At 63.1% G+C, this 98,207-nt stretch carries 90 protein-coding genes, 1 tRNA gene and 2 pseudogenes; 55 read left to right on the top strand and 38 right to left on the bottom strand.

The window, feature by feature from the left end; all coding sequences use genetic code 11:
• The first annotated feature begins 159 nt into the window (after nt 1–159).
• Genes ssuD through NKH54_RS28430 form a run of 3 tightly spaced genes read left to right on the top strand, consistent with a single transcriptional unit; the run spans nt 160 to nt 2,913 of the window.
• On the top strand, nt 160–1,329 hold the full coding sequence (ssuD, locus tag NKH54_RS28440) for an FMNH2-dependent alkanesulfonate monooxygenase (RefSeq protein ID WP_023672092.1): 1,170 nt from the start codon (nt 160–162) through the stop codon (nt 1,327–1,329).
• Nucleotides 1,326–2,102 carry an ABC transporter permease subunit gene (locus tag NKH54_RS28435; RefSeq protein WP_023672093.1) on the top strand — a complete coding sequence of 259 codons (777 nt, stop codon included), beginning with the start codon at nt 1,326–1,328 and terminating at the stop codon, nt 2,100–2,102. The genes ssuD and NKH54_RS28435 overlap by 4 nt, the downstream gene beginning before the upstream one ends.
• Nucleotides 2,103–2,109: 7 nt before the next feature.
• Nucleotides 2,110–2,913, top strand: a complete 804-nt coding sequence (locus tag NKH54_RS28430; RefSeq protein ID WP_023672094.1) for an ATP-binding cassette domain-containing protein — start codon at nt 2,110–2,112, stop codon at nt 2,911–2,913.
• Nucleotides 2,914–3,232: 319 nt separating this feature from the next.
• Here NKH54_RS28430 and NKH54_RS28425 read toward each other — a convergent pair whose 3' ends face one another.
• On the bottom strand, nt 3,233–3,418 hold the full coding sequence (locus tag NKH54_RS28425; RefSeq protein ID WP_023750996.1) for a hypothetical protein: 186 nt from the start codon (nt 3,416–3,418) through the stop codon (nt 3,233–3,235).
• A 310-nt stretch (nt 3,419–3,728) separates the two neighbouring features.
• Between NKH54_RS28425 and NKH54_RS28420 the strand changes: the two genes are divergently transcribed.
• The 4 genes from NKH54_RS28420 (at nt 3,729) to NKH54_RS28405 (ending at nt 6,971) form a co-directional block, all read left to right on the top strand.
• Nucleotides 3,729–4,088 carry a septal ring lytic transglycosylase RlpA family protein gene (locus tag NKH54_RS28420; RefSeq protein WP_023672096.1) on the top strand — a complete coding sequence of 120 codons (360 nt, stop codon included), beginning with the start codon at nt 3,729–3,731 and terminating at the stop codon, nt 4,086–4,088.
• Nucleotides 4,089–4,340: 252 nt separating this feature from the next.
• A complete protein-coding gene (locus tag NKH54_RS28415; protein WP_023686051.1) occupies nt 4,341–5,618 on the top strand; it encodes a polyhydroxyalkanoate depolymerase in 1,278 nt (425 codons plus the stop codon).
• 192 nt (nt 5,619–5,810) lie between these two features.
• Nucleotides 5,811–6,428 carry a transglutaminase-like cysteine peptidase gene (locus NKH54_RS28410; protein WP_353029442.1) on the top strand — a complete coding sequence of 206 codons (618 nt, stop codon included), beginning with the start codon at nt 5,811–5,813 and terminating at the stop codon, nt 6,426–6,428.
• 336 nt (nt 6,429–6,764) lie between these two features.
• Nucleotides 6,765–6,971, top strand: a complete 207-nt coding sequence (locus NKH54_RS28405; protein WP_023672099.1) for a hypothetical protein — start codon at nt 6,765–6,767, stop codon at nt 6,969–6,971.
• Between the two features lie 95 nt (nt 6,972–7,066).
• On the opposite strand, the gene NKH54_RS28400 is transcribed toward NKH54_RS28405, so the two are convergent.
• The 4 genes from NKH54_RS28400 to NKH54_RS28385 form a co-directional block, all read right to left on the bottom strand.
• Nucleotides 7,067–7,435, bottom strand: coding sequence for a helix-turn-helix domain-containing protein (locus NKH54_RS28400; RefSeq protein ID WP_023672100.1), 369 nt, complete (start codon nt 7,433–7,435; stop codon nt 7,067–7,069).
• Nucleotides 7,435–7,953 carry a Smr/MutS family protein gene (locus NKH54_RS28395; protein WP_023692923.1) on the bottom strand — a complete coding sequence of 173 codons (519 nt, stop codon included), beginning with the start codon at nt 7,951–7,953 and terminating at the stop codon, nt 7,435–7,437. Before NKH54_RS28395 ends, NKH54_RS28400 begins: the two co-directional genes overlap by 1 nt.
• Nucleotides 7,950–9,050 carry a murein transglycosylase A gene (gene mltA, locus NKH54_RS28390; RefSeq protein WP_352539090.1) on the bottom strand — a complete coding sequence of 367 codons (1,101 nt, stop codon included), beginning with the start codon at nt 9,048–9,050 and terminating at the stop codon, nt 7,950–7,952. The genes NKH54_RS28395 and mltA overlap by 4 nt, the downstream gene beginning before the upstream one ends.
• 79 nt (nt 9,051–9,129) lie before the next feature.
• Complete coding sequence (locus tag NKH54_RS28385) at nt 9,130–9,828, bottom strand: Tim44/TimA family putative adaptor protein (protein ID WP_353029441.1); 699 nt, start codon at nt 9,826–9,828, stop codon at nt 9,130–9,132.
• A gap of 196 nt (nt 9,829–10,024) precedes the next feature.
• Here NKH54_RS28385 and NKH54_RS28380 point away from each other — a divergent pair, with 196 nt between their 5' ends.
• Nucleotides 10,025–10,525: an FxsA family protein gene (locus tag NKH54_RS28380; protein WP_023698096.1), complete on the top strand. Its 501-nt coding sequence runs from the start codon at nt 10,025–10,027 to the stop codon at nt 10,523–10,525.
• A 139-nt stretch (nt 10,526–10,664) separates the two neighbouring features.
• Entirely contained in the window at nt 10,665–11,165 is a 501-nt protein-coding gene (gene secB / locus NKH54_RS28375) for a protein-export chaperone SecB (RefSeq protein WP_023672105.1), read from the top strand.
• A gap of 262 nt (nt 11,166–11,427) precedes the next feature.
• Here the strand turns inward: secB and dnaQ are convergent, their stop codons facing one another.
• The 5 genes from dnaQ to NKH54_RS28350 all read right to left on the bottom strand — a co-directional run bounded on the left by dnaQ (nt 11,428) and on the right by NKH54_RS28350 (nt 15,285).
• The gene (gene dnaQ, locus NKH54_RS28370) at nt 11,428–12,132 is read right to left on the bottom strand and encodes a DNA polymerase III subunit epsilon (protein ID WP_023698097.1); all 705 of its coding nucleotides are present in this window, start codon (nt 12,130–12,132) and stop codon (nt 11,428–11,430) included.
• 125 nt (nt 12,133–12,257) lie between these two features.
• On the bottom strand, nt 12,258–12,842 hold the full coding sequence (coaE, locus tag NKH54_RS28365; protein WP_023698098.1) for a dephospho-CoA kinase: 585 nt from the start codon (nt 12,840–12,842) through the stop codon (nt 12,258–12,260).
• Between the two features lie 26 nt (nt 12,843–12,868).
• Nucleotides 12,869–13,696, bottom strand: coding sequence for a shikimate dehydrogenase (locus NKH54_RS28360; RefSeq protein ID WP_023698099.1), 828 nt, complete (start codon nt 13,694–13,696; stop codon nt 12,869–12,871).
• Entirely contained in the window at nt 13,689–14,288 is a 600-nt protein-coding gene (locus NKH54_RS28355) for a Maf-like protein (RefSeq protein ID WP_023698100.1), read from the bottom strand. Before NKH54_RS28355 ends, NKH54_RS28360 begins: the two co-directional genes overlap by 8 nt.
• A 58-nt stretch (nt 14,289–14,346) precedes the next feature.
• A complete protein-coding gene (locus tag NKH54_RS28350) occupies nt 14,347–15,285 on the bottom strand; it encodes a pyruvate, water dikinase regulatory protein (protein WP_444848996.1) in 939 nt (312 codons plus the stop codon).
• A gap of 283 nt (nt 15,286–15,568) precedes the next feature.
• Between NKH54_RS28350 and hemE the strand changes: the two genes are divergently transcribed.
• From hemE to yddG, 4 genes are all read left to right on the top strand, one after another.
• On the top strand, nt 15,569–16,600 hold the full coding sequence (hemE, locus tag NKH54_RS28345) for a uroporphyrinogen decarboxylase (RefSeq protein WP_023687594.1): 1,032 nt from the start codon (nt 15,569–15,571) through the stop codon (nt 16,598–16,600).
• The gene (hemJ, locus tag NKH54_RS28340; RefSeq protein ID WP_023692917.1) at nt 16,600–17,142 is read left to right on the top strand and encodes a protoporphyrinogen oxidase HemJ; all 543 of its coding nucleotides are present in this window, start codon (nt 16,600–16,602) and stop codon (nt 17,140–17,142) included. Before hemE ends, hemJ begins: the two co-directional genes overlap by 1 nt.
• A 163-nt stretch (nt 17,143–17,305) precedes the next feature.
• A complete protein-coding gene (rho, locus tag NKH54_RS28335; RefSeq protein ID WP_023672113.1) occupies nt 17,306–18,571 on the top strand; it encodes a transcription termination factor Rho in 1,266 nt (421 codons plus the stop codon).
• A gap of 169 nt (nt 18,572–18,740) precedes the next feature.
• Nucleotides 18,741–19,718 (top strand): aromatic amino acid exporter YddG, encoded by a 978-nt coding sequence (gene yddG / locus NKH54_RS28330; RefSeq protein WP_353029440.1) that lies wholly within the window; start codon nt 18,741–18,743, stop codon nt 19,716–19,718.
• A gap of 287 nt (nt 19,719–20,005) precedes the next feature.
• Here yddG and NKH54_RS28325 read toward each other — a convergent pair whose 3' ends face one another.
• Nucleotides 20,006–20,074, bottom strand: a complete 69-nt coding sequence (locus NKH54_RS28325; RefSeq protein ID WP_353029445.1) for a hypothetical protein — start codon at nt 20,072–20,074, stop codon at nt 20,006–20,008.
• Nucleotides 20,075–20,136: 62 nt separating this feature from the next.
• On the opposite strand from NKH54_RS28325, the gene mnmE reads away from it, so the two are divergent.
• The 5 genes from mnmE (at nt 20,137) to NKH54_RS28300 (ending at nt 26,110) form a co-directional block, all read left to right on the top strand.
• Nucleotides 20,137–21,459 carry a tRNA uridine-5-carboxymethylaminomethyl(34) synthesis GTPase MnmE gene (gene mnmE, locus NKH54_RS28320; protein ID WP_353029439.1) on the top strand — a complete coding sequence of 441 codons (1,323 nt, stop codon included), beginning with the start codon at nt 20,137–20,139 and terminating at the stop codon, nt 21,457–21,459.
• 331 nt (nt 21,460–21,790) lie between these two features.
• Nucleotides 21,791–23,665: a tRNA uridine-5-carboxymethylaminomethyl(34) synthesis enzyme MnmG gene (gene mnmG, locus NKH54_RS28315; RefSeq protein ID WP_353029438.1), complete on the top strand. Its 1,875-nt coding sequence runs from the start codon at nt 21,791–21,793 to the stop codon at nt 23,663–23,665.
• Entirely contained in the window at nt 23,662–24,294 is a 633-nt protein-coding gene (rsmG, locus tag NKH54_RS28310) for a 16S rRNA (guanine(527)-N(7))-methyltransferase RsmG (protein WP_353029437.1), read from the top strand. The genes mnmG and rsmG overlap by 4 nt, the downstream gene beginning before the upstream one ends.
• A gap of 65 nt (nt 24,295–24,359) precedes the next feature.
• Entirely contained in the window at nt 24,360–25,157 is a 798-nt protein-coding gene (locus NKH54_RS28305) for a ParA family protein (RefSeq protein ID WP_353029436.1), read from the top strand.
• 62 nt (nt 25,158–25,219) lie between these two features.
• On the top strand, nt 25,220–26,110 hold the full coding sequence (locus tag NKH54_RS28300; protein ID WP_353029435.1) for a ParB/RepB/Spo0J family partition protein: 891 nt from the start codon (nt 25,220–25,222) through the stop codon (nt 26,108–26,110).
• Between the two features lie 272 nt (nt 26,111–26,382).
• Here the strand turns inward: NKH54_RS28300 and holA are convergent, their stop codons facing one another.
• Nucleotides 26,383–27,426 carry a DNA polymerase III subunit delta gene (holA, locus tag NKH54_RS28295; RefSeq protein ID WP_023750940.1) on the bottom strand — a complete coding sequence of 348 codons (1,044 nt, stop codon included), beginning with the start codon at nt 27,424–27,426 and terminating at the stop codon, nt 26,383–26,385.
• 511 nt (nt 27,427–27,937) lie between these two features.
• Here holA and NKH54_RS28290 point away from each other — a divergent pair.
• The 5 genes from NKH54_RS28290 to NKH54_RS28270 all read left to right on the top strand — a co-directional run bounded on the left by NKH54_RS28290 (nt 27,938) and on the right by NKH54_RS28270 (nt 34,289).
• Nucleotides 27,938–29,170 carry a thiamine pyrophosphate-dependent enzyme gene (locus tag NKH54_RS28290; RefSeq protein WP_353029434.1) on the top strand — a complete coding sequence of 411 codons (1,233 nt, stop codon included), beginning with the start codon at nt 27,938–27,940 and terminating at the stop codon, nt 29,168–29,170.
• Nucleotides 29,171–29,172: 2 nt separating this feature from the next.
• Entirely contained in the window at nt 29,173–30,186 is a 1,014-nt protein-coding gene (locus tag NKH54_RS28285) for an alpha-ketoacid dehydrogenase subunit beta (protein ID WP_023687603.1), read from the top strand.
• A 2-nt stretch (nt 30,187–30,188) separates the two neighbouring features.
• Entirely contained in the window at nt 30,189–31,592 is a 1,404-nt protein-coding gene (locus NKH54_RS28280; protein ID WP_353029433.1) for a dihydrolipoamide acetyltransferase family protein, read from the top strand.
• Between the two features lie 235 nt (nt 31,593–31,827).
• Complete coding sequence (gene lpdA / locus NKH54_RS28275; RefSeq protein ID WP_023715717.1) at nt 31,828–33,216, top strand: dihydrolipoyl dehydrogenase; 1,389 nt, start codon at nt 31,828–31,830, stop codon at nt 33,214–33,216.
• Nucleotides 33,217–33,422: 206 nt separating this feature from the next.
• Nucleotides 33,423–34,289, top strand: coding sequence for a glycosyltransferase (locus NKH54_RS28270; protein WP_023707473.1), 867 nt, complete (start codon nt 33,423–33,425; stop codon nt 34,287–34,289).
• A gap of 160 nt (nt 34,290–34,449) precedes the next feature.
• Here the strand turns inward: NKH54_RS28270 and NKH54_RS28265 are convergent, their stop codons facing one another.
• Nucleotides 34,450–35,553, bottom strand: coding sequence for a saccharopine dehydrogenase family protein (locus NKH54_RS28265; RefSeq protein ID WP_023736719.1), 1,104 nt, complete (start codon nt 35,551–35,553; stop codon nt 34,450–34,452).
• A 150-nt stretch (nt 35,554–35,703) separates the two neighbouring features.
• Between NKH54_RS28265 and NKH54_RS28260 the strand changes: the two genes are divergently transcribed.
• Complete coding sequence (locus tag NKH54_RS28260) at nt 35,704–36,132, top strand: Lrp/AsnC family transcriptional regulator (RefSeq protein ID WP_353029444.1); 429 nt, start codon at nt 35,704–35,706, stop codon at nt 36,130–36,132.
• 178 nt (nt 36,133–36,310) lie between these two features.
• On the opposite strand, the gene NKH54_RS28255 is transcribed toward NKH54_RS28260, so the two are convergent.
• From NKH54_RS28255 to NKH54_RS28235, 5 genes are all read right to left on the bottom strand, one after another.
• Nucleotides 36,311–38,344, bottom strand: a complete 2,034-nt coding sequence (locus NKH54_RS28255) for an aldo/keto reductase (RefSeq protein ID WP_353029432.1) — start codon at nt 38,342–38,344, stop codon at nt 36,311–36,313.
• 27 nt (nt 38,345–38,371) lie between these two features.
• Nucleotides 38,372–39,451, bottom strand: a complete 1,080-nt coding sequence (locus NKH54_RS28250; RefSeq protein WP_027050448.1) for an ABC transporter ATP-binding protein — start codon at nt 39,449–39,451, stop codon at nt 38,372–38,374.
• 13 nt (nt 39,452–39,464) lie between these two features.
• Nucleotides 39,465–40,301 (bottom strand): carbohydrate ABC transporter permease, encoded by an 837-nt coding sequence (locus NKH54_RS28245; protein WP_023742035.1) that lies wholly within the window; start codon nt 40,299–40,301, stop codon nt 39,465–39,467.
• On the bottom strand, nt 40,298–41,158 hold the full coding sequence (locus NKH54_RS28240) for a carbohydrate ABC transporter permease (protein ID WP_023672163.1): 861 nt from the start codon (nt 41,156–41,158) through the stop codon (nt 40,298–40,300). The genes NKH54_RS28245 and NKH54_RS28240 overlap by 4 nt, the downstream gene beginning before the upstream one ends.
• 203 nt (nt 41,159–41,361) lie before the next feature.
• Entirely contained in the window at nt 41,362–42,630 is a 1,269-nt protein-coding gene (locus NKH54_RS28235; RefSeq protein ID WP_353029431.1) for an ABC transporter substrate-binding protein, read from the bottom strand.
• 106 nt (nt 42,631–42,736) lie between these two features.
• Here NKH54_RS28235 and NKH54_RS28230 point away from each other — a divergent pair, with 106 nt between their 5' ends.
• Complete coding sequence (locus NKH54_RS28230) at nt 42,737–43,606, top strand: helix-turn-helix domain-containing protein (protein ID WP_353029430.1); 870 nt, start codon at nt 42,737–42,739, stop codon at nt 43,604–43,606.
• A gap of 239 nt (nt 43,607–43,845) precedes the next feature.
• Here the strand turns inward: NKH54_RS28230 and NKH54_RS28225 are convergent, their stop codons facing one another.
• From NKH54_RS28225 to NKH54_RS28210, 4 genes and pseudogenes are all read right to left on the bottom strand, one after another.
• Nucleotides 43,846–45,234, bottom strand: a complete 1,389-nt coding sequence (locus NKH54_RS28225) for a HAMP domain-containing sensor histidine kinase (RefSeq protein ID WP_353029429.1) — start codon at nt 45,232–45,234, stop codon at nt 43,846–43,848.
• Entirely contained in the window at nt 45,227–45,898 is a 672-nt protein-coding gene (locus tag NKH54_RS28220) for a winged helix-turn-helix domain-containing protein (RefSeq protein ID WP_353029428.1), read from the bottom strand. The genes NKH54_RS28225 and NKH54_RS28220 overlap by 8 nt, the downstream gene beginning before the upstream one ends.
• A 120-nt stretch (nt 45,899–46,018) precedes the next feature.
• Nucleotides 46,019–46,573, bottom strand: coding sequence for a cytochrome b (locus tag NKH54_RS28215; RefSeq protein WP_502907576.1), 555 nt, complete (start codon nt 46,571–46,573; stop codon nt 46,019–46,021).
• 64 nt (nt 46,574–46,637) lie between these two features.
• Nucleotides 46,638–47,330: pseudogene (locus NKH54_RS28210) on the bottom strand (COG4705 family protein); the annotation flags it as partial.
• Between the two features lie 56 nt (nt 47,331–47,386).
• Here NKH54_RS28210 and NKH54_RS28205 point away from each other — a divergent pair.
• Nucleotides 47,387–47,752, top strand: coding sequence for a methyltransferase family protein (locus tag NKH54_RS28205; RefSeq protein ID WP_353029427.1), 366 nt, complete (start codon nt 47,387–47,389; stop codon nt 47,750–47,752).
• 259 nt (nt 47,753–48,011) lie between these two features.
• Here NKH54_RS28205 and NKH54_RS28200 read toward each other — a convergent pair whose 3' ends face one another.
• Together NKH54_RS28200 and NKH54_RS28195 are read right to left on the bottom strand one after the other, a co-directional pair.
• The gene (locus NKH54_RS28200; RefSeq protein ID WP_023672157.1) at nt 48,012–48,227 is read right to left on the bottom strand and encodes a hypothetical protein; all 216 of its coding nucleotides are present in this window, start codon (nt 48,225–48,227) and stop codon (nt 48,012–48,014) included.
• A complete protein-coding gene (locus tag NKH54_RS28195) occupies nt 48,224–48,979 on the bottom strand; it encodes a COG4280 domain-containing protein (RefSeq protein WP_353029426.1) in 756 nt (251 codons plus the stop codon). The genes NKH54_RS28200 and NKH54_RS28195 overlap by 4 nt, the downstream gene beginning before the upstream one ends.
• A gap of 59 nt (nt 48,980–49,038) precedes the next feature.
• Here NKH54_RS28195 and NKH54_RS28190 point away from each other — a divergent pair.
• Nucleotides 49,039–49,225 (top strand): annotated as a pseudogene (locus NKH54_RS28190) (ABC transporter permease); the annotation flags it as partial.
• 90 nt (nt 49,226–49,315) lie between these two features.
• Nucleotides 49,316–50,317, top strand: coding sequence for a LacI family DNA-binding transcriptional regulator (locus NKH54_RS28185; RefSeq protein WP_023692902.1), 1,002 nt, complete (start codon nt 49,316–49,318; stop codon nt 50,315–50,317).
• A 6-nt stretch (nt 50,318–50,323) separates the two neighbouring features.
• Here NKH54_RS28185 and ocd read toward each other — a convergent pair whose 3' ends face one another.
• Both ocd and rocF read right to left on the bottom strand, forming a co-directional pair.
• A complete protein-coding gene (gene ocd / locus NKH54_RS28180) occupies nt 50,324–51,385 on the bottom strand; it encodes an ornithine cyclodeaminase (protein ID WP_023692901.1) in 1,062 nt (353 codons plus the stop codon).
• A complete protein-coding gene (rocF, locus tag NKH54_RS28175) occupies nt 51,382–52,317 on the bottom strand; it encodes an arginase (RefSeq protein ID WP_353029425.1) in 936 nt (311 codons plus the stop codon). Before rocF ends, ocd begins: the two co-directional genes overlap by 4 nt.
• A gap of 145 nt (nt 52,318–52,462) precedes the next feature.
• Between rocF and NKH54_RS28170 the strand changes: the two genes are divergently transcribed.
• The 5 genes from NKH54_RS28170 to NKH54_RS28150 all read left to right on the top strand — a co-directional run bounded on the left by NKH54_RS28170 (nt 52,463) and on the right by NKH54_RS28150 (nt 57,099).
• The gene (locus NKH54_RS28170) at nt 52,463–52,903 is read left to right on the top strand and encodes an Lrp/AsnC family transcriptional regulator (RefSeq protein WP_023685065.1); all 441 of its coding nucleotides are present in this window, start codon (nt 52,463–52,465) and stop codon (nt 52,901–52,903) included.
• A 99-nt stretch (nt 52,904–53,002) separates the two neighbouring features.
• Nucleotides 53,003–53,263 (top strand): hypothetical protein, encoded by a 261-nt coding sequence (locus NKH54_RS28165; protein WP_023732834.1) that lies wholly within the window; start codon nt 53,003–53,005, stop codon nt 53,261–53,263.
• 230 nt (nt 53,264–53,493) lie between these two features.
• Nucleotides 53,494–54,708 carry a glycosyltransferase family protein gene (locus NKH54_RS28160; protein WP_023672150.1) on the top strand — a complete coding sequence of 405 codons (1,215 nt, stop codon included), beginning with the start codon at nt 53,494–53,496 and terminating at the stop codon, nt 54,706–54,708.
• A 1-nt stretch (nt 54,709) separates the two neighbouring features.
• On the top strand, nt 54,710–55,954 hold the full coding sequence (locus NKH54_RS28155) for a glycosyltransferase (protein WP_023730304.1): 1,245 nt from the start codon (nt 54,710–54,712) through the stop codon (nt 55,952–55,954).
• Nucleotides 55,951–57,099, top strand: coding sequence for a glycosyltransferase family protein (locus NKH54_RS28150; protein ID WP_023685069.1), 1,149 nt, complete (start codon nt 55,951–55,953; stop codon nt 57,097–57,099). Before NKH54_RS28155 ends, NKH54_RS28150 begins: the two co-directional genes overlap by 4 nt.
• Here NKH54_RS28150 and NKH54_RS28145 read toward each other — a convergent pair.
• Nucleotides 57,077–57,748 (bottom strand): class I SAM-dependent methyltransferase, encoded by a 672-nt coding sequence (locus tag NKH54_RS28145; RefSeq protein WP_084561037.1) that lies wholly within the window; start codon nt 57,746–57,748, stop codon nt 57,077–57,079. The genes NKH54_RS28150 and NKH54_RS28145 overlap by 23 nt on opposite strands.
• Nucleotides 57,749–58,014: 266 nt before the next feature.
• Between NKH54_RS28145 and NKH54_RS28140 the strand changes: the two genes are divergently transcribed.
• The 3 genes from NKH54_RS28140 (at nt 58,015) to NKH54_RS28130 (ending at nt 62,197) form a co-directional block, all read left to right on the top strand.
• Nucleotides 58,015–60,729 carry an ABC transporter transmembrane domain-containing protein gene (locus NKH54_RS28140; RefSeq protein ID WP_352790603.1) on the top strand — a complete coding sequence of 905 codons (2,715 nt, stop codon included), beginning with the start codon at nt 58,015–58,017 and terminating at the stop codon, nt 60,727–60,729.
• Nucleotides 60,730–60,763: 34 nt separating this feature from the next.
• A complete protein-coding gene (locus tag NKH54_RS28135; RefSeq protein WP_023672144.1) occupies nt 60,764–61,231 on the top strand; it encodes a cyclic nucleotide-binding domain-containing protein in 468 nt (155 codons plus the stop codon).
• Between the two features lie 111 nt (nt 61,232–61,342).
• Nucleotides 61,343–62,197: an MBL fold metallo-hydrolase gene (locus tag NKH54_RS28130; RefSeq protein WP_023692895.1), complete on the top strand. Its 855-nt coding sequence runs from the start codon at nt 61,343–61,345 to the stop codon at nt 62,195–62,197.
• A 1-nt stretch (nt 62,198) separates the two neighbouring features.
• Here NKH54_RS28130 and NKH54_RS28125 read toward each other — a convergent pair whose 3' ends face one another.
• Together NKH54_RS28125 and NKH54_RS28120 are read right to left on the bottom strand one after the other, a co-directional pair.
• A complete protein-coding gene (locus tag NKH54_RS28125) occupies nt 62,199–62,957 on the bottom strand; it encodes a polysaccharide deacetylase family protein (RefSeq protein ID WP_023685073.1) in 759 nt (252 codons plus the stop codon).
• Nucleotides 62,954–64,042: a glycosyltransferase family 4 protein gene (locus NKH54_RS28120; RefSeq protein WP_023685074.1), complete on the bottom strand. Its 1,089-nt coding sequence runs from the start codon at nt 64,040–64,042 to the stop codon at nt 62,954–62,956. The genes NKH54_RS28125 and NKH54_RS28120 overlap by 4 nt, the downstream gene beginning before the upstream one ends.
• Nucleotides 64,043–64,116: 74 nt before the next feature.
• Here NKH54_RS28120 and NKH54_RS28115 point away from each other — a divergent pair, with 74 nt between their 5' ends.
• The 7 genes from NKH54_RS28115 (at nt 64,117) to NKH54_RS28085 (ending at nt 73,687) form a co-directional block, all read left to right on the top strand.
• A complete protein-coding gene (locus tag NKH54_RS28115; RefSeq protein ID WP_031196755.1) occupies nt 64,117–65,295 on the top strand; it encodes a DUF3095 domain-containing protein in 1,179 nt (392 codons plus the stop codon).
• A gap of 303 nt (nt 65,296–65,598) precedes the next feature.
• Nucleotides 65,599–66,939, top strand: a complete 1,341-nt coding sequence (locus NKH54_RS28110; protein WP_023726703.1) for an adenylate/guanylate cyclase domain-containing protein — start codon at nt 65,599–65,601, stop codon at nt 66,937–66,939.
• Between the two features lie 151 nt (nt 66,940–67,090).
• Entirely contained in the window at nt 67,091–68,986 is a 1,896-nt protein-coding gene (locus tag NKH54_RS28105) for an ABC transporter ATP-binding protein (protein WP_023672138.1), read from the top strand.
• A complete protein-coding gene (locus NKH54_RS28100; RefSeq protein WP_353029424.1) occupies nt 68,983–70,881 on the top strand; it encodes an ABC transporter substrate-binding protein in 1,899 nt (632 codons plus the stop codon). The genes NKH54_RS28105 and NKH54_RS28100 overlap by 4 nt, the downstream gene beginning before the upstream one ends.
• 2 nt (nt 70,882–70,883) lie before the next feature.
• Nucleotides 70,884–71,882 carry an ABC transporter permease gene (locus NKH54_RS28095; RefSeq protein WP_023672136.1) on the top strand — a complete coding sequence of 333 codons (999 nt, stop codon included), beginning with the start codon at nt 70,884–70,886 and terminating at the stop codon, nt 71,880–71,882.
• Nucleotides 71,879–73,060, top strand: a complete 1,182-nt coding sequence (locus tag NKH54_RS28090) for an ABC transporter permease (RefSeq protein WP_023702557.1) — start codon at nt 71,879–71,881, stop codon at nt 73,058–73,060. The genes NKH54_RS28095 and NKH54_RS28090 overlap by 4 nt, the downstream gene beginning before the upstream one ends.
• A 147-nt stretch (nt 73,061–73,207) precedes the next feature.
• Nucleotides 73,208–73,687 carry a class I SAM-dependent methyltransferase gene (locus NKH54_RS28085; RefSeq protein ID WP_023672134.1) on the top strand — a complete coding sequence of 160 codons (480 nt, stop codon included), beginning with the start codon at nt 73,208–73,210 and terminating at the stop codon, nt 73,685–73,687.
• Nucleotides 73,688–73,702: 15 nt separating this feature from the next.
• Here the strand turns inward: NKH54_RS28085 and NKH54_RS28080 are convergent, their stop codons facing one another.
• Nucleotides 73,703–75,118, bottom strand: a complete 1,416-nt coding sequence (locus tag NKH54_RS28080) for an adenylate/guanylate cyclase domain-containing protein (protein WP_023685078.1) — start codon at nt 75,116–75,118, stop codon at nt 73,703–73,705.
• Between the two features lie 298 nt (nt 75,119–75,416).
• Here NKH54_RS28080 and NKH54_RS28075 point away from each other — a divergent pair, with 298 nt between their 5' ends.
• The 3 genes from NKH54_RS28075 to NKH54_RS28065 all read left to right on the top strand — a co-directional run bounded on the left by NKH54_RS28075 (nt 75,417) and on the right by NKH54_RS28065 (nt 78,266).
• A complete protein-coding gene (locus NKH54_RS28075; RefSeq protein WP_023706798.1) occupies nt 75,417–76,238 on the top strand; it encodes a hypothetical protein in 822 nt (273 codons plus the stop codon).
• Nucleotides 76,239–76,374: 136 nt separating this feature from the next.
• Nucleotides 76,375–76,893, top strand: coding sequence for a GNAT family N-acetyltransferase (locus NKH54_RS28070; protein ID WP_023698122.1), 519 nt, complete (start codon nt 76,375–76,377; stop codon nt 76,891–76,893).
• Nucleotides 76,893–78,266: a hypothetical protein gene (locus tag NKH54_RS28065; RefSeq protein ID WP_353029423.1), complete on the top strand. Its 1,374-nt coding sequence runs from the start codon at nt 76,893–76,895 to the stop codon at nt 78,264–78,266. Before NKH54_RS28070 ends, NKH54_RS28065 begins: the two co-directional genes overlap by 1 nt.
• A 20-nt stretch (nt 78,267–78,286) precedes the next feature.
• Here NKH54_RS28065 and NKH54_RS28060 read toward each other — a convergent pair whose 3' ends face one another.
• Nucleotides 78,287–80,050 (bottom strand): adenylate/guanylate cyclase domain-containing protein, encoded by a 1,764-nt coding sequence (locus NKH54_RS28060; RefSeq protein ID WP_353029422.1) that lies wholly within the window; start codon nt 80,048–80,050, stop codon nt 78,287–78,289.
• 290 nt (nt 80,051–80,340) lie between these two features.
• Here NKH54_RS28060 and NKH54_RS28055 point away from each other — a divergent pair, with 290 nt between their 5' ends.
• Nucleotides 80,341–83,625 (top strand): adenylate/guanylate cyclase domain-containing protein, encoded by a 3,285-nt coding sequence (locus tag NKH54_RS28055; RefSeq protein WP_353029421.1) that lies wholly within the window; start codon nt 80,341–80,343, stop codon nt 83,623–83,625.
• 19 nt (nt 83,626–83,644) lie between these two features.
• Nucleotides 83,645–84,325 carry a redoxin domain-containing protein gene (locus tag NKH54_RS28050; RefSeq protein ID WP_023672127.1) on the top strand — a complete coding sequence of 227 codons (681 nt, stop codon included), beginning with the start codon at nt 83,645–83,647 and terminating at the stop codon, nt 84,323–84,325.
• Between the two features lie 20 nt (nt 84,326–84,345).
• Here NKH54_RS28050 and NKH54_RS28045 read toward each other — a convergent pair whose 3' ends face one another.
• Both NKH54_RS28045 and NKH54_RS28040 read right to left on the bottom strand, forming a co-directional pair.
• A complete protein-coding gene (locus NKH54_RS28045) occupies nt 84,346–86,568 on the bottom strand; it encodes an SAM-dependent methyltransferase (protein ID WP_353029420.1) in 2,223 nt (740 codons plus the stop codon).
• Nucleotides 86,569–86,696: 128 nt separating this feature from the next.
• A tRNA-Gly gene (locus NKH54_RS28040) sits at nt 86,697–86,771 on the bottom strand.
• A 216-nt stretch (nt 86,772–86,987) separates the two neighbouring features.
• Between NKH54_RS28040 and NKH54_RS28035 the strand changes: the two genes are divergently transcribed.
• The 4 genes from NKH54_RS28035 to NKH54_RS28020 all read left to right on the top strand — a co-directional run bounded on the left by NKH54_RS28035 (nt 86,988) and on the right by NKH54_RS28020 (nt 89,631).
• Nucleotides 86,988–87,485, top strand: coding sequence for a prolyl-tRNA synthetase associated domain-containing protein (locus NKH54_RS28035; RefSeq protein WP_023672125.1), 498 nt, complete (start codon nt 86,988–86,990; stop codon nt 87,483–87,485).
• 82 nt (nt 87,486–87,567) lie between these two features.
• A complete protein-coding gene (gene trxA, locus NKH54_RS28030; RefSeq protein ID WP_023736734.1) occupies nt 87,568–88,575 on the top strand; it encodes a thioredoxin in 1,008 nt (335 codons plus the stop codon).
• Between the two features lie 111 nt (nt 88,576–88,686).
• On the top strand, nt 88,687–89,358 hold the full coding sequence (locus tag NKH54_RS28025; RefSeq protein ID WP_023672123.1) for an LON peptidase substrate-binding domain-containing protein: 672 nt from the start codon (nt 88,687–88,689) through the stop codon (nt 89,356–89,358).
• Between the two features lie 30 nt (nt 89,359–89,388).
• Nucleotides 89,389–89,631 carry a Trm112 family protein gene (locus NKH54_RS28020; RefSeq protein WP_023672122.1) on the top strand — a complete coding sequence of 81 codons (243 nt, stop codon included), beginning with the start codon at nt 89,389–89,391 and terminating at the stop codon, nt 89,629–89,631.
• 120 nt (nt 89,632–89,751) lie between these two features.
• Here the strand turns inward: NKH54_RS28020 and NKH54_RS28015 are convergent, their stop codons facing one another.
• Genes NKH54_RS28015 through NKH54_RS28005 form a run of 3 tightly spaced genes read right to left on the bottom strand, consistent with a single transcriptional unit; the run spans nt 89,752 to nt 95,493 of the window.
• Nucleotides 89,752–93,024, bottom strand: coding sequence for an error-prone DNA polymerase (locus tag NKH54_RS28015; RefSeq protein ID WP_023672121.1), 3,273 nt, complete (start codon nt 93,022–93,024; stop codon nt 89,752–89,754).
• Entirely contained in the window at nt 93,021–94,499 is a 1,479-nt protein-coding gene (locus tag NKH54_RS28010; RefSeq protein ID WP_353029419.1) for a DUF6504 family protein, read from the bottom strand. The genes NKH54_RS28015 and NKH54_RS28010 overlap by 4 nt, the downstream gene beginning before the upstream one ends.
• The gene (locus NKH54_RS28005) at nt 94,441–95,493 is read right to left on the bottom strand and encodes an ImuA family protein (RefSeq protein ID WP_023747409.1); all 1,053 of its coding nucleotides are present in this window, start codon (nt 95,491–95,493) and stop codon (nt 94,441–94,443) included. The genes NKH54_RS28010 and NKH54_RS28005 overlap by 59 nt, the downstream gene beginning before the upstream one ends.
• Before the next feature lie 229 nt (nt 95,494–95,722).
• On the opposite strand from NKH54_RS28005, the gene NKH54_RS28000 reads away from it, so the two are divergent.
• The 3 genes from NKH54_RS28000 (at nt 95,723) to NKH54_RS27990 (ending at nt 96,822) form a co-directional block, all read left to right on the top strand.
• The gene (locus NKH54_RS28000; protein WP_023673918.1) at nt 95,723–96,145 is read left to right on the top strand and encodes a metallopeptidase family protein; all 423 of its coding nucleotides are present in this window, start codon (nt 95,723–95,725) and stop codon (nt 96,143–96,145) included.
• 65 nt (nt 96,146–96,210) lie between these two features.
• Nucleotides 96,211–96,531 carry a type II toxin-antitoxin system RelE/ParE family toxin gene (locus NKH54_RS27995; protein WP_023673919.1) on the top strand — a complete coding sequence of 107 codons (321 nt, stop codon included), beginning with the start codon at nt 96,211–96,213 and terminating at the stop codon, nt 96,529–96,531.
• 9 nt (nt 96,532–96,540) lie between these two features.
• Complete coding sequence (locus tag NKH54_RS27990; RefSeq protein WP_023673920.1) at nt 96,541–96,822, top strand: helix-turn-helix domain-containing protein; 282 nt, start codon at nt 96,541–96,543, stop codon at nt 96,820–96,822.
• 30 nt (nt 96,823–96,852) lie between these two features.
• On the opposite strand, the gene NKH54_RS27985 is transcribed toward NKH54_RS27990, so the two are convergent.
• Complete coding sequence (locus tag NKH54_RS27985) at nt 96,853–97,059, bottom strand: DUF1737 domain-containing protein (protein WP_023673921.1); 207 nt, start codon at nt 97,057–97,059, stop codon at nt 96,853–96,855.
• A 39-nt stretch (nt 97,060–97,098) separates the two neighbouring features.
• Nucleotides 97,099–97,980: an HpcH/HpaI aldolase/citrate lyase family protein gene (locus tag NKH54_RS27980; RefSeq protein WP_023673922.1), complete on the bottom strand. Its 882-nt coding sequence runs from the start codon at nt 97,978–97,980 to the stop codon at nt 97,099–97,101.
• Between the last annotated feature and the right edge of the window lie 227 nt (nt 97,981–98,207).

Here is a 98,207-nt window from a genome sequence, read left to right as displayed (position 1 = left end):
AACCCACAACCCGGAATACGCCCCCAGCCGGGGTCTGGTGGGCGGGTATTTGTTTATAAGATACAGGTGTGGACCGCACCGGGAATTTTAACTTTCTTGTGGGGCGCCGGGCGTAAAACGCCGGGCGCCTTTGCCGTTTCAAGCCTCAGGGATTTCGCCATGACCGCTTCATCAAGCCCGCAAGCCGGCCCGCTCGATTTCTTCTGGTTCATCCCGACGCATGGCGACGGCTCCTATCTCGGCTCCGAACAGCAGCAGCGGCCGCCGGAGTTCGCTTACTTCAAGGAGATCGCACAGGCCGTCGACCGGCTCGGCTTTCCCGGCGTGCTTTTGCCGACCGGGCAGAATTGCGAGGATTCGTGGATCACCGCCTCCGGCCTTGCAGCGCTGACGGAAAAGCTCAAATTCCTGGTGGCGCTACGGCCCGGCGTGACGTTGCCCACCTTCGCGGCGCGCCAGACGGCGGCGCTCGACCGGCTGAGCAATGGCCGCCTGCTGCTCAATGTCGTGGTCGGCGGCAACCCGACCGAGCTTGCCGGCGATGGCGTGTTCCTGCCGCATGACGAGCGCTATGCGCAGGCGCAAGAGTTTCTGACCATCTGGCGCGCGCTGGTGTCGGGCGAGAGCGTCAACTTCAACGGCAAATATTACCGCGTCGACAATGGCCGTCTTGATCTTCTGCCGCAACAGGAGCGGCCGCCGCTCTATTTCGGCGGCTCGTCCGATGCCGGCCAGGAGCTCGCCGCCGATCTCGTCGACATGTACCTGACCTGGGGCGAGCCGCCGGCGCAGGTGGCGGAAAAACTCAGCGCGGCGCGCAACAAGGCTGAACGGCGCGGCCGCAAACTGCGTTTCGGCATCAGGCTGCATTTCATCGTGCGCGAGACCGAGGAAGAGGCCTGGCGCGCCGCCGACCGGCTGATCAGCCACGTCACCGATGCCCAGATCGAAAATGCCCAGGCCCGCTTCACCAAGGAGATGGACTCTGTGGGACAGCGGCGCATGGCCGAACTGCATGGCGGCCGCCGCGACCGGCTGGTGGTGTCACCCAATCTGTGGGCCGGCGTCGGCCTGGTGCGCGGCGGCGCCGGCACCGCGCTGGTCGGCTCGCCGGAGCAGATCGTCGAGCGCATCCGCGAGTATCAGGCGATCGGCATCGACACCATCATCGGCTCTGGGTACCCGCATCTCGAGGAAGCCTACCGTGTCGCCGAGCTTCTGTTCCCGCGTCTCGGCCTGGGCACCAGGCGGGCACGGGCGCATGAGAACATCGCCAATGAATTCGCCGTCGGCTTCCACGGCGCCAACCGCCTGCAGGCCTCGTCGTGAGTTTTGCCCGGCGCGTCAAACAGAACGGCATCGGCTGGCTGCTGCCGGCGCTGGTCATAATTGGCTGGGAAGCCGCCAGCCGCGCCGGCGTGATGCCGGCCAATGTGCTGCCGGCGCCGAGCGCGGTGGCCGAGGCCTTCTGGCGGCTGACGCTGTCGGGCGAGCTGATCGAAAACATCGGCGTCAGCACGCTGCGTGCGCTGGCCGGCTTTGCCATCGGCGGCTCGATCGGCTTTGCACTCGGCCTTGCCAACGGGCTGTCGGCGCTCAGCCGCGGCCTGACCGACACGACGCTGCAGATGATCCGCAACATCCCGCATCTGGCGCTGATCCCGCTGGTCATCCTGTGGTTCGGCATCGACGAGGAAGCAAAACTGTTCCTGGTGGCGCTCGGCGTGTTCTTCCCGATCTACGTCAACACGCTGCTCGGCATCCAGAGCGTCGACCCGCAGCTGGTCGAGATGGGCCGGGTCTACGGCATGGACCGCCGCGCGTTGTTTTTTCAGGTGATCCTGCCCGGCGCGCTGCCGGCGATCTTCGTCGGCCTGCGCTATGCGCTGGGCATCATGTGGCTGACGCTGATCGTTGCCGAAACCATCTCGGCCAGTTCCGGCCTCGGCTACATGGCCATGCAGGCACGCGAATTCCTGCTGATCGATGTGGTCGTGCTGTCGATCCTGATCTATGCGCTGCTCGGCAAGCTTGCCGACAGCTTCGCCCGCCTGCTCGAGCGGCTGTCGCTCGGCTGGCATCCCGCCTTCCAGAACGCCTGAGGGTTCGATGCCAACCGCCAGCCTGACCGCCATCCGTTCCTTCGTCGCCGCGCCGGAACCGTCACGGCCGGAGGAGGCCGTCGAAAGGCAGCGCGCCTTTGCCTTCAAGGGCATGGAAAAGCGCTTTGGCGACAAGGTCGTGCTCGACTGCATCGATCTCGACGTGCCGGTCGGGCAGTTCGTTGCCGTCATCGGCAAGAGCGGCTGCGGCAAGAGCACGCTGTTGCGGCTGCTGGCCGGGCTCGACCGGCCGACGGCAGGATCGCTGACATTCGGGCCGGAAGCCAAGGCCGGCGCTGGCGAAGAGAGCCGCTTCATGTTCCAGGAGCCGCGGCTGTTGCCCTGGGCCAGCGTGGTGAAAAACGTCGAGGTCGGGCTGACCGGGCTTGCCACCGGTGCGGAAGCCAGGCGGCGCGCGCTCGCCATCCTGGGTGAAGTCGGCCTCGCCGACCGCGCCGACGAATGGCCCTCGGTGCTGTCGGGCGGCCAGAAGCAGCGCGTGGCGCTGGCGCGTGCACTGATCGGACAGCCTCGGATCCTGGCGCTCGACGAGCCGCTCGGCGCGCTCGATGCGCTGACCCGCATCGAAATGCAGCAGCTTCTGGAACGTATCTGGCTGGAGCAAAAATTCACCGCCGTGCTGGTGACGCATGACGTCGCCGAGGCGGTTGCGCTCGCCGACCGGGTGGTGGTGATCGACGAGGGCCGCATCGCGCTCGATCTCGACGTGTCGGTGGCGCGGCCGCGCCGGCGCGGTTCGGTCGAGCTTGCCAGGCTGGAGGGCAGGATTCTGGATCAGCTGTTCGGGTAGAGCTGTCGGGGCAGGGCATTCTATCCGAACCGGATAGATAGGTAACAGAATGGACCGGCAATATGGGGTGGCTGTTTTCTCGCTCGCCGGGTTGTGCCTTTTTGCGACTGCGGGTTTGACCAGCGCCTTCCCCCACTCCGTCACCGCTTTGCGGCGCCACCTCTCCCCCCTCCGGAGGGAGAGGAAGGGAGCCAGGCCGCATAAGTTCGCGCCCCTGCAAGGCTCGCGCCTTTCCTCTCCCCCGTCGATCGGGGGAGAGGTGTCGAGCGAAGCTCGACGGAGTGGGGGTCGATCTGTGGCGGTCGACTTTCGTCGCAACTCACCCCGGCGAACGGCTCGCCCATACCAGCCCGGCGAAACCGACCAGCATGGTCACGATGCCGATATAGAGCCATTGCGACTGGCCGGTCATGAAGCTGCCGCCGACCACGCCAATGCCTTGCAGCGACCACAGCGCGCCGATGGCCAGCACGATCAGAGCCAGCAGATATTTGAACAGTCTCATCGTTGGAATCCCTTTTCAAAGTCGATCGTCAACTGCGCCATGACCGTGATGACAGAGCGAAAGGACGGCGCCCAATCGCGCTCTCTTCTACTTGTACTATAACGTCCTGCCTTGCTCACGGAATCTGTGAAACAGCTCGCAATATCGCCGGCGATACGGCCGCGCCACACGAAAGATGCCTGACAAACTGTTTCCCAGCGACTCCAAACGTGTGCCGGTGCCACGGAACTGCCTGATGCTTGCCGCATTTCCTGCCTTATTCGACACTTAACGGCTGGGGTCTGTCGAAAACGGAGCCAATCCCCCCAACATGAAGAAAACAAACCAGACCGCGCTTGTCGCGGTAACGATCGCGGCTGGCCTAATGGTCGGTGCATCCGCCTCCTCCGCCGCTGGCCAGTGCGGCCGCGCCTCCTGGTACGCACTGCATTCCAGGACCGCGAATGGCGAACGCATGAACCCGTCGGCGCTGACCGCCGCGCACCGCAGCCTGCCTTTCGGCACCAAGTTGAAAGTGACCAACCAGAATAATGGCCGCAGCGTCATCGTGCGCATCAACGACCGCGGCCCGTTCATCAAAGGGCGCGTGCTCGATCTGTCCAAGGGCGCCGCCGGCCAACTCGGCTTCATCGGCTCCGGCCATACCTCGGTGTGCATGGCGCGCGTCTAGATCTGTCCAAGTCCGGCCCGATCGGGCCGGACACATCCTGCCCCGTCGTCCAACAGCCTTGCATTTTGCAGTGCACATTGAGCCGGCTGCACCCGCCCAACGCGGTTTCTCAAGGCCTTGGACGAAAGATTGGCATATGTCACGCCACGTGACGTATTGCATCGCAGCAATATCTTGTTAACCTCCGCGCGAGACATTCAAGGCTCGGCGCTGTCCGTCGTCCCTTCGGTCACGGCAGCTGCGGAGTACCTGATGTTCTATCAGCTCTATGAAATGAACCATGCCGCCTTGCAGCCCGCGCGGCTTTATGCCGATGCAGTGCGGCTGTTCTACACCAACCCGCTCAATCCGTTTTCGCATACGCCGTGGGGCCGCTCGGTCGCCGCCACCGCCGAACTGTTCGAGCGCACGACGCGCCGCTACAGCAAGCCGCATTTCGGCCTGAGCAAGACCGTGGTCGACTGGAAGAGCGTTGAGGTCAGCGAAAAGACGGTGTGGTCGAAGCCGTTCTGCAATCTTACCCGCTTCGAGCGGTCGGTGCCCGCCGGGCGAAAGGCCGACCCCAAGCTTCTCATCGTGGCGCCGATGTCGGGTCATTATGCGACGCTGCTGCGCGGCACGGTCGAGGCGATGCTGCCCTATGCCGACGTGCACATCACCGACTGGGTCGATGCCCGCATGGTACCGGTGACTGACGGCCATTTCGACCTCGACGACTATATCGACTACATCATCGACATGCTGCATGCGCTGGGGCCGGACACCCATGTGATGGCGGTGTGCCAGCCTTCGGTGCCGGTGCTGGCAGCGGTGGCGCTGATGGAAAAGCGCGGCGATCCCTTCGTGCCCTCGACCATGACCCTGATGGGCGGGCCGATCGACACACGCCGCAACCCGACCGCGGTCAATCTTCTGGCCAAGGAAAAGGGCATCGACTGGTTCCGCGACAACGTCATCATGCATGCGCCATGGCCGGTGCCGGGCTTCGGCCGCGAGGTCTATCCGGGGTTCCTGCAGCTGTCGGGCTTCATGAGCATGAACCTCGACCGCCACATCACCGCCCACAAGGACTTCTTCATGCATCTGGTCAAGCATGACGGCGACAATGCCGAGAAGCACCGCGATTTCTACGACGAATATCTGGCGGTGATGGACCTGACGGCGGAATTCTATCTGCAGACCGTCGACACGGTGTTCGTGCGCCATGCGCTGCCCAAGGGCGAGATGACGCATCGCGGCGAGGTGGTCGACACCAAGGCGATCCGCAATGTCGCGCTGTTCACGGTCGAAGGCGAGAACGACGACATTTCCGGTCTCGGCCAGACCCAGGCCGCGCATGATCTCTGCCCCAACATCCCGGCTGACCGGCATGCGCATTACATGCAGCCGGCCGTCGGCCATTACGGCGTCTTCAACGGGTCGCGATTCCGCTCGGAGATCGTGCCGCGCATCGTCGATTTCATCACAAGCTACGGCCGCCAAACACGCGTAGCGGTGAAACCCAAGCTGGTCCGCTCCGCCAAAGGCTGAGGCTCGATCCGGCTGCAGCGTGCATTGCCCGCAAAAGCGAGGCGATTTTGCGCGCCACAGGCGTTCTGTTGCACAATAGACGCTGTTGGGCGGGCGCGGGTAACCATGCCGAAGAATCTGGCTCCCCCCATAATTGACACGGAGTGTAAATCCCCTTTAACCTTTCGTTAAGAACAAGGGCGAACGGGGACAATGACTTCCTCACCGATGGCACGGACGCTGCGCCTGTGGGCGGCAGCAGGGCTGGCGATCTCTGTATGCTGGGCGATGCCGGCACTTGCAGGCGGCGCCATGGCGACGGGCGGCATGACCTCGCAGCCGATCGGCCACTATGATTTCTGTAAAACCCAGCCCGGCGAATGCTCGATCCGGCCGAGCAACCTCAACCCCGCCGCGATGACCGACGCCTTCATGCGCAAGCTGATCAACGTGACGTCAAGGGTCAACGCCGCCGTCAAGCCGATGAGCGACTACGACATCTATGGCAAGGACGAGGTCTGGGCCTATCCCGACAAGGGCGTCGGCGATTGCGAAGACTATGTGCTGGAAAAACGCCGCCAGCTCTCGCGCTCGGGCGTGTCGCTGGCCGATCTCTTGATCACCGTCGTGCGCAAGCCGGACGGCGAAGGCCATGCCGTGCTGACCGTACGCACCGACAAGGGCGACTACGTCCTCGACAATCTGACCGACAAGGTGAAGATCTGGGACGCCACCGGCTATCGCTTCCTCAAGCGGCAGGCCATCGACAACACCGGCCGCTGGGTCTCGATCCGCGGCGGCCAGCAGGTGCTGGTCGGCGCGGTCCAGTAAATAAGGACGATGCATGTGAGCGCGTTGCTGCGAACAGCTTCGTCGGAAGCCCGCGGCTAATAACTTTCACGAGATAACCGCAAGTCGGCGCTGCCCCTCATTGCCCTGCCGGGCATTTCTCCCCGTATAGTGACGGGGAGAAAGATGCTGCCATCGGTGATTTCGCCAATCGTCAACGTTGCAAAATAGTCGCCGGCAGGCGGATGAGGGCAGCGCTGCCCTCGAAATCTTATCTCTCGAAACGCCTCCTCAAAAAATTTCGCTACCTGCGTGAACCAAACCGTCTCCAGCGGCGACACACAGCCGTAAACAGAAACCCAACCATGGAGACTTCAAATGACTGCTTTCCTGCGTAATGCTTTCCTCGCCGCCATCGCGGTATCGTCCCTGGCCGGATCCGCTATGGCCGACCAGACCGGCTGCGCCAAGAACAACCAGTGGGGCAATCGCTGTTGCGATCTCACCTCGGACTGCCTGGGTGGCGGTCGCGGCGGCGATCATGACAGCACTGGCGGCCGTGGCGGCCAGGCCGGCGCGAAGTAATCTCGCTATATGCCCGCTGGCTAACGGCCGGCGGGCATCGCCTTCAGGATGAAATGCCGGCGCTATTGATGAGCATTCGTGGCCTTGGCGCCGCCCTACTTACGCCGCTCCAGTGCCGCCCGGATCGAGCCGGTGATGCGGGCAAGCTCGGCTTCGTCCAGCTTCTCGATGTTTTCGGCCAACAGATTGGCCAACTCGGTGGCAGCAGGACTGAGGCCGGACGTATCGAGTCTCACCCGCGGATGTGAGGCCTCGGCCAGACGCGCCAGCTCTTCGGCATCGTCCCAGATGACGTTGAAATAGCCGATGATCTTCTGGATCAGCGTCCAGGTCGGCGCGCCGCGGCGGCCATGTTCCAGCGCCGACAGATAGGCGGCGCTGACTCCGATCGCCTGCGCCATGTCCTTCTGGCGCAAGCCGCGCTCGGCTCGAAGCGCCCGCAGTTTTTCGCCGAACGGCGTCATCAGCGGGTTCGCCTGAGCCGAACGTAGAGCGCGCCCGAACCGCCGTGGTTGCGGGCGGCGTGATCGTGGCTGGAGACCAGCGGCCGGAAGGCAGGCGTCGACAACCAGGCAGGCACGGCGCGCCGCAAGACGCCGTCGCCGCCCGACGACGACCCTTTTCCCGTAATGACTAGGACATAGCGGACCCCGCCGGCATGGGCCCGGTGCAGGAACGAAAACAGCAGCGAATAGGCCTCGTCCTGGGTCATGCCATGCAGATCGACGCGGCCTTCGATCGGCAGCCGGCCCTTCTTCAGCTTGTCCAATGTCGGCTCGTCCAGCGCGTGCGATACATGCTGCGCCTTCGGCTTGGCGGCGAGGACCGGACCGACAGCGACCGGCGTCTGTGCCGGCTTGGGGTCGACGACAATGTCGGGAATCTCGACCGCAGTCCGGCCCTTCAACGGTCGGGCGGTGCGCGCCACCAGGTTCCACAGCACCCGGTCGTCTTCATTGAGTTTATCGGGGCGCTTGTTCATCGATTCGATTCCGAAACGAGAGCGCGTGGAACCAAGGCATAGAAATCGGCCGCATTGCGAACGACGCCGGCGATCTCGCCGGCCGCATCGCCGGAGCCGGCGAACAGATCGCCCCGCGCCGGCCCGGTGATGGCCGAACCGGTGTCCTGCGCAATCATCAGCCGCCGGAACGGTTTTCCATCGAAGGCGGTCAGCGACGGAGCGTCGATGTAGAAGGGCGTGCCGAACGTATGCAGCAGCCGGTCGACGGCGAGCGAGCGGCCGGGCGTCAACGGCACCTTGGCGGCGGCGATAGGACCGAGTGCGGCATCGTCGACATCGGCTTCGCGAAAGAAGATGTAGGAGCGGTTCTGCCAGAGGATCTCGTCGACGCGATCCGGATGCGCCCTGAACCAGGCGCGGATAGACTGCATCGTCACTTTTTCCAGTCGGATTTCGCCGAGTTCGGCGAGAATCTTCCCCGGACCGCTGAAACGTTGGCCGGATTTGGCGGCGTAGGTGACGCGGCAAAGCCGGCCGTCGGTCATCTTCAGCCTGGCCGCACCTTGCACATGGATGAAGAAGACGTCGACCTTGTCGGCAAGCCAGGCGATTTCCAGGCCTTGGCCGGCCAGCGCGCCTCTCTCGATCTCACTGCGGTCGAAATACTCCACCAGGCCCTGCGGCGTATCGCGGGCGAAGGCGAGATAGTCGTCCATCCCTCGAGGACGGTTGGCATCATCGATGTCGACGAGATCGGAAGGCCGCGCCAGCAGCGGCACCGTGAATTCATCCGTGCGCACTGGTGAGGCCTCGGCCTCGGGCTCGTAGAAGCCGGTGACCAGGCCGAGGTTTTCGGATCGAATCTGGACCGGGGCGAAATGGCGCTCGAAAAAAGCCTTGGCCGCCGACCGATTCGCCGGCGAAACGGTGCGCGCCTCGTCATAGGCGCCGGCAAACGCGTTGAACCGGACGCCCAACGAACCGGTGCGGTAGGGCTTGTTCAGGACATGAAAGGCCGAACGGCGGAAGGCTTCGAAAGCGGGCAGATGGTCATCGGAATTCCAACCGGGAAGATCATCGAAGGACTTTTCCACGAAAAGCGGCGAGAGCGACACCTCAGCCTCGCCACTGCCGATGTTTGCCTGCATGTCGCTATCCCAAAAAAGCTGCCCGCACCGGGCGACATGCATAGGCTCAGTCTTCTTCCTCGGTGGCGACCAGCTTCCAGTTCGGATCGCGCGAGCGTGTGTCGCGGGCGAAGGTCCAGACATCCTTGACCTCGGCCACCGTCTCGGGATCGCCATCGATGACGGCACCCGCCTTGTCGCGGGTCGCCGAAATCAGTTCGCTCACGATGCGCAGCGTGATGTGGGCCTCGCCGCCCTTCATCTCGGCCGAGACGATGTCGGCCTTGTCGATGCCGACGAAGGAGGACTGGATCTTTTCGGCTTTCGCCTCGCGGTCGCCAATCGCGGCAACGAAGCCGTCAAAAACCTCGCGCGACAACAGGTTCTTCAGCGTTTTTCGGTCGCCATCGGCATAGGCCATGACAATCATCTCGTAGGCCATCTTGGCGCCGTCGACGAAGACTTTGGGGTCGAAGGAGGGATCATTATCCTTGATCGCGCGCAGGCCCTTGTTGAGGTCGGTGTCGGGCTTGGCGAAGGCATCGATGGCCGCGTAGGTCTCGGTCTCGCCCGGCATGCGCTTGCGTGGCAGCGAAACCACATTTTCGGGCTTCTGGGTCGCGTCCTTCTCGGTGCGGCTGGCCGTGTACGGATCGAAGGGCGGGCGCTCGCTGCCCGTGCGGCGGCCAAGCACGTTGCGCAGCTGGAAAAAGATCACCACCGCCGCAATCAGAAAGAAAATGGTGCCGAAGTCGAAGAATCCCATATCTTTCGCCAATCAATCCCTGACTTGGCCGGGACCGCCAGCCAATCGGGCGGCGGTCGCATGGCGTTAAACATGCAAAGCATATAGAACGCATGGCGCAATCATTCAAATCAAAGGCAGGCATACCTATCTAACGGCCTCAGTGCCAGCGGCGATTATGCGCCGCCCGGCAAACATGGAAACGATCGGTCAAGACTTGCGCATTTCCTTCCTTCCTCTGTTCCTGCTTGCGCTGCCGCTGCTGGAAATCGCCGGTTTCGTCATTGTCGGCCGCGAGGTCGGGGCGCTCGCCACGGTCGGCCTGGTGCTGGCTTCAAGCATTGCCGGCGTGCTTCTGCTCCGGCACCAGGGTTTTGGCGTCATGGCGCGGGTCCGCGCCGAGATGGCCGGCGGCGGCGACCCCAGCCGCCAGCTCGCGCATGGCGCCATGATCGTGGTCGCCGCGATCCTGTTGATCATCCCTGGCTTCATTACCGATATTATCGGCCTGCTGCTGTTCCTGCCGCCGGTGCGCGACCTTGCCTGGCGCAAGCTCAAGGGCCGCATCGTCGTCGCGACCGATTTCACCGCCGGCGGTTTTCGCGGCAGGTCGCGCGACAAGGTCATCGACCTCGACGACCGCGACTATTCGCGCGAGGACGATTTCAAGCGCGGTCCCGACCATAACTCGCCGTGGCGCCGCCTGAAGGACGACTGAACGTCACCTTGCCAACGACTGACTATTGACCCCTTTCGGCCTGAAGGCGGCAAACCTTGTCTTGTCTTGCCGACCATGCTAGCCAACGCCCGATTTCAATTCGGTCAGCGCTGCTGTCCAGGCAAAAGGAACAAGGCTCATGGCCAGCAAAGATGACGCGCCGGTCGGCGCCGCCAACGGCAACGGCGAAACGGCGCAGCCGTCGCTCAACGTGCTTGCCCAGTATGTGAAGGACCTGTCCTTCGAAAGCCCCGGCGCGCCGAACTCGCTGCGCGGCCGCGACAAGGCCCCAGGCATTGCGATCAACGTCAATGTCAACGCCAACCCGCTCTCCGACAAGCAGTTCGACGTCAATCTGACCTTGAACGCCAAGGCGTCCTTCGACCAGGAAGTGCTGTTCAATGTCGAACTGGTCTATGGCGGCGTCTTCGCCATCGCCGGCTTCCCGCAGGAGCACATGCTGCCGATCCTGTTCATCGAATGCCCGCGGCTTTTGTTCCCGTTCGCCCGCCAGATCATCGCCGAAGCCACCCGCAATGGCGGCTTCCCGCCGTTGATGCTCGACCCGATCGATTTTGCACAGATGTTCCAGCAGAAGCTGGCCGAGGACCAGGCGGCATCGAAGGTCAAGGTGAGCTGAAGGCAAGCGTCACGCGCATGAGTTGAAAGCCCGGCTTCGTGCCGGGCTTTTAGTATACTGAGATGCTGGCGGGACAGCACCCCCTCTGCCTCGCCAGGCATCTCCCCCTCAAGGGGGGAGATTGGCCGTCATCGCGACCTTCGCCAAATTTAGACGTTGCAGGAATGGGCTGGAGCGGCGAAGCTGCTGATCTCCCCCCTTGAGGGGGAGATGGCCGGCAGGCCAGAGAGGGGTGTGACGGAACGCTACCTCCGCGATCCGTTCACCCCGCCGCCACCTTCAGCCACAGCGCCTTTTCACCGAGCGTCGCCACCAGCCCCGCATGCGCCGCTCGCTCGCCCTCGGTCAGGCGCGGCGGCAGGGCGATTGGCCTGGCGGCGATCGAGATGTCGATATCGGCAACGTCGCCATTGCTGTTGAGCTGCACCACGACGGCGTCGAGGACAAGTGCGGCCTGCTTGCCGCCGATGAGTTCGATGTAGACTTCGGCCAGGAGCTCGGAATCGAGCAGCGCGCCGTGCTTGGTGCGGTGGCCGTTGTCGATGCCGTAGCGGCGGCAGAGCGCGTCGAGCGAATTAGGGCCCATCGGATGCTTGCGCCGCGCCAGCGCCAGCGTGTCGACGACGCGCCCGGTGTCTATGGCCGGCTGGCCGAGCCGCCCGAATTCCGTGTTGAGGAAGCCGATGTCGAAACTGGCGTTGTGGGCGACGAGCTTGGCGCCGTCGGTGAAGGCGAGCCATTCCTCGGCGATTTCGGCAAAGGTCGGCTTGCCGACGAGGTCGGCGGCGCTGATGCCGTGCACGGCTTGCGCCTCGACATGGACGGCGCGCCCCTGCGGATTGATGAATTTGTGGAAGGTGCGGCCGGTCGGGAAGCGGTTGACCAGCTCGACGCCGCCAAGCTCGATGATGCGGTCGTCGCGCATGTCGAGTCCGGTGGTTTCGGTATCGAAAATGATTTCACGCATAGAATCAACCTACTCCTGGAGGAGTAGAATCATGGAGCGGAACAAAATGGCAATGGGTAATGCCGACAGCCTGCCGTCAGGGGCCTGATGGGCGCGACTTATCCCCCAGGAGTTAGCAGGCGAGCTCAGCGTCCTGAGAGCTCGGCAATGATCGCGCCGACCGCGGTGCGGGCGGCGTCCATGCCTTCACCGGTGTCGATGACGAAATCGGCCTGCCGGCGCTTTTCGGCGTCGGGCACCTGCTTGGCCAGGATTGCCGCCAGCTTTTCCTCACTCATGTCAGGACGCGCCAGCACGCGGGCGCGCTGGATATCGGCCGGCGCGGTGACGACGACGACCTTGTCGACACGGTTGCGGCCGCCGGTTTCGAACAGCAGCGGAATGTCGAGCACGACGAGCGGCGCGCCGGCGGCGCGGTGCCTTGCCAGAAAGGCATCGGCATCGGCCCGCACCAGCGGATGGACGATCGCCTCCAATGTCTTCAGCGCAGCAGCGTTGCCGAGCACGCGGCGCGCCAACTCGGTGCGGTCGACCGAACCGGCAATCACGGTGCCGGGAAAGGCCGCCTCGACGAGAGGTGCTGCCTTGCCGGCATAGAGGCGATGCACGGTCTCGTCGGAGTCATGCACCGGCACGCCGGCGTCGACGAACATTTTCGCCGTCGTCGACTTGCCCATGCCGATCGATCCGGTGAGGCCGAGCACGGTCATCATTTGGCGCCCATCATTGCGACCCATCATTTGGCGAGGATGTCGGCGACGATCATCTGTCGCAACTCAGGCGTGACCTGCGGCATCTTGCCGAACCAGCGTTCGAAACCGGGCACAGCCTGGTGCAACAGCATGCCGAGCCCGTCGACCGTCTTCAAATTTCTCGCGCGGGCAGCGGCAAGCAGCGGTGTTTCCAGCGGCACATAGACGATGTCTGCGACAATGGCGTGAGCTGGCAGGCCGGCCGGATCGGCGGCCAGCGTCGCATCGCCATGCATGCCAAGTGCCGTCGTGTTGATCAGCAAGCCGGCATCGCCAAGCAAGTCGCCGACCGCGCCATGCGCCGAGACGCCGGCCCCGAAGCGGTCGGCGAGTTCCTGCGCCCGCGCCAGTGTGCGGTTTACGATGCGGATATCGTTGATGCCGCGCACTTTAAGCGCGTGGATGACCGCGCGCGACGCGCCGCCGGCGCCGAGCACCACGGCCGGAGCGTTTCTCTCCCAGCCCGGGGCATGCTCGTCGAGATTGCCGGCAAAGCCGATCCAGTCCGAATTGCCGCCCCACAGCACGCCGTCGTCCAGCCACAGCATGTTGACCGCGCCGATCATCTCCGCCGCTTCGTCGCGGCGCTCGACCCGGGCGAAGGCGACTTCCTTGTGTGGAATGGTGACGTTGCCGCCCTGATAGCCATTGGCCTCGAGCGACGAGAGGAACTCGGGAAAATCGGCCGGCGCGACATCGATCGCATAATAGCTGCCGTCGATGCCGTATGTGTTCAGCCAATAGCCGTGGATCTTCGGCGAGCGCGAATGCGCGATCGGATGGCCGGTGACGAAAGCTTTTTTCTCAACCATCGATGGCTCCGAGCGCACGCAATTCCGCCAGCACCGGTAACAGGGGCAGGCCGACAATGGTGAAATAATCGCCTTCGATCTTTTCGAACAGCTGGATGCCTTCGCCCTCGATCTGGTAGGCGCCGACGCTCGACAACGCCTTGGCGCCGACGCGGGCCAGGTGCCGGCCGACGAAGGCCGGATCGAGCTTGCGCATGGTAAGGCTGGCGATGCCGACATGGCGCCACAGCACCTTGCCGTTGCGGCAGAGCACGGCGGCGCTGTTCAGCTGATGCGTCTTGCCTGACAGCGCCAACAGATGGCGGCGGGCGCCTTCCATGTCGGCCGGCTTGTGGAACACTTCATCTCCCAGTGACAAAGTCTGGTCGCAGCCGAGCACCAAGGCGCCCGATCTGCGTTCGCTGACCTCGGTCGCCTTGGCTTCGGCGAGTATCAGGGCGACATCTTCCGGCGACACACCGCTGTCCTGCAACGGCGCCTCGAGCGCACGCTCGTCGACATCGGCAGGCACCGCTTCGATGCCGAGCCCGGCATTGATGAGCATTGCTTTGCGGAACGGGCTGCCGGAGGCGAGGATGATTTTTTCGGTCATGGGTTCTGGGCCTGGTCGATAGTGGTTGATTGGGGCAGGAGGTCGCGTTGCCATCCCATCATCTATTCTTCCCCCGCAGGGCAACAATGGCTGCCGCGGTCTCTTCGATCGAGCGGCGGCTGACGTCTATCATCGGCCAATTGTGGCGGGTGCAGATCTGGCGGGCATAGGCGAGCTCTTCGGCGATCGAGGCACGGTCGACATAATCGGTCGCTTCGTAGGTGCTGCTGTTGCCGAGCACGCGGTTCTGCCGGACATGCGAGATGCGTTCGGCGGTGGCGATCAGCCCGACGATCAGCGGCTTGGTGGCAGCGACCAGGCTTTCGGGCACCGGCACGCCGAGCACGATCGGGATGTTGGCGGTCTTGATGCCGCGGTTGGCGAGATAGATGCTGGTCGGCGTCTTCGATGTCCTGGAAATGCCGATCAGCACCACATCCGCGTCGTCCATATTGAGCGGCAGCTGGCCGTCATCATGCTCCATGGTGAAATTGAGTGCGTCGATACGGTGGAAATATTCGGCGTCGAGCACATGCTGGGCGCCGACGCGGCGGCCGGCCGGCGTGCCAAGATAGGACTGGAAGACGGTGAGGACCGGCTCCAGCACCGAAACACAGGGCAGCCCCATGGTGGCGCAGCGCTCGTCAATGCCGCGCGCCAGCTTCTGGTCGACGACGGTGTAGAGGATGATGCCCGGTTCCTCCTCTATGTCCTCGAAGACTTTCGCCACCTGCTTTTCGGTGCGGATGAGCGGATAGATATGCTCGATGGCTCGCGCATCCTTATATTGCGCCGAGGCGGCTCGGCCGGCCGCCAGCAGCGTCTCGCCGGTGGCGTCGGAAATCAGGTGCAGATGAAAGAAGCTCTGGGGTTTGTTCACAGGGGGCGCCTCAGGCTGTGGGCTTGTGTGGATAAATAGGGACCGCAAAGGCGACCGGCTGGAGGCGACTGTATCAGAAGGCCAGTTGTCCACAATTCGATGCGCTGTCAGCTCCACGGTGCGGCTGGGGACAAATCTGGGGACGGGCGTTTTTGCCAGCGCTTCATCCACAGAGGCGGTTTTTCAGCTGCTACGCCAAACCATTGACTCCAGTGATGGAATCCTGGTCATCCACAGTCTTTGCCAATCCCGCGGAAGAAACACGCGACAAAATGCTGGCTGGCCTTTTCCAGGGCAAAGCGGGACAGGTGACAACCACCGATACCAACAGACTCTTAGAATCAGAAGATTCTAGAAATAGACTATTTAATTATAGAGAAGGCAGGGAAGAGAGCGCTCAATGCCCGAGAACCGCATCGTGCTGGACGTGCTGAGAGGCGAGGCAGTGTTTCCGCCGCCGCTCTGGATGATGCGCCAGGCCGGGCGCTATCTGCCGGAGTACCGCGAGACCAGAAAGCGCGCCGGGTCCTTCCTCGATCTTTGCTACAATCCTGATCTGGCCGTTGAGGTGACGCTGCAGCCGATCGAGCGCTTTGGCTTCGATGCCTCGATCCTGTTCTCGGACATTCTGGTCGTGCCGCATGCGCTGGGGCGCGATGTCCGCTTCGAGGAGGGCCGCGGGCCGCTGCTGACGCCAATCACTGCAGCTGAGATTTCGGCTCTCAACGGCGAAACGTTTCACGTGAATCTCGAACCGGTCTACGAGACGGTTCGCCGGCTGCGGGCAAGATTGCCTGACGAGACCACGCTGATCGGCTTCTGCGGCGCGCCGTGGACGGTGGCGACCTACATGATCGCCGGCCACGGCACACCCGACCAAGCGCCGGCGCGGCTGTTTGCCTATCGCGAACCGACGGCCTTCAAGCATCTCCTGAAAGTGCTCGCCGATCACTCCGCGGCCTATTTGATCCGCCAGATCGAAGCCGGTGCCGACGTGGTGCAGATTTTCGATTCCTGGTCCGGCGTGCTTGATGATGCGTCTTTCGAGCAGTTCTGCGTGCAACCGGTGGCGGAGATCGTCAGGCAAGTTCGTGCGGTTCATCGCGATGTTCCGATCATAGGCTTTCCCAAGGGCGCCGGCGCCCGCTACGAGACCTATCGTGAGAAGACCGGGGTGACGGGGCTGGGGATCGACTGGACCGTGCCCCTGTCGGCTGCGAACGAACTGCAGCATTCAGGTGCGGTCCAGGGCAATCTCGATCCCTTGCGGCTTGTGGCTGGCGGCAAAGCCCTGTCGGACGGCGTCGATGCGATCCTCAAGGCGCTGGGCGACGGACCGCTGATCTTCAATCTCGGCCATGGCATTACGCCGGAGACGCCGGTGGCGCATGTCGAGGCGATGGTGAAGCAGGTGCGGAGCGCGACACGCTGATGGCTCAATCGGATAATACGGGCGGCAACAGCACTCGTGGGGCGATGATGCGCATGACCATCGGCATCGGAGTGCTGGTTGTTCTCACCGCACTTTTGTTTTTCTTTGCGCCTGAGGGTTTCTATCCCTGGGCGAAGGCAATCCATATCCTGGCCGTCATCTCCTGGATGGCCGGCATGCTCTATCTGCCGCGATTGCTGGTCTACCACGCCGACGCAGAGAAGGGGTCCGTCCAATCGGAGACCTTCAAGGTGATGGAGCGGCGTCTGCTGCGCGGCATCATCAATCCGGCGATGATTGTCACCTGGGTGTTCGGGCTTTGGCTTGCCTGGAAAGTGTTTGGCTTTCACGGCGGCTGGCTGCACGCCAAGATGGGCTTGGTGCTGTTGCTGTCGGGCGTGCATGGCTATCTGGCCGGTGCTGTCAGGAAATTCGCCGAGGACCGCAATGAAAAACCGGCGCGGCACTGGCGAATCGTCAACGAGATCCCCACATTGCTGATGATAGCCATCGTCATCCTGGTTGTCGTCAAGCCGTTCTAGGCCCATTTCGGTCGACAAAACGCAGCTTGCTCTTTCCCCCGACCGACGATAAAAGACGGGTCTTCCTTCCCGTCATGCGCCGCCCTTGATTGCTTTCGGCCGCGCCCGGCATTTATCGCATCCAGCCGATATATTTTCCCCAAAGCAGATTCAGAGTCCGTCTATGCAAGAAATGAAACTCGCAGAGTTCAAGAACAAGAAGCCGCCAGAGCTGATCGCCTATGCCGAATCGCTCGAAGTGGAAAACGCCAGCGTCATGCGCAAGCAGGAACTGATGTTTGCCATCCTGAAGAAACTGGCCGCCCAGGACGTCGAGATCATCGGCGATGGTGTGGTCGAGTTGCTGCAGGACGGTTTCGGCTTCCTGCGCTCAGCCAACGCCAATTATCTGCCGGGTCCCGACGATATCTACATCTCGCCCTCGCAGATCCGCCGCTTCTCCTTGAAGACCGGCGATACCGTCGAAGGGCCGATCCGCAGCCCAAAAGAGGGCGAGCGCTATTTCGCCCTTCTCAAGGTCAACACGATCAATTTCGACGATCCCGAAAAGATCCGTCACAAGATCCATTTCGACAATCTGACGCCGCTCTATCCGACCAAGCGGCTGAAGATGGAGATCGACAATCCGACCGGCAAGGACATCTCGTCGCGGGTGATCGACCTGGTGGCGCCGATCGGCAAGGGACAGCGCGCGCTCATCAACGCGCAGCCGCGTACCGGTAAAACGGTGCTGATGCAGAATATCGCCCACTCGATCACGGCCAATCATCCGGAATGCTATCTGATCGTACTTCTGATCGACGAACGGCCAGAAGAAGTGACCGACATGCAGCGTTCGGTGAAGGGCGAGGTCGTGTCCTCGACCTTTGACGAACCGGCGGTGCGCCACGTCCAGGTCGCCGAAATGGTCATCGAAAAGGCCAAGCGCCTGGTCGAGCATGGCCGCGACGTCGTTATTCTGCTCGATTCGATCACCCGCCTCGGCCGTGCCTACAACACCGTTGTGCCGTCCTCCGGCAAGGTGCTGACCGGCGGTGTCGACGCCAACGCGCTGCAGCGGCCGAAGCGCTTCTTCGGCGCGGCCCGCAACATCGAGGAAGGCGGCTCGCTGACGATCATCGCCACCGCGCTGATCGACACCGGCAGCCGCATGGACGAAGTCATCTTCGAAGAGTTCAAGGGCACCGGCAACTGCGAAATCCAGCTCGACCGCAAGGTCGCCGACAAGCGCATCTACCCGGCCATGGACATCTTGAAGTCAGGCACCCGCAAGGAGGACCTGCTGGTCTCCAAGCAGGATCTGCAGAAGATCTTCGTCCTGCGCCGCATCCTGGCGCCGATGGGAACCACCGACGCGATCGAGTTCCTGATAGACAAGCTGAAGCAGACCAAGACCAACGCCGATTTCTTCGATTCAATGAACACGTAAGCAGTTTCACCGGATCATCGGTCATGCATGAAACCCCGTTCCGGGAAACCGGGACGGGGTTTTTCATTGCGGGGGCAAACAGGTCGCATTTCCGACAGGGCGTGGCCTTGGGCGGCAATTTCCATCGCCGTCGTCATGCGAGTAATCCGTCTCGAAGATCGGAGGCCGCATGAAGAAAACAATCCCGACCCTGATCGGCTTCTCGGCCATTCTGACATGGTCGTTCCTGGCGCTGCTTTCGACTGCGGCTGGACCGATTCCGCCCTTTCAGCTGGCGGCGATGACATTTCTGCTTGGCGGGTTGGTCGGCGCGTCGAGCTGGCTTGTCCGTCCGGCGGCGACCAAGTCGCTGCGCCAGCCGTGGCAGGTCTGGGCGCTCGGCACAGCGGGGCTGTGCATCTATCACTGCGCCTATTTCTTCGCCATCCAGTCGGCGCCGCCGGTCGAGGTCAGCCTGATCGCCTATCTCTGGCCGTTGCTGATCGTCGTCTTTGCCGCCTTCCTGCCTGGAGAAAAGCTTAGGGCCCATCACATCGCCGGCGTCGTGCTCGGCCTTGCCGGCGCCATTGTGGTGATCACCAAGGGCGGCACGATCGGACTGGCCAATGGTGTGATGAAGGGGCATGTCATCGCGCTGTTCTGCGCTTTCATCTGGGCCGGCTATTCGGTTTTATCGCGCCGCTTTGGCAAGGTGCCGACCGATGTCGTCGCCGGTTACTGCTTCATCACGGCTGCGGTCGCCTTGGTGCTGCACCTGACGCTTGAGGCTACCGTCTGGCCACAGACGGCGACGCAGTGGAGCGCCATCGTCATCTTGGGCGTAATACCGCTAGGCGCCGGCTTTTACGCCTGGGACTATGGCTGCAAGCACGGCGACATGATGATCCTCGGCGCCCTCTCCTACGCGGCGCCCCTCTTCTCGGTCATCGTGCTTCTGCTGGCAGGCTTTGGTGTGTTTCACTGGTCGGTGGCTGTTGCTTGCATCCTGATCACGGTCGGAGCGGTGGTCGCAGCCAAGGATTTGCTGTTCGCGCCGCGGCCGCCATCCATTGATGTGACGCGGCTTCCTTCGGCCTTGGACGGAAACACGGGTTGCCGGGGTCGCAACAGCGGCTCGGTTCCTACGGATCCGGCCCCACGGGCATGATAGCCGGTGCATAGCTCCGGTCTGCCGGTCTGCGGTCGGAAGCCACTGGCCAATGTAAGTCGATTCGCATCCGTTCCGATCGCGAAGGCGATAGGCGTGACGCGGTCGGAATTTCCGATTCGCAACCGGAATGAGGCTTGCTCCATTGGGCGATGGGCTCCAGCTTCACGGTCGCGGGCCAGGAACAGGCATTGACGATGCCGGCCTGCCGTAGGGCTTGCTGGCCCGCCCAGAACTGCTTGGCGTCGGGATTAGGCCCGCCTGCTCGCACATGGATGACAAGGCGGCTATACAGATTTGGTAATGTCCGGCCGCTCCTCGCGATCGTCCTTGATATTGACGAACAGCCGGTTCATGACGGCCGCGACACTGTGGGATTGTTTGATCGGACAGCTAGGCGACCGGTGAGAACGGGCAAATGATTTCAGGCGATTCGATCGTTGCGCTTTCCAGCGGGCGCCTGCCCGCCGGCATCGCTGTCATCCGCATTTCCGGACCGAGGACTCGATTCGTTGTCGAAACGGTGGCCGGTGGCACGGTCAAGGACCGGGTTGCGACCCTGCGCAAGCTTCGAACGGTGGACGGGTCGCTTATCGACAACGGCCTGGTGCTGCTTTTTCCGGGGCCGAACAGCTTTACCGGCGAGGATGTCGCCGAGTTCCACGTGCATGGCGGTCGCGCCGTCGCCGGCAAGATGCTGGAGATCATTGCCGCGTTTGAGGGCGTGCGTCATGCGGAACCTGGTGAATTTACGCGCCAGGCTCTTCTCAACGGCAAGCTGGATCTGGTCGAAACGGAGGCGTTGGCCGATCTGGTCAATGCCGAAACCGAAGCGCAACGGCGCTTTGCCGTGCAGAATGCCGAAGGAGTGCAAGGCGAACTCTATCTTGGCTGGCGCCGTCGGCTGATCCATGCACGGGCGATGATCGAGGCGGAAATCGACTTCGCCGACGAAGACGACGTGCCCGGTTCGGTTTCGGACACGGTTTGGTCCGATGTGCGCGCAATGGTGGGCGAGATCGGCCGGCATGTCGATGGCTTCCATGCCGCCGAGATCATCCGTGACGGGTTTGAGGTTGTCATCCTCGGTGCACCGAACGCCGGAAAATCCAGCCTGTTCAATGCGCTAGCCAGGCGTGAGGCGGCGATTGTTACCGACGAGCCCGGCACGACGCGGGATTTGCTCGAAGTGGTGCTGGATCTCCACGGAGTGCTGGTCAGGGTAACCGACACCGCGGGCCTGCGCGAGGCGCCCGGCAAGATCGAAGCGGTCGGTATCGAAAAGGCGCGGGCCAAGGCGCACACGGCTGACCTGGTGCTGTTGCTGGAAGATCTGGCGGACCCGACTGCGATCGGCAACATGCCTGTCGACGCCCCGGCTTTGAGAATCGGCACCAAGGTCGATCTCTTGAAAGGTTCGCCGCGATTGAAGGCCTATGATGCGTTGATCTCGACGGTGGACGGCACTGGTCTGGCTGAACTCCTGGCCGAGATCGGCAGGCGCGCCGCGGCTGCTATCGGCGATGCCGGTGACATCCTGCCGTCTCGGTTGCGGCATGTGGAGCTGCTCAATGAGACCAGGCACTTTCTGATCTCGGCTTTGTCCGGGCAAGAGCGCGGCCAGGAGCTGCGGGCGGAGGAGCTGCGTCTTGCGGCGGACCGGCTTGGCCGGATTGTCGGCGCGGTGGATGTCGAGGACCTGCTGGACGTGATCTTTTCGCAGTTTTGCATTGGCAAGTGACTCACGTGAAACATGACGGGGCGCTGGTATGAGTGACTCACGTGAAACATAGGGGGCCGCCCAAGTGCGTTTCACGTGAAACGAGACGGTTGGCAAAAGGGCAAGTGGCCGAAAGCCTGCACCGCCCCTCATTGTCCCCGTTCATGGGGAGAAGATGCCGGAAGATAGATAAGGGGCAGCGCCAAACGAGGCTTCGCCGCTTCCCTGACTCATGTGAAACACCTCTGCGGCTTTCAGCACTCCGTTCCCCGTGAACGAATCAACCTGCAATCCTTGACAGCGTCCTCTCGTGGGGACATGTGTCGGGAAATCTCTGAATCTGGAAGGGACAATGATCGATCACTATGATGTGGTTGTGGTGGGCGGTGGCCATGCCGGGTGCGAGGCTGCGAGCGCTGCCGCGCGCGCCGGTGCCAGGACCGCGCTGGTCACGCTGCGCTTCGACACGATCGGTGTCATGTCCTGCAATCCGGCGATCGGCGGCCTCGGGAAGGGCCATCTGGTGCGTGAGATCGACGCCATGGACGGGCTGATGGGCCGCATCGCCGATGCTGCCGGCATCCAATTCCGCCTGCTCAATCGCCGCAAAGGCCCTGCCGTGCGCGGGCCGCGCACGCAGGCCGACCGCAAGCTTTACCGGCTGGCCATGCAGGAAGCGATTCGGCAGCAGAACGGTCTCGACGTCGTCGAAGGCGAAGTCTTGGATTTCGAGATCGAAGAAGGACGGATCGCCGCTGTGCTCCTGGCCGACGGGCGCCGGTTGGCGTGCGGTGCAGTCGTCCTGACCACCGGCACTTTTCTTCGCGGCCTCATCCACATTGGCGACAGGAAGATTGTCGCCGGGCGGATGAACGAGCAGGCGAGCCTTGGCCTGTCGGCGACGATGAGCCGCGCCGGTTTCGCGCTTGGACGGCTGAAGACCGGCACGCCGCCGCGGCTCGATGGCCGCACCATCGACTGGGCGTCGCTGGAAAGCCAGGCGGCCGACGAACATCCAGTGCCGTTCTCGCTGCTCACCGACACAATCAAGAATCCGCAAATCCATTGCGGCATCACGCGTACGACACCGGCGACGCACGAGCTGATCCGCGCCAATCTCGGCCGCTCCGCCATGTATTCCGGCTCGATAGAGGGGGTCGGACCACGCTATTGCCCGTCGATCGAAGACAAGATCGTCAAGTTCGGCGATCGAGAAGGTCATCAGATATTCCTCGAGCCGGAAGGGCTGGACGACGACACGGTCTACCCCAATGGCATTTCGACCTCCCTGCCCGAGGATGTGCAACTCGACATTCTCAAAACTATACCCGGGCTAGAGCGGGCGACCATGCTGCAGCCCGGCTACGCCATCGAATACGACCATGTCGATCCGCGCGAGTTGGAGCCGACGCTTGAGGCCAAACGTATTGCGGGGCTTTTCCTAGCCGGTCAGATCAACGGCACCACCGGTTATGAAGAAGCCGGAGCGCAGGGCCTGCTCGCCGGGCTCAACGCCGCGCGCAAGGCGGCGGCCGACGACCAAATCGTGCTCAGCCGCACCGAAGCCTATATCGGTGTGATGGTCGACGACCTCACCAGCCGCGGCATTGCCGAGCCCTACCGCATGTTCACTTCGCGGGCGGAGTTTCGCCTATCGCTGCGCGCCGACAATGCCGATGAAAGGCTTACGCCTCTGGCAATTCGGCTTGGTATCGTGTCGCCGGAGCGGACGCAGCGGTTCAATCAAGTCACACAGGATCTTGATAGGGCGCGCGAACTCGCAGCTGCGACAACGATGACGCCCAACGAAGCGGCGCGGCATGGGCTGGAGATCAACAGGGACGGCGTGCGCCGCTCCGCCTACGAATTGCTCGCTCATCCCGGCGTCAATATAGCCTGGCTGACCCGTGTTGCGCCGGCCTTTGGCGCAATCGACGTAAAAACCGCTGAGCGGCTCGAAACGGAAGCGAAATATTCGGTTTACCTTGATCGCCAGCAGGCGGATGTCGGACAGATCCGCCGCGAGGAAAGCCGGCTGATCCCGGCCTCGGTGGATTTCGCCGATGTTCCTGGCCTGTCCAATGAGCTGAAGCAGAAGATGCTAACGCGTCAGCCCCGGTCGATCGCTGACGCGCAGCGTATGGAAGGCATGACGCCGGCGGCGCTGGCCATCATCGTCGCGCACGTCCGCAACGCCGAATCGGCCGCCCAAAGGGCCGTTGCGTGAGCGCTGCCTCATGGGCGAGCCTGCAAGAGGCCGCGGGAACGGTTTCACGTGAAACATTCGATCGGTTGGTGACGTTCGAACAGTTGTTCCTGAAATGGAACCGCAGCATCAATCTGGCCGCGCCGTCGACGCTGGACGATGTCTGGGGCCGCCATATTCTGGACAGCGCGCAGCTGGCGCGAATCGCACCGCAGGCCAAACGCTGGGCCGATCTCGGTTCGGGCGGCGGTTTTCCGGGCCTGGTAATGGCCTTCCTGCTGGTCGAACGCGATGGCGCGTCGATCGATCTGGTCGAGAGCAACCGCAAGAAAGCATCGTTTTTACAGGCGGTCATTGGCCAGTTCGGTTTGCCGGCACGGGTCGTCGCCCGGCGCATCGACGACAGCTATGCGCTTGTTTCCGAACCGGAAATCATCACGGCGCGGGCGCTGGCCGCGCTGCCGGCGCTGCTCGATCTGTCGGCGCCGTGGCTGACCAAGGGATCGCGGGCGCTGTTCCACAAAGGCCGGGATTACCGCTCCGAGGTGGAAGAAAGCACTCACCGCTGGGCTTTCGATCTGGTAGAACATCCGAGCATGACCGACGCCCATGGCGTCATCCTCGAAGTGACCGATCTGCGGACGGCGTAAGCTCTCCTTCGCAACCTTGGCGACGCAATGAATACCTGGCCCACATGAATACCTGGCACAGACCCATGAAAACCGGACCTCGCATCATCACCGTCGCCAACCAGAAGGGCGGCGTCGGCAAGACCACCACCGCCATCAATCTGGCCACGGCGCTGGCCGCGATCGGCGAAAAGGTGCTGATCGTCGATCTCGACCCGCAAGGCAATGCCTCGACGGGTCTCGGTATCGACCGCAAGGACCGCACCGTCTCTTCCTACGATGTGCTGACCGGCGAACTGGGCCTGGAAGAGGCCGCCATTCCAACGGCGGTGCCCGGCCTGTCGATCGTGCCGTCGACGCTCGATCTGCTCGGCATCGAGATGGAAATCGCCTCGGCGCCGGATCGCGTGCTTAAGCTGCGCAACGCGCTGCGCGCCGCCACCGAGCGCGGTGCGCCGTTCGGCTATGTGCTGATCGACTGCCCGCCCTCGCTCAACCTTTTGACGTTGAATTCCATGGCGGCAGCCGATTCTGTTCTTGTGCCGCTTCAATGCGAATTCTTCGCGCTGGAAGGGCTAAGCCAGCTTCTGGAGACGGTCGAGCAGATGCGCCGTTCGATCAATCCGGATCTGATCATCCAGGGCATCGTGCTGACAATGTATGACGGCCGCAACAACCTCGCCAACCAGGTGGTGCAGGACGTGCGGGCACACATGGGCGACAAGGTCTACGAGACGATCATTCCTAGGAATGTGCGGGTGTCCGAGGCGCCGTCCTATGGCAAGCCGGCAATCCTCTACGATCTCAAGTGCTCAGGCAGCCAAGCCTATCTGCAATTGGCATCCGAAGTGATCCGCCGCGAGCGAAAATTGCGCGCCGCATGATTAGGCAGGGTCGATAAACAAAGCCGATCCGGCACCGAAACGATCATGAATCTGGAATTGAGATGAGCGAAGACCTTTCGAGAAAGAGACTGGGGCGTGGACTGGCGGCGCTGATCGGGGAGATCGACCGCCCGGTGGCAGCGGCCGAAAAGCCGGGCTTGAATGCGGACGGCAAGGTGCCGATCGAATTCCTGAGCCCGAACCCGAAAAACCCGCGCCGGCACTTTGGCGACGCCGACCTGACCGATCTCGCCCAGTCGATCCGCGAACATGGCGTGGTGCAGCCGGTGGTGGCGCGGCCTTCGCCGACGCAGGCCGGGCGCTATGAGATCATCGCCGGCGAGCGACGCTGGCGCGCCGCGCAGCGCGCCGGGCTGACCGAGATTCCGATCATCGTGCGCGACGTCAACGACCGCACGGCGCTCGAACTGGCGATCATCGAGAACGTCCAGCGCACCGACCTCAATCCGGTCGAGGAGGCGCTGGGTTACCAGCAGTTGATCGACGATCACGGCTACACCCAGGCCGATCTCGGCAATGTCATCGGCAAGAGCCGCAGCCACGTCGCCAACACGCTGCGGCTGCTGAAGCTGCCCGACGTCATCCGAGACATGCTGGTCGACGGCGCGCTGTCGGCCGGTCACGCCCGCACGCTGGTCACGGCGCAGGATCCAGCTGGGCTCGCCAAGCAGATTGTCGAGGAGGGGCTTTCGGTGCGCCAGGCTGAAGCGCTGGCGCAGATGCCGGCGGGCGGCACGCCGCCCAAGGCAAAACCATCACACGGCGTATCGGGCAAGGATGCCGACACGCTGGCGCTGGAAAAGCTGATGACCAACACGATCGGCATGATCGTCACCATCGAGCACAAGGGCAGGGGCGGCGCGATCCGCGTGGACTACCGCAGTCTGGAGCAGCTCGACGAGCTATGCCGGCGGTTGAAGGATGAGCGGTAGAGGGTTGGGGTTGCGCCATATTTAGCCGGCGAATGAAGTTCTGGCTTAGGATGAAGAAAGGGCTTGGCGGTTGCCGGCTCTTCTTTTTATTGGCGATTGCCGAAGGGATCGAACTGCTGATCTCCCCCCTTGAGGGGGAGATGGCCGGCAGGCCAGAAGGGTCGTCTCCCATCAAGCGCCGACCTCGTTTGTCGTTGCGAAAGGCGCCAGCGCTCCACGCGCCGCGACCCCCTCTGTCGCCTTTGGCGACATCTCCCCCTCAAGGGGGGAGATCACCGCTGCGCCAGCCTCGCGCTCTCCACCGCAATGCCGAGCAGCGCCTGCCGCGCCAGCGCTTCCGACAAATCCGGCCTGCGCCTAGTCTGCAGCACGGCCGATTGCAGCCGGTTCAGCGCGCGGCTGAGCGCCTCGACGTTCCAGCGCTCCAGCGCCTTCTCCACCAGCTTGCGCCGCGAGAAAAACACCGGCGGACGGGCGCCGGCCACTGCCGAGGCGGCGTTGCGGCCGGCGGTGTCCATCTGGCCGCGCATGACCTGAAGCTGCTGCAGCTGCCGCATCGCCGAGGACAGTACCAGGAAAGGATGGCCGCCGGACAGGCAGTGGCGGGTGAAGGCGGTGTCGAAGTCACCGATCCTGCCCTCCAGCACAGCATCGACCGCGTCGTCGAAGGAGGCGCCGGAGACGTCGCCGGACATCGCCCTTACGTCGTCGAGGCTGATGTCCTTCTGGCCGTGGGCATAAAGCACCAGTTTTTCGATCTCACCGCGTGAGGCCAACCGGTCGCCGCCGAGATTGCGGCGCAGCGCCTGGCGTGCGTCGAGCGCCATCGACATGCCGGCCTTGCGCAACTCGTCGTCGATGACGCTGTCGATGTCGCGCGCTTCATCGGCATAGCATGGCAGCGCCATGGCGTTGTCGGCCGCCTCGACCACGGCGCGCAGCCCGACGCCTTTTTTCAGGTCGCCGGCCTCGATGAGAATGATCGCGTCGCGCGCGGGCTCCGCGGTCAGCGCCTTGACGTCCTCAGCCAGCGGCTTCTGGCCGCTGGCGTTGCGCACCCACAGAAGCCGCCGGTCGGAGAACATCGGCACGGTGCGGGCTTCGTCCAGCAGCCGGCCCTGGTCGCGATCGACCTCCGCGCCGTCGAGCCGGACGACGGAGAACGGATCGTCGAGCGACAGGCCGGTTTTCGCGGCAAAGGCTTTGGCCCGCTCGGCGACCAAGCCGCGGTCGGGTCCGTAAAGCAGGACGATCGATATGCGCGCGTCAGGCTTCGCCAGCCACGAATCGACTTCGTATCCTTTTTTCTGCGCCATTAGCGGTGGTTAGCATGGGGAGAGGGCGGAGTGAACGTTCTCCAGAGAGTTCGAGACCCTATTGCCCTTCCTCTCCCTCCGGAGGGGGGAGAGGTGGCTCGGCGAAGCCGAGACGGAGTGGGGGAGCCACGTGGCAATCGCCGCGAACGGACAAAGGAAGGGCACTATCTCAAGCATTGCCTAGCGCCCAAGGGTCGACCCCCACTCCGTCGAGCTTAGCTCGACACCTCTCCCCCGATCACGGGGAGAGGAAAGCGCGAGTTCGCCGACCTTGGTGCCTTCATCTCTCCCGGAGGCCGTGAAGTGACTATCTGCCGGAAATCCTGCAAAACTTTGCGCCTAATTGCGCGCTGCTCCCCAACATCGACAAGAAATTTCGCTGACATATCTGCATCTTGGCGTCGCCTGCCGGCCGTGACGCCGGATGGGTTGCGGCGCCCCATGAATTGGCGCTGTGCCGGGCGCGCGGATGTGCAAATATCGACGCCAGGCAAATGGGAGGACCATGGTCATGACCGATGCTGGGATGTTGCGGTTTCATGTGCCGGAGCCGGAAGTGCGGCCGGGCGGAACGCCCGACTCCTCCAACGTGCCTATCCCCAAGGCCGGCTCGGTGCCGCGACCGGACATCAATGTCGATCCGCGCACCATCCGCGACATGGCGTTTTCGATCATCCGTGTGCTCAACCGCACCGGCGAGGCTGTCGGGCCGTGGGCCGGGCTGCTCACCGACGAGGAGCTGCTCGAGGGGTTGCGCCACATGATGACGCTGCGCAGCTTCGATGCCCGCATGCAGATGGCGCAGCGCCAGGGCAAGACCTCGTTCTACATGCAGCATCTGGGCGAAGAGGCGGTGAGCTGCGCTTTCCGCAAGGCGCTGATGCCGGGCGACATGAATTTCCCGACCTATCGGCAAGCCGGCCTGCTCATAGCCGACGGCTATCCGATGGTCACGATGATGAACCAGATCTATTCCAACGAGGCCGATCCGCTCAAAGGGCGGCAATTGCCGATCATGTATTCGTCGAAGGAGCACGGCTTCTTCTCGATCTCCGGCAATCTGGCGACGCAATACATCCAGGCGGTCGGCTGGGCGATGGCTTCCGCTATCAGCAACGATTCGAAAATCGCGGCGGCGTGGATCGGCGACGGCTCGACGGCCGAATCCGATTTCCATTCCGCACTGGTGTTCGCCTCAACCTACAAGGCGCCGGTCATCCTCAATGTCGTCAACAACCAGTGGGCGATCTCGACGTTTCAAGGCATTGCGCGCGGCGGCTCCGGCACCTTTGCCGCGCGCGGCCTCGGCTTCGGCATTCCGGCGCTGCGCGTCGACGGCAATGATTATCTCGCCGTGCATGCCGTGGCCAAATGGGCGGCGGAGCGGGCGCGGCAGAATCTCGGGCCGACGCTGATCGAATATGTCACCTACCGTGCCGGCGCGCATTCGAGCTCGGACGATCCGTCGGCCTATCGGCCGAAGACGGAATCCGACGCCTGGCCGCTCGGCGATCCGGTGATGCGGCTGAAGAACCATCTGATCCAACGCGGCGTCTGGTCGGACGAGCGTCACGCCCAGGCTGAGGCCGAAATTTTGGAGACGGTGATCGCCGCACAGAAGGAGGCCGAAAGCAACGGCACGCTGCATGCCGGCGGCAAGCCGTCGACGCGCGAGATGTTCGAGGGCGTGTTTGCCGAGATGCCGCCGCATCTCAGGCGCCAGCGCCAGCAGGCGGGAGTCTGACCATGCCGAGACGGACCATGATCGAGGCGATCCGCGACGCCATGGACGTGTCGATGGCGCGCGACGAACGCGTCATCGTCTATGGCGAGGATGTCGGCTTCTTCGGGGGTGTCTTCCGCTGCACGGCAGGCCTGCAAGCGAAGTACGGCAAGAGCCGCTGCTTCGATGCGCCCATCAACGAATCCGGCATTGTCGGCTCGGCCATCGGCATGGCCGCCTACGGGCTGAAGCCATGCGTGGAAATTCAGTTTGCCGACTACATGTACCCGGCTTACGACCAGCTGACGCAGGAAGCAGCACGCCTGCGCTACCGCTCGAACGGCGATTTCACCTGCCCGATCGTTGTCCGCATGCCGACCGGCGGCGGCATTTTTGGCGGCCAGACGCACAGCCAGAGCCCGGAAGCGCTGTTCACCCATGTGTCGGGGCTGAAGACGGTGGTGCCGTCCAATCCTCATGATGCCAAGGGGCTGCTGATCGCGGCGATCGAGGATCCCGATCCGGTGATTTTTCTGGAGCCGAAGCGGCTCTATAACGGACCGTTCGATGGCCATCACGACCGACCGGTGACGCCATGGTCGAAGCATGAACTGGGCGAGGTCGCCGACGGCCATTACACGGTGCCGCTCGGCAAGGCGGCGATCCGCCGGGCGGGCTCGGCCGTCACCGTGCTCGCCTACGGCACCATGGTCTATGTCGCGCAGGCGGCGGTGGAAGAAACCGGCATCGATGCCGAGATCATCGATTTGCGGACCCTGCTGCCGCTCGATCTCGACGCGATAGTCGCTTCGGTGAAGAAGACCGGACGCTGCGTCGTCGTGCACGAGGCGACACTGACCTCCGGCTTCGGCGCCGAGCTGTCGGCGCTGGTGCAGGAAAATTGTTTCTACCATCTGGAAGCGCCGGTGGCGCGCGTCACCGGTTGGGACACGCCCTACCCGCATGCGCAGGAATGGGACTATTTCCCGGGGCCGGCCCGTGTCGGCCGCGCGCTTCTCGAAACCATGGGAGCCTAGGGATGGGCGAACACATCATCAAGCTGCCGGATGTCGGCGAAGGCGTCGCCGAGGCCGAACTTGTGGAGTGGCACGTCAAGGTCGGCGACCTCGTGCGCGAGGACTCGGTGCTTGCCGCCGTGATGACCGACAAGGCGACGGTGGAAATACCTTCGCCGGTCGATGGCGAGATCCTGTGGCTGGGCGCCGAGATCGGCGACACGGTGGCGATCGGCTCGCCGATCGTGCGGCTGAAAGTGGCGGGGGAGGGCAATGTCGCCGAAGGCTCGAAATCGTCAGAGGTCACGGCGGCACCGACCCCCACCCCTGCCGGGGCGAGCCACGGGTTTCGCCCGTCCTCCGGACCCCCACAAGAGGGAGGCGTCTCGGCCACGAAATCCGACGCCAAGTCGCCACCACCTGCACCAGCAGCCAAAAGCGCACGGGCAGCTGAGACAGAATCCCCCTCCCCCTTGTGGGGAGGGGCTAAGGGTGGGGGTGCTGCGCCGACATCTAAAGGTGCGGCACCCTCCGGCGCGCCGCGCCCGGAGGGCGAAAAGCCCCTGGCGTCGCCCGCCATCCGGCTCAGGGCGAAGGAGGCGGGGATCGATCTGCGCCAGGTGTCGGGTACCGGCCCTGCCGGCCGCATCAGCCACGAAGATATCGAGGCATTCCTGGCACGCGGACCGCAGGTAGCGAAGGCGTCGGGTCTGGCGCGCAATGACAGCGTCGAGGATATCAAGGTCATCGGACTGCGGCGCAAGATCGCCGAAAAAATGTCGCTGGCGAAGTCACGCATCCCGCACATCACCTATGTCGAGGAGATCGACGTCACAGCACTTGAGGGGTTGCGCGCGGCGCTCAACAAGGAAAAGCGCAAGGGTGTGGAGAGGCCGAAGCTGACGCTGCTGCCGTTCCTGATGCGGGCGATGGTCAAGGCGATTGCCGACCAGCCCAACATCAACGCGCTGTTCGACGACGAGGCCGGCATCATCCATCAGCATGGCGGCGTCCATATCGGCATTGCCGCGCAGACGCCGTCGGGCCTGGTGGTGCCGGTGGTCAAGCACGCCGAGGCGCGCGACCTCTGGGATTGCGCGGCCGAGCTCAACCGCCTGGCCGAAGCGGCGAAGTCCGGCACGGCCAGCCGCGACGAGCTGTCGGGATCGACCATCACCATCACCTCGCTCGGCGCCATGGGCGGCGTGGCGACGACGCCGGTCATCAATCATCCTGAGGTGGCGATCGTCGGCGTCAACAAGATGATGGTGCGGCCGGTCTGGGACGGCACCCAGTTCATCCCGCGCAAGATGATGAACCTGTCATCGAGCTTCGATCACCGGGTGGTCGACGGCTGGGATGCGGCGGTGTTTGTGCAGCGGATCAAGGCGCTGATTGAGACGCCGGCGCTGATATTTGTGGATTGAGGGGCGGAACGACCGAGATGACGGCGGGACAGCGCCCCCCTCTGCCTTACCAGGCATCTCCCCCACAAGGGGGGAGATTGGACGTCACGCAGGGTTTCGCCAATCTCCATCGTTGCAGGAATGAGCGAAGCGAAGAAGCTGCTGATCTCCCCCCTCGTGGGGGAGATGTCCGGCAGGACAGAGGGGGGCGCGAAGGATCGCGACGGAACATTCCCTCGCATCAAAGGGTCACGCCATGAAAGAAATCTCCTGCAAGCTGCTGGTCATCGGCGCCGGGCCCGGCGGCTACGTCTGCGCTATCCGTGCCGGCCAGCTCGGCATCGATACGGTGATCGTCGAAGCTGGCAAACCGGGCGGCACCTGTCTCAATGTCGGCTGCATCCCGTCCAAGGCGATGATCCATGCGGCGGAAGAGTTCGAGAAGGTCGCGCATATGGCCGGCGGCAGCAGTCCGCTCGGCATTTCTGTGGCGGCTCCGGTGCTCGATCTCGGCAAAACGGTTGCGTGGAAGGACGGCATTGTTAGCCGGCTGACCGGGGGCGTTGCCGGGCTACTGAAGAAGGCCAAGGTCAAGACCGTCTATGGCTGGGCGACGTTCCGCGACGGCAAGACCGTCGCGGTCGAGACCGAGACCGGCACCCAGATCATCCGCGCCGAAACGGTTGTGATCGCCACCGGCTCGGCGACGGTGGAACTGCCGTTCCTGCCGTTCGGCGGCCCGGTGATTTCATCCACAGAAGCGCTGGCTCTCGGCGAGGTGCCGAAAAAGCTCGCCGTGGTCGGCGGCGGCTATATCGGGCTGGAACTCGGCATGGCGTTCGCCAAAATGGGCGCCGCGGTGACCGTGGTCGAGGCGCTGCCGCGCGTGCTGGCGCAGTATGATGCGGAACTGACCCGGCCGGTGGTGAAACGGCTGGCCCAGCTCGGCGTCGAGGTGATGCTTGGCGCCAAGGCCAAGGGGGACAAGGGCGACGCGCTGCTGGTCGAGACCGCGGACGGCAAGAGCACCAAAATCGCGGCAGACAAGATCCTGGTCACCGTCGGCCGCAAGCCGGTGACGGAGGGCTGGGGCCTCGATCAGATCGATCTCGACATGGCCGGCAAGTTCATCAAGATCGACGACCAGTGCCGCACCTCGATGCGCGGCATCTATGCCATTGGCGACGTCACCGGCGAGCCGATGTTGGCGCACCGGGCGATGGCGCAAGGCGAAATGGTGGCCGAGATCGTCGCCGGCCACAAGCGCAGCTGGGACAAGCGCTCGATCCCGGCCGTCTGCTTCACCGATCCGGAGCTGGTGACGGCAGGGCTAACGCCGGAGGAGGCGAAGGCTTCAGGCGAAATCAAGATCGGCCAGTTCCCCTTCGCCGCCAACGGCCGGGCGATGACGAAACTCGGCGAGGACGGGTTTGTTCGTGTTGTCGCCCGCGCGGACAACCATCTGGTGCTGGGCATCCAGGCGGTCGGGCAAGGCGTGTCGGAACTGGCGGCGGCGTTCGGCCTGGCGCTGGAAATGGGCGCGCGGCTGGAGGATATCGCCGGGACCATCCATGCGCATCCGACGCAAGGCGAAGGCTTCCAGGAAGCGGCGCTGAAGGCGCTGGGCCACGCGCTGCATATTTGAAGTGCGCTTACCCTCCCCCTTGTGGGGAGGGTCGATCCGCGTAGCGGAGCGGGGTGGGGGTCCTCGCCGACCGTCAGCGCTCACCCCCACCCCGTCTCGCCATCTCCGCTTCGCTCCGACCGCGAGCCGACCCTCCCCACAAGGGGGAGGGTGGCCGCTCAGCCGTTGGTTGTCGCAGATCAGCGGAATGTACTAAGTGTCGGTCCATGGACACCGGCCTGAAGAAATACATCGCCATACGCTACAACATCGCCGCTGGCTTCAAGCCAAGCCAGTGGGACGGAAAGGGCCGCGCCAATCTCGACCCGGTCTGGCTGGTCGAGCGCCTGGCGTTGTTCGACACCTATTGCGCGTCGTCGCTCGAAGGCCAGTCGCTGAAGGATTTTACCGTCCTTCTGGCGTTCGATGCCGATACGCACGAGAACTATATTCGCACCGTGTGCAGCTGCGTGGCCGGTGTCGACGTCAGGCCGATCCTTGTCGAGGCGGGCGAGGATTACAATGATCGCTTCAATGCCTTCGTCCAGGCCGATACCGATGCCGACTATGTTTCGCTCACGCGGCTCGACAGCGACGACGCGCTGGCGCCGACCTTCATGGAGCGCGTCGAGCACTACGCGCGCCGGGAGATCGAAAAGCGTGTGGTGGACCTGCAGCCGCTCTACATTGCCTTTCCGGACGGCCAGAATTTCGACACGGCAAGCGGACGCTACACGCACCACGACTATGTCACGTCGGCGTTCGGCACGCTGGTCGAAAGGAGATCGCCGGCGATGAGCGGCGTCTACAGCGAGCACCACGCAAAAATGGCGACGCGCTTCAACACCGTCGTGGCGGCATCGAAGGGCGCGCAATGGTGCATCGTCATCCATGACAACAACGCCGCCAACGTGTTGAGGGGGAAGCCGGTCTCGGGGCCCTCCTTCACGGTGGGCCGACCGGGTGTCGAACCCAAGGTGCCAGCGCGAAGGCAAAGCGCGCCACGACAGGCGACGCAGCCCCGCATGGCGCCGCGGACCGCAGGCAACTTCATCCGGTTTCTGCTCGGACGACCGATGGCTCTGCGGAAGTAGCGGGCGCTTCACCCTCCCCCTTGTGGGGAGGGTCGATCGCGGAGCGGAGCGGGGTGGGGGTCCTCGCCAACCGTCGGCGCTCACCCCCACCCCGTCTCGCCATCTCCGCTTCGCTCCGATTGCGCGCCGACCCTCCCCACAAGGGGGAGGGTGAAGTAGCTCAGCTTGCCAGCCGGCTTACCATCTCGTGCTGCGCATAAGCGCGCCCAAAACGATTGGCGAGAAACGCATCCAGCGCGATGTTTTCCTGCTTGACGAAGCCGGTCGCCGGCAAGGTGCCGTCGGCCAGCATGTCGAGCACGGCGCAGATGCCGGAGGCGGTGGTGATCTGGATTGCGCTGCGCACCTGGTTGCCGATGCGCTGCGAATAGATCTTGTTGGCGTAGGTTTCCTGCAGCAGGCGGCCATTGCGGCGGCCCGAGACGGTGACGAAGACGATGACCACATCCTGCAGCGTTGCCGGCAGGGCGCTCTCGAAGATATCCTTCAGCACGTCGCGGCGGTGGCGCAGGCCGAGGTCGTTGAGCAGCGCCTTCATGATCGCCGCGTGGCCGGGATAGCGGATGGTGCGGTAGTTCAGCGTGCGCACCTTGCCCTTCAGCGTCTCGGCCAGCGTGCCGAGCCCACCGGAGGTGTTGAAGGCCTCATAGGTGACGCCGTCGAGCGAGAACTCTTCGCGCTCCTCCAGCGGCGGCACTTCGATCAGCTCGCCCTCGACGATCGCCTCGCAGGGTTCGCAATATTCGTTGATGACGCCGTCGGTGCTCCATGTCAGATTGTAGTTCAGCGCATTGGACGGGTATTGCGGCAGCGCGCCGACGCGCATGCGAACGCTTTCCAGCGTGTCGAAGCGGCTGGCGAGATCATTGGCGACGATCGAGATGAAGCCCGGCGCAAGGCCGCATTGCGGAATGAACGCGCCCTTGCCCGAACGCGCCAGTTCCTTGACGCGGCGGGTGGAGATGACGTCCTCGGTCAAATCGAGATAGTGGACGCCGGTTGCGGCGGCCGCTTCGGCGATGCGTGTGGTCAAATGGAAGGGCGCGGCGCTCAGCACGGCGAAGGCGCCGGCAAGGGTGGCCTCGAGTGCGCCGGGAGTAGCGATGTCTAGCTCCAGCGACTCGACGCCGGTGGGGAGTTCGGCTGCTGCCAGCTGGGCGGCGGCGCGGTCGACGACAGTGACGTGGTAGTCGGCGGTGTCGGCGAGCATGCCTGCAATGGTCGAGCCGATCTTGCCGGCGCCGACGACGATGATTTTCTTCATGACCTTGCCCCTCGTGAAAACTCTTTGGCCCAAACTGCCGCGCGGTGGACGCTATGCCTTCAAGAATCGCAGCTTGCCTGCCGAAAGGAAGCGTGAAACTGTTCGAAACGAACCCCACAATTGATCAATACGCCGACAAGGCTCGTCGAAATGCTCAGTGACGCCGAACAAAAACTGCTTTCCCTGCTGCGCGCCAATGCCCGCGCGTCGACCACTGAGCTGGCGCGCAAGCTCGGCGTTTCGCGCACGACGGTGCAGAGCCGGATCGAGCGGCTGGAACAGCGCGGCATCATCACCGGCTATGGCGTGCGGATGGCGCCGGACTACGAGCAGGGGCTGGTGCGGGCGCATGTGCTGCTCACCGTTACGCCCAAGCTCGCCGACAAGGTGGTGCGGGCGCTGCAGGCGCTGACGCCGGTACGGACGCTGCACTCGGTGAGCGGCAATTTCGACATGATCGTCATCGTCGACGCGCCGTCGATCAGGGATCTCGATGCGTTGCTGGACGAGATCGGGGCGATGGACGGGGTCGAGCGGACGTCGTCGTCGATTATTTTGTCGACACGGATCGATCGGTAGGTGGAACGCATGAGCTGCTAATCTCCCCCCTTGCGGGGGAGATGGCCGGCAGGCCAGAGGGGTCGGTTCGACTGGGCTCGGCCTACCTGCCGCTGCAGAAGGAGGTTAGCGCTCCACGCGAGGCGACCCCCTCTGTCGCCTTCGGCGACATCTCCCCCTCAAGGGGGGAGATTAGCTGCTAAGCCCGCCGCCTTTCCGGCCCGCTATCCAGCCACGCCACATCCTCCGCCGACAGCTTGATATCCAGCGCCTTCAAACTGTCCTCCAACTCGTCCAGCGTGCGCGGGCCGATCAACGGCACCGACGGAAAAGGCTGCGCCAGCACATAGGCGAGCGCGATGTGGATCGGACTTTTGTCCAGGCGCTGCGCCAGCTCGATGGCGCGGTCGCGGCGGCCGAAATTTTTCTCGGAATACCAGACCCGCACCAGCTCCTCATTGTCCTGCTTGTCGCGGCCGGCGCGGTCGGTGAAGAAGCCGCGGCCCTGGCTCGACCAGGCGAAGTTGGGCATCTGCCTTTTCGTCAACCAGGATTTCCAGTCGTCGGTCGACGAGGTGATGCAGCCGGCCCAGATCGGTTCCAGCATCTCGGCCAGCGAGAAATTGTTGGAGAGCACGCCGGGCTTCTGCTTGCCGGTGCGCTCGGCATAGGCAATCGCCTCGTCCATGCGCGCCATCGTCCAGTTCGAGCCGCCGAACGGGCCACGGATGCGGCCGGCCTTGACCTCGGCGTCCATCGCATCGACGAATTCGCCGACCGGCACATCCGGGTTGTCGCGGTGCATGAAATAGAGGTCGACATGGTCGGTCTGCAGCCGGTCCAACGACTGGGCGAGCTGCTTGCCGATGACATCGGGATAGCAGAGCGGCGAGTGGGCGCCCTTGGCGATGATCACCGACTGCTCGCGCACGCCGCGATTCCTGAGCCACTGGCCAAGCAGCGTTTCGGTGTAGCCGGCGCCGTAGACATAGCCGGTATCGAACAGATTGCCGCCGGTCTCGAAGAAGGCGTCGAGCAGGATTGCGCCCGACGAGAAGGTGCGGAAATCCTCGAAGCCGAGCGCCACCACGGAGGCCGGCTTCGACAGGCCCGGAATCTTGCGCTTGCCAATGGCCGTGCCGCCGGTGCGCAGCGGCCGGCCCGAAATGGTGTTGGTTCGCTTAGCCGGCTTTTCGATCTCATATTCGAGCCCGACGGCGGCGCGCCATCTGTCGAGGACGCGCAGCGTGCCGAGGCTGTCGGCCCAGCCCATGCCCGGCCAGGCGAACTCCTGTTTGCCGGCCAGGATCGCCTCGCCGGCGGCGTCGACCTCGAAGGAATAGAGATGGCCGGTTTCGTTGACGCTGATGGTATCGCGCGTGTCGTCGGCGAGGATTACATCGATCCGGCCAGGGCCGCCATCGCGGTTGCCGCCGCCGGCGAACCAGAAATCCGGCACTTCGATGCGGCCCTTGGTGCCGAGGATGCGCAGCACATTGTCCTGTTTGAGCGAGATGCTGCAGGATACCTCGGCGACGATGCCACCGGGAAAATGCAGCAGCGCCGAGGCCCATTCGTCGACGCCGGACTTGCCGAGATGGGCGGTGCCGACAACCTTGTCCGGCTCGGCGAAGGGTTTTCCAGTCGCAGCCCCGGCAATCAGCCGCACCATCGAGACGGGATAGCCGCCGACATCGAGGATGCCGCCGCCGGCGAGATCGTTGGCGTAGAGCCGGTGCTCGGGCATGAAGCCCGGCATGGCGAAGCCGAAGCTCGACTTCATCAGCCTGACATCGCCGATGACGCCCGACTTGATGAGTTCCACCAGCTTCGCCGTCTGCGGGTGCAGCCGGTACATGAACGCTTCGCCGAGGAAGGTGCCGGCCTTGCGCGCAGCATGGATCATGGCGTCGGCCTCGAAGGCGGTCAGCGCCAGCGGCTTTTCGCACAGCACATGCTTGCCGGCTTCCGCCGCCTTGATTGCCCATTCGGCATGGCCGGGATGCGGGATGGCGATATAGACGGCATCGACCTCGGGGTCGGCGAGCAGCGCGTCGTAACCGTCGAGGATGCGGGCGCCGGGAAACGTCTCGGCCAAGCCTGCCTTGCCGGGATTGCGGGCGCCGAGCGCCACGATCGTGCCGGTGCGCGAGCCTGCCACGCCGCGGGCGAACGCTTTGGCGATGTCGCCGGGCCCAAGTATCCCCCAGCGGATGGGCGCGGTTGCAGTCATGGTCATTCTCCTTGCATAGCTGGAAGGTCAGCGCAGCCGCTGGCCGTTTTCATCGAACAGATAGGATTTGCGGATGGACACGGTGATCTCCTGGGTGTCGGGGACCTTTGCCGCGTCGCGCTGGATCACCAGGTCTTCGCCATGGGCGGTCCTGGCATAGATGAAGCTGGTGCCGCCGAGATGCTCGACCACGTCGATGCCGACTGTGAGGTCGGCGTCGCCTTCGCCGCCATTGCCGAAATGTTCGGGCCGCACGCCGACAATGACCTTGGCTCCTGTTTCGGGCACGGCGCCGGTCAATGGTTGCATAATGCGGGTCTTTTCCTCGCCCACCAGCTCGACGGTGACGCTGCTCATGTTGCGCCCGACGACGCGGCCCTTGATGAAATTCATCTTCGGCGAGCCTACAAAGCCGGCGACGAACTGGTTGTCGGGATTGTCGTAGAGATCGAGCGGCCTGCCGATCTGCTCGACATGGCCACCGCGCAGCACCACGATCCGGTCGGCCAGCGTCATCGCTTCGGTCTGGTCGTGGGTGACATAGATCATCGTCGTGCCGAGCTCCTTGTGCAGGCGCGAGATCTCGACCCGCATCTGGACGCGCAGCTCGGCGTCGAGATTGCTCAACGGCTCGTCGAACAGGAAGACTTGCGGTTCGCGCACGATGGCGCGGCCAATGGCAACGCGCTGGCGCTGGCCGCCGGACAATTGCCTGGGCCGCCGCGCCATCAACTCTGTGATGCGCAGGATTTCGGAGGCCCGCTTCACCCGCCGCTCGGTGTCCTCCTTGGGGTTGCCGGTCATCCTGAGGCCAAAGCTCAGGTTCTGCTCCACGCTCATGTGCGGGTAGAGCGCGTAGGACTGGAACACCATGGCGATGCCGCGCTCGGCCGGCTCGACATCGTTCATCACCTTGCCGCCAATGGCGATCTCGCCGCCGCTGATATCCTCCAGCCCGGCGATCATCCTGAGCAGCGTCGATTTTCCACAACCCGACGGGCCGACAAAGACGACGAACTCGCCATCGGCGATATCGATGTTGGCGCCATGGATGATCTCATAGACGCCGAAGCGTTTTACGACATTGGTGAGGGTGACTGCCGCCATATCGCTGTTGTCCCTACTTGACGGCACCGGCGGCGATGCCGGCGATGAAATGGCGCTGCAGCAGCACGAAGACGACCAGCATCGGTACGGTCAGCATGACGGCGCCGGCCATGATGCCGCCCCATGAGACCTTGGTCAGGCCGATCAGCGTGCCGAGCGCCACAGGGGCCGTCATCGCGCCGGGCTGGCTGTTGATCAAAAGCGGCCAGAGATAATTGTTCCACGAGGCGAGGAACAGAATGATGGCGAGCGCCGCCAGCATCGGCCGCGCCAGCGGCAAAGCGACGAACAGGAAGATGCGCCATTCCTTGACGCCTTCGACACGTGCCGCGTCGAAGAGGTCGGCCGGCATCATCGAGAAAGCCTGGCGCATGAACAGCACGCCCAGCGAATTGAACAAGGGGGGCACGATCAGCGCAACCCAGGTGTTGGCGAGCTGGAAGTCGCGCGCCACCATGATGAATTGCGGGATCAGCACCACCGCATAGGGCAGCGTGATGGTGCCGAGGATGATCGCCACCACCGCGCCCTTGCCGAAGAACTGATAGCGGGCGAGCGCCCAGCCGGCCATCGAGGTCAGCAGCACCGAGAAGAAGGTGTAGGTCACCGCCACCGCCACCGAAATGCCGATGGCGCCGACGAAATTGGTGTCGCGCTGCAGGTTGTTGAAGTTGTCGACGAAATTGCCGTGCGGCAGAAGCTCGATGCCGGGGCTGAAAATGCCGTTGTCGGGCATGGTCGAAAACACCACCATCATCCACAGCGGAAACAGCCAGATCACCGCCAGCGGCGTCAGGACCAGATGCAGCAGGACGCTGCGGCCGAGCCGGCGTTGCGACAGCGAACTCATTTCGGCTCTCTTGTCAGCCACAGCTGCACCAGCGTGATGGCGATGGCCAGCCCCGCCATGGTGTAGGCGACGGCCGAGGCGTAGCCGAAATTGAGCGAACGGAAGCCCTGGCGGTAAAGCAAGAGGCCGAGCGTCTCGGTGCCGCCGCCGGGACCGCCGCGCTCGGTGATCAGGAACGGCTCGGTGAAAAGCTGCATGGTGCCGATGATCGACAGCACGGCGCAAAACACGATGACCGGCTTGAGCAGCGGCAGCGTTATGTAGAAGAACTGCTTGAGCTTGCTGACGCGGTCGAGCGTCGCTGCTTCATAGACGTCCTCGGGGATCGACTGCAGGCCGGCAAGCAGGATGATGGCGTTGTAGCCGGCCCAGCGCCAGGTTACCGCGATCATGATCAGCGCCATGGCCGGTGTGACGTTGGAGAACCAGTCGATCTTGGCCAGGCCGACGCCGGCGAGAAGCTTGTTGATGATGCCGAAATCCAGGTTGAACATCAGCCGGAACACGGCGGAATAGGCGACCTCGCCGACCACCACCGGAGCGAAGAAGGCAAAGCGGTAGAGGCCACGTGCTTTCAGCAGCGGCGAGTTCAGCAGCACCGCCATGATGATCGCCAGCGAGATCATCACCGGCACCTGGATGACGAGGATGAGCAGCGTGTTCTTCAGCGCGTTGAAGAAAGCGGGGTCGCCGATCAGGCGGCCCCAGTTGAACGTCGGCGCAAAGCGCCAGGGCACCGTGCGCGTCGCCTGGAAGGAAATCATGAACGAGGAGATGATCGGCCACACCCAGAAGATGGCAAAGATGAGAAGGTAGGGCGTGAGGAAGCGATAGGCCGTGGCGTTCTGGTAGCGCATGGTTTCCTCCTCCTTCCTCTTTCCCGGTTGATATCCGGCGTGTTGTTAGCCGGCGGATGCCGCCGGCAATTGGCGATCTGTTGGGCGAGAGCGTCCCTTTCCCCGTCACTATACGGGGAGAGGATGCCGGCAGGCAGGTGAGAGGCAGCGCCAACGGTCCGGCAAATTGCCCTATATCTGGCCCGCCAACATCTCCGCCTTGGTCACTTGATCGGCAGTCCCGTCGCCGAAGCGATCTGGCTGGCGGCGTCGTCGAGGGCGGCCTTGGCATCGGGATAGCCGCCGCCGAGATATTTGGTCTGCACGGCGCGCATGATGATTTCGGCGTCGCTCTGGAACGGCGTGCCGCGGCTCGGCACCACCTTGGGCAGCGTGGCGAGAATGTCCTTCCACACCGCCTGGCCGCCCCAATAGGGCAGGCCCTGCGAGACGTAGGGGTCGTCGAGGGCCGAGATCAGTGACGGCACCAGGCCGAAATCCCTGAGCATGGTAATCTGGCCTTCATTGGTCTCGAGCGTGTATTTCAGATAGGCGTAGGCGGCCTCCTTGTTCTTCGAGGCCGAGGTGATGGCGAGCGACGAGCCGCCGAGATTGGCCGCGCGGGGGCCGTCGGCGGTCAGGCTCGGCATTAGGTAGACACCCCATTTGCCGTTTTCGCCGGCGGATTCGGTGCGGATGGTGCCCTCATACCAGCCGCCATAGACCTGGGTGGCGACGGTGCTGGCGGTGTTGTTGGTGATCTTGGTGCCCCAGTCGGCCGACGAGATGATGCCGGCGTCCTTCATGTCCTTGATCTTGGCCAGCGTGTCGACGCATTTCGGCTGGTTGACGGTGATCGACTGCCCATCGGCGGCGAAATAGCCGCAGCCCTGTTCGTTGGAAATCATGCGGAAGAATTCGGTGTCGCCGTTGAAATCGGCATTGGTCATGGTGACGCCGGGATTGGCGGCCTGGACCTTCTTGCCGGCGGCGATGAAATCGTCCCAGGTCTTGATCGAGGCCGGATCGACGCCGGCCTTCTCGTAGAAGTCGCGGCGGTAGAAGGCGGCTACCGGGCCGGAATCCCACGGCATGGCATAGGCCTTGTCGCCGACCTCCAGTTCGGTGCGCTTGAAGTCCGGGAATTTCTTCTGGTCGTCGGCGGTGTAGCCCAGCGTGTGCAAATCGACGAAGCAATCGGGGAACTGGCTCCAGTAGTTCTCGGCCTCGCCGTTTTCGATCGAGACGATATCGGGCAGGCCGACGCCGCCGGCCGCACAGCCGGCGATCGACTTGTCATAGGTCGGCTGGTTGCCGAGATCCTGAACGGTGACCTTGACGTCGGGATACTGCTTGTTGAAGCCGGCCACCGTGGCCTTCAGCGACGAAGCGGCGATATTCCAGCTCCAGATCGTGATTTCGCCGGACTGCGCCAAAGCCGGGGCTGAGCCCAGGCCAAGCGCCAGCGCGGCACAGATCAGTGTCGTGCGCATTGAAATCCTCCCATTTCATTTGCTCTCTCTTCGCGAGCATGGCTAGACTAGGCGGCGCGGAAGGCTTGTCCCTGACAACGGGAATAAAAGATGGGCGGAAAGTAAGATGCCGGAACGGCCGTTTTACCAGCCTGGCGCCAGCAGCGTCGAAGGCCTGCCGATGGCTTTGCAGATGTTTCACAACCATCCGCTGGTGATGCTGAAGCCGCATTGGCATGCCCAGGTCGAGGTCAATTTCATCGTCCGCGGCAGCGTGCACTACCGCATGAACGAGCACGAGATCGCGCTCACGGCGGGCGACATGTGCCTGTTCTGGGGCGGGCTGCCGCACCAGATGGACGATCTCTCCGACGACGCCATCTATGCCGGCGCGCATCTGCCGCTGGTGCATTTCTTCCGCCTGCACCTGCCGACGGATGTCCGCCACCGGCTGATGACCGGCGCCACGCTGGTGACATCGGCGACCGACCAGGCCGACCATCACAATTTCGAACGCTGGAACTGCTATTTCCGCTCGGGCGATCCGGCGATAACCGAGCACGCCGTGAACGAGCTGCTGCTGCGGTTGGAGCGGGTGCGCTTCGAGCCCTACCGGCTGGTGCCGGAAACCGCCATCGGCCAGGAACCCGGCGGCCCGTTCGACCAGCAATCGCTGCGCAATGTCGGGCGCATGTGCGACTTCATCGCCGAGAATTTCCTCTACGACATAGACTGCGTCGACATTGCCGCTGCCGCCGACATCCACCCCAAATACGCCATGAGCATTTTCAAGAAATCGACCGGCATGACGCTCAACGAATATATGAATCTGCTGCGGCTGAGCTACGCGCAGGCGCTGCTGATGCATGAAGACGCCAATGTGCTGCGCGTCGCCATGGATTCAGGCTTTGGCTCGCTCAGCGCCTTCAACAAATCCTTCCGCAAGCTGGCAGGGATGTCGCCCTCGGATTTTCGCCGGGGTGCGGTGGGCCGATAGGTTCAACGGTCATCTTGATCAACCCGCAGCCGTTCCGGGTGGAAACATGTGCAAGGCTAATCGCGACCGCCTTTGTCGGATGCTATCATCAACTTGGAGAAAGTTGTCAGCGACTTCGCGTTTCATGAGCGCCTTCCCCCACTCCGTCGCTGCTTCGCAGCGCCACCTCTCCCCCGTCGATCGGGGGAGAGGTGTCGAGCGAAGCTCGACGGAGTGGGGTCGACCTGGCTCTGGCGTTGTCATTTCAAGCCGGGACCGGTGCCCTCCGCCCGAGGAAACCCGACAATTACCGCCAGCCCAGGCCGGCGATCCTCCAGCGCAATCGTTGCACCATGCAGGTCGGCGATGGCCCGCACCAGGCTGAGGCCAAGGCCGCTGCCGGGCGTGGTGCGGCTGGAGTCGAGCCGGTAGAGCCGCTGGAACACTTTTTCGCGCTCCTGCGCCGGGATGCCGGGGCCATTGTCGGCGACCTCAGCCAGAATGCGGTCGCCTTGCCGCCGCACCGATAGAAGGATCGCCGTGCCATCGGGGCAATGCCGCAGCGCGTTCTCAACCAGATTGGCAAACAATTGCGTCAGCAGGTCGCGATCGCCGTGAACCAGGCATGGCCTGCCGTGAACGATCGTGGCCGACAGCGACTTGCCGTCATCCTCGGCGACACCGGCATAGATTTCGGCAATGGCATCGATGACGCCGTTGAGGTCGAGATCGACAAAGCGCGCCTTGCGGGCGCCGGCCTCGATCTGGGCAATACGCAACAGCGCATCGAAAGTCTCGTTGATCTGCAGGCTTTCCCCTCGTGCCTCCGCCAGCTCATCGGCAACGGCCTCACCCCGCGCGGTCCTGTCGGCCGCAGCTTCCAAAATCATCTGCAGCCGGTTGAGCGGCGTCTTCAGATCATGCGCGATGTCGGCGCTGACCTGGCGCATGCCGTCCACCAGCGCCGCCAGCCGCTCCAGCGCGGCGTTGACCTGGCGCGAGACGCCGTCAATGTCGTCGCCATTGCCGAGCAGTGGAATGCGGGCGTCGAGCCGGCCGTTGGAGACATCGTCCATGGTGGTGGCAATGCCGTCGAGGCGACGCTGCACACGCGACGCCAGCAAGGCGCCGCCAGCCACCGCCAGCCCTGAAATGATCAGGGTGGCCCAGCCGAAGCTCATCAAAACGATGCGTTCCAGCTCCTCGGTTTCGGAGAGCGAGAAGGCGATTGTCAGGCTGTTGGGCCCGACCGAACCGGTCCAGGCGCGGTACATAGTGTCCGGCGCAACGCCTGGCAGGGAAGCGGCAAAATCCGAAAAGCCATCGGGAAGGTCGGCGGCGGTGAAATTCCCGGCCAGGCGATTGCCGGCGGGATCGGTGAGCGAGAACAGCTGTTCCTTGCTCGGGCTGAGCGCGGCGTGGCTGTCGACTGCCGAAACCAGATCCTCCCGGTCGTTTCCGGCATAGGTCACCGCCACGACCGAATAGGTCTCCTTGACCGACTGGTCGAGCTGCTCGGCAAGATCCGCGCTCATCAGCTGGTAGACGATGGCGCCTGACAGGATGAAGGCGAGCACGAACAGCAAGGCGAAGGTCAGGGCCAGCCGAAACGGCGTGCTGCGCAGCAGGCTCGGCCGCTCTTCAGTCATGCAGGCTGTAGCCAGTGTTGCGCACGGTGTGGATCAACGTGGTTTCGAACGGCCTGTCGATCTTGGCGCGCAGCCGGCTGATATGGGTTTCGACGACGCTGGTCCTGGGGTCGAAGTGAAAATCCCAGACCCGTTCCAGAAGCATGGTGCGGGTGATGACGCGGCCCTCGCCGCGCATCAGCACTTCGAGCAGGCTGAATTCGCGCGGCTGCAGGTCGATCGCCTGGCCCTGCCTGGTGACGCGGCGCTGGATCAGGTCCATTTCGAGGTCTGCTATGCGCAGCGTCGTCTTCTGCTCCTGCACCGCAGGGCGGCGGCCGAGCGCGTTGATGCGGGCGAGCAGTTCGGAAAACGCGAAGGGTTTTACCAGATAGTCGTCGCCGCCGGCCTCGAGCCCCTCGACGCGATCGTCGACGCCGCCGACCGAGGTGAGAAAGATCGCCGGCGTGCGCACACCCGCTGCCCGCACCGCCTTGATCATCGACAGGCCGTCGAGGCCGGGCAGCATGCGGTCGACGACGATCACGTCATAGGCGTCGCGTGTCGCAGCAAACAGCGCGTCATGTCCGTCGCGCAGCAGATCGCAGACATGCCCGGCTTCGCTCAGGCCCTTGACGACATAGTCTGCGGTCCTGGGGTCATCCTCAACAAGGAGAAGTCGCATCTCTGTTCCGGTCTGTTGCCGAGGCTTTGCCAGAGCGGCATGCTAGCACCGGCGGCGGTCCGTTCCTAGAATATCCGCCGGCGCCTGGTCGCTCGTGGTCGTTGCACATGTCCATAAGTGTCATCCGACCGGATCGCGCGCAGGGACAAGCATCCTGCGCAGCACGGCGTCTTTCAGAATAAAATGATGGAAGAGTGCCGCACCGGCATGAATGCAGATCAGAACGATGAATACCGGCTTTGCCCAAGTATGGACATCGCCCATCCAGCTCCAAACATAAAAGGCCAGAAGCCCGGAAACAGGAGCGGCAACGAGAAGGCCATAGAACAGCGCATGCGTTGTGCGTGAGGCGAAAGCCATCCATTTCGGCATTGTGGATTGCGGCTTGGGCGCACCGATGAAGAGGCGGACGGCCAGTCGCACGAACACCAGCAACAGGATCGCCAGGCCGACCCAGTAATGGGCGGACCCCATGGTCTGCCCGTAGGACGACAGTTGGCGTCTGTCCGCTGCCGCATCGACATAGATTGTCATGTTTTCGCCGAACAGGAGCTGGAACAGGACAAGCGCCGCTATCATCCAATGCAGGCTAATTTGGAGGCCGCTATACCGGATTTCCTGGAGTTCATTCTTCCGTCCATGAGGTGAGCGCGATAGCTGCCCAGGGCGACCCACGGCAGGGATCCATTGACGTTTTGGCCGTTCTCGTCGCGTCAGGCGGGCGTGCAGGTGCTTGCATCTACTCCGATTCAAGCAGGATTTTGTCGGCCTCGCCGGTGCCCTTCTTCAGACTCATATAGAGAACGAGGGCGACGATGCAGCCCAGGAAGATCATGCTGGTGAAGGTGGTGCCGAAGCCGAGGCCGCCATATTCGACCGGCTGCGACAGCAGGTCGCCGAACGAGGCGCCAAGCGGCCGCGTCAGGATGTAGGCCAGCCAGAAGGCGAGGATGGCGTCGAGGCCGAAGGCGAAATAGCCGAGGGCGATGAAGACGATGACCGCGCCGAACAAGAAGCCAGTCGTGAGATAGTCAATGTCGAACGTCTCGGCGACAAGGTCGCCGGCCGCGGTGCCGAGCGAAAAGGTGAACAGGATCGCCAGCCAGTAGAAGATCTCGCGCCTGGTGGTGACGATCGAATGGATGGAGAGCGTTCTTTCGCTGGCGTACCAGACCGCGAATGTCGCGGCGAGCAAGACCGTGAAGGCAATCGTGGTGGTTTGCAGACGGACGCCCAAATTGTCGACCAGATTGTCGGTGATCAAGGTGCCGACGACGCTGATCAGCACCACCGCCAGCCAATAGGCCCATGGCACATAACGCTTCTGCGCGAATTGCAGCGCCAGCGCGACGACAAGGATGCCGGTCATGATCAGCGAGGTGACGGTCAGTCCGAAGCCAAGATTGACGGCCAGATAGTCGGCCGCCGTCTCGCTAGTGGGTGGCGAGACACCGGCGCTATGAGCCCTGCCGGGGTGCAGGAGCTATGATGAGCTACGCTCCCCCCAAGCCGGCAGCGAAGGCGTTCGACCAGCACAAGCGCCTGCTCGTCATACAAGTGGCGGCAGCCCTCGCCGTCATGCTGTTGCTGTTCACCAAGCCCTTTCTCGTCGAAGGCTCGGACGGGCACGAATACATTGAGGCGCTGGGCATCGGCTTCGTGCTGGTCTGCTTCCTTGGCCGTCTGTGGAGCATTCTCTATGTCGGCGGCAGGAAGAACGACGAGCTGGTCACCATCGGCCCGTTCTCGATGAGCCGGAACCCGCTCTACTTCTTTTCCACGGTCGGCGCGGCGGGCGTCGGGTTGATGTACGGCTCGGTGCTGGTGGCGGCGGCGCTGGCTCTGGTGAGCTAACTGGTGTTCCGGGTGACGGTGCGCAAGGAAGCCGAGTTCCTGTTTGGAAAGTTCGGCCCCGCCTACAGCGTCTATGCCGAACGCACGCCGCCTTTCTGGCCGAACCCGCTGCTGTTTCACGATCAACCCGAACGCCGGTTCTCGACAAAGGCGTTGCGGCGGACATTCACGGACGGGCTCTATTTCTGGCGCTGTTCCCGGCCATCGAGACGATTGAGCAGTTGCGGATCAGCGGCATGCTGCCGGTGTTTTTCACCCTCTACTGACCGGAGCGCCGTGCCGCGCGGCGCACGCTGTAGAGCAGGATGACGAGGCAGCCGGGCAGAAGCAGGACGCCGCCGGCAAGCGGCGGCAACGCCAGCAGCTTCACTGCCGCGGCAATCGCTACGATCAACAGCAGCGCCAGCGTCGCAAGGCTGCCGTCGTCGATGAACATGCCGACGAGCTCCTTTAGAATGAGGCGGACGACGTTCATCGAGCAACTCCTTGTGCAGCCTTGGGGTAGCTGGCGCGCAACCAGCGCACCATGGCGAAGCACGCGACGGCGATGATTGCGAAGATGGCCAGCAGCGCCAGATCGGCGCCCGGCCAGTCGGTGCCCAGGCCTTCGCCGGTCCAGAAAATGCCGAAGCTTGTCAACATCAGGCCGACGGCGAATTTGAGCGCGTTTTCCGGCACCCGCGTCAGCGGCCTGTGCACCGCAAGGCCGATGATCGTTACCAGGATGAAGGCCGCCAACGCGCCAAGGCTGGCATAGAAGGTCTGTGCATGCGCGGCGCCGACGGCAATGACGATGAACACCACCTCGACACCTTCGAGCAGCATCGCCTTGAAGGCCGCGAGCCCGGCCAGATAATCGGCGCGGCGGTCATTGGCCTGCTGCTGCAAAGCGGCGGTTTCCTTTGAAAAGGCCGCGTCCTCGTCATGCAGGGCGATGACGCCGACACTGCGCAAAATGGCCTTTCTCAACCAGCGCATGCCAAACAGGACCAGGAGCACGCCGACGACGAACTGCAGCACCGCAATGGGAATCAGCGCCAGCAGCGGTCCGAAGGCCAGCACCAGAGCCGCCAGCACCGCCAGCGCCAGCGCAGCGCCTGTCAGCGCTGGCCGCCAGCTGCGGGTGACGCCGACCGCCAGCACGATGGTGAAGGCCTCGACCACTTCGACGAAGGAGGCAAGGAACGAGGCGGTCACGGTGGAAAGTATGGGCGTCAGGCCGTTCATGAAAGTTTCCTGTCTGCGGGAATCACTAGCCTGAGAAGGATACAGCGCTCCGGCGGAAGGGAGAACGCGCCGGCATCGTCGCCATGGTCTATCTGTTGCGTCAACATCGGTGGCCCGGTCGCCGGCGTTCGCTACGAGCTGCTCGGCGTCGGCGACAATTTCAAGCCGATCGTGCTAGGCCTTGTCATTGTGCTCGCCGTCATTCTGGATGCCTATCGGGAAAAGCTGTTGAGGGTGATCCGATAAAGCGCGTCGCGCTTTTTGGTTTTTGTTTTATGGATGTCATTTTCCCAGATCCGCCGGACACTCCGGGCGACATGCACTAGGGGACAAGAAATGACGACGATTGCCGATGTCGCGCGCCATGCCGGAGTGTCGGTCGCAACCGTCTCGCATGTGATGAACCGCACGCGCCATGTCGAGCCGGAGACGGCCGAGCGCGTGCATTCGGCCATCGCCGCCTTGCGCTACAGTCCGAACACGCTGGCGCGGAGCCTGAGGCGCGGCGAGACCAAGACCATCGGCCTGCTGCTGCCGGACAATTCCAATCCGTTCTTCGCCGGCGTGGCACGCCAGATCGAGGATGCCGGCTTCCTTGCCGGCTATACGGTGATCCTGTGCAACTCCGACGGCAGCGCCGAGAAGGAGGAGCGCTACCTCCAGGTGCTGATGGCCAAGCAGATCGACGGGCTGATCTTTGCCGGCTCGTCCGATCATGCGCGGGTGTTCTCCAGCCTTCTGCCCGGCGTCCCGGCGGTGCTGATCGACCGCGAGATCCATTCGGTCAATGTCGATTCCGTGCTGGTCGATCACGATTATGGCGGCTATCTCGCCGGCCGCTATCTGGCCGGGCTCGGTCACGAGAAGATCGGCGTCATCGGCGGCCCGCGCGATTCCAGCTCCAGCCCCGCCCGCCTGCGCGGCTTCGCCAGGGCGCTGCAGGAAGCCGGCCTCGACCTGCCGCCGGCCTCGGTGGTGGATTCCGACTACCACTTCGCCGGCGGCCGCATGGCGATGGAGCGGCTGATGGCGCAGGCGCCGGGGATCACGGCGCTGTTTGCCTGTAACGATCTGATGGCCATGGGCGCGCTGACAGTGCTGCGCGGGCGCGGATTGCGGGTCCCCGGCGACATGTCGATGATCGGCTTCGACGACATACCCTATGCCGTCACCACCTGGCCGCCACTGACGACGATCGCACAGCCGGTCGAGAAGATCGGCACGCGGGCGGTCAGCCTGCTGCTCGAGCGGGTTGCCGAGCCGGCGGCGCATTCGCGCCGCGAAGTGCTCACCCCGGTGCTCGTCGAACGGGAGAGCTGCGCGCCGTTGCGCGGCTGAAGCCCCTCAGGCGGCTGCCGGCTGCAGCGCTGCCCTGAGCAGCATGCCGAAGAGGTCGCGCGGCTCGTCGGGATCGGCGAGCAGGTCGAGCTCCTCGTAGAGGCCGGTGGCCTGAAGCTGGTCTCTGATATAGCGCAGTGCGGAAAAATCCTCGGTGGCGAAGCCGACGGAATCGAACAAGGTGATCTGTTCCGCTGTCTTGCGGCCTTCCGCCTTGCCGGTCATCACCTGCCACAACTCGGTCACCGGATGGTCGGCGTGGAGCTGCTGGATTTCGCCCTCGATGCGCGTCTGCGGCGAGAACTCGACGAAGATGTCGGAGCGCAAAAGGATGTCGCGGTGCAGTTCCGTCTTGCCGGGGCAGTCGCCGCCGACCGCGTTGATGTGCACGCCGGAACCGACCATGTTGTCGGTCAGAATGGTGGCGGACAGCTTGTCGGCGGTCACCGTGGTGATGATGTCGACTCCTTCCACAGCATCCTGGCCGGTGGCGCAGATGGTGATGTCAAAGCCTTTGCCGGCGAGGTTGCGGGCGCATTTTTCCGAAGCCGAGCGGTCGATGTCGTAGAGCCGCAGCCGGTCGATGCCGAGCAGCGCTTTGAAGGCGACAGCCTGGAATTCGGACTGGGCGCCATTGCCGATGATGGCCATCGAGCGCGCGCCTTTCGGCGCCAGATATTTGGCCGCGACAGCGGAGGTCGCCGCGGTGCGCAGCGCCGTCAGGATCGTCATTTCGGTGAGCAGCATCGGATAGCCGGAGCCGACATCGGCGAGCACGCCGAAGGCGGTGACGGTCTGGCGCCCCTCGCGCATGTTCTTGGGATGGCCGTTGACATATTTGAAGCCGTATAGCCGGCCGTCGCTGGTCGGCATCAGTTCGATGACGCCGTCATGGCTGTGCGAGGCGATGCGCGGCGTCTTGTCGAACAGCTCCCAGCGGCGAAAATCCTCCTCGATATAGGCGGCGAGTTCGGTGAGGAACCGCTCGACGCCGATGGTCAGCACCAGCTTCATCATGCGGTCGACGCTGACGAAGGGGACGATGGCAAGGCGGGAAGGCTGGGTCATGCAATGCTTCCGGAATGGCTGCGGGTCGGGCGGTCCATGATGCGGCGGCCCATCAGGCTGGCGGCGAGGTCGACCATCAGCGTGGCGGTGCGGCCGCGCTCGTCGAGGAACGGGTTGAGCTCGACCAGATCAAGGCTGGAGACCAGGCCGCTGTCGGACAGCATCTCCATCACCAGATGCGCCTCGCGGAAGGTGGCGCCGCCGGGCACGGTGGTGCCGACGGCCGGCGCGATGGAGGGGTCGAGGAAGTCGACGTCGAGGCTGACATGCAGCAGGCCGTTTTCCTTTTCGACGATGGCCAGGAAGGCGCGCAGCAAAGGTGCGACGCCGTGCTCGTCAATGGTGCGCATGTCGTGCACGGTAACCCCCGCTTCGCTCAGCGCCCGGCGCTCCGCCGGATCGACGCTGCGCAGGCCCATGACGCAGATGTGGGCAGGATCGACGGCGACAGGCAGGTCCGGGAAATAACCGTTGAAGCCCGGTCGGCCGCTGGCATAGGCGAGCGGCACGCCGTGCAGATTGCCGCTGACGGTGGTATCGAGCGTGTGGAAATCCGGATGCGCATCGAGCCACAGCACGAAGAGCGGCCGGTCGCGTTCGGCGGCGCGGCGGGCTATGCCCGACACCGTGCCGGCCGATATCGCGTGGTCGCCGCCAAGGAAGATCGGCATGGCGTCCCGCGAAGCCGCATAGGCGGTCTCGGCAATTGCCGCGGTCCAGGCGGAAATCTCCGGCAGGGCCTTCAGCGCGAGATTGCCGTGGACGATAGCGCGCACTGCGGCCGATTGCACCGCGCCCCAGTCCTCGACCTCGTGGCCAAGTTCCGACAGCACCGAGACAAGCCCGGCCGTGCGCAGCGCGCTTGGCCCCATCTCGCATCCCATCCTGCCGGCGCCGTCCTGCACCGGCGCGCCAACGATCCTGCAGCGCATGGTTCTTGTTGTCCTTGTAAATTGATTGGGCGGTTGATGCGTGGAATGAACCATCCCGGCCCGGCAGTTTGAACAGGCGAAATTGGCATTTCGAGAAGAATGATTTATCAACCCGATAAGTCAGTTTGGTCAAGTGGATAGAATCATGGACTTGCTCGACGAAAGGCTGGTCACGCTGCTCAGGCATGATGCCCGGCGCAGCATCTCCGATCTCGCGGTCGATCTCGGGGTGTCGCGCGCCACGGTCAGGGCGCGCATGGAGCGGCTGGAAAAAACGGGCGAGATCATCGGCTACACGGTGGTGCTGCGCGCCGACGCGGTCGACCAGCGGATACGCGGCGTGATGATGATCGAGATCGAGGGCCATGCCGCCGACCGCGTGGTCCGGGCGCTCGGCGGCCTCGCCGAGGTTTCGACCATTCACACCACCAATGGCCGCTGGGACCTGGTGGTCGAACTCGGAACGGCGTCGCTCACCGATTTCGACGCGGTGCTTAGGCGGATACGGCTCATCCCCGGGATAACCGGCAGCGAGACAAGTCTGCTGCTGGCAACGCCGAGGACGACAAGGGCACGGCTGGCTTAGCCGCCGTTCCGGCCGGCGTGTTCACGCAAAGCTTTGGGCGGAACTGGCGAATGGGTCGCCTGGCCGACGAATCTCATTGGGGCCGCAGCTATCCTCCACATGACGGAGGAAGCCGGCATGACGCGAGATTGCACCAGCTTCAACGGTGCAAGGACCGGACGCTTGCCACAGGCCAAGGCTGATGGCAGGATAAAAGGCCGCAACGTGCGGCCTCTGGCGGCCGTTGTGTTTCGATGGATTATGAAGCATTTTCCCAAGGTGCGGGTTCTCCTCACAATGTGCGGCAGCCTCATTTCGCCTTGGTCGCCCTTGATTTTTCGCAATGTTCGCTTTGCCTGCCTCAGGCCGCAGGGCATTTAATTCCACGGGGTCAAGCCTCATGACAGAGATTTGTGCTCGGGCCGTCTATCATCGGCGAAGACAAGGCATGGCGCCACAATCAGCGCCCCCTGGCATTCGTGCCCAGGTGAAGAATGCCGTTGCGTACCTCTCGCCCCCATGTTTCAAAACAGGTCGTTAGACCCGCGAGAATGGTTTCGAAGCCTGCGGGGTTGCCCACGGTCCGGCGAGAATTCTAAAAGACGTTCACAATGACACAGCACGCAAAAGACGCACGAATTCTCATGTACAGCCACGACACGTTCGGGCTCGGCCATTTGCAGCGCTGCCGAACGATCGCGCATTCGCTGGTCGGGGATTTCCGCGGTCTTCAGGTGCTTATCATTTCGGGCGCGACCATCGCCGGCGCCTTCGACTACCGCGCCCGCGTCGACTTCGTGAAGATTCCCAGCGTCATCAAGCTGCGCAACGGCGAATACACCTCGCTTGAAAAGGACATCGATCTGCATGAGACGCTAAGGATGCGGCAGTCGATTATCCGCCACACAGCCGAGAGCTTCCGGCCGGATATCTTCATCGTCGACAAGGAACCGCTGGGGCTGCGCGGAGAGATCGAGGATACGCTGTCCTACCTCAAGACGCGGGGCACCACGCTCGTGCTTGGCCTGCGCGAGGTGATGGACGCGCCGCATTTGCTCGAAGCGGAGTGGGCACGCAGGGATGTGATGCGCAAGATCGGCCTGTTCTACGACAAGGTCTGGGTCTATGGCCCGCCGGATTTCTACGATCCGCTGACCGGCCTGGAGGTGCCGCCGGCGGTCAGGGCAAAGATGAAGTTCGTCGGTTTCCTGCAACGGAGCCTGCAGCAGAACCAGTTGCCCGGCCACCGGCCCGAGGGCGACTATATCCTGGTTACCACCGGTGGCGGCGGTGACGGCGCCGACCTGATCCACAACGTCATCGAGGCCTATCAGCAGGATCCGCGATTGCAGCACCGGGCGCTGATCGTGCTTGGGCCCTACATGCCGGCGCGCAAGCGCAACAAGCTGGTCAGGAAAGGGGCCAAGATCCCCTACGTCAAGATCATCGAATTCGACAACCGCATGGAAGAGCTGATTGCCGGCGCCAAGGCGGTGGTGGCGATGGGCGGTTACAACACCTATTGCGAGATACTGTCTTTCGACAAGCCGGCGCTGATCGTGCCGCGCGTCACGCCGCGCGAGGAACAGCTGATCCGGGCACGGCGCGCAGCCGAACTCGGCCTCATCGAGATGCTTTTGCCCGAGGAGGCCGAGGATGCCCAGCGGTTTGCCGATGCGCTGCAGGTTTTGCCGGGCCGGCCCCGCCCATCGCAGAGCAATGCGCATCTGACGCTGGAAGGGCTGCCTCATATTTCCGAAATCGTCGCGGAACTGCTCGACCGGCGGGCCGGCCATCACCTTTCGGTCATTGAAGGCATGAACTGAGTTGCAACACCGCAAGATCGTCGTGGTTCTGAAGGGCTACCCGCGGCTGTCGGAAACCTTCATCGCGCAGGAGCTGCTCGGTCTGGAGCGTGCGGGGTTCGACCTGATACTTTTCGCGCTCAGGCGGCCGACCGACGCAAAACGTCATCCCGTGCATGACGAGATCAAGGCCCCCGTCCATTATCTGCCGGAATATCTGCACAGAGAGCCGCTGCGCGTGGTTCGGTCGCTGTTTGCCTGTCTGCCGCGGCCTGGCTTCTGGCGCGCGCTCAAATCGCTGGCTGCCGATATCCGCCGCGACTTTACCCGCAATCGCGCGCGGCGCTTCGGGCAAGCGCTGGTGCTGGCGGCCGAATGGCCGCAAGATGCCGGATGGCTGCATGCCCATTTCGCGCACACGCCGGCATCGGTGACGCGCTATGCCAGCCAGCTTCGTGGCTTGCCCTGGAGCTGCTCAGCCCATGCCAAGGACATCTGGACGTCGGCGGACTGGGATCTGGCCGGCAAGCTTTCCTCGGCGCGCTGGACGGTCACGTGCACGAAAACCGGCTTCGACCATCTGAAAAAACTCGCCAACGGCAGTTCGTCCGTGCATCTGAGCTATCATGGGCTCGACCTTGACCGCTTCGGCAGTTTCGGCGAGGCGCGAAAACAGCGTGACGGCTCGGCGCCGGCCGAACCGGTCATGATCTTGAGTGTCGGACGCGCCGTTGAAAAGAAAGGCTATGATACGTTGCTGGAGGCTCTTGCCCTCTTGCCTGGCGATCTGGCGTGGTGTTTCGAGCATATCGGTGGCGGCGAGGAACTGAAACGGCTGAAGGCGCTGGCGCAAAGGCTCGGGCTGGAGGGGCGCGTCTCCTGGAAAGGCGCGCTGGCGCAGGAGGAGGTGCTTGAGCACTACCGCAGCGCCGACATCTTCGCTTTGGCCTGCAGGATCACCGCGGATGGCGACCGGGACGGCCTGCCGAATGTTCTGGTGGAGGCGGCCAGCCAGCGGCTTGCCTGCGTGTCGACCGATATTTCCGGCGTGCCGGAGCTTTTATCGTCGGATGAAACCGGGCTGCTGATTCCCTCGGAAAACCCGACTGCCCTGGCACAGGCGCTGGAGCGCCTGATCCGCGATCCCGTCCTGCGCGCCCGCCTCGGCGACGCCGCGGAGCGGCGCGTGCGAAGCAATTTCGACCATGTGGCAGGCATTGGACAGCTCAAGGAACTGTTCGAGCGGGAGTGGCGGGTCGCCGAATGAAGCGGCTGCGCGCTTTCTTCTATGTTCAGCACCTGCTCGGCATGGGCCATCTCGCGCGCGCCAGCCGCATTGCGGCGGCTCTGGTCGATGACGGGTTCGACGTCACCGTCGTGACCGGCGGAGCGCCGATCGCGGGATTTCCGGGATCGGGTGTAAAATCCGTGACCCTGCCGCCTGTCACCTCCGGTGACGAAGGATTTTCCGGACTTGTCGACCTGCAGGGCAAAGCCATCGACGATGATTTCAAGACGCGGCGCTCAGAGATGCTGCTGCAGGCTTTCCGGGATTACAGGCCCGACATCGTCATTATCGAGGCGTTTCCCTTTGGACGCCGGCAGATGCGTTTCGAACTCTTGCCACTGATCGAGGCCATCGAAGCGACATCGCCCAGACCGCTGCTGGCGGCGTCCGTCCGCGACATCCTTCAGGAGCGCGTGAAGCCGAGCCGAAACGAAGAAACGGTCGATATCGTCAACAGGCATTTCGATCTTGTCATGGTCCATGGCGATCCGGCTTTCGCAACCATCGACAAGACATTTCCGCTGGCTGGGGCGATCAGGGCCGAGGTCGCCTACACAGGGCTCGTTGCCGCGCCGCCGGCGCAAGCGGCCTCAGAGCGCTTCGACGTTCTCGTGTCGGTTGGCGGCGGGGCGGCCGGAAAGAGCCTTGTCCGATCCACCGTCGCGGCGGCGCGAAGTGCCGATAACGCCTGGACATGGTGTTTGATCACCGGCCCAAACCTGCCGAAGGACGAGTTTGACGCGATCACACGCGATGCCACCCCACGCCTGTCCATCTTCCGGTTCCGCGAGGATTTCGCCAGCCTGCTGACCGGCGCCCGCCTGTCGGTCTCGCAGGCGGGTTACAACACGGTCTGCGATGTCATGCGCGCGGGGTGTCGCTCGCTGCTCGTTCCATTTGCAGCCGGCGGGGAAACCGAGCAGACGCGTCGCGCTCTGATGCTCGAAGAGCTCGGTCTTGCAACGGTGCTGACGGAACAGGACCTGACGCCTGAACGTCTGGCGCATGCGATCGAGCAGGCGCTTGCGGGACCGCCGCCAGCCGCGCATCGTCTCGATCTGGAAGGGGCGCGGCGCTCGGCGCAAATTCTGCGCGAGCGCTTCAAACAGCTCCGATCAGCATGAAGCGTGTATAATTTTTTGTCGGCAGTTCGCCGGAGAACCTGATCTGCCGCAGCGCCGCCATTGCTTCGAAGGCTGCAAGTGACGCCACGCAGTTGATGTGCGTCGGCTCGCTGAAATAGTCGTTCGACTGCAGCAGCACGTTCGTACCCCGCGGAAGCAGGGCAAGCCAGGCGCTTAGGTCGGCTATGTGTTCGCAGCTCGTATTGACCACCAGGTCGGGCCCGCCGGCGGCATAGTCGAGTGCGTACATATCTGCCGTCAGCGCTTGAAACCGGTCGCCGGCTTGCCGGTTGAGTGTCCGGGCGACCGCGCCGACTTCGGGATCGATGTCGATGCTGTCGATCGCCGCGATGTCGAAGCGGGCGTCGTTGAAAAGCATCGCCGGCAATACGCCGTACCATCCACCCAGAACCCATATGCGTTCGAACCGGCCGCCGCAGCGTTCGAACAGCCTGTCGAGCGCCCACATCTTGCAGGCGACCTGCTTGTGGTTGAAGGCATTGGCGATATCGGCCTGCGGATGCTTGGCGATGACGCGCGCCAGCCCGGCCACGAGAGGGTGGTCGACATAGGCGGCAATTCCCCGCGTGAGGTCCAGGGCTTGCTCATGCCCATCCATGCCGGCATTGCGTGGTTGCGTGACATCCATCATATTCGTCTTCTATGTTGGGATTTCGGGCGACACAACGCAATCTTGCCTCATGCAAGGCTGTTCGACTTGCGGACGCGACTGTGCCGCAAGCCGTTTCGCCATTGCCCGGAGGCGGCCGATTGCATTTGTCCGGACCATCGGCATCCATCCGGCTGGCGCGCAGCTGCCGCTTCGAGGTCTTCGGTGGCGGCGAAGACATGGCCGATACACCATTCGCCAGCAGGTGCCTTTACATTCCGCATCCTTCAAACTGACAATCGCATATGGAAACCAGCCTAGCCCGCTATATCTGGACGCACACCAGGAAGCAGCAGCTCTGGATATTGATGATCGTCGTGCTTTCGATGGTCCCGTATTTCATGTCGTTCGACCTGCCGAAGCTGATCGTCAACGGCCCGATCCAGGGCAAGGGGTTCGAGCAACCGGGCGCGACCCTGCCATTCATGAGGTTGCACTATAACCTGCCGTTCATCGGCGAGGTTCAGTTCTTCTCCGGTTTTCAACTGGACCGCACGTCGACGCTGCTTGCGCTCAGCCTTGTTTTCCTCTTGCTGGTCGTCATCAACGGCTTGTTCAAGCTCTACATCAACACTTACAAGGGCCGGCTCGGCGAACGCATGCTGCGGCGTATCCGCTTCGACCTGGTCGATCGTGTGCTGCGGTTTCCGCCGATTTACTTCAAGCGGGTGAAATCCGCCGAAGTGGCGACCATGGTGAAGGACGAGGTGGAGCCGCTGGGCGGCTTCATCGGCGATGCCTTCCTGCAGCCGGTGCTGCTCGGCGGCCAGGCGCTGACGGCCATGCTGTTCATCATGGTCCAGAACGTCTGGCTCGGAATGATAGCGGTCGTGATCGTGGCGATCCAAATCGTGCTTATCCCGCGAATGCGGCGGCGGCTGCTCGTGCTCGGGCGCCAGCGGCAGTTGACGGCGCGCGCGCTTTCAGGCCGGGTTGGCGAAATCGTCGACGGCATCGGCGCGGTTCACGTCCACGATACGTCGAACTACGAGCGCGCCGACATAGCAGCCCGGCTCGGGCTCATCTTCAAAATCCGCTTCGATCTTTACCAATGGAAATTCATGGTAAAGTTCCTCAACAATTTTCTCGCGCAGCTCACGCCCTTTCTGTTTTACATGATCGGTGGCTATCTCGTCATCCAGGGGCGGTTGGATGTCGGCCAGCTCGTGGCCGTGATCGGCGCTTACAAGGACTTGCCCGGACCGATGAAGGAACTGATCGACTGGGATCAGGACCGGCAGGATGTCCAGGTCAAATATCAGCAGGTCGTCGAACAGTTCACCGTCGAGAATATCATCGCGCCGGAAATCGGAGCACTGACGATCGACGATCCCGATCCGATGACCAAGCCGCTGTCGGCGATCAGCCTGTCCATAGCAGACGATGGCGGCGCAATGCTCCTCAATCGCATCTCGCTCGAGGTCAAGCCGGGTGAGACGGTGGCGCTGGTCAGCACCGCAACAGGGGGAGCGGAGGCGCTTGCGGAAGCCTTTGCGCGGCTGACCTGGCCGGATAGCGGAAGGATCGTTTCGGGCTCCGATGACTTGCTTGATCTCCCCGAAGCCGTGACCGGCCGGCGCATGTCCTACGCTTCGTCGGATGTTTTCCTGTTCCAGGCAAGCCTGCGCGACAATTTGCTCTACGGTTTGAAGCATGCGCCGCTGACATCGGTGACATATGACGGCGCAGCGGCGGACCAGCACCGTTGGAATATCGACGAGGCGCGCCGGTCGGGCAATCCGGATCTCGATATCCGCAGCGACTGGATCAACTATGCCTCCGCCGGCGCCACCGGCCCGCACGACCTCTTTGAAGCCGTGCGCCGGGTGCTCGACGCGGTTCTTCTGTCGCGCGACATTCTGGATCTAGGCTTGCGCTCTTCGGCCGACCTCAAGCGCCACACGAAGCTCGCCGGGCGGATCGTCGAACTGCGTGCGGCGCTGCGAACCCGGTTGGAGGAAGAAGGCCTGAGCGCGCTGGTGGTTCCTTTTGAACCGGGCGCCTACAACAAGGAAGCGACGATCGGCCAGAACCTGCTCTTCGGCGCTGCGGCCGGCCCCGAACTGGCTCACAAGGCACTGGCGTCCAATCCCTATTTTGCTTCCGTGCTGAAGCAAGCCGGCCTCGACCGCACGCTCTACGAAATGGGCATGGAGATCGCCGAACAGGCGATCGAGCTGTTTGCCGACCTGCCGCCCGAACACCAGTTCTTCCAGCAGCTCGCCTTCATGAGCGCCGAGGAGATACCCGCCTACGAAACCTTGCTGCAACGGCTCAAGAATCGCCCCTACGATGCGGTTTCGGAGAACGACCGCGCCATGATGGTCACGTTGAGCTTTGCCTATATCGAGCCCCGGCATCGCTTCGGCCTCTTGACCGACGAGCTGATGAGCAAGATCATCGCTGCACGCAACCAGTTCTATGGAAACCTGCCGGCCGAGCTGGAGAAAGCTGTCGAACGGTTTGACCCTGACAAATACATCGCCGCGGCCACCGTCATGGACAACGTCCTGTTCGGGCGTGTCGGCAACAACCATCCCGACGCGCCGGACCGCATTCGCTCCATCGTCTATGATATTCTTGACGAACTGGGGCTTTATGCCGAGCTTCTGGATGTCGGCCTGGACTTCAACGTCGGCGCCGCCGGCAGGCGGCTGACCGGCGGACAGCGACAGAAGCTCGATGTTGCCCGCGCCTTGCTCAAGCGTCCCGATTTCCTCATTCTCAATCGGCCGCTGTCGGCGCTCGACCAGCGCGTGCAGGACAAGGTGTTGCGGAATGTGCTCGACGAAGCCAGACGCGACGGCCATTCGCCGGCAATTGTGTGGGTGGTGACGAATCCGGCAATGGCGGCGATGTTCGATCGGGTTGTGGTCTTTGACTCAGGCCAATTGGTGGAAGACGGAACACACGAGACACTCTTGGCGGGAAACGGTATCTTCAAGGAACTTGTGTCATAGTCTGGCAAACGCGAATTCAGGAAGGTTTGCGACAATGCTGCTCAAGGATGAAGTTGGAATGCTGCAACGCGTTCCCTTGTTCTCTGGCATCGAGCCGACAAAGCTCAAGCTGCTCGCGTTCACGTCCGATCGCGTGAACTACAGTGCCGGCCAGATTCTTTTCCGGCAGGGCGACGAGGCAGACGCCGCCTATGTCATCCTTTCGGGCAGCGCGGATATTCTGGTCGATTCCGACAATGGGCCGATCAAAGTTGCTGAATTGCTGCCAAATTCGATCGTTGGCGAGATTGCCATATTGTGCAACAGCTCCCGTACTGCCACCGTCAAAGCGGCAAGTGAGCTGGAGGCCTTGAGAATCCGCAAGGACCATTTCCTGAGGCTTATGAAGGAGTTTCCCGAAATGACCATCGAGATATTGCGGGTTCTTGCCGATAGGCTAAGCAGTACGACCGCGGACCTGATCGACGCACGAACGGCCGAGAGCGATTCACAGTTGCACTGAAGCGGCGAGCCGCTCTGTTTCTTTGTTTTGATGCAGTTTCCGGAACCGTGTCACACCTTTCCTGGAACGACTCTGGCAGCAGTTGGTTGGCTACGATGGGCGAAAGGGTGCATGGACGACGATTTCTTCCTTGTCAGGTTTTGGGGCGTGCGCGGCAGCATTGCGGTGTCGGGGCCAGAATTTGCTCGCTATGGCGGCAACACGATCTGCATCGAGATGCAATGCGGCAAGCATACGCTTCTGTTCGACGCGGGCTCCGGCTTGCGGCCTGCCGGCAGGACGCTTCGGGCGGCGGGCGTCACCGATTTCGACCTGTTTTTCACCCATTGCCATTACGATCACATCATCGGGCTGCCGGCTTTCAAGCCTATTTATGAACGAGGCATCAAAGTTACGCTTTGGTCCGGGCATCTGGCTGGACGCATGACGACGCGGCAGATGGTCGATGAATTCATTCGGCCGCCATGGTTTCCGGTGACACTCGGTGTCTGCAAGGCGAGCCTCGACTGCCGCGATTTCGCATCCGGAGACCTGCTTCGGCCACGCGAAGGAGTTGTTGTACGAACCGGTAGTCTTACCCATCCGGGCGGCTGCATCGGCTACCGGGTCGAATGGGGGGGCCGCGTCGTGGCGGTCATCACAGACACCGAGCACGAGCCGGGCAAACTCGACCAGGCGGTGCTCGGCCTGATCAGAGATGCCGACCTCGTCATTTACGACTGCACCTACACCGAGGAGGAAATGGAGCGCTACCGCGGCAACGGGCACTCGACATGGCAACAGGGCGTCAAGCTCTGCGAGGCGGCCGGCGCGCGCGGGCTTGCGCTGTTTCACCACGATCCGGCACGCACCGACGATGAGCTGGACGAGATGGAGAAACTGGCCAAGGACAGGTTTGCCGGCGCTTTTGCGGCGCGGGATGGCCAGACGCTCACATTCCCAACTTCAGTGAACAAAAAGCGCTGAGCTATTTTCCGGCGCTGCGTTCGGTCAATGTGCTGATCGGAAGCCATGCGCAGGCTTCGGTCCGCGCGGTGATCGTGAACAGCCGTTCGAGGAAAAGCCATGCCGATTCATCATGGACGAGATGGTGGGTGAGCAGGCCGACCGGTTCGCCGCCGTCGAATGCACGCTGCAATTGCGCGACGATGGCCTGAACCAACAGACCATGATCGCGGCAGCCGCGCGTGCCATGCCAATCCATGATGTCGACATTGCTGTTGATGACCGCCAAGGAAGCCGGCCTTGGCGGCCCGAACACCGACAATGCCGCAAATCCTATCGATCCGAGGTCGGGTACCAGGCCGGCGTCGATCCGGTTCCAGGGCGGCACCAGCATCGGAACCGCACGTGCGCCGTGCAGGCCGGTTACACGCGACAGCCCGCCGGCCAGCTCATCCAGCACCACCTCGCGTGGCCGATGCGCGCCGAGCTCCTGCTTTTTTTGACCCTCGGGCGCATGATTTCGGTGCGCCCAGCCATGAATGGCGACCGTGGCATGCGGCGCGGCGTCAAGCCGGACGACAAGCTTCCCGTCGGTCTGGGCCGGAATGACGGCCAGAGTGACCGGAACCGCGAAGTCACCGGTGAGGTCGAGCAACCGATCGAGCGCCGGCGTCGGATCCACGGCGTCGTCGTCGCGCAGCCAGAACTCTGCCTTGCGGCCCCACCGTTGCCGATGCGCCAGCTCGTCCACCAGAGGCTGCCAAATCGGGTCGGACGTCATGACAACGGGATCATCTTGAGAAGTTCCGCCAGACGGGCCTTTGCAGCACCGAGAGAGCGTTCTTCGAGAACGAAACGTCTGGCCTCTGCAGCCATGATGGTTCTTTCGTCATTATTGGCCAGAAGCCTTGCGATGGCCGAAGCGAACGCCCCCACATCGCCCGGCGGGGTGAGAAACCCGGTCTGGCCATGCCGCACGACCTCCGGCACGCCGGCAATGTCCTGAGCCACCACCGGAAGGCCGGCGGCCTGTGCTTCAAGATAGGCAATGCCATAGGCCTCGCCGTAACCCGGCCAGACGTAGATTCCCCCGCGATAAAGGACATCCGGCACGGCGGCAGGCTCGATGGCGCCAAGCCATTCGATACGGTCGGCGGGCAAGCCGGCGAATTGCGCCTTTACCTCGTCACGGGCAGGTCCGTCCCCGACGACCGATAGCGTCCAGGGGAGATGGCCGATCAACCCGAGCGCCTGCGCCAGCATGCGATAGCTCAAGACCTTGTCGCCCGGGCGCATCATGGCGACGGTCACGAGGCGCGTCGGATAATCCAGTACCGGCATTTCGTGGAATGCCGATGTGTCGATGAAGGGTGAAAGCATACCGAGAGCGGCGTGGGGGACAGCATCCGCCAGCCCCTGGCGATCCCTTTGCGTGAAGCAGATGTTCAGCGCCGCCTGTTCGATGGCTCGCGCGACCAATGCTTGGCTATCGGCCCACGAACCGGCGTTGCGCCGTTCGGAATAGGAGGCTTCGGCCGTCACATAGGGGACGGCAAAGGCCAACGCCAGCTCGGGCCCGATCAGGTCGGGCGCCTTGTAGTAGGGATGATAGGAGAACCAGAGATCGGGCTTGCCGTCACGGTCCCAAAGCCTTGTCAGTCGCGCGGCTTCGTCCCGGGCCTCGATCATGAGCGCATCGAAACTTTTCGGTTCCGGCTGGCGTAGATAGAAGCGCAACTCCGATGCCAGTTCGACGCTATGCCCGCCATGCTGCAGCGCCTGGACCAGCATCCGTGCCATCTGGCGGTCGCCGGAGACAACGGGATGATTGGGCGACTTCAGCGGGGCGTAGAAGGCAATTCGCATCGCGCGATCCTATCATCGCAAAGCCTGCCCAAGTCAATTTCGAGGCATGATCGACTTCACCTTCAAGCGCTGGAATGTGCTATCTGATGCTTATGGAAACAGCTGTCGCGTCCGACCCGTTCGTCGCTTCTTTGCCGGTCTTCGCAAAGTTCGAAAGCGTTGCCGATATCGACAACTATCGGCCTCTCCCCGATGGCTGGGCGCTGGCCACCGCCGACATCGTCGGCTCGACCAAGGCGATCGAAGCCGGGCGCTACAAAACCGTCAATATGGCCGGCGCCAGCGTCATTTCGGCGCTGCTCAATGCACTGGGCCGGCAAGATCTTCCCTTCGTCTTCGGCGGCGACGGCGCGCTCGTGGCGTTTCCCGGCTCGGCGCTGGAGATCGCCCGTAACGCGCTGGCTTCTGTCCAGAGATGGGTGGCGGACGAACTGGACCTGACCTTGCGTGCCGCAATCGTGCCGATAAAGGACATAAGAGCGCAAGGCCTCGACGTTCGCGTGGCGAGGTTCCAGGCCTCCGAAGCAGCCTTCTATGCCATGTTCGCCGGCGGCGGCGGCAGTTGGGCGGAAGCCGAAATGAAAGCCGGGCGCTACCGCGTCGACCCCGCCCCGGCCGGCGCGCGGCCGGATCTGACCGGCCTCTCCTGCCGCTGGAACCCGATCGAAGCCCGGCATGGCGAAATTGTCTCGATCATAGCCGTGCCCGGGGCATCGCGCGACTTGCGTGGTTTCCAGTTTCTGGCTTCCGACATCATCGCCCTTGCCGGCAGGCAGGAGCGCGATGGCCACCCGGTGCCGGTGGACGGTCCGGCCTATAGTCTCTTGCCCGCCGGTCTCGATGTCGAGGCACGGGCCACGGCGCCGCCGGGGCGGCGGTGGCTGGCCAAGCTGTGGGTGATCTTCCTGATGACGCTTACGGCCGTCACCGACAAATTGGGCTGGACGATCGGCGGTTTCGACCCGAAGGTCTACAAGCGCGAGGTGGCCAGCAATTCGGATTTCCGCAAGTTCGACGACGGCTTGAAGATGACCATCGACGTCGACGCGGATGTGTTGCAGCGGATCGAGAACCGGCTGAAACAAGCGGAAGAGGCCGGCATCTGCAACTATGGCCTGCACCGCCAGAAGTCGGCCTTGATGACATGCCTCGTCATCTCGCCGCTGCAGCGCGATCATGTTCACTTCATCGATGGCGCCGCCGGCGGCTATGCAATGGCTGCCGCAAGCCTGAAGGCGAAGGCGCCGGTCTGATGACGGCTTGGGGAATCGATTTTCCGCAATGCGCCGCGGCCATGGTTCTTGGGACCCGGCGAGCCCGACGGTGCCTGAGCCGACCAATTATTTGCGCGATGTCAGGATCGGGATTGCACTTCGCCGGCAGCCTCGCCACATAGTGTTGCAGGTGATTTGTGCGGTCGACGTCTGCTTGCTTCCTGCAAGGACAGTCATTCGGGATATTCTTCGCCGGCTTCTGCCCCCGAAGCCGGCTTCATTGACTTCGAGAATTTTGCGGATCAAAGGAGATGGCTCGTCTTCGACGGGTTTCGAGATAGCATGAGCACAGCGCAAACAGAAATTTCCAACATTCTCATGGATAAGGTTGCCGATTGGCTGACCCAATCGGCGCTGGCGGGCGACGACCTGGAAACATTGGTCAAGGGTTTTTGTGAACGGCTGGCTGCTGCCGGCCTGCCGCTGAAGCGGGTGCATTTGAGCTTTTCGATGCTGCATCCGCTTTATGACGCGCTCGGTTTCACCTGGATTCGCGGCCAAGGCCTGGAAGTGGAAGGCTTCCGGAGTGAGAACGGCGTCCATTCCGACAGATTCCTGACCAGCCCATACTACCATCTGCTCAGCAACAAGCTCGACCATCTGCGGCGCCGGCTCGACCCGTCGGTGCGGTCGGAGTTTCCTGTTTTCGATGAGCTCAGGCTTATGGGCGTCACCGATTACATGGCTTTCGTCCATCCCTTCAACGGCGATACAAGTCAGGGCATGTTGGGGTCCTGGTCCACCGACAGTGCTTCAGGCTTCAGCGACAGCATGATTTCGGCGCTGCTGCGGATCCAGAACCATCTCGCTATAGCAAGCAAGATGGCGGTGCTCACCAAGCTCGCCGACAACATGATGACCACGTATCTCGGCGGTGACGCCGGCAGGCGCGTGCTGGACGGCCAGATCAAGCGCGGCGAGGGCGACACAATCCGGGCCGCGCTGGTGATGGGCGATATGCGCGGGTCGACAAGGCTCGCCGAAACCTCCGGCCGCGAAGTCTATATCGATACGCTGAACCAGTTTTTCGATGCCATCGCAGCACCTTTCAATCGCAAAGGCGGGCAGATCATGAGTTTCCTGGGGGATGGATTCATTGCCGTCTACCCCTGCGAAAGGCACCGGGCGCAGTCAGAGATCGCCTGCCAGGCTGCTCTTGCGGCTGCGCACAAGGCCAGCATGCGCATGATGGAGCTCAATCTGCGCAGAAAAGAGCAAGGACTGGGCGACATAAAATTTGGTATCGGCCTTCATGTCGGCAATGTGATGTTCGGCAATGTCGGGCTTACCGACCGACTCACATTCTCCGTCTTCGGCTCGGCTGTAAACGAGGTCCAGCGTCTCCAGACCCTGACTAAGAAATATCCGCACAGCGTTCTCGCCAGCAAGGACTTCGCCGGCTATTGCGGGGCCAACAGCTGGCTGACGCTCGGCGAGGAGGAACTGGCGGGCAGCAAGCAGAAGCTGACGGTGCTTTCACCCGATCTGTCGGGTGCTCTCGCACTCGATGAAGACGCTGCGCTGCAGCCGTTTCACGATCGGATATCGGACGCCGAGCAGGTCATGCTGCTTCATCGCGATGCCGCGCGGCTGTCGGCGGGCGACCGGAGGAAGCTCCAGTAGTCACCACCATCCGATCTGGACGCCCTGGTATGCTGTCCGGCCGCCGGTCGCCGGGGAATTCGTTTCGAATCCAAGTTGCTCTGCGCTGACAATGCGCTAGTCTTGCTTTTTGGGGCCGGTCGGGAGGCGCCAGATTGGGGCTGGTGTGGGAATGGATGCAGGCGTTGATCTGCTGCGGATCGAGGATGTTGGCATCTCTTTTGCCATTGTCGGGGGACCGTTGCATGCCGTCAGGCGGGCAAATCTTCGCGTCCTGCCCGGCAAGGTCACCGCACTTGTCGGTGAGTCCGGTTCCGGAAAATCGGTTCTCAGCCAGGCCGTGATGGGCATCTTGCCGAACACGGCCCATGTTCGCGGCCGTATCCTGTTTTCCGATCCCAAAAAGCCCGGCACGACGCAGGATATCCTGCAGATGCCGCGAGACGGACCCGAAATCCGGGCGTTGAGAGGCAGCCGCATCGGCAAGATCTTTCAGGAGCCGATGACATCGCTGTCGCCGCTGCACACGATCGGCAACCAGGTCAGCGAATCCCTGCAGATTCATACGCACATGGACCGGACGGAGCGCAAGGCACGGACCGAGGAAATGCTCGGCCTCGTCGGGTTTCCCAATCCCAAGCGCGCCTACGACATGTATCCATTTGAACTTTCGGGAGGATTGCGGCAACGCGCTATGATCGCCATGGCGCTTATCTGCCGGCCCGCTCTGTTGATCGCCGATGAGCCGACGACGGCGTTGGACGTCACCATCCAGGCGCAAATCCTGCAATTGCTTCGTGGGCTCCAGACCAAGCTCAACATGGCAATGCTGCTGATCACGCACGACCTCGGCGTGGTCGCCAATGTCGCCGACGAGGTGGTCGTCATGTACCATGGCGAGATCATGGAAGCAGGCCCTGTGGAGGCAATATTCCGCCGGCCAGGCCACCCTTACCTGAAGGGCCTCATGGCAGCCGTTCCGCATTTCGACCTGAAGCCTGGCGAAAGACTGAAGGCGCTCCGCGAGGTGCCGGTGAATGTCGGGACCCTGCTGGGCAAGCAGACGGCGCCGGAAGCGAAGGGGCCGGACGACATTCTGCTGTCGGTCAGGGATCTGAAAAAGGTCTACACCATCCGCAACTCCGGATGGTTCAGCGGGAGCCATCAGACCTCTGTTCGCGCCGTGGACGGCGTCAGCTTCGACATCAGGCGAGGTGAGTGCCTGGGCCTGGTTGGCGAAAGCGGTTGCGGCAAAACCACCGTCAGCAAGATCCTGATGCGGGCCGTCACCCCTACCGGCGGCTCCGTGATCTTCAACGGCCGCGACGGACCGATCGACGTCCTGGAAGCCGAGGGAGACGCCCTGCGCTTGCTGCGGGCGAAACTCCAGATGGTTTTCCAGGATCCGGTCTCGTCGCTTTCGCCTCGCATGACCGTGGAAAACATTTTGAGCGAGCCGCTGGAAATCCATCAACGTGGCAATGCCGCGTCCCGGCTAGCCACGGTCAAGAGCCTGATGCAGGCAATCGGGCTCGATCCGCGCTTCATCCAGCGCTATCCCCACAGCTTCTCCGGCGGGCAGCGTCAGCGTATCGGCATTGCGCGCGCCTTGGCGCTGGGGCCTGAACTGCTGATCTGCGACGAGCCGGTTTCGGCGCTCGATGTCTCCGTGCAGGCGCAGATCCTGAACCTTCTGAAGGACCTGCAGAAGGAACTGGGCCTGACCTACCTGTTCATATCCCACAATCTGGCGGTGGTGGACTACATGGCGGACCGCATCGCGGTGATGTGCGGCGGGCGTATCGTCGAGCTTGCACCGCGCGAAATTCTGCTCAGGAAACCGATCCACCCCTACACGCGCTCGCTGCTCGCCGCAGTCCCCTTCCCCGATCTCGACCGGCCGATGGATTTCAAGACGCTGAAGCTCGGCGGCGCTTCCGACACCAGCGCATGGGGCCCGCAATTCCGCGACGAGGGCGAAGAGGATATGCTGTCACCGCTCGATCTCGGCGGCGGCCATCTCGTGCTGGCCCGACGTTCGGCCGATGTCAGCGAGTTACGCCATTGATCAGCCGCCGCACTGTCCTTGGTCTCATGGCTTCGGCATTTCTGCCGGGCACGGCGCGCGCCGGCGATCTGGAGCCGGATTTTCTTCAGCCGCAGCTGAAAGCCAGGGCTCTGCCGCCACTCGCGGAGCGCCTGCCCAAAAGCCCGCGCGCGTTGAACCTCGCGGCGATGGGCCGGCAGCCCGGCCAGTATGGCGGCACGCTGCGTACGATCATCGGCAGCCAGAAAGATATCCGGATGATGACGATCTACGGGTATTCCCGGCTGGTCGGCTATGACGAAAAGCTTAACTTTCAGGCCGACATTCTCGAAAGTTTCGACGTAAAGGATGATCGCGTCTTCACGTTCAAGATTCGTGAAGGCCATAAATGGTCAGACGGCAGCCTGCTGACGCCGGAGGATTTTCGTTATTGCTGGGAAGATGTCTGGCTGAACGATGAGCTTTCGCAAGGGGGGCTCGCCCCTGCCCTGCTGGCGGACGGCAAGCCGCCACGTTTCGAGATCGTCGATCCGTTGACGGTCCGCTACAGTTGGGACGCGCCCAATCCCGACTTCCTGCCCAAACTTGCCGCTGCTTCGCCGACACCGCTTGTTTTGCCAGCCGCCTATCTCAAGCAGTTCCACAAGAAATATCAGGATCCATTCCGGCTCGCCGGCCTGATGAAGGAGAACCGGACCGCAAAATGGACGCTGCTGCACATCCGCATGTCGCGGCAGTATCGCCCGGAGAACCCGGATCTGCCGACACTCGACCCCTGGCAGAACCGGACCAAGCCGCCGGCCGAGCAGTTCATCTTCGAGCGCAACCCGTTCTTTCATCGAACAGATGAGAACGGCCGGCAACTGCCCTATGTCGACCGGATCATCATGAATGTCAGCTCGTCGGCGATCATCTCCGCCAAGACCGGTGCGGGCGAGAGCGACCTGCAATGCATGGGAATCGACTTCAGCGATTACTCCTTCCTGAAGGACGCGGAGAAGCGCTACCCGGTGAAGATGCATCTGTGGAAACGCACACAGGGTTCGCGGCTGGCGCTCATGCCCAATCTGAATTGTGCCGACTCGGTGTGGCGTGGCCTTTTGCGTGACGTGCGCGTGCGCCGCGCCCTTTCGCTCGCTGTGGACCGGCGCGAGATCAACATGGCCGTCTTCTACGGATTGGCGCAGGAAAGCGCCGATACGGTCTTGCCGGAGAGCCCGCTCTACCGGCCGGAATTCGCGAAAGCCTGGGTCGCCCACGATCCCGACCAGGCCAATGCACTGCTTGACGAGGTCGGGCTTCAGGCCCGTGACGATGACGGCCTGCGGCTACTTCCCGATGGACGCCCGGCGCAGATCATCGTGGAAACGGCCGGCGAAAGCACGCTGGAAACCGATGCGCTCGAACTCATCACCGATCACTGGCGCAAGATCGGCATCGCTTTGTTCATCCGGACTTCGCAGCGCGACATCTTCCGCAGCCGTGCGCTTGGCGGCCAGATCCTGATGTCGATGTCGTCGGGCATCGACAATGGCGTGCCGACCGCCGACATGAATCCATACCAGCTGGCCCCCACCATCGACGACCAGCTGCAATGGCCGCTCTGGGGCGCTTACTATCTGTCGCATGGCAAGATGGGTGAGGCGCCCGATGTTCCTGAAGTGGTCGAGTTGATGGCTTTGCTCAAGCGCTGGAACGGATCGACCCAATCCAGCGAGCGCGCCGAAATCTGGAACTCGATGCTGTCGATCTACACCGATCAGGTGTTCTCTATCGGTACGGTGAACGAAACACTTCAGCCAATTCTGGTATCGTCGCGGCTGCGCAACCTGCCTGACAAAGCACTCTACGGCTACGACCCGACCTCCTATTTCGGTGTCTATTTGCTGGACACATTCTGGCTTGGAGGCTCCTGAGCGTGCTTCGATATCTTGTCTGGCGCATCGCCGTGATGGTTCCAACGCTGCTGGTCATATCGGCGCTGGTGTTCACCATCATCGAACTTCCACCGGGCGACTATTTCGACAGCTATGTCGCCGAGCTTCGGGCCCAGGGCGAAGCGGTGGATTCCGACCGCATCCAGATGATGCGCAAGGAATATGGTTTCGACCAGCCGCCGGTCATTCGCTACTTCTACTGGGTGGGCGGGATGCTGCACGGCGATTTCGGCTATTCCTTCGAATATGAGCTGCCGGTTCGCGACGTCGTCGGCGACCGAATGTGGCTGACCGTGCTGGTTTCCTTCGTCACGATCATCTTCACCTGGCTCATCGCCTTTCCGATCGGCATGTACTCCGCCACGCATCAATACAGCTGGGGCGACTACGGCCTGACTTTCTTCGGCCTTCTCGGCCTTGCCATTCCGAATTTCATGCTGGCGCTGATCCTGATGTATTTCGCCAACATCTGGTTCGGCACGTCCATCGGCCACCTCATGGACCAGCAATATCTCGGCGAGCCGATGAGCTGGGCCAAGGCGAAGTCGATCCTCGCCCATCTCTGGATCCCGGTCCTGATCATCGGCACCGGCGGCACGGCGAGCATGATCCGGCGGCTGCGCGCCAATCTGCTCGACGAACTGCACAAGCAATATGTCGTTACGGCGCGCGCCAAGGGCCTGCATCCGTTCAAGGCGCTGGTCAAATATCCGCTGCGCATGGCGCTCAATTTCTTCATTTCCGACATCGGCTCGATCCTGCCGGCCATCATCTCCGGCGCTGAGATCACGGCTATCGTTTTGTCTTTGGAAACGACCGGGCCGATGCTGATCAAGGCGCTGCAAAGCCAGGATATGTATCTGGCAGGGTCATTCCTGATGTTCCTCGCCTTCCTGACGGTTATCGGCGTGCTGATTTCCGACCTGGCGCTGGCACTGCTTGATCCACGAATTCGTTTGCAGGGTGGCAGCACCAAATGAAGCAGGACTCGCCGCTGCCCGCTCCGGGTGCTCCACTGCAACACTACATTTCCGGCGCGCCCTTCGACCTGCAGTCGGTCGAGGCGATGACGCCGGAGCAATCGAAGGTCTTTCAGGCATCGCAGTTGCGGCTGATGTGGTGGAAATTCCGCAAACACCGGCTTGCGCTTATATCCGGCATATTCCTGGCAGTGCTGTATTCCGGGATACTGATCTGCGAGTTCCTGGCGCCCTACAATCTGCACTCGCGCAACATGGACTACATCTATGCGCCGCCGCAGCACGTGCACCTGTTCCACAATGGCGAGTTCGTCGGGCCGTTCGTCTATGGCCGCCAGATGACGCTGGATATGGACACGCTCAAGCGGAACTACATCGAGAACCACGACGACGTTCAGCGGCTCCGTTTCTTCTGCCAGGGCGACACTTATCGGTTCTGGGGCCTGATCGAAGGTGACAGGCATTTTGTCTGTCCTGCCGAGAACGGCCAACTCTTTCTGGCCGGCACCGACAGGCTGGGGCGCGACGTGCTCTCACGCATGATCTATGGCGCACGCATTTCACTGACTATCGGCCTCGTCGGCATCAGTTTCAGCTTCCTGCTCGGCATCGTCATCGGCGGGCTGGCCGGCTATCACGGCGGTATCTTCGACCTGATCGTCCAACGGATAATCGAAGTCCTGCAATCGATTCCCAGCATTCCGCTATGGCTGGCCCTGGCGGCGATCATGCCGATAACCTGGAGTCCGATCCTGATCTATTTCGGCATCACCGTCATCCTCGGGCTGCTCGACTGGACCGGACTGGCGCGGGCCGTGCGTTCAAAGCTTCTGGCCTTGCGCGAGGAGGATTACGTTCTGGCGGCGCAGTTGATGGGCGCCGGAAGCAGCCGCATCATCAGGCGGCATCTCATTCCCGGCTTCATGTCGCATCTGATCGCGACGGCGACGCTCTCCATCCCTGGCATGATCCTGGGCGAAACGGCGCTGAGCTTCCTCGGGCTCGGCCTGAGGGCGCCGATAACCAGCTGGGGCATCCTGCTCACCGAGGCGCGCAGCGTCAGCGTGATCGCGTTCTATCCATGGCTGCTTTTGCCGATGCTGCCGGTCATCCTCGTTATCATGGCGTTCAACTTCCTCGGCGACGGCTTGCGGGACGCCGCAGACCCCTACAAGTGATATCGCTGTTCCACCGCGCGGCCTGCCGAACACTCCACCCGGTATGACGCTTGTCGGCGGCCGGTTGCGTTATTGCAGGGTTCGTCGTTCGCCTTTATATGCAGCAAGCCTCGATCGGGGCTGCTGGTTCAGGACACACAATCGCATATGAGTCGCCTCGATAATTTCATCAGCAGGATGACCGCGCAGCGCGACATTCTCAATCGAATCTGCCCCGAGGTGGCGAAGATGGAGGGGCTTGTGCTTGAGCTCGGCCTCGGCAATGGCCGGACATTCCACCATCTGCGCGAGCTTCTGCCCGGGCGCCGGATCGTGGTGTTCGACCGCGAAGTTGGCGCGCACACTAGCTCAATTCCCGAAGCTGAAAACCTCGTGCTCGGCGAAATACGCGAGACGGGCCGCAAGTTCATTGGCATCGAAGCCGCCCTTGTTCATGCCGACATCGGCACCGGCTATGACGATCGCGATGCAGTGACCGCTACCTGGCTTCCCGATCTGATTGCGAGCCTGCTTCGCGTCGGCGGCTTCGCGGTCAGTGGCACGCCGCTCGATCACCCGCTGCTGCAACACCTCCCGGCGCCCACTTCGGAGCCCGCCGACCGTTATTTCCTCTGCAAGCGCGTGTAAGCGGCAGAGAACTCTTCAGGGGATCGTATAAACCGCAATCTCCCGCTCGATGCCGCGCAGCGAGACCTCGTGCGGCACGGGCGTCAGCGCGTTCCTGTGCAACAGATCGGCGGTGAGATTATCGTCGACCACCGCACGCGTGGCGAAGATCGCCTGTGCGTTGGCGAGGTTCTGGACCCGCGAAGCAATGTTGACCGTCTGGCCGAAATAATCCTGCCGCTCGTTCATGGACACGGCTATGCAGGGGCCGGCATGAACACCGATCTTGAGCAGAAGGTCCTCGCGCCCGCTTTTGTCATTGAGCGCCCGCATGGCGTCGCGCATCCGCAGCGCCGCGGCAATCGCACGGTCAGGCGTCGCGAAGGTCGCCATCACCGCATCGCCGATCGTCTTCACAACCGCGCCTGCCTCCGCCGCGACGATCTCGTGCAGAACCTGGAAATGCTCGCGCACGAGATCGAAGGCTGAAAGATCGCCCACCCGCTCGTAAAGCTCGGTCGATCCGCGCAGATCGGTGAACAGGAAGGTCAGGCTGGTGATCTTCAGGCGCTGGTTGATGTCGAGCGTATCCGTGCGATAGAGATCCCGGAACGTCTGGTTGGTGAGCAGGCGCTTGGCGGTCACGAAGGGCCGGCGCTTGCCCAGGAAATCATGCAATACCGGGCAGGCGATGAAGACCGTCGGCAGCACGCGCGTGTCGGTCCTGTTTTCCAGCGAAATGCGCAATGGGCCGGGTTGCATCTCCAGCGTCTGGCTCTGGACATGGTCCCGGTCGAAGGCCAGAGAGAGGTTTCGCCGCTCTTTTGCCGGTTCGCCCTTCGCGTCGATGAACTGGGCCGAATGCGTGACCGGCTCGAAGACGATGATGAATTGGGGCGGAAGCTGGATGTGCAGAACCGCCTTTTCACCGGGCGCAAGCTCGATATCTTCCAGCGAGAACGCTTCCATCTTTTCCGCCAGATCCTCGTCCGGCAGATCGGCCCCGGACGCCCAGTAGATCTGGCGGTAATATTCCACCAACGGCAGTTCGTGTGGATTGTGGGCGGCAATCCTGCGCACACGGGGACTGACGGTGAATGTCACCTCGACCATCTCGTCGAGGGTCGGCGAATAGCCCTGGGAGCACAGCGCGCAGGTGTATTCGTCCTTCTGCATGGTTTTCAGCGTGGCGTTGGTGTCGAGCACGCCGCCACAGCCGGGGCACAGAACATTCCAGGAAATGTCGAAGATGCCCACCCGCGCCGCATGGAGAAAGGCGCTTATGGTGCGTTCCTCGTCGAGGCCATGCTTGCTGGCGAAGGCCAGCGCATTGATGCGGCAAAGTTCGCGGTCCTTGCCCTCGGCGATGGTTTGCCGGATTGCGTCGATTGCCTGCGGATCGACATCGGTCGATTGCCGCAGAAGCGAGAACAGATCCTGAGCTTCGGTCATCGTGCAGGCTCCGGAAATTGCGCCGCTAGAGCATGATGCCGAAAGGTGTGAAGCGGTTTTCGGACGACATCATGCTCTTCCTGATTCAGAGGCGGATTCAGATTTCAGGTCGGACAGACCTGAAATCATCCGGCTCTAGGCGTGTTGGCCGGACCGATCTTCGACCCGAACGCTCCATCATACTGCTAAACGGACCGGACGGCCATTCGAATGGACAAGCCTGGTGACAGGTCAATTTCCATTTGTTGAATTCCAAACTATGATAGCCCATGGGGCATTCATCTCTGGGGTTTTCTCCATGCCGACACGCGACAACCCGCCATTTCCGGCGGCCCTGCGCCTTTTCTCGGCGGGGGTCATCATCGTCCTGATCGTCGGGGCCGGCCTGTTTTTCGCGCCTGCGCTGGTCAAGCCGCGCTGGCCTTGGGCCGTCACGCCGTTCAATGCCCGCTTCCTCGGCGGCTTCTACACCGCCGAAATGGCAGTGATGGCGGCGCTGCTGGTCTGGAATCGCTGGTCGCCCGGCAGGCTCGTGCTGGTCATGGCCTTCATCTTCACCGTCATCGTGTCGGCGGCTTCGTTCATCAATCTCGGTTATTTCAACTTCGAGCGCAAAGCCCCCTGGCTCTGGTTTCTGGTCTATCTTGCGTCAGCCGCGGTATCCGGGCTGTTCCTGTGGCGGGCAAGGGCCCGCCCTTCTGCAAAAGGCGTGATCTTGAACCCCGCATGGCGCGCCTACCTACCGGTGGAAATGACGATCCTCGGGGCCTACGGCGTCGGCCTGTTGCTGTTTCCCCTGACATTCGGTGGCTTCTGGCCATGGCCGATCGATGCTTTTCACGCCCAGGTCTACAGCGCCATCTTCCTCGCGGGTGCAGGCGGCACCTATCTCGTCTGGAGAAGTGCGCCGCGTGAGGAATTGCTGGTGCTCGGCCTGGCGCAGTTTCTGGTTGGCCTGCTTGCCGTCCTTGGCCTCGTCATCACCGACGCCGCCGTGCACCGGATCGACTGGACGGCGGCCGGGACATTGTGCTGGCTCGCCCTTTTCGGCTGGATCGGCGTCAGCGGTATCCTCAAACTCTACGCCGCCCCCCGGCATTTTGCCGCGCAATCGGCATAGGTCGCAGAGACGGCTGGATTTTCAGGTGACGTCCGGTGCATCGTGCCGGGCATATTGCCTCTGTCCTTTGTTCTGACGCAATTCCGGACGGAAAACCGCTCACACTTTTCCTGGAATTGCTGTAGCCGGAAAAGCCATGACCAGCACGCCACCCCTAGAGAAAATCCAGCCGCAGCTCCGGGCCGTCCGGCCAAGCGATGCCGAGGCGCTTTGCGCTATCTTCAATATGCCGGGCTTCCGCTGGGGCACGCTCAGGATGCCGTTCGAGATGGTGGAGCAGGTGGAGCGGCGCATCGCCAAGTCCGGCCCGGAAACCACCTGGATCGTTGCCGAGTTGGACGGCAAGGTTGTCGGCCACGGCAGCCTGGTCGCGCAGGGTTCGCCGCGCCGCTCGCATATCGGCGAGATCAATATCGGCCTCGACGATGGCTTTGTCGGCAGAGGCATCGGCTCTGCCATACTTGGCGCGCTGCTCGACGTGGCCGACAATTGGCGCGCCCTGAAGCGGGTCGAATTGAGCGTCTATGCCGACAACGAACCGGCCATCCGTCTCTACACAAGCCACGGCTTCGAGGTCGAAGGCCGGCATGTGAAGGCCGGTTTTACCGACGGGCAGTACCACGACCTCCTGAGCATGGCCCGGCTGCGGTTCTGATGACCACCGTCCCTGCCCTTGCCCCTCCGGTGGACATTTTGGCCGTGCTGTCGCTGCTCTGCCCGGAGGTCGTGCGTGACATCGAGCAGAACTGGAATGCACCGGTTTCCGATTACGCCCGCCATCTGTGGCGGCCGGTGGCAAGGCCTGGATCGGCCCCGTCGATCGCTGCCCGCTCGATCCTGCGCGACGTCCTGCAGCAGCGCCTCGGTGCGATCATGCAGCCTGAAGCGATCGGCAAGGCCCTCGACGAATTCGACCACAGACCGGTTATCCAGTCCGGCCTGCACTGCCTGCTTCTGATGGATCGCATCACCTTCGATGCCCTGCTGCTTGCCTGGCTCGGCGCGGTCGAAAACGGGCTGTCGGCTTTTTTCGGCTTCATGGGAACGACCATGACCATGGAGACAACCGGCCGGGAGGGGCCGGGATGGCTCGATGTCGGCGACGACAAGGTCAATTTGTTTGGCATCGGGCGCCACAAACTGTGCCGCAAAAGCGCCTGCGCGGCCGGTCCCGTCACCCTCAACGGGCGCGCGCTCGAAACGGTGGGCAATGAGACGGATGCCAGAAGCTGGCTGGGCACGCTGCTTGCCAGCCAGGCCAAGGTGTTTGCAACAGCCGCCGATGCGCTGACAGAACTCAACGAGCATCTGGTCGCCGATTGGGATCGTTCCGGCATGGCCCGGCCGGTTTTCATCGATGATAGGCTGGCCGCGACTGTCGTGGCGCGGCATCTGGAAGATGAAGGCAGTCTTCTTTCCAGGCTGCTCCTCGAGCCCGCAAGGCGCCGGCGTCTCGACCATGCCTTGCAAGAAGCCGCATCGGGCCCATTTGGCAGGTTCCTGCCCAATGCCACGGCCTATTTCTGGGGCATCCGCGAGCAGCGCGTGCGCAAGCTCGTCCTCGAGAACGGGCGGCTGATCGAGCCTGACAGGCCGCATGGTCTTTCCATCCCGTTCGAGCGGCCGCATCTCCAGCAGGCACTGCTGGACGGCATGCTTTTGCCGGACTTGTTCCTGATGTTCCTTGCCCTTGCCATATTGCCGCGCGTGCGGGTTGTGGGCGGCCTGAGACAGATTGGCTATGTCGCGCTTTTTCACTCGATCCTGCTGGCTGCGCTTGATGAAAACGCGCCTGAAGAGCGCGATCTGGCCGCCGAGCTGCAGGTTCGGGAAAATGCCTGGGGCATGCGGGTCATCGATGAACAAATCTCGGTCCGCGAGCAGCTTGCCGGACTGCCGGAAGGGGCGCTGTTCCCGGACCTGCTGCGGCAATACCGGTTGCGGACATTTGCCGAGACGACCGATGACCTGAAACCGGTTCGCGAAAACGCCCGATGGCGCAAGATCGGCCGGGCCTCGGGCCTCTGATCCGGCCGGGCTTTAGCCCGTCATTGCACCACGCCGGCCTTGCGGAGCCCCTCTACCATCAGTTCGAAATCGGCAGGGTTCTTGTAAGGCAAGACCTTGCGACGGTGTTCCAGCGAATAGGCGGGATTGACGCGAAGCAGGTCCTGCCATGCCGTATGGGCCTCCTCCAAACGGCCCAGATGGCCGTAGCATGCGGCCAGAAGCGCACGCGAGACGTCGGTGACAACGTTGCGAGCCAGCCGTTGCAGCAAGAGGTCGACGGCCTCTTCGTACCTTCCCAGTTGAAACGATGTCAAAGCCTGGAAGTGCAGAAGCACATCCGGAAAGTATGGATTCAAGGTCTTTCCCCGGGCGAAACTCTCTAGCGCCTCCGCGGGTCTACCCGAATAATACAGCGCCTCGCCGCGGGCGACGTGCGCTTCGGCGAAGTTCGGATTGAGGGCTATCGCGCGCTCGACCTCGCCGATGGCTTCATCGTGCCGCCGTGTGTAAAGCTTGGCCGATGCCAGCGCCCAGTGCGCCCAGGGATCGCTGTCATCCAGCGTTACCGCTCGCGTTGCTGCCTCTTCCGCTTGCGCCATCGAGTCCGACGCACCCCACCTGTTGAGGTAATCGAGCCCGTACGTGAGGGCTAGGAAAGCGTGGGCAGAGGCAAATTTCGGGTCCAGTTCGATGGCCCGCTGCAAGAGCTCGCGGGCCGCGACGTTCGTGTCCTTCGTCAGCCGGTGCCACAGCTCCCGGCCCCGCAGGAAACAGTCATACGCCTCCGGGTTGCGCTGGTGTTCGGGCGCCAGCCGCAGACGGTCATCCTCGGTCAGATTGAGCGCCAGCGCACCGACGATGTGCTGCGTCACGTCATCCTGCACGGCGAATATGTCAGTCAGATCGCGATCGAACCGCTCCGCCCAAAGATGGCCGCCTGAGATTGCATCGATGAGCTGCGCGGTGATGCGTACCTTGTTCCCCGACTTGCGTACGCTGCCTTCAAGGACATAGCGCACGCCGAGCTTCGTGCCGACATCCTGCACATGGACGTTCTGGCCCTTGAAGATGAACGACGAATTGCGAGCGATGACGAAGAGCTGTGACAGTTTGGACAGCGCCGTGATGATGTCTTCGGAGATGCCGTCGGCGAAGTAGTCCTGTTCGGCATCACCGCTCATATTGGCGAACGGCAGCACGGCGATCGACAGTTTCGGCGGCGCTGCCGCAGCCGGAGGGCTCGTCGGGGTTTGCGAGGTCACGGCCACCTTGGCCCCGGCGCCGACCTGCAGCGAATACACCCGGATCGGCTCGGCGATGTTCTTGAGCTGTGTGCTGCCGAGATCGCTGACCGAGAGGTCAAGCCTGGCCTTGACCTGGCGATAGGCATCCTCGGACAGGCAGATGGCGCCGGGCGCCGCAACGCCCTCCAGACGCGAGGCGATGTTGACGCCGTCACCCATCAGGTCGCCATCGCTCTCTTCGACCACGTCGCCCAGATGGATGCCTATCCTGAACTCGATGCGGCGCTCCTGCGGTACGCCGGCATTGCGCTCAACCATACCGTTTTGAATCTCAACGGCGCAGCGCACGGCATCGACCACACTGCGAAACTCAACCAGTGCCCCATCTCCGGTACGCTTGATAACCCGCCCGTGGTGCACTGCAATGATCGGATCGATCAGGTCGCTGCGCAGTGCCCGCAACCGCGCCAAGGTACGATCTTCGTCCGCGCTCGCGAGCCGGCTGTATCCGACCACATCTGCAGCCAGGATTGCGGCCAGCTTACGGTTCTCGCTCATGGGTCGCCTCCTCATCTCCATCATAGCAGGAAGACGGCGGGACGAGGAAATTTTCGCAAATCACGGCCACGCAGCCGCCCGTATCGGCAGTGCTCCACCGCCGAACCCAGACCGATGCCCATTTGCGCTGCCGCTTGCCGGTTGACGACTATCGGTTCATCCTTGTGAATACCCCGGCCGTGACGAGCGTGGCGAGATCACGCGTCATGGCCCAAGGTCAAAGAGATAGAGCATGATGTCGTCCGAAAACCGCTTCACACTCTTCGGCATCATGCTCTGGTGAGGTGTCCATGAACTGCTCGGGCTGCGGTTTCGAGATCGAGGGCGGTTACGCCTTCTGTCCGAAGTGTGGCCGCCGCCAGCCCGTGCCATGCGCCAGTTGCGGCTACGCCTGCGCACCTGATTTCGAGTTCTGTCCTAAATGTGGGGCAAGCGTCGGTGCGTCCGCAAAAGCTGCCGAACGGCCTGCTCCGACACCAAGCCGCACCATTGCGCAGCCCTCTCGAGCTCCATCGCCGAACATCGAAAGCGAAGAGGGGCCGCATTCCGTCTCCGACGCCGATCGACGAACGGTAACGGTGCTGTTCGCCGATCTCTGCGGCTTCACGACACTCAGCGAGCAGGTCGACCCCGAGGTCATGCAGGCGCTGCAGAACGAACTGTTCAAGGAATTGACGGCGGCCGTGCAAGGCTTTGGTGGTTTCGTCGACAAATTCATCGGCGACGCTCTGCTCGCCTTATTCGGTGCGCCGGTCGCGCATGAGGACGATCCGGAACGTGCGCTTCGAGCCGCTCTCGACATGATCGCCCGGACGGCGCGGCTCGGTGAAAGCACCCGCCACTCCGGCTCGCCGCTGCTGCTCCACATAGGCATAAACACGGGTCCGGTCGTTACTGGCGGATTGGGCATCGGCACCGCCAAATCCTATTCGGTGACCGGCGACACGGTGAATACGGCGCAACGCCTGCAATCGCTGGCTGCACCGGGTGAGGTGCTGGTGGGCGAACTCACGCACAGGCTGACCCGGCATGCCTTCTCGTACGAGTCGCTGGGCGATGTCGTCTTTCGCGGCAAGGCTGGCAGTGTGCTCGTCCACCGACTGGATGCACCGCTTGCGGCGCCGCGTGCAGCGCGCGGGCTCGAGGCGCTCGGCCTCAGTGCGCCCATAATAGGTCGTGATGCGGAGCTCAACAGAATGCTGGCGAGCCTTGACTTGGCGTGCGGCGGCTCGGCCCAGCTTGTCCGCCTCGTCGGCGAAGCCGGTATCGGGAAGTCGCGGTTGGTGAAGGAGTTCGTCGCCCGCGTCGGCGACGAGGATCGTTTTCGCAACGTCGCCGTGCGGCAGGCCACGTGCTCACCGCTGGGTGAACAATCATTTGGCGCCCTGGGTGCAGTGGTGCGCAGCGCTGCCGGGATGATGCAAAACGACAATGGGGACGAAATGCGGGGCAAGCTCGCAGCCTTGCTTGCCGATCTCGGCCTGCAGGGCGAGGAGGCGAAGCGGCTGATGCCTTTGCTCTACCATGTGCTTGGCCTCGGCGACCCCGATGCCACCTTGCAGCATGTCGAGCCCGAGCAGCTGCGGCGGCAAATTCTCTACGCGGTCCGCACAATCATGGAACGGCGGCTTGCGTTGTCGCCGCTGTTGATTGTCGTCGAAGACCTGCACTGGGCCGACTCCGTCTCGCTCGAGGCACTGCGTTTCGTGATGGACAGACTGGAACGCACGCGGCTGATGTTGCTGGTCACGCATCGTCCGGCGTCGGACAACGACCAACTCGACTCAAGTCGGGTCAGCCACACAGCGCTCAGGCTTTCGCCGCTCGACAGCGATGACGGACGCCGCCTGGTGGCGGCGCTTTTCGGCGAGAGCTGGGTAAACGCCGCAGGAGGGCTTCTCGACCAGATCCTCGAGCGCGCGGGCGGCAACCCGCTTTTCTTGGAGGAGATCGTTCGCGGCCTTATCGATCGCGGTGTATTGGTGCGCGAGGGCCAGCAATGGCGGACCGTGGCAGGCGAAGTCGCAACCGGCATCCCCGCCACGATCCAGGCAATGTTGCTTGCTCGCGTCGACCGGCTGCCGCAAGAGGTGCGCCGGTTGGCCCAGGAAGCCGCGGTAATCGGCCCGCGCTTCGATGCCACGCTTCTGAAAGCCGTGGCAGCCGACCCCGGCCGACTGGAAGCGGGCTGCGAACTGCTTTGCGATGCGGAAATCATCGAGGAAGTTGCCGGATCAGGCTCGGTCTCGTCGCAAAGCTACCGCTTTACGCAAACATTGCTGCAGGACGTGATCTACCAGAATCTGCTCCTGCAACGCCGGACCGACATCCACCGCCGGGTAGGTGCCGCCCTGGAGCAACTGTGCGGCGACAAGCCGGAACGGTTCGAGGATCTGGCCGTGCTCGGTCATCATTTCGCTCAGAGCGCCGAGCGGGAGAGGGGCGCGCATTACCTGCAGGCGGCGGGAGATCGCGCTCGCATGATATACGCCAATGACGACGCCCTTCGTTTCTACGAGCGAGCACTGACTGCGTTGGGCGCGATCGGGCAAACACCGCTCAAACTGGCAATTGCAGAGCGCATTGCCGATTTGAGCGGCCCGGCAGGCCGCCGCGAGATTGCACACCGCCACTACGAGGCGGTGCTGCAGGCCTATCGCGAGTCAGCCGATCGTGTCGCGGCGGCGCGCGTTTTGCGCAAGATCGGTCGGCTGTTTTGGGACGTGGGCAAGCGGGACGACGCGGAATCGCGCTACGCTGAAGCGGCAGCGCTCCTCGATGGAGCGGATGCCCCGATCGAGCAGGCGCATCTCTGGCAAGAACGTGGCCGACAGGCGTTCCGCAGCGGAGATCACACTCTCGCGGCAAAATGGGCAGACGCGGCGCTGGATTGCGTACGCTCTCTGACAACGGAACATGTCTCCGATGATGCCACCCTCGTGACCGCCGAGGCACTTAATACCAAGGCTGTTGCGCTGGCTCGCCTTGGGCGAAACCATGAAGCCGTGCGTGAGGTTGAGCGCAGCATTGAATTGGCCGAAGCCGCCGGTCTGCTGGGCGCGGCCTGCCGCGGCTACACCAATCTCGGGGTGCTCTACACGACCATCGATCCGGCGAAGGCGATGGAGGTCTGTCGGCGCGGTCTTGAAGTGGCGCGCCGTATTGGCGATTTGGGTTTCCAGGCGCGCCTCCTCGCCAATCTGGCGGTAGCTTGTTGTACTTTCACGGATCGCTGTCCAACGGAGGGCGTGCCTGCTGCCGAGAAGGCCATCGAGATTGACCGGGCGCTCGACCAGCGCGAGCACCTGCCAGTGCCGTTGATCGTGCTTGGGCAGATCCACCAGTGCAACGGCCATCCGGAACTGGCGATCGGCTTGTTCCACGAAGCACTGGAGGTAGCCCGCGAAACGGGCGAGCCCCAACTGCTGTTTCCGTGCTATGATGGACTCGCAACGCTTAATCTCGACCTCGACAATCTGGCCGAGGCCGAACGCTACTTTTCCCTGGCGCAGGGTATATGCGCCCAGCACGGGCTCGACCCGGAAGCGCTTGTGGTGCTGCCTTTTCTCGACTAGCCGGGATAGGGGGTTGGACATGTCCGCGCCTAGTGGATTGATACCGCTTCAACCGGGCGACCGGGCGCCGAACCTGATACTCGACGCCATTACCCAGGAAGGCAAGATTGCGCTTGACGACTTTCGCGGGCAAAAACCGGTGCTGGTCGGCCTGTTTCGAGGTCTGCATTGTGCGTTTTGCCGGCGCCACATCGCCGCTCAGGCGCGTCTCGATCCGGAGCTGCGCGAAAAGGGCGTGGAGAGCCTGACGGTGGTCAACACGCCGATCGAACGGGCGCGGCTCTATTTCCGCTACCATCCAATGCCGAACCTGCTTGCGGCGTCGGACCCGGAACGCGCTTCACATCGTGCTTTTGGACTGCCCAATCTCGAATTCACCGAGAACGAGACGAACTGGCCGTACAAGGTCGCGATGGCAGCGGCACAGGACATGCGGGTCGACATACCTGGCGAATTGCCCGGTCCCATGGATCCGATGACAGCCGCCGCAATCCTCGACAAGAAGGACCACTACGAACTGACCGAAGCCGACGAGCAGATGATGGCCACGGGACACGGACAACTGGTTGGTCAGTTCCTGCTGGACCGGCAGGGGATCGTCCGCTGGAGCTTCACGGAGGTCCCGGAGGGTGGGCGATACATGTTTGGCGCCCCAAACCCGAAGGAGCTGATGTCAGCCGTGTCGCAAGTCGCCCAATAATGAACTGACAAGTTCACCGTTTATCCGAGCACGGCCTCGACAGTGGCGACAAAGTCATCGAGCGAGCGGTCGCCGCGAATCTCGATGCGCGGAAGGTCGATGAGATCGCTATGGAGGTCCGCCGGCCCGTGCCTGCGGCCGAAGCCTACTCGATAGCCGCACTCCCTAGCCAGCCGGCCAAGCCGTCGGTCGGTGACGGAGAAGGGGGCCGCGAACGCCCTGGTTGGCCGGCCGGTCCAGCGTTCGATGAACAGACGAGAGCGCAGGAGCTCGGCGGCCAGGTCAGCGCTCGACAGACCATCTATGGCGCGATGCGTCGCCATGTGGCTGCCGAAGAAGGCGCCTTCGGCAGCGAGGCGTCGCACCGTCCCGGCGCCCATAAGCGGCGTCGGCGGACCGATGTCGGTGTCCCACTTTGCACTTTCGCCCACCAGGTCCGTCACCAGGAACACTTCCGCGTTCAGGTCGTTGGCGCGCAAGATCGGCCAGGCATGGTCGGCGAAGTTCTGGAAGCCGTCATCGAAAGTGATGAGCACCGGGCGGCCGACGAAAGGCTGACGGTTGGCGATGGATGCTTCCAGCTGCTCGGAGCCAATGGCGTGAAAGCCATTGGCGCGCAGCCATCCCATCTGGCTGGCGAATGCGGCGGGCGTGAGCCGAAAGCGAGCGAGCGCGGCCGGACCTTCATCGGCAACGCCGTGATACATGAGGACAGGGATATGCTGGCGCTGCTCGTTACGTGCGACGTCGCGGCGCAAGGCTCGCGCCCCACCCCAGACGATATTTCGCGCGACGCCGATTTCGATGGGCGCGCGGATCGGCACATGATCGATCACCGGGTCCGTCGCCACATCGCCCGGCGATAGGCGGCGGAAGCGGTCTATGCGGTAGAGCTCGGTCTGGATCGATTGCTCGAGCACCAGGCCTTCGGTCGCTGCCAGCGTCTCGGAGATCGCCTGGGCACCGAATGTGTTCCAGTCGAAGCCCGTCTTTTCGACATTGTCACGCAGCACGAATGCGTGTGCGCTGATGAAACTACCGCCAGGCGCCAACGCCTCGGCAAATTTCTTGGCGATGCGCCGCAACTCGGCGAGATCGTCCAGATAGTAGAGCACCTCCGAACAGAAGATCAGATCCATCTCACCCGGCAGCGTGTCGGCAGCGAAATCGAGTACGCCGAACTCGACATTCGCCTGATTGTTGCATCGGGCGCGGGCTCGCTCGATGGCTATGGCGGAGATGTCGGTTGCGGTCAGATGGCCCACGCGCGGCGCCAGCTGCCGCGTGAAATGGCCCTCCGCACAGGCCAGCTCAAGCGCCCGGCCGATGGGACCGGCAGGCAGGATCTCGATCTGCCGCTCATATTTTTCCTGCTCATAGAGCGAGCTGTAGTTCCAGGGATCCTCGGTCGCGAAATAGCTGTTCCAGAACGCCGTGCGATCCTTGTCGTGCTTGTCCGCGACCCGTGCGCGGCGCGGCGTAACAGGCTCTGACGGTTCAGCGCTCGACCGAACCAGGTCATGCGCCTGTGCGGCCAATTGCGCGAGTTTGCCGAAGTGGCTGTCCTGATCGGGCTCGCTTCCCGCCATGGCAAACGATACCTCGGCTGCAGGCGTGTTTGACGTGGTCGCGCCGGCGCCCTTTTGCGGTGCAGGCGATCCTCCCGCAAGCCGCTCAGCAGGCACTACATCCAGGATCAATTCAATCCAATGATCGCTCGTCACCGTCCCGAGTGCACCGAACTGCACGACAGCCTCGATCCGGCCATCCAGCATCAGATGGGCATAGATCTGATCGATGCCTTCCGGCAGTTCGGTCGCGGTCGGATTGCGAGCGTCGACGCGAATTCCGAGCGTTCGCGCCAGCCTGCGCGGCGTGGCAAGATCGTCGGGTTCGAGAAGCATTTGCTCAAGCTGGTACTGGACGCGGCGAGCCGCTGCGGGATTGTCCCAGATCTTGCCGAGTTCGATGATCAACGCGGTGGTTGCGCTGCCGAACCTCGCCCATCCGGCAGCCAATTGCGCCGGCACCGACAGGCTTCCTGCCATGAGGCCATCGAAGATTACCTTGGCAATCTCATGCGCCCACTTGCGTGCCGCCGGGAGTGCGCGCAGGGGCTGCGGGTCGATCAAGCGCGAGCCTGAGCCGCATTCGGACGCGGCGTTCCGCAACGCCAGCCAAGCAAGCGCTTCAGATGCGGTGCCGCCTTTCGCCGAAATTGAACCCGAGGGATTGTGCGCCACGCCGTCTTACCTGCGCCTGGTTCTGAGGGAGAACAAGTGTCCCGCAACGCGCTTACATCGCCGGTCTGGAAAAAGCAAAAGGCGCCCCGAAAGGCGCCTCTTCATCGCTTGATTCCCCTAGAGGAAACTGGAGCGGGTGAAGCGATTCGAACGCTCGACCCCAACCTTGGCAAGGTTGTGCTCTACCCCTGAGCTACACCCGCTCACACGGCCCTTTGGCCGCAAGCCGGGCCTATATGGCTGAAGAGCGCGGCGATTGCAACAGGGAAATGACGGGCTTTTTGGTCGCGCCAAATCGCTTGGCGGAACCTTGTCGGCCACGCGGGTGGTTCATCGACTTCCCGCATGACGGTCTTGTCTCGGCGGCATCATTGGCCGTAAACGGCTTTGCCGCGCGCCGATACAGGGGAAGACCACCAATGCCGAAGACCGAAGCCGAGCTTTTCGCCTTTCTTGCCGATCTCGGCATATCAGTGTCGACCGTGCGCCATCCGCCGCTCTATACGGTGGCCGATTCGCAGTCGCTGCGCGGCGAGATACCGGGCGGGCACACGAAAAATCTGTTTCTCAAGGACAAGAAGGACAATTTCTTCCTGGTCAGCGTCGGCGAGGAGGCGGTCGTCGACCTGAAGCAGATCCACACGATGATCGGCGCCGCCGGCCGGGTGTCGTTCGGCAAGCCGGAGATGCTGATGGAGCTGCTCGGTGTCATTCCGGGCGCGGTCACCGTGTTCGGGCTGATCAACGACACCGAAAGACGGGTCAAAGTGGTGCTCGACCAGGATTTGATAGCACATGCGACAGTCAACGCGCATCCGCTGACCAATGAGGCGACGACGTCGATCGCGTCCGCCGACCTCATCAGATTCGTCGAGGCAACCGGACATGATGCTGCTATCTTGAAAGTCTCGGCTTGATCGCCACATGGATGGCGAAAACTGACCTCTCTAGTTAAGGACGTCGCGCTGCTCCGCTGGGCGCGATCGGAAGGGCGACGACATGAGCGACAACAACAATCCGTTTGGCGGCCAATTCGGCGGCAATTCTGGCCAGTACACCACGTCCGTGCAATATGGCGGCGCCGAGCCGGCCAAGTCGGCACTTGGCCCGACACCCGGCGCAGCACCTGCCGCTGGCGAGCTGATCAAGGACACCACGACCGCCACTTTCGCCGCCGACGTCATCCAGGAATCGCGCAAACAGCCGGTACTGGTCGATTTCTGGGCGCCGTGGTGCGGGCCCTGCAAGCAGCTCACGCCGCTTCTGGAAAAGGCGGTCAAGGCCGCCGGCGGCAAGGTCAAGCTGGTCAAAATGAACATTGACGATCATCCCTCGATCGCCGGCCAGCTCGGCATCCAGTCGATCCCGGCGGTCATCGCCTTCAAGGACGGCCAGCCTGTCGACGGCTTCATGGGCGCCATCCCCGAGAGCCAGATCGCCGAGTTCATCACCAAGGTCGGCGGCAAGGGCAATGGCGCGCCGCCGGTGGCCGAAGCACTGGCCGCGGCGGCGGAAGCGCATGCGGCGGGCGATGCGCAGACCGCAGCCGACATTTACGACGCCATCCTGGCGCAAGCGCCGGAGACGATCGAGGCGATTGCCGGGCTGGGCGAGCTTCTGTTCGAGGCCGGCGACAGCGACGGCGCCGAGGCGCTGCTGGCAACGGCGCCGGAGGCCAAGAAAAATGCGCCGGCACTTGCCGCGCTGCGTGCCAAGATGACGCTGGCTGCGGAAGCGGCAGCACTTGGCAATCCAGCTGAATTCGAGCAGCGACTGGCCGCCAATCCCGGCGACCACCAGGCGCGTTTCGACCTCGCCATGATCCAGAACGCCAGGGGCGAGCGCCATGCGGCGGCCGACAATCTTCTGGCGATTATAAAAGCCGACCGGACGTGGAACGAGGACGGCGCCAGGGCGCAGCTGCTGAAACTGTTCGAGGCCTGGGGCATGACCGACGAGGCGACGCTGGCGGCACGGCGCAAATTGTCGTCGCTGCTGTTTTCCTGAGCCGTTTGCCGGCCAAATTGCCGGGGCGTGGCTGTCGGGCCTTGCGGTCGGCGGCCGCCGCGCCAGATTAGGCCGATAACATCGCGCCCGAAGCGGGTCGGAGGAGTGAAGGTGCAGGTCGGAAACGCATTTTACCGGGTCGGCAAGGATCTGCCGGCAACCATTCCGGTGTTTCCGCTTGCCGGCGCGCTGCTGCTGCCGGGCGGGCGCATGCCGCTCAACATCTTCGAGCCGCGCTACCTGCAGATGGTGGATGAGGCGATCGCCGGCGCGCGGCTGATCGGCATCGTCCAGCCCAGCCTCAATGGCGCGTTGCGCGCCGACGGGGAGCCGGAACTGTGCAATGTCGGCTGCGCCGGGCGCATCATCTCGATGGCCGAGAGCGGCGACGGCCGCTATCTGGTTTCGCTGCAGGGCGTCTGCCGTTTCCGCATCACCAGCGAATTGCCGGTGAAGACGCCTTTCCGGAAATGCAAGCTGGCGCCGTTCCTCACCGATCTTGCCGAAGACCAGGCGGCAAGCGAGGTCGACCGGCCGGCGCTGTTGAAAGCGTTTCGCGCTTATCTGCAGGCCAACGATCTCGAAGCCGATTGGGAAAGCGTCAGCCGCGCCGAGAACACCATGCTGGTCAATGCGCTGTCGATGATGGCGCCCTACGGACCGGCCGAGAAACAGGCGCTGCTGGAGGCGCCCGACCTGAAAGCCCGCGCGGAGACGCTGATCGCGATCACCGAAATGGCGCTGGCGCGCGAGAATGAGGACTTTGGCTCCAGCCTGCAATAAGGGCTGAGCCGATGGCTGAAGGGGGATCCAATGGCTGCGGATGGGCGTGACGGCAAGTCGGTCAATGTCGATCCAAAATTGCTGGAGCTGCTGGCCTGCCCGCTGACCAAGGGGCCGCTGGCCTGGGACCCGGTGCGCGGCGAGTTGATCTCGCGGCTTGCCAAGCTCGCTTATCCCGTGCGCGACGGCATCCCGATCATGCTGCCCTCGGAGGCGCGGACTATTTCGGCGGAAGACGTGCTGTCGCCGCCGCGATTGGGTGGGCCGGGCTGAAGGGCCAGGGGTGGTTCAAACGGACCTCAGCCTAAGAAGCCATTCTGTTGGCGATCCTTCGCGCCCCCCTCTGCCCTTGCCGGCATTAATGTCATGGGCTCCCGACCGCCCTGCACTTGCCTACTGAAAATTCCGCCCCTTGGGCATGACCCTTTCAGCTTTGTCCGAGAGGGTGGCAATGTCGGGCCGGGCAGCCGGCGTCATCTCTTCCAGCAGCACCGTCAGCCACGGCGTCAAATCCTCGATCTTCTCGGCGACGATGTGGATGACGTCGGATTCCGACTGCAGCTTGCCGGTGACCTTGACGAAGCGCGCGCCCATGACGATGGGCCGGAAACGGGTAAAGGTCCGCTCCCAGAAAATGACGTTGGCGACGGCCTTGTCGTCTTCCAGCGTCAGGAAGATCGCATTGCCCTTGCCGGGCCGCTGCCGCACCAGCACCAGGCCGGCGACCGAGACCCGCCTGCCGTCGCGCACCGAGCCGAGATTGGCATTGGGAATGACGCCGGCGCGGTCGAGCCGCTCGCGCAGGAAGGCGACCGGATGCGCCTTCAGCGACAGGCCGAGCGCGCGGTAGTCGTGGATGACGTGCTCGCCGAGCGGCATTGTCGGCAGTTTTGTCTCGGGCTCGAGTTCGCGCAGCCGGATCGCCGGCTGGTCGAACAGCGGCAGCCGTTCGGCGGCGCTCTTGCCATCCAGCGCGCGCACCGCCCACAAGGCTTCACGACGGTCGAGGCCGAGCGAGCGGAAGGCGTCAGCCTGCGCCAGTCTTTCGATTTCGCCGACATCGAGGCCCGAGCGCAGCCACACATCCCTGACGCTTGTATAGCCGGCGCCGCGCCGCGCGGTGAAAGCTTCCATACGCTTCTCGGCCAAGCCCTTGATCTGACGGAAGCCAAGCCGGACGGCGTACCGGGTCTTGATGACACCGCGCATTTCGGCATGGCGCCCCAGGATGCGGCCCGGATCGAATTGGGCTTTCTCCAGGGTGCAGTCCCAGTCGGAAAAATTGACGTCGACGTCGCGGATATCGACGCCATGGTCGCGCGCGTCGCGCACCAGCTGGGCCGGCTGGTAAAACCCCATCGGCTGCGAATTCAGGATCGCGGCGCAGAACACGTCGGGATAAAAGGTCTTGAACCAGCAGGAGGCATAGACGAGCAAAGCGAAGGAGGCGGCGTGGCTTTCGGGAAAGCCGTATTCGCCGAAGCCTTCGATCTGCTTGAAGCAGCGCTCGGCGAAGTCTTTGGTGTATCCCTTGCCGACCATGCCGTCGATCATGCGCTGGCGGTAATTGCCGATGGTGCCGGTGCGCTTGAAGGTGGCCATGGCGCGGCGTAGTTCGTCGGCTTCGCCGGGTTTGAAACCACCGGCGACGATTGCAATATTCATCGCCTGTTCCTGAAACAGCGGCACGCCGAGTGTCTTCTTGAGAATAGCCTCCAGCTCTGGCTTTTGATATTCAGCCGCTTCCTTGCCCTGCCGACGGCGCAGATAGGGGTGCACCATGTCGCCCTGGATCGGGCCGGGCCGCACGATCGCCACCTCGATGACCAGGTCGTAGAATTCGCGCGGGCGTAGACGCGGCAGCATCGACATCTGCGCGCGCGATTCGATCTGGAAGACGCCGAGCGTGTCGGCGCGGCAGATCATGTCGTACACGTCGTTCTCTTCCGGCGGCAGGGTGGCCAGCACATAGGGTCGGCCGTAATCATCCCGGGCCTTCGGATAATGGTCGGTGAGCAAGGTGAAGGCGCGCTTCAGGCAGGTCAGCATGCCAAGCGCCAGAATATCCACCTTCAGGATCTTCACCGCGTCGAGATCGTCCTTATCCCACTCGACCATCTTGCGCGCCTCCATCGCCGTCTTGACGATGGGGACGATCTCGTCGAGCCGGTCGCGGGTAATGACGAAGCCGCCGACATGCTGCGACAGATGCCGGGGAAAGCCCATGATCTCGTTGGCGTGGGCGATCACGTGACGGGTCGAGGTCTCGTTGCGGTCGAGGCCGCCGGCATGCGCCTCCTTCTCGCCGAGCTCCGAGGTCGACCAGCCCCAGATCGAACTGGAGAGCGCAATGCGGACATCGTCCGATAGGCCCATGGCCTTGGCCACCTCGCGCAGCGCCGAGCGGCCGCGATAGCTGATGACGGCGGCAGCCAGCGCGGTGCGCTTGGCGCTGTATTTGGAGTAGATGTACTGGATCACCTCCTCACGCCGCTCATGCTCGAAATCGACGTCGATGTCGGGCGGCTCGTTGCGCTCCTCGGAAATGAAGCGCTCGAACAACGTGTCGATGCGCTCGGGGCCGACCTCGGTGATGCCGATGCAGTAGCAGACGATCGAGTTGGCGGCCGAGCCTCTGCCCTGGCACAGAATGCCCTCATTGCGGGCGAACTGGACGATGTCGTAAACGGTCAGGAAATAGCGCGCATAATTCAGACGCTCGATCAGAGCGAGCTCCTCACTGATGCGCTGCAAGACGGAAGCGGGGACGCCCGCCGGATAGCGCGTGGCGGCCCCCTCCCTGGCCAGACGCTCTAGCTCGGCCTGCGGCCCAAGCCCTGATTGCGTCGGCTCGTCGGGATAATTGTACTGGAGGTCGCTGAGCGAGAAGGTCAGTTCGCCGGCAAAGCGCAGCGTCTCGGCCAGCGCCGGTGGATGGCGGCGGAAGAGACGGGCCATTTCCAGCGGCGGCTTCAGATGGCGCTCGGCGTTGGCCGTCAGCTCCAGCCCGACCTCGGCGACCGGCAAATTGAGGCGGATGGCGGTGAGCACATCTTGCAGCGAGCGGCGCTCGGCGCTGTGATAAAGCACGTCGTTGGTCGCCATCAGCGGCACGCCGGCGATGTCCGCCATGCCCGCCGCCTGCTCGATGCGGAAACGGTCATTGCCGCGATAATCCGGCGCCATGCCTAGCCGCAAATTAGCGCCGAAACGGTCTTTCAGTTGACGGACCAATGCCAGGGGATCGTCGGCATTCGCCGAGAGATCCGGCAGCACCGCCAGCGACAGCAGGTCGCCCCATTCGAGCAGGTCGCTGCGCTGGAGAAGGGTCGCGCCCTTCTCGTTTTCATCGCGCAAATTGGCTTGCGTCAGCATGCGGCAGAGATGGCCCCAGCCCTTGCGGTTCTGCGGATAGGCGAGAATGTCCGGCGTGCCGTCGCCGAACACCAGGCGGCAACCGGGGTGATAGGCGAGCTTCTCGACCTTGGCCTGCTGCCAGGCGCGCACGACGCCGGCCACCGTGTTGCGGTCTGCCAGTCCGATCGAGGAAAAGCCGAGGAATTTGGCCGCCACCACCAGCTCCTCCGGCTTGGAGGCGCCGCGCAGGAAGGAGAAGTTCGACTGGATGCCGAATTCCGCATAGGGGATGACGGTCAGCGCGTTCATGCGAAGACCCCATGCATGAACCAGCGCGGCGGCACCTGCGGGTTGCCATAGAGGCCTTGCCGGTAGAGCCAGTAGCGGCGGCCGTCGGCATCCTCGATCCGGAAATAGTCACGCGTCGATGTGAGCGGATCGCTTGACGTTTCACGCCACCATTCCGGCGCGATGCGTTCCGGCCCCTCGGCGCGCGCGACCCGGTAGAGCGCGCGGCGCCAGCGGAAATTCATCGGCGGACCCTCAGGCATTTCGGTGGCCGGCACCTCGATCGGCTCGGGCGAACGGAACAGCCGGATCGGCCGTTCCGGCGGGAAGATGGTTGCGCGCGGCGCGTCTTTCGAGCCCGGCTTCCTGAGCGGTGTTTTGCGTTGTGGCGCTTCCGAGAACGGGATGGTGGCGATGGCGCGCTCCGGCAGATGGCTCTCGAGGGCGACCGGTTTCAGCACCGCACTGTCGCCGAGCCTGGCGCGGATGCGGTCGGCAAAGAGTGCCATGTCGGCGCCGTCATCCTCGGCCTCGCCGGTCAAATCGGCCTGCTGCATGTCGAAGCCGGCGGCCGCCAGCACCGAAAGCCGAACCAGGTCGAAGCCGTAGCCGGCATCGATGTCCTGTTCGAGCGCGGCCAGCCGCTCATGGAACAGGCGCTGGATCAGCTTCGGTTCGCGCAGCGGACGCGAGGTGCCGACAGCGATGCGGCTGACGGCGCCGTCGACGCGAAACAACAGCAGCGCCAGCATCCTTGCGCCCTCGCCGCGGCGTTCGAGATCGGCCTTCAGCGTCACCGCCAGCAAGAGCACCAGCCGTTCGATCTCGGCGGTCAGCACGACCGGCTCGGCCAGGTGGCGTTCGACCGAAAGCGGGGCCACCGGCAGGCGCGGCGATACCGCCTCGTCGAGGCGGCCGAGCGCCTGGTCAAGACGCAACAGCAAGGTCGCGCCGAAACGGCGGGCGAGCGGCGCTCGCGGCGCTGCCATGACCGCGCCGGCGGTGCGCAGACCGACGCTTTCCAGGCTGGCGCGGATATCGGCCTCGATGCGCAGTGCGGCCAGCGGCAAGGGGGCGAGCAGCGCTTCCTCCTCGCCGGAGACAACGATGCGGTCGCCGCAAAAGCGCGCTGCCGCCCAGGCTGCACCCGGCGTCGCGGCCAACCCGGCGCGGACATCGAAACCCTGCTGGAAAAACCGCGCAAGGATGTCGTCCAGCATGGCGTGCTCGCCGCCGAACAGGTGGGTACAGCCGGTGACGTCGAGATAAAGCCCGTCGACGCCGTCAAGCGCCACCAGCGGCGTATAGCGGTCGCACCAGTCGGCGAGGCCTTCGAGCAGCCGGCGGTCGGCCTCCGGATCGGCCTCGACAATGTCGATCGAGGGATGCATGGCACGGGCGTCGGCAATGCCCATGCCAGGCTTCAGATGCAGCGCCTCAGCCCGCTCGTCGAGGGCCGATATGCGCTGGGCGTTGCGGTCGCGATGGCTGATCACGAGCGGTGGGTGAGATGGCGGCAGATGATCCGAAGGCCGGGAACGCCACGACCGTCCCAGGCGCTGGCGCAGGATCCGTTCTGCCGCCAGATGCGGGAACCACAGCGACAGAATTCTCTGCCCGTTTTTCGCGGGGCTTTCTTTCTTCGAATGCGTGTTCATCGGGATTCCACTCCAGTGTGAATTGTCCAGGCAGAGCGGTGCGGCTCTTGCCGATGCTGACGGTGAAGGCAGGCCGGCCGATCGAGCCGGCGAGCGACCCGGCGATCGTCCGGCGGCTCGCCGCTGGTGCAGCCGACACGATGAGGCGCACCGGGGCGGCGGTCGGCTCGGCTTCGCCGGCCTGGCGCAGCAGGAACACCGGCCGGCCGGCGTTTTGGGCGCGCGCGTGCAGCCGGCGCGTCGCGGTGAGGTCGAGCCGCTGCGGGCTGCCACGGATTTCGAGGATGATTGCGGCGAGCGCCGTCATCTTCGCGGCCTCCTCGGCTACCCACAGCGCATCGGTGAGTTTCGGCGCCTCGGAAAACAGCAATTGCTCCGGTGCGATACCGAAAATGCCCTGCAATCCCCTGGCATAGGGAAAGCCGGCCTCGCGAAAAATCTCCGATGTGCCGATCCACAGCACGGGCAAGGGCTGGCCCTTGAGGATCAGGCTGACAAGCGACAGCACAAAGCCGGCGACGGCCCCGGCATTGCGGGTCTCAAGGCCATGGATTTCGCTCAAGGCGGCTTTCGGAAGGCCGCCGCTGAGGGCCGCATCGAGGCGCTCGACGCCGGTGGCCAGGAAAGCATCCGGCGAAGCCACGGCAAGCCCGCGCCGGATGATGGTGACATCGGCATCGGGTTCAGGCGCGGCGTCGAGACCGCCGCCAGGACCCGCGCGCAGCCCCTCGCCAGCCGGCGCGGCCAGGCGCTCGGGCAGCGTTCCCTCGATCTTCGCGATCTGGCGGCGCAGGGCAAAAACAGTCTCCCGCGCCACGGCTGATGTCGCCATGACGGTCAATTTCTCTCACAACTGTTCCTGTTATGTTCCTATAGATTCCAGAGGGTGCCGGAAGAGTCAAGCGGAGTCAGAAGGAATTTATTCCTTGATCAAAGGTGACGAGGCCAACCTTGGACTTTGGTCGCAGCCATTCGGCGCAAAGAAACAGTCATTGGCCAGGTACCCGGTCCATTTGCCGAGTCCGGAGGGAAAGCCTATATGCCGGATCAAAGGACAAAGCATGGCCCGCATCTACAAGACCCGCACCTGGCACGATGAACTCTCGCCTTCGATCGAGGAGATCGAGTTTCTGGCGCTGGAGGCGTACGCACATCTGCCCGACGATTTTCGCAAGCTGACCGGCGAGATCGTCATCATGATCGCCGAATTCCCGACCGACGAGATCATGGACGATCTGTCGCTGGAGACACCGTTTGATCTGCTTGGCCTGTTCGAGGGCCGCGGCATCGCCGAGCGCTGGAACCCGCAGACCGGCGAAGGCCCGAACCGCATCACCCTCTACCGCCGCGCCATCCTCGACTATTGGGCCGAAAACGAAGAGACGCTGGGCGACATCGTCACCCACGTGCTGATCCACGAGATCGGCCACCATTTCGGCCTGTCGGACGACGATATGGAAAAGCTTGAAGAGGCGGCGGAGTAAGGCTGTGCGATATTCAGGTGGCGAGCCTGCTTGTGAAATTATACAAGTTTTGATATAAAGTCTGTATGCCGACCAAGCGACTGGAGTTTCTTGGAGATTCTCTTGCCAAGCTCCGGGCTTTTCCAGAGGCGGTGCGCAAGGAAACGGGCGTTCAACTGCACAAGGTTCAACTCGGATTTGAGCCAAGCGATTGGAAGCCGATGACGACGATAGGCCTAGGCGTACGGGAAATCCGTGTCCGAGACGATGCTGGCGCGTTCCGGGTGCTTTACGTCGCCAGCATAGGTGACGCCGTCTTTGTCTTGCACGCCTTCCAGAAGAAGACGCAACAGACGGCGAAACGAGACTTGGCTCTTGCCGCATCGCGGTTCAGGCAAATTCAGTGAGACATGCTCATGGAACGTCAAAGCTTTGAAAATGTCTGGGATGCGCTGGAAGACACCCCGGCTCAGTCCGCCAACATGACTATGCGCTCCAATTTGCTGATCGCGATCGAACAGCGGGTGCGGAGTTGGGACGTTACCCAAGCCGAAGCAGCCAACCGGCTCGGGATTACCCAGCCACGCCTTAGCGATCTTCTGCGGGGCAGGATCGCGAATTTTAGTCTGGACACCTTGATCAATCTGGCCACACAGGCCGGACTTACAGTGCGTCTTGATATTGCCGAGGCAGCCTAGCGCTGTCTTAGACAGGCTGGCAAAGCTCGCCTACCAATCACTCAGCTTCGTATCCGGCCCGTATTCCTGGCCGTCGATATCCTTCACCACCGCCTGGCCGCAGCGCATCGATTTGGTCTTCTTGTCATAGGCGTAGGTCGGTGAGCCGTACAGGTGCCAGCCCTTGTTCAGCGCCGCGGTGACCTTGTGGCAGAAGGTTGAATCGTCGGGGGCGGACAGAAAGCGGTAAAGTCTCATGGGTCAGATCCTGTCGTGAGTTCGTCTTTTCGGGGCGGATCATGCGCCGATGGCGGCGGCCTTCGCCAGCAGTTTTTCGGCTTGCACCAGGTGCAGCCGTTCGACCATCCTGCCATCCAGCGCAATCACGCCCTTGCCGGCATTTTCGGGCAAGGCGAAAGCCTCTTTCACCGCGTGCGCCTCGGCCAAGGCTTCGGGCGCGGGCGCAAAGGCGCGGTTGGCGGTTTCGATCTGGGCGGGGTGGATCAGCGTCTTGCCGTCGAACCCCATGGCGGCGGCTTCCGTGCATTCGCGCGCAAACGCGTCGAGGTCGCGAAAATCGTTGGAGACGCCGTCGAGTATGTCGATGCCGCCGGCCCGCGCCGCCAGCACCATCTGCATCAGCCAAGGCACGAGGTAGCGCCGATCAGGCGTCGCCAGAATGCCGGTTTCCTTGACCAGATCGTTCGTTCCGGCAACGAAACAATTTAGCCGCGAAGCGCGATCGCGGCCGAGTTCGGCAATGGCGCCGATATTGAGCATGGCCTTGGGCGTCTCGATCATCGCCCAGAGCTTGACGCTGTCGGGGGCAAAATTGTCGTCGAGCACGTCGCCGACTTCGAGGATATCGCGCGGCGTGGCGACCTTGGACAACAGGATGCCGTCGGGCTCGAATTTCGCCGCGGTCAGCAGGTCATCGTTGCCCCATTCGCTGGACAGCGCGTTGACGCGCACGATCATCTCGCAGCGGCGTTTCGGTCGGCTGGCGAAAATGCCGGCCAGTTTGTCCCGCGCGGCGATCTTGTCTGAGGGCGCGACGGCGTCTTCGAGGTCGATGATCACGGCATCGCAGGCCAGCGTCGCGATCCTGGCCAGCGCCTTGTCGTTGGAGGCGGGGACGTAAAGCACCGAGCGGCGCGGGCGGTAAGGTTCGCTTGTCATGGCCGATCTATGCCGCGTGGGGGCGGGTGAGGCAAGCGTCCGACCGGTACCTGATGACGAGCCAACTGCGAAAGCTTGCGCTGCCCCGCCCGTCCCGCAGCAGTTGCGGAAGGGGGGCCTTTCCTCTCCCCCGTCGATCGGGGGAGAGGTGGGGCGCCAAACACCACCGAGTTGGGTGCGACCCACGGCCGCAGGGCACGTCCCCAGGCCGGTGGCGGCGGCGGGCC

Source organism: Mesorhizobium sp. M1004 (assembly GCF_040318795.1).
In the GTDB taxonomy this organism is placed as follows: Bacteria; Pseudomonadota; Alphaproteobacteria; order Rhizobiales; family Rhizobiaceae; genus Mesorhizobium.
The sequence above is the reverse complement of the archived record's forward strand: the minus strand, read 5'-3'. Positions and strand labels throughout refer to the sequence as shown.

Coding starts and splice junctions, on each gene's coding strand:
- ssuD (WP_023672092.1), top strand. CDS start 160: ATGACCGCTTCATCAAGCCCGCAAGCCGGCCCGCTCGATTTCTTCTGG.
- NKH54_RS28430 (WP_023672094.1), top strand. CDS start 2,110: ATGCCAACCGCCAGCCTGACCGCCATCCGTTCCTTCGTCGCCGCGCCG.
- NKH54_RS28425 (WP_023750996.1), bottom strand. CDS start 3,418: ATGAGACTGTTCAAATATCTGCTGGCTCTGATCGTGCTGGCCATCGGC.
- NKH54_RS28420 (WP_023672096.1), top strand. CDS start 3,729: ATGAAGAAAACAAACCAGACCGCGCTTGTCGCGGTAACGATCGCGGCT.
- NKH54_RS28415 (WP_023686051.1), top strand. CDS start 4,341: ATGTTCTATCAGCTCTATGAAATGAACCATGCCGCCTTGCAGCCCGCG.
- NKH54_RS28410 (WP_353029442.1), top strand. CDS start 5,811: ATGACTTCCTCACCGATGGCACGGACGCTGCGCCTGTGGGCGGCAGCA.
- NKH54_RS28405 (WP_023672099.1), top strand. CDS start 6,765: ATGACTGCTTTCCTGCGTAATGCTTTCCTCGCCGCCATCGCGGTATCG.
- NKH54_RS28400 (WP_023672100.1), bottom strand. CDS start 7,435: ATGACGCCGTTCGGCGAAAAACTGCGGGCGCTTCGAGCCGAGCGCGGC.
- NKH54_RS28395 (WP_023692923.1), bottom strand. CDS start 7,953: ATGAACAAGCGCCCCGATAAACTCAATGAAGACGACCGGGTGCTGTGG.
- NKH54_RS28385 (WP_353029441.1), bottom strand. CDS start 9,828: ATGGGATTCTTCGACTTCGGCACCATTTTCTTTCTGATTGCGGCGGTG.
- secB (WP_023672105.1), top strand. CDS start 10,665: ATGGCCAGCAAAGATGACGCGCCGGTCGGCGCCGCCAACGGCAACGGC.
- dnaQ (WP_023698097.1), bottom strand. CDS start 12,132: ATGCGTGAAATCATTTTCGATACCGAAACCACCGGACTCGACATGCGC.
- coaE (WP_023698098.1), bottom strand. CDS start 12,842: ATGACCGTGCTCGGCCTCACCGGATCGATCGGCATGGGCAAGTCGACG.
- NKH54_RS28360 (WP_023698099.1), bottom strand. CDS start 13,696: ATGGTTGAGAAAAAAGCTTTCGTCACCGGCCATCCGATCGCGCATTCG.
- NKH54_RS28355 (WP_023698100.1), bottom strand. CDS start 14,288: ATGACCGAAAAAATCATCCTCGCCTCCGGCAGCCCGTTCCGCAAAGCA.
- hemE (WP_023687594.1), top strand. CDS start 15,569: ATGCCCGAGAACCGCATCGTGCTGGACGTGCTGAGAGGCGAGGCAGTG.
- hemJ (WP_023692917.1), top strand. CDS start 16,600: ATGGCTCAATCGGATAATACGGGCGGCAACAGCACTCGTGGGGCGATG.
- rho (WP_023672113.1), top strand. CDS start 17,306: ATGCAAGAAATGAAACTCGCAGAGTTCAAGAACAAGAAGCCGCCAGAG.
- yddG (WP_353029440.1), top strand. CDS start 18,741: ATGAAGAAAACAATCCCGACCCTGATCGGCTTCTCGGCCATTCTGACA.
- mnmE (WP_353029439.1), top strand. CDS start 20,137: ATGATTTCAGGCGATTCGATCGTTGCGCTTTCCAGCGGGCGCCTGCCC.
- mnmG (WP_353029438.1), top strand. CDS start 21,791: ATGATCGATCACTATGATGTGGTTGTGGTGGGCGGTGGCCATGCCGGG.
- NKH54_RS28305 (WP_353029436.1), top strand. CDS start 24,360: ATGAAAACCGGACCTCGCATCATCACCGTCGCCAACCAGAAGGGCGGC.
- NKH54_RS28300 (WP_353029435.1), top strand. CDS start 25,220: ATGAGCGAAGACCTTTCGAGAAAGAGACTGGGGCGTGGACTGGCGGCG.
- holA (WP_023750940.1), bottom strand. CDS start 27,426: ATGGCGCAGAAAAAAGGATACGAAGTCGATTCGTGGCTGGCGAAGCCT.
- NKH54_RS28290 (WP_353029434.1), top strand. CDS start 27,938: ATGACCGATGCTGGGATGTTGCGGTTTCATGTGCCGGAGCCGGAAGTG.
- NKH54_RS28285 (WP_023687603.1), top strand. CDS start 29,173: ATGCCGAGACGGACCATGATCGAGGCGATCCGCGACGCCATGGACGTG.
- NKH54_RS28280 (WP_353029433.1), top strand. CDS start 30,189: ATGGGCGAACACATCATCAAGCTGCCGGATGTCGGCGAAGGCGTCGCC.
- lpdA (WP_023715717.1), top strand. CDS start 31,828: ATGAAAGAAATCTCCTGCAAGCTGCTGGTCATCGGCGCCGGGCCCGGC.
- NKH54_RS28270 (WP_023707473.1), top strand. CDS start 33,423: ATGGACACCGGCCTGAAGAAATACATCGCCATACGCTACAACATCGCC.
- NKH54_RS28265 (WP_023736719.1), bottom strand. CDS start 35,553: ATGAAGAAAATCATCGTCGTCGGCGCCGGCAAGATCGGCTCGACCATT.
- NKH54_RS28260 (WP_353029444.1), top strand. CDS start 35,704: ATGCTCAGTGACGCCGAACAAAAACTGCTTTCCCTGCTGCGCGCCAAT.
- NKH54_RS28255 (WP_353029432.1), bottom strand. CDS start 38,344: ATGACTGCAACCGCGCCCATCCGCTGGGGGATACTTGGGCCCGGCGAC.
- NKH54_RS28250 (WP_027050448.1), bottom strand. CDS start 39,451: ATGGCGGCAGTCACCCTCACCAATGTCGTAAAACGCTTCGGCGTCTAT.
- NKH54_RS28245 (WP_023742035.1), bottom strand. CDS start 40,301: ATGAGTTCGCTGTCGCAACGCCGGCTCGGCCGCAGCGTCCTGCTGCAT.
- NKH54_RS28240 (WP_023672163.1), bottom strand. CDS start 41,158: ATGCGCTACCAGAACGCCACGGCCTATCGCTTCCTCACGCCCTACCTT.
- NKH54_RS28235 (WP_353029431.1), bottom strand. CDS start 42,630: ATGCGCACGACACTGATCTGTGCCGCGCTGGCGCTTGGCCTGGGCTCA.
- NKH54_RS28230 (WP_353029430.1), top strand. CDS start 42,737: ATGCCGGAACGGCCGTTTTACCAGCCTGGCGCCAGCAGCGTCGAAGGC.
- NKH54_RS28225 (WP_353029429.1), bottom strand. CDS start 45,234: ATGACTGAAGAGCGGCCGAGCCTGCTGCGCAGCACGCCGTTTCGGCTG.
- NKH54_RS28220 (WP_353029428.1), bottom strand. CDS start 45,898: ATGCGACTTCTCCTTGTTGAGGATGACCCCAGGACCGCAGACTATGTC.
- NKH54_RS28205 (WP_353029427.1), top strand. CDS start 47,387: ATGAGCTACGCTCCCCCCAAGCCGGCAGCGAAGGCGTTCGACCAGCAC.
- NKH54_RS28200 (WP_023672157.1), bottom strand. CDS start 48,227: ATGAACGTCGTCCGCCTCATTCTAAAGGAGCTCGTCGGCATGTTCATC.
- NKH54_RS28195 (WP_353029426.1), bottom strand. CDS start 48,979: ATGAACGGCCTGACGCCCATACTTTCCACCGTGACCGCCTCGTTCCTT.
- NKH54_RS28185 (WP_023692902.1), top strand. CDS start 49,316: ATGACGACGATTGCCGATGTCGCGCGCCATGCCGGAGTGTCGGTCGCA.
- ocd (WP_023692901.1), bottom strand. CDS start 51,385: ATGACCCAGCCTTCCCGCCTTGCCATCGTCCCCTTCGTCAGCGTCGAC.
- rocF (WP_353029425.1), bottom strand. CDS start 52,317: ATGCGCTGCAGGATCGTTGGCGCGCCGGTGCAGGACGGCGCCGGCAGG.
- NKH54_RS28170 (WP_023685065.1), top strand. CDS start 52,463: ATGGACTTGCTCGACGAAAGGCTGGTCACGCTGCTCAGGCATGATGCC.
- NKH54_RS28165 (WP_023732834.1), top strand. CDS start 53,003: ATGACGGAGGAAGCCGGCATGACGCGAGATTGCACCAGCTTCAACGGT.
- NKH54_RS28160 (WP_023672150.1), top strand. CDS start 53,494: ATGACACAGCACGCAAAAGACGCACGAATTCTCATGTACAGCCACGAC.
- NKH54_RS28150 (WP_023685069.1), top strand. CDS start 55,951: ATGAAGCGGCTGCGCGCTTTCTTCTATGTTCAGCACCTGCTCGGCATG.
- NKH54_RS28145 (WP_084561037.1), bottom strand. CDS start 57,748: ATGGATGTCACGCAACCACGCAATGCCGGCATGGATGGGCATGAGCAA.
- NKH54_RS28140 (WP_352790603.1), top strand. CDS start 58,015: ATGGAAACCAGCCTAGCCCGCTATATCTGGACGCACACCAGGAAGCAG.
- NKH54_RS28135 (WP_023672144.1), top strand. CDS start 60,764: ATGCTGCTCAAGGATGAAGTTGGAATGCTGCAACGCGTTCCCTTGTTC.
- NKH54_RS28130 (WP_023692895.1), top strand. CDS start 61,343: ATGGACGACGATTTCTTCCTTGTCAGGTTTTGGGGCGTGCGCGGCAGC.
- NKH54_RS28125 (WP_023685073.1), bottom strand. CDS start 62,957: ATGACGTCCGACCCGATTTGGCAGCCTCTGGTGGACGAGCTGGCGCAT.
- NKH54_RS28120 (WP_023685074.1), bottom strand. CDS start 64,042: ATGCGAATTGCCTTCTACGCCCCGCTGAAGTCGCCCAATCATCCCGTT.
- NKH54_RS28115 (WP_031196755.1), top strand. CDS start 64,117: ATGTGCTATCTGATGCTTATGGAAACAGCTGTCGCGTCCGACCCGTTC.
- NKH54_RS28110 (WP_023726703.1), top strand. CDS start 65,599: ATGAGCACAGCGCAAACAGAAATTTCCAACATTCTCATGGATAAGGTT.
- NKH54_RS28105 (WP_023672138.1), top strand. CDS start 67,091: ATGGATGCAGGCGTTGATCTGCTGCGGATCGAGGATGTTGGCATCTCT.
- NKH54_RS28090 (WP_023702557.1), top strand. CDS start 71,879: ATGAAGCAGGACTCGCCGCTGCCCGCTCCGGGTGCTCCACTGCAACAC.
- NKH54_RS28085 (WP_023672134.1), top strand. CDS start 73,208: ATGAGTCGCCTCGATAATTTCATCAGCAGGATGACCGCGCAGCGCGAC.
- NKH54_RS28080 (WP_023685078.1), bottom strand. CDS start 75,118: ATGACCGAAGCTCAGGATCTGTTCTCGCTTCTGCGGCAATCGACCGAT.
- NKH54_RS28075 (WP_023706798.1), top strand. CDS start 75,417: ATGCCGACACGCGACAACCCGCCATTTCCGGCGGCCCTGCGCCTTTTC.
- NKH54_RS28070 (WP_023698122.1), top strand. CDS start 76,375: ATGACCAGCACGCCACCCCTAGAGAAAATCCAGCCGCAGCTCCGGGCC.
- NKH54_RS28065 (WP_353029423.1), top strand. CDS start 76,893: ATGACCACCGTCCCTGCCCTTGCCCCTCCGGTGGACATTTTGGCCGTG.
- NKH54_RS28060 (WP_353029422.1), bottom strand. CDS start 80,050: ATGAGCGAGAACCGTAAGCTGGCCGCAATCCTGGCTGCAGATGTGGTC.
- NKH54_RS28055 (WP_353029421.1), top strand. CDS start 80,341: ATGAACTGCTCGGGCTGCGGTTTCGAGATCGAGGGCGGTTACGCCTTC.
- NKH54_RS28050 (WP_023672127.1), top strand. CDS start 83,645: ATGTCCGCGCCTAGTGGATTGATACCGCTTCAACCGGGCGACCGGGCG.
- NKH54_RS28035 (WP_023672125.1), top strand. CDS start 86,988: ATGCCGAAGACCGAAGCCGAGCTTTTCGCCTTTCTTGCCGATCTCGGC.
- trxA (WP_023736734.1), top strand. CDS start 87,568: ATGAGCGACAACAACAATCCGTTTGGCGGCCAATTCGGCGGCAATTCT.
- NKH54_RS28020 (WP_023672122.1), top strand. CDS start 89,389: ATGGCTGCGGATGGGCGTGACGGCAAGTCGGTCAATGTCGATCCAAAA.
- NKH54_RS28015 (WP_023672121.1), bottom strand. CDS start 93,024: ATGAACGCGCTGACCGTCATCCCCTATGCGGAATTCGGCATCCAGTCG.
- NKH54_RS28005 (WP_023747409.1), bottom strand. CDS start 95,493: ATGGCGACATCAGCCGTGGCGCGGGAGACTGTTTTTGCCCTGCGCCGC.
- NKH54_RS28000 (WP_023673918.1), top strand. CDS start 95,723: ATGGCCCGCATCTACAAGACCCGCACCTGGCACGATGAACTCTCGCCT.
- NKH54_RS27995 (WP_023673919.1), top strand. CDS start 96,211: ATGCCGACCAAGCGACTGGAGTTTCTTGGAGATTCTCTTGCCAAGCTC.
- NKH54_RS27990 (WP_023673920.1), top strand. CDS start 96,541: ATGGAACGTCAAAGCTTTGAAAATGTCTGGGATGCGCTGGAAGACACC.
- NKH54_RS27985 (WP_023673921.1), bottom strand. CDS start 97,059: ATGAGACTTTACCGCTTTCTGTCCGCCCCCGACGATTCAACCTTCTGC.
- NKH54_RS27980 (WP_023673922.1), bottom strand. CDS start 97,980: ATGACAAGCGAACCTTACCGCCCGCGCCGCTCGGTGCTTTACGTCCCC.